Source organism: Pseudomonas sp. V88_4 (assembly GCF_029967985.1).
Classification (GTDB): Bacteria; Pseudomonadota; Gammaproteobacteria; order Pseudomonadales; family Pseudomonadaceae; genus Aquipseudomonas; species Aquipseudomonas glycinae.
The window spans coordinates 396695-509821 of the sequence record NZ_JASCAF010000044.1; the positions used below are offsets into that span (position 1 = coordinate 396695).

102 protein-coding genes and 1 other RNA gene (2 of these 103 only partly in view) are annotated in these 113127 nt (G+C 61.0%); 64 read left to right on the forward strand and 39 right to left on the reverse strand.

The window, feature by feature from the left end; all coding sequences use genetic code 11:
- From rho to QLG12_RS23045, 5 genes are all read left to right on the forward strand, one after another.
- Positions 1-405 carry the final stretch of a transcription termination factor Rho gene (rho, locus tag QLG12_RS23025; RefSeq protein WP_011336486.1) on the forward strand. The gene continues 855 nt to the left of window position 1, outside the view, so the window shows 405 of its 1260 coding nt (coding positions 856-1260); the start codon falls outside the window, past its left edge; it ends in the stop codon at positions 403-405.
- A gap of 135 nt (positions 406-540) precedes the next feature.
- Entirely contained in the window at positions 541-2496 is a 1956-nt protein-coding gene (locus QLG12_RS23030) for an acyltransferase family protein (RefSeq protein WP_197867134.1), read from the forward strand.
- Between the two features lie 80 nt (positions 2497-2576).
- The gene (ubiD, locus tag QLG12_RS23035) at positions 2577-4043 is read left to right on the forward strand and encodes a 4-hydroxy-3-polyprenylbenzoate decarboxylase (protein WP_064379935.1); all 1467 of its coding nucleotides are present in this window, start codon (positions 2577-2579) and stop codon (positions 4041-4043) included.
- A complete protein-coding gene (locus tag QLG12_RS23040; RefSeq protein WP_064379936.1) occupies positions 4043-5011 on the forward strand; it encodes a CDP-6-deoxy-delta-3,4-glucoseen reductase in 969 nt (322 codons plus the stop codon). Before ubiD ends, QLG12_RS23040 begins: the two co-directional genes overlap by 1 nt.
- Positions 5012-5208: 197 nt before the next feature.
- Positions 5209-5877, forward strand: coding sequence for a gamma-glutamylcyclotransferase (locus QLG12_RS23045; protein WP_064379938.1), 669 nt, complete (start codon positions 5209-5211; stop codon positions 5875-5877).
- Here QLG12_RS23045 and glpT read toward each other — a convergent pair.
- Positions 5853-7202: a glycerol-3-phosphate transporter gene (gene glpT, locus QLG12_RS23050; RefSeq protein ID WP_197867136.1), complete on the reverse strand. Its 1350-nt coding sequence runs from the start codon at positions 7200-7202 to the stop codon at positions 5853-5855. The two genes, QLG12_RS23045 and glpT, sit on opposite strands and share 25 nt — an antisense overlap.
- A 327-nt stretch (positions 7203-7529) precedes the next feature.
- Here glpT and QLG12_RS23055 point away from each other — a divergent pair, with 327 nt between their 5' ends.
- The gene (locus QLG12_RS23055) at positions 7530-8144 is read left to right on the forward strand and encodes an energy transducer TonB (RefSeq protein ID WP_236192260.1); all 615 of its coding nucleotides are present in this window, start codon (positions 7530-7532) and stop codon (positions 8142-8144) included.
- A gap of 41 nt (positions 8145-8185) precedes the next feature.
- On the opposite strand, the gene QLG12_RS23060 is transcribed toward QLG12_RS23055, so the two are convergent.
- From QLG12_RS23060 to QLG12_RS23070, 3 genes are all read right to left on the reverse strand, one after another.
- A complete protein-coding gene (locus QLG12_RS23060; RefSeq protein ID WP_197867138.1) occupies positions 8186-8461 on the reverse strand; it encodes a bacteriocin immunity protein in 276 nt (91 codons plus the stop codon).
- Entirely contained in the window at positions 8458-10677 is a 2220-nt protein-coding gene (locus tag QLG12_RS23065; RefSeq protein WP_282475280.1) for an S-type pyocin domain-containing protein, read from the reverse strand. Before QLG12_RS23065 ends, QLG12_RS23060 begins: the two co-directional genes overlap by 4 nt.
- A gap of 174 nt (positions 10678-10851) precedes the next feature.
- Positions 10852-11829: an NADPH:quinone oxidoreductase family protein gene (locus QLG12_RS23070; RefSeq protein WP_011336478.1), complete on the reverse strand. Its 978-nt coding sequence runs from the start codon at positions 11827-11829 to the stop codon at positions 10852-10854.
- 150 nt (positions 11830-11979) lie between these two features.
- On the opposite strand from QLG12_RS23070, the gene QLG12_RS23075 reads away from it, so the two are divergent.
- A complete protein-coding gene (locus QLG12_RS23075; RefSeq protein ID WP_007951814.1) occupies positions 11980-12387 on the forward strand; it encodes a flagellar basal body-associated protein FliL in 408 nt (135 codons plus the stop codon).
- Positions 12388-12403: 16 nt separating this feature from the next.
- Here the strand turns inward: QLG12_RS23075 and QLG12_RS23080 are convergent, their stop codons facing one another.
- From QLG12_RS23080 to QLG12_RS23095, 4 genes are all read right to left on the reverse strand, one after another.
- Positions 12404-13522 (reverse strand): ABC transporter permease, encoded by a 1119-nt coding sequence (locus QLG12_RS23080; RefSeq protein ID WP_282475281.1) that lies wholly within the window; start codon positions 13520-13522, stop codon positions 12404-12406.
- Positions 13522-16242 carry a ribosome-associated ATPase/putative transporter RbbA gene (gene rbbA, locus QLG12_RS23085; RefSeq protein ID WP_197867140.1) on the reverse strand — a complete coding sequence of 907 codons (2721 nt, stop codon included), beginning with the start codon at positions 16240-16242 and terminating at the stop codon, positions 13522-13524. The genes QLG12_RS23080 and rbbA overlap by 1 nt, the downstream gene beginning before the upstream one ends.
- The gene (locus QLG12_RS23090) at positions 16239-17204 is read right to left on the reverse strand and encodes an efflux RND transporter periplasmic adaptor subunit (RefSeq protein ID WP_282475282.1); all 966 of its coding nucleotides are present in this window, start codon (positions 17202-17204) and stop codon (positions 16239-16241) included. The genes rbbA and QLG12_RS23090 overlap by 4 nt, the downstream gene beginning before the upstream one ends.
- Before the next feature lie 123 nt (positions 17205-17327).
- Entirely contained in the window at positions 17328-17777 is a 450-nt protein-coding gene (locus QLG12_RS23095) for an EVE domain-containing protein (protein ID WP_197867141.1), read from the reverse strand.
- A 198-nt stretch (positions 17778-17975) separates the two neighbouring features.
- On the opposite strand from QLG12_RS23095, the gene QLG12_RS23100 reads away from it, so the two are divergent.
- Positions 17976-18131, forward strand: coding sequence for a hypothetical protein (locus QLG12_RS23100; RefSeq protein ID WP_007911192.1), 156 nt, complete (start codon positions 17976-17978; stop codon positions 18129-18131).
- Positions 18132-18166: 35 nt separating this feature from the next.
- On the opposite strand, the gene QLG12_RS23105 is transcribed toward QLG12_RS23100, so the two are convergent.
- The 4 genes from QLG12_RS23105 to QLG12_RS23120 form a co-directional block, all read right to left on the reverse strand.
- The gene (locus tag QLG12_RS23105) at positions 18167-18772 is read right to left on the reverse strand and encodes a 5-formyltetrahydrofolate cyclo-ligase (RefSeq protein ID WP_197867142.1); all 606 of its coding nucleotides are present in this window, start codon (positions 18770-18772) and stop codon (positions 18167-18169) included.
- 80 nt (positions 18773-18852) lie between these two features.
- Positions 18853-19031: non-coding RNA, 6S RNA (gene ssrS / locus QLG12_RS23110), on the reverse strand.
- A gap of 30 nt (positions 19032-19061) precedes the next feature.
- Positions 19062-19379 (reverse strand): cell division protein ZapA, encoded by a 318-nt coding sequence (locus QLG12_RS23115; RefSeq protein WP_007951811.1) that lies wholly within the window; start codon positions 19377-19379, stop codon positions 19062-19064.
- The gene (locus QLG12_RS23120; protein ID WP_064379955.1) at positions 19376-19585 is read right to left on the reverse strand and encodes a TIGR02449 family protein; all 210 of its coding nucleotides are present in this window, start codon (positions 19583-19585) and stop codon (positions 19376-19378) included. The genes QLG12_RS23115 and QLG12_RS23120 overlap by 4 nt, the downstream gene beginning before the upstream one ends.
- Positions 19586-19710: 125 nt before the next feature.
- Between QLG12_RS23120 and QLG12_RS23125 the strand changes: the two genes are divergently transcribed.
- The 9 genes from QLG12_RS23125 (at position 19711) to gcvH (ending at position 29186) form a co-directional block, all read left to right on the forward strand.
- Entirely contained in the window at positions 19711-20271 is a 561-nt protein-coding gene (locus tag QLG12_RS23125) for a YecA family protein (RefSeq protein WP_007951810.1), read from the forward strand.
- 27 nt (positions 20272-20298) lie between these two features.
- Complete coding sequence (gene pepP, locus QLG12_RS23130; RefSeq protein ID WP_085696903.1) at positions 20299-21633, forward strand: Xaa-Pro aminopeptidase; 1335 nt, start codon at positions 20299-20301, stop codon at positions 21631-21633.
- Entirely contained in the window at positions 21630-22817 is a 1188-nt protein-coding gene (gene ubiH, locus QLG12_RS23135; protein ID WP_197867143.1) for a 2-octaprenyl-6-methoxyphenyl hydroxylase, read from the forward strand. Before pepP ends, ubiH begins: the two co-directional genes overlap by 4 nt.
- Positions 22810-23295, forward strand: a complete 486-nt coding sequence (locus QLG12_RS23140) for a DUF4442 domain-containing protein (protein ID WP_197867144.1) — start codon at positions 22810-22812, stop codon at positions 23293-23295. Before ubiH ends, QLG12_RS23140 begins: the two co-directional genes overlap by 8 nt.
- 9 nt (positions 23296-23304) lie before the next feature.
- Positions 23305-24522, forward strand: a complete 1218-nt coding sequence (locus tag QLG12_RS23145; RefSeq protein WP_197867354.1) for a 2-octaprenyl-3-methyl-6-methoxy-1,4-benzoquinol hydroxylase — start codon at positions 23305-23307, stop codon at positions 24520-24522.
- 107 nt (positions 24523-24629) lie between these two features.
- Positions 24630-25634, forward strand: a complete 1005-nt coding sequence (locus QLG12_RS23150; protein WP_197867145.1) for an extracellular solute-binding protein — start codon at positions 24630-24632, stop codon at positions 25632-25634.
- A gap of 262 nt (positions 25635-25896) precedes the next feature.
- Complete coding sequence (locus QLG12_RS23155) at positions 25897-27513, forward strand: iron ABC transporter permease (RefSeq protein WP_282475283.1); 1617 nt, start codon at positions 25897-25899, stop codon at positions 27511-27513.
- Between the two features lie 157 nt (positions 27514-27670).
- Positions 27671-28753, forward strand: a complete 1083-nt coding sequence (gcvT, locus tag QLG12_RS23160) for a glycine cleavage system aminomethyltransferase GcvT (RefSeq protein WP_282475284.1) — start codon at positions 27671-27673, stop codon at positions 28751-28753.
- Between the two features lie 49 nt (positions 28754-28802).
- Positions 28803-29186: a glycine cleavage system protein GcvH gene (gene gcvH, locus QLG12_RS23165; protein WP_085689882.1), complete on the forward strand. Its 384-nt coding sequence runs from the start codon at positions 28803-28805 to the stop codon at positions 29184-29186.
- 70 nt (positions 29187-29256) lie between these two features.
- On the opposite strand, the gene QLG12_RS23170 is transcribed toward gcvH, so the two are convergent.
- Positions 29257-30399 (reverse strand): DegT/DnrJ/EryC1/StrS aminotransferase family protein, encoded by a 1143-nt coding sequence (locus tag QLG12_RS23170; protein ID WP_282475285.1) that lies wholly within the window; start codon positions 30397-30399, stop codon positions 29257-29259.
- A 157-nt stretch (positions 30400-30556) separates the two neighbouring features.
- Here QLG12_RS23170 and gcvP point away from each other — a divergent pair, with 157 nt between their 5' ends.
- Positions 30557-33430 (forward strand): aminomethyl-transferring glycine dehydrogenase, encoded by a 2874-nt coding sequence (gcvP, locus tag QLG12_RS23175; RefSeq protein ID WP_282475286.1) that lies wholly within the window; start codon positions 30557-30559, stop codon positions 33428-33430.
- A 55-nt stretch (positions 33431-33485) separates the two neighbouring features.
- Here gcvP and QLG12_RS23180 read toward each other — a convergent pair whose 3' ends face one another.
- From QLG12_RS23180 to QLG12_RS23190, 3 genes are all read right to left on the reverse strand, one after another.
- Positions 33486-33803: a DUF2388 domain-containing protein gene (locus tag QLG12_RS23180; RefSeq protein ID WP_007951791.1), complete on the reverse strand. Its 318-nt coding sequence runs from the start codon at positions 33801-33803 to the stop codon at positions 33486-33488.
- 69 nt (positions 33804-33872) lie between these two features.
- A complete protein-coding gene (locus tag QLG12_RS23185; protein ID WP_064379973.1) occupies positions 33873-35657 on the reverse strand; it encodes a GspE/PulE family protein in 1785 nt (594 codons plus the stop codon).
- A 90-nt stretch (positions 35658-35747) separates the two neighbouring features.
- On the reverse strand, positions 35748-36086 hold the full coding sequence (locus tag QLG12_RS23190) for a hypothetical protein (RefSeq protein WP_197867150.1): 339 nt from the start codon (positions 36084-36086) through the stop codon (positions 35748-35750).
- A 126-nt stretch (positions 36087-36212) separates the two neighbouring features.
- On the opposite strand from QLG12_RS23190, the gene QLG12_RS23195 reads away from it, so the two are divergent.
- Positions 36213-36677, forward strand: a complete 465-nt coding sequence (locus QLG12_RS23195; RefSeq protein WP_197867151.1) for an Lrp/AsnC family transcriptional regulator — start codon at positions 36213-36215, stop codon at positions 36675-36677.
- Positions 36678-36766: 89 nt separating this feature from the next.
- Here the strand turns inward: QLG12_RS23195 and QLG12_RS23200 are convergent, their stop codons facing one another.
- The gene (locus tag QLG12_RS23200; protein WP_007951783.1) at positions 36767-38137 is read right to left on the reverse strand and encodes a CYTH domain-containing protein; all 1371 of its coding nucleotides are present in this window, start codon (positions 38135-38137) and stop codon (positions 36767-36769) included.
- Between the two features lie 156 nt (positions 38138-38293).
- Between QLG12_RS23200 and argE the strand changes: the two genes are divergently transcribed.
- Positions 38294-39442, forward strand: a complete 1149-nt coding sequence (gene argE, locus QLG12_RS23205) for an acetylornithine deacetylase (protein ID WP_197867153.1) — start codon at positions 38294-38296, stop codon at positions 39440-39442.
- A gap of 135 nt (positions 39443-39577) precedes the next feature.
- Positions 39578-40876, forward strand: a complete 1299-nt coding sequence (gene argA / locus QLG12_RS23210; protein WP_007951778.1) for an amino-acid N-acetyltransferase — start codon at positions 39578-39580, stop codon at positions 40874-40876.
- A gap of 39 nt (positions 40877-40915) precedes the next feature.
- Here the strand turns inward: argA and tauA are convergent, their stop codons facing one another.
- Positions 40916-41905 carry a taurine ABC transporter substrate-binding protein gene (tauA, locus tag QLG12_RS23215; RefSeq protein WP_282475287.1) on the reverse strand — a complete coding sequence of 330 codons (990 nt, stop codon included), beginning with the start codon at positions 41903-41905 and terminating at the stop codon, positions 40916-40918.
- A gap of 365 nt (positions 41906-42270) precedes the next feature.
- Here tauA and QLG12_RS23220 point away from each other — a divergent pair, with 365 nt between their 5' ends.
- From QLG12_RS23220 to QLG12_RS23255, 8 genes are all read left to right on the forward strand, one after another.
- Positions 42271-43623: an OprD family porin gene (locus QLG12_RS23220; protein WP_064379984.1), complete on the forward strand. Its 1353-nt coding sequence runs from the start codon at positions 42271-42273 to the stop codon at positions 43621-43623.
- Positions 43624-43918: 295 nt separating this feature from the next.
- Positions 43919-44557 (forward strand): peroxiredoxin, encoded by a 639-nt coding sequence (locus QLG12_RS23225; RefSeq protein WP_011336455.1) that lies wholly within the window; start codon positions 43919-43921, stop codon positions 44555-44557.
- 241 nt (positions 44558-44798) lie between these two features.
- Positions 44799-45392, forward strand: a complete 594-nt coding sequence (gene ssuE / locus QLG12_RS23230) for an NADPH-dependent FMN reductase (RefSeq protein ID WP_282475288.1) — start codon at positions 44799-44801, stop codon at positions 45390-45392.
- An 89-nt stretch (positions 45393-45481) separates the two neighbouring features.
- Positions 45482-46462, forward strand: coding sequence for a sulfonate ABC transporter substrate-binding protein (locus QLG12_RS23235; RefSeq protein ID WP_007953529.1), 981 nt, complete (start codon positions 45482-45484; stop codon positions 46460-46462).
- A 25-nt stretch (positions 46463-46487) separates the two neighbouring features.
- Complete coding sequence (gene ssuD / locus QLG12_RS23240) at positions 46488-47636, forward strand: FMNH2-dependent alkanesulfonate monooxygenase (protein ID WP_011336452.1); 1149 nt, start codon at positions 46488-46490, stop codon at positions 47634-47636.
- A gap of 9 nt (positions 47637-47645) precedes the next feature.
- Positions 47646-48428 carry an aliphatic sulfonate ABC transporter permease SsuC gene (ssuC, locus tag QLG12_RS23245; RefSeq protein ID WP_011336451.1) on the forward strand — a complete coding sequence of 261 codons (783 nt, stop codon included), beginning with the start codon at positions 47646-47648 and terminating at the stop codon, positions 48426-48428.
- Complete coding sequence (gene ssuB, locus QLG12_RS23250) at positions 48425-49231, forward strand: aliphatic sulfonates ABC transporter ATP-binding protein (RefSeq protein ID WP_197867155.1); 807 nt, start codon at positions 48425-48427, stop codon at positions 49229-49231. Before ssuC ends, ssuB begins: the two co-directional genes overlap by 4 nt.
- A gap of 106 nt (positions 49232-49337) precedes the next feature.
- Positions 49338-49553, forward strand: coding sequence for a TOBE domain-containing protein (locus QLG12_RS23255; protein WP_007953520.1), 216 nt, complete (start codon positions 49338-49340; stop codon positions 49551-49553).
- A gap of 192 nt (positions 49554-49745) precedes the next feature.
- On the opposite strand, the gene QLG12_RS23260 is transcribed toward QLG12_RS23255, so the two are convergent.
- The 3 genes from QLG12_RS23260 to QLG12_RS23270 form a co-directional block, all read right to left on the reverse strand.
- A complete protein-coding gene (locus QLG12_RS23260) occupies positions 49746-50378 on the reverse strand; it encodes a TetR/AcrR family transcriptional regulator (protein WP_085653969.1) in 633 nt (210 codons plus the stop codon).
- A gap of 92 nt (positions 50379-50470) precedes the next feature.
- Positions 50471-51229, reverse strand: a complete 759-nt coding sequence (locus QLG12_RS23265) for a carbonic anhydrase family protein (RefSeq protein WP_236192244.1) — start codon at positions 51227-51229, stop codon at positions 50471-50473.
- Between the two features lie 201 nt (positions 51230-51430).
- Positions 51431-52807, reverse strand: coding sequence for a glutamine synthetase family protein (locus tag QLG12_RS23270; protein WP_039765386.1), 1377 nt, complete (start codon positions 52805-52807; stop codon positions 51431-51433).
- A gap of 729 nt (positions 52808-53536) precedes the next feature.
- Between QLG12_RS23270 and QLG12_RS23275 the strand changes: the two genes are divergently transcribed.
- From QLG12_RS23275 to QLG12_RS23305, 7 genes are all read left to right on the forward strand, one after another.
- Positions 53537-54895, forward strand: a complete 1359-nt coding sequence (locus tag QLG12_RS23275; protein WP_007953514.1) for a glutamine synthetase family protein — start codon at positions 53537-53539, stop codon at positions 54893-54895.
- A gap of 56 nt (positions 54896-54951) precedes the next feature.
- A complete protein-coding gene (locus QLG12_RS23280; RefSeq protein ID WP_282475289.1) occupies positions 54952-56316 on the forward strand; it encodes an aspartate aminotransferase family protein in 1365 nt (454 codons plus the stop codon).
- 172 nt (positions 56317-56488) lie between these two features.
- The gene (locus QLG12_RS23285) at positions 56489-57601 is read left to right on the forward strand and encodes a polyamine ABC transporter substrate-binding protein (RefSeq protein ID WP_011336446.1); all 1113 of its coding nucleotides are present in this window, start codon (positions 56489-56491) and stop codon (positions 57599-57601) included.
- A 187-nt stretch (positions 57602-57788) separates the two neighbouring features.
- Positions 57789-58886 (forward strand): polyamine ABC transporter substrate-binding protein, encoded by a 1098-nt coding sequence (locus QLG12_RS23290; protein WP_197867157.1) that lies wholly within the window; start codon positions 57789-57791, stop codon positions 58884-58886.
- A 73-nt stretch (positions 58887-58959) separates the two neighbouring features.
- Entirely contained in the window at positions 58960-60102 is a 1143-nt protein-coding gene (potA, locus tag QLG12_RS23295) for a polyamine ABC transporter ATP-binding protein (protein WP_007953506.1), read from the forward strand.
- A gap of 35 nt (positions 60103-60137) precedes the next feature.
- Positions 60138-61019 (forward strand): ABC transporter permease subunit, encoded by an 882-nt coding sequence (locus QLG12_RS23300; RefSeq protein ID WP_170844921.1) that lies wholly within the window; start codon positions 60138-60140, stop codon positions 61017-61019.
- The gene (locus QLG12_RS23305) at positions 61016-61906 is read left to right on the forward strand and encodes an ABC transporter permease subunit (protein ID WP_085689843.1); all 891 of its coding nucleotides are present in this window, start codon (positions 61016-61018) and stop codon (positions 61904-61906) included. The genes QLG12_RS23300 and QLG12_RS23305 overlap by 4 nt, the downstream gene beginning before the upstream one ends.
- A gap of 84 nt (positions 61907-61990) precedes the next feature.
- Here QLG12_RS23305 and QLG12_RS23310 read toward each other — a convergent pair whose 3' ends face one another.
- Positions 61991-62632, reverse strand: a complete 642-nt coding sequence (locus QLG12_RS23310) for an HD domain-containing protein (RefSeq protein ID WP_282475290.1) — start codon at positions 62630-62632, stop codon at positions 61991-61993.
- A 190-nt stretch (positions 62633-62822) separates the two neighbouring features.
- Between QLG12_RS23310 and QLG12_RS23315 the strand changes: the two genes are divergently transcribed.
- A complete protein-coding gene (locus QLG12_RS23315) occupies positions 62823-63788 on the forward strand; it encodes a GlxA family transcriptional regulator (protein ID WP_282475291.1) in 966 nt (321 codons plus the stop codon).
- Between the two features lie 7 nt (positions 63789-63795).
- On the opposite strand, the gene QLG12_RS23320 is transcribed toward QLG12_RS23315, so the two are convergent.
- Complete coding sequence (locus QLG12_RS23320; RefSeq protein ID WP_282475292.1) at positions 63796-66207, reverse strand: penicillin acylase family protein; 2412 nt, start codon at positions 66205-66207, stop codon at positions 63796-63798.
- Positions 66208-66461: 254 nt separating this feature from the next.
- Between QLG12_RS23320 and QLG12_RS23325 the strand changes: the two genes are divergently transcribed.
- The 3 genes from QLG12_RS23325 to QLG12_RS23335 all read left to right on the forward strand — a co-directional run bounded on the left by QLG12_RS23325 (position 66462) and on the right by QLG12_RS23335 (position 69412).
- Positions 66462-68831, forward strand: a complete 2370-nt coding sequence (locus QLG12_RS23325) for an S-type pyocin domain-containing protein (RefSeq protein ID WP_282475293.1) — start codon at positions 66462-66464, stop codon at positions 68829-68831.
- 1 nt (position 68832) lies between these two features.
- Positions 68833-69087, forward strand: a complete 255-nt coding sequence (locus tag QLG12_RS23330; RefSeq protein ID WP_045121713.1) for a bacteriocin immunity protein — start codon at positions 68833-68835, stop codon at positions 69085-69087.
- 67 nt (positions 69088-69154) lie between these two features.
- Positions 69155-69412 (forward strand): bacteriocin immunity protein, encoded by a 258-nt coding sequence (locus tag QLG12_RS23335; protein WP_197867162.1) that lies wholly within the window; start codon positions 69155-69157, stop codon positions 69410-69412.
- A 21-nt stretch (positions 69413-69433) separates the two neighbouring features.
- Here the strand turns inward: QLG12_RS23335 and QLG12_RS23340 are convergent, their stop codons facing one another.
- Positions 69434-70009, reverse strand: coding sequence for a DUF6436 domain-containing protein (locus QLG12_RS23340; RefSeq protein WP_236192237.1), 576 nt, complete (start codon positions 70007-70009; stop codon positions 69434-69436).
- 97 nt (positions 70010-70106) lie between these two features.
- Here QLG12_RS23340 and QLG12_RS23345 point away from each other — a divergent pair, with 97 nt between their 5' ends.
- Positions 70107-71057, forward strand: a complete 951-nt coding sequence (locus QLG12_RS23345; RefSeq protein WP_236192236.1) for an alpha/beta hydrolase — start codon at positions 70107-70109, stop codon at positions 71055-71057.
- A 1-nt stretch (position 71058) separates the two neighbouring features.
- Here the strand turns inward: QLG12_RS23345 and QLG12_RS23350 are convergent, their stop codons facing one another.
- Positions 71059-71811: a DUF2059 domain-containing protein gene (locus tag QLG12_RS23350; protein ID WP_011336435.1), complete on the reverse strand. Its 753-nt coding sequence runs from the start codon at positions 71809-71811 to the stop codon at positions 71059-71061.
- 108 nt (positions 71812-71919) lie between these two features.
- On the opposite strand from QLG12_RS23350, the gene QLG12_RS23355 reads away from it, so the two are divergent.
- Both QLG12_RS23355 and QLG12_RS23360 read left to right on the forward strand, forming a co-directional pair.
- Positions 71920-72552, forward strand: coding sequence for a 2OG-Fe(II) oxygenase (locus tag QLG12_RS23355; protein WP_236192234.1), 633 nt, complete (start codon positions 71920-71922; stop codon positions 72550-72552).
- A 1-nt stretch (position 72553) separates the two neighbouring features.
- Entirely contained in the window at positions 72554-73039 is a 486-nt protein-coding gene (locus tag QLG12_RS23360; RefSeq protein WP_282475294.1) for a DUF523 domain-containing protein, read from the forward strand.
- 11 nt (positions 73040-73050) lie between these two features.
- Here QLG12_RS23360 and QLG12_RS23365 read toward each other — a convergent pair whose 3' ends face one another.
- Positions 73051-73629, reverse strand: coding sequence for a transporter substrate-binding domain-containing protein (locus tag QLG12_RS23365; RefSeq protein ID WP_236192232.1), 579 nt, complete (start codon positions 73627-73629; stop codon positions 73051-73053).
- A gap of 134 nt (positions 73630-73763) precedes the next feature.
- Here QLG12_RS23365 and QLG12_RS23370 point away from each other — a divergent pair, with 134 nt between their 5' ends.
- Positions 73764-74189, forward strand: coding sequence for a DUF4399 domain-containing protein (locus tag QLG12_RS23370; RefSeq protein WP_197867168.1), 426 nt, complete (start codon positions 73764-73766; stop codon positions 74187-74189).
- Between the two features lie 63 nt (positions 74190-74252).
- On the opposite strand, the gene serA is transcribed toward QLG12_RS23370, so the two are convergent.
- Entirely contained in the window at positions 74253-75482 is a 1230-nt protein-coding gene (gene serA, locus QLG12_RS23375; protein ID WP_007953487.1) for a phosphoglycerate dehydrogenase, read from the reverse strand.
- 204 nt (positions 75483-75686) lie between these two features.
- On the opposite strand from serA, the gene QLG12_RS23380 reads away from it, so the two are divergent.
- The 4 genes from QLG12_RS23380 (at position 75687) to QLG12_RS23395 (ending at position 80012) form a co-directional block, all read left to right on the forward strand.
- Entirely contained in the window at positions 75687-77081 is a 1395-nt protein-coding gene (locus QLG12_RS23380; RefSeq protein WP_197867169.1) for an FAD-binding oxidoreductase, read from the forward strand.
- A 40-nt stretch (positions 77082-77121) separates the two neighbouring features.
- Complete coding sequence (locus tag QLG12_RS23385) at positions 77122-77787, forward strand: fumarylacetoacetate hydrolase family protein (RefSeq protein ID WP_085653976.1); 666 nt, start codon at positions 77122-77124, stop codon at positions 77785-77787.
- A gap of 264 nt (positions 77788-78051) precedes the next feature.
- Positions 78052-78975 carry an SdiA-regulated domain-containing protein gene (locus QLG12_RS23390; protein WP_282475295.1) on the forward strand — a complete coding sequence of 308 codons (924 nt, stop codon included), beginning with the start codon at positions 78052-78054 and terminating at the stop codon, positions 78973-78975.
- 119 nt (positions 78976-79094) lie between these two features.
- The gene (locus QLG12_RS23395) at positions 79095-80012 is read left to right on the forward strand and encodes an SdiA-regulated domain-containing protein (protein ID WP_197867171.1); all 918 of its coding nucleotides are present in this window, start codon (positions 79095-79097) and stop codon (positions 80010-80012) included.
- A gap of 147 nt (positions 80013-80159) precedes the next feature.
- On the opposite strand, the gene rpiA is transcribed toward QLG12_RS23395, so the two are convergent.
- A complete protein-coding gene (gene rpiA / locus QLG12_RS23400; RefSeq protein WP_039767874.1) occupies positions 80160-80834 on the reverse strand; it encodes a ribose-5-phosphate isomerase RpiA in 675 nt (224 codons plus the stop codon).
- Between the two features lie 148 nt (positions 80835-80982).
- On the opposite strand from rpiA, the gene ilvA reads away from it, so the two are divergent.
- Positions 80983-82497: a threonine ammonia-lyase, biosynthetic gene (gene ilvA, locus QLG12_RS23405; protein WP_011336426.1), complete on the forward strand. Its 1515-nt coding sequence runs from the start codon at positions 80983-80985 to the stop codon at positions 82495-82497.
- Positions 82498-82536: 39 nt separating this feature from the next.
- A complete protein-coding gene (locus QLG12_RS23410) occupies positions 82537-82962 on the forward strand; it encodes a DUF2269 domain-containing protein (protein WP_083367632.1) in 426 nt (141 codons plus the stop codon).
- 120 nt (positions 82963-83082) lie between these two features.
- Here the strand turns inward: QLG12_RS23410 and QLG12_RS23415 are convergent, their stop codons facing one another.
- Positions 83083-83739, reverse strand: coding sequence for an HAD family hydrolase (locus QLG12_RS23415; protein WP_230734070.1), 657 nt, complete (start codon positions 83737-83739; stop codon positions 83083-83085).
- Positions 83740-83882: 143 nt separating this feature from the next.
- On the opposite strand from QLG12_RS23415, the gene QLG12_RS23420 reads away from it, so the two are divergent.
- Together QLG12_RS23420 and ptsP are read left to right on the forward strand one after the other, a co-directional pair.
- Positions 83883-84362 (forward strand): RNA pyrophosphohydrolase, encoded by a 480-nt coding sequence (locus QLG12_RS23420; protein ID WP_003229203.1) that lies wholly within the window; start codon positions 83883-83885, stop codon positions 84360-84362.
- A gap of 22 nt (positions 84363-84384) precedes the next feature.
- A complete protein-coding gene (gene ptsP, locus QLG12_RS23425) occupies positions 84385-86664 on the forward strand; it encodes a phosphoenolpyruvate--protein phosphotransferase (RefSeq protein ID WP_108563499.1) in 2280 nt (759 codons plus the stop codon).
- A 124-nt stretch (positions 86665-86788) separates the two neighbouring features.
- On the opposite strand, the gene QLG12_RS23430 is transcribed toward ptsP, so the two are convergent.
- Positions 86789-87535 carry an NRDE family protein gene (locus tag QLG12_RS23430; RefSeq protein WP_282475296.1) on the reverse strand — a complete coding sequence of 249 codons (747 nt, stop codon included), beginning with the start codon at positions 87533-87535 and terminating at the stop codon, positions 86789-86791.
- Positions 87536-87666: 131 nt separating this feature from the next.
- Here QLG12_RS23430 and QLG12_RS23435 point away from each other — a divergent pair, with 131 nt between their 5' ends.
- The 3 genes from QLG12_RS23435 (at position 87667) to QLG12_RS23445 (ending at position 90383) form a co-directional block, all read left to right on the forward strand.
- Positions 87667-88449 (forward strand): sulfite exporter TauE/SafE family protein, encoded by a 783-nt coding sequence (locus tag QLG12_RS23435; protein ID WP_011336421.1) that lies wholly within the window; start codon positions 87667-87669, stop codon positions 88447-88449.
- A gap of 96 nt (positions 88450-88545) precedes the next feature.
- The gene (gene lgt, locus QLG12_RS23440) at positions 88546-89361 is read left to right on the forward strand and encodes a prolipoprotein diacylglyceryl transferase (RefSeq protein WP_039767887.1); all 816 of its coding nucleotides are present in this window, start codon (positions 88546-88548) and stop codon (positions 89359-89361) included.
- Positions 89362-89411: 50 nt separating this feature from the next.
- The gene (locus QLG12_RS23445; RefSeq protein WP_011336420.1) at positions 89412-90383 is read left to right on the forward strand and encodes a thymidylate synthase; all 972 of its coding nucleotides are present in this window, start codon (positions 89412-89414) and stop codon (positions 90381-90383) included.
- A 122-nt stretch (positions 90384-90505) separates the two neighbouring features.
- On the opposite strand, the gene cadR is transcribed toward QLG12_RS23445, so the two are convergent.
- On the reverse strand, positions 90506-90955 hold the full coding sequence (gene cadR / locus QLG12_RS23450) for a Cd(II)/Pb(II)-responsive transcriptional regulator (RefSeq protein WP_007953454.1): 450 nt from the start codon (positions 90953-90955) through the stop codon (positions 90506-90508).
- Between the two features lie 84 nt (positions 90956-91039).
- Here cadR and QLG12_RS23455 point away from each other — a divergent pair, with 84 nt between their 5' ends.
- The 7 genes from QLG12_RS23455 (at position 91040) to QLG12_RS23485 (ending at position 100152) form a co-directional block, all read left to right on the forward strand.
- Entirely contained in the window at positions 91040-93295 is a 2256-nt protein-coding gene (locus QLG12_RS23455) for a heavy metal translocating P-type ATPase (protein WP_282475297.1), read from the forward strand.
- A 16-nt stretch (positions 93296-93311) separates the two neighbouring features.
- A complete protein-coding gene (locus QLG12_RS23460) occupies positions 93312-94175 on the forward strand; it encodes a LysR family transcriptional regulator (RefSeq protein ID WP_007953452.1) in 864 nt (287 codons plus the stop codon).
- 254 nt (positions 94176-94429) lie between these two features.
- Complete coding sequence (locus QLG12_RS23465; RefSeq protein ID WP_064380032.1) at positions 94430-95506, forward strand: putative 2-aminoethylphosphonate ABC transporter ATP-binding protein; 1077 nt, start codon at positions 94430-94432, stop codon at positions 95504-95506.
- Positions 95506-97230: a putative 2-aminoethylphosphonate ABC transporter permease subunit gene (locus tag QLG12_RS23470; protein WP_282475298.1), complete on the forward strand. Its 1725-nt coding sequence runs from the start codon at positions 95506-95508 to the stop codon at positions 97228-97230. The genes QLG12_RS23465 and QLG12_RS23470 overlap by 1 nt, the downstream gene beginning before the upstream one ends.
- 59 nt (positions 97231-97289) lie before the next feature.
- Positions 97290-98315: a putative 2-aminoethylphosphonate ABC transporter substrate-binding protein gene (locus QLG12_RS23475; RefSeq protein ID WP_074690117.1), complete on the forward strand. Its 1026-nt coding sequence runs from the start codon at positions 97290-97292 to the stop codon at positions 98313-98315.
- A gap of 143 nt (positions 98316-98458) precedes the next feature.
- Entirely contained in the window at positions 98459-99592 is a 1134-nt protein-coding gene (locus tag QLG12_RS23480) for a TIGR03364 family FAD-dependent oxidoreductase (RefSeq protein ID WP_282475299.1), read from the forward strand.
- Positions 99592-100152 carry a phosphonate degradation HD-domain oxygenase gene (locus tag QLG12_RS23485; protein WP_282475300.1) on the forward strand — a complete coding sequence of 187 codons (561 nt, stop codon included), beginning with the start codon at positions 99592-99594 and terminating at the stop codon, positions 100150-100152. Before QLG12_RS23480 ends, QLG12_RS23485 begins: the two co-directional genes overlap by 1 nt.
- Positions 100153-100162: 10 nt before the next feature.
- Here QLG12_RS23485 and QLG12_RS23490 read toward each other — a convergent pair whose 3' ends face one another.
- Together QLG12_RS23490 and QLG12_RS23495 are read right to left on the reverse strand one after the other, a co-directional pair.
- On the reverse strand, positions 100163-101548 hold the full coding sequence (locus tag QLG12_RS23490) for a GTPase/DUF3482 domain-containing protein (RefSeq protein WP_282475301.1): 1386 nt from the start codon (positions 101546-101548) through the stop codon (positions 100163-100165).
- The gene (locus QLG12_RS23495) at positions 101541-102914 is read right to left on the reverse strand and encodes a DUF2868 domain-containing protein (RefSeq protein ID WP_282475302.1); all 1374 of its coding nucleotides are present in this window, start codon (positions 102912-102914) and stop codon (positions 101541-101543) included. Before QLG12_RS23495 ends, QLG12_RS23490 begins: the two co-directional genes overlap by 8 nt.
- Positions 102915-102999: 85 nt before the next feature.
- Here QLG12_RS23495 and QLG12_RS23500 point away from each other — a divergent pair, with 85 nt between their 5' ends.
- On the forward strand, positions 103000-103512 hold the full coding sequence (locus QLG12_RS23500) for a dihydrofolate reductase (RefSeq protein ID WP_197867183.1): 513 nt from the start codon (positions 103000-103002) through the stop codon (positions 103510-103512).
- Positions 103513-103613: 101 nt separating this feature from the next.
- Here QLG12_RS23500 and QLG12_RS23505 read toward each other — a convergent pair whose 3' ends face one another.
- Positions 103614-105002: an L-cystine transporter gene (locus QLG12_RS23505; protein ID WP_282475303.1), complete on the reverse strand. Its 1389-nt coding sequence runs from the start codon at positions 105000-105002 to the stop codon at positions 103614-103616.
- 241 nt (positions 105003-105243) lie between these two features.
- On the opposite strand from QLG12_RS23505, the gene QLG12_RS23510 reads away from it, so the two are divergent.
- Positions 105244-106305 carry a phosphorylcholine phosphatase gene (locus tag QLG12_RS23510; RefSeq protein WP_011336406.1) on the forward strand — a complete coding sequence of 354 codons (1062 nt, stop codon included), beginning with the start codon at positions 105244-105246 and terminating at the stop codon, positions 106303-106305.
- Between the two features lie 94 nt (positions 106306-106399).
- On the opposite strand, the gene ilvD is transcribed toward QLG12_RS23510, so the two are convergent.
- The 5 genes from ilvD to QLG12_RS23535 form a co-directional block, all read right to left on the reverse strand.
- Entirely contained in the window at positions 106400-108241 is a 1842-nt protein-coding gene (gene ilvD, locus QLG12_RS23515; RefSeq protein WP_282475304.1) for a dihydroxy-acid dehydratase, read from the reverse strand.
- 255 nt (positions 108242-108496) lie between these two features.
- Positions 108497-109714 (reverse strand): multidrug effflux MFS transporter, encoded by a 1218-nt coding sequence (locus QLG12_RS23520; RefSeq protein WP_197867185.1) that lies wholly within the window; start codon positions 109712-109714, stop codon positions 108497-108499.
- Entirely contained in the window at positions 109707-110663 is a 957-nt protein-coding gene (locus QLG12_RS23525; protein ID WP_282475305.1) for a diiron oxygenase, read from the reverse strand. Before QLG12_RS23525 ends, QLG12_RS23520 begins: the two co-directional genes overlap by 8 nt.
- A complete protein-coding gene (locus QLG12_RS23530) occupies positions 110660-111733 on the reverse strand; it encodes a SagB family peptide dehydrogenase (protein WP_282475306.1) in 1074 nt (357 codons plus the stop codon). Before QLG12_RS23530 ends, QLG12_RS23525 begins: the two co-directional genes overlap by 4 nt.
- Positions 111734-112179: 446 nt before the next feature.
- On the reverse strand, positions 112180-113127 hold the 3' portion of the coding sequence (locus QLG12_RS23535; RefSeq protein ID WP_064380060.1) for a class I SAM-dependent rRNA methyltransferase. It continues 249 nt past the right edge of the window; only the last 948 of its 1197 coding nucleotides appear in the window; the start codon falls outside the window, past its right edge — the gene reads right to left on this strand; the stop codon is at positions 112180-112182.

Here is a 113127-nt window from a genome sequence, read left to right on the forward strand (position 1 = left end):
ACCGGTGGTGTCGATGCCCACGCCCTGGAGAAACCGAAGCGTTTCTTCGGCGCCGCGCGCAACATCGAAGAAGGCGGCTCGCTGACCATCATCGCCACCGCGCTGGTTGAAACCGGCTCGAAGATGGATGAAGTGATCTACGAAGAGTTCAAGGGCACCGGTAACATGGAGCTGCCACTGGACCGTCGTATCGCCGAGAAGCGTGTTTTCCCGGCCATCAACATCAACAAGTCCGGTACTCGTCGCGAAGAGCTGTTGACTGCCGACGATGAGCTGCAGCGTATGTGGATCCTGCGCAAACTGCTGCACCCGATGGACGAAGTGGCGGCCATCGAGTTCCTGGTCGACAAGCTGAAGACGACCAAGACCAACGACGAGTTCTTCCTGTCGATGAAGCGCAAGTAATACTCTGTTGTTTGAAAAAAGCGCCCCATAAGGGCGCTTTTTTTTCGCGACGGATTATTTGTATCTGGATTGAAATGCACGTGGCTGATAACTTTCGCGCTTTCCAAGGACTCTGTATCCAGAACGAGAAAGGTCATGCACACGTTTGGCAGTCGCCGTGATATCGACGGATTACGAGCTCTGGCGGTTATTCCCGTCGTACTGTTTCATTTTGGATTCAGTACATTCAGTGGCGGTTTTGTCGGGGTTGACGTTTTTTTCGTCATTTCCGGCTTCCTGATCACAACGATTCTATTCCGCGAAATCAGCGCTCAACGCTTCAGCTTCATTGATTTCTGGGCACGCCGCGCCCGCCGCATCATTCCTGCCCTGAGCGTGGTCATGCTGGTGACGCTGGCACTGGGCTGGTTGCTGCTGACGGCCAAGGACTTCGCCGAACTCGGGCGAACAGTGCGCTATCAGTCGCTGTTCATCTCCAACATTCTATTCATGCGCGAGGACGGCTACTTCCAGCCAGCCTCGGATCTGAAGCCGCTGCTGCATACCTGGTCGCTGGCGGTGGAAGAGCAGTACTACATCTTCTTTCCGCTGTTGATGGCGGTGCTGATTCGTTATTTCCGCCATTGGCGCTGGATGCTGTTCGCCGTGTTGCTGGTATCGTTCGGCCTGAACATCGCCAGCATTGAACACAAGCCGGAATTCACCTTCTTCTCGCTGCCTACCCGGGCCTGGGAGTTGCTCTGCGGTGCGATGCTCGCGGTAATTCCGGCGCCGAAGCAGGCGGTGCGTCCGTGGTTGTATCAGGCCGTGGGGCTGGCCGGTCTGGCGGCAGTGCTGGTCGCGGTGTTCAATTTTGACAAATCCACCGTTTTTCCGGGCTGGGCAGCGTTGTTGCCGGTGCTGGGGACGACGGCGCTGATCTGGTCGGGCGCGCAAGGTGCGAGCCTCACCGGGCGGCTCTTGAGTCTGCGGCCGTTGGTCTGGGTCGGCTTGCTTTCGTATTCGCTCTATCTTTGGCATTGGCCGGTGTTTGTCTACGCCAATGCGATTTCCATCGATGGCATTCAGCCTGTTGAAGCAATCGGCTGGATAGCCTTGGCGCTGGGCTTGGCCTGGCTGAGTCTGCGCTATATCGAGCTGCCGTTTCGCGAAAAACGCTTGCTCGCCTCGCGTAATGCAGTGCTGGCAGGCGGTCTGGTCGCCATCGTTGCACTCGTGGCGACGGGGTCGGCGATCCGTTCCGCCGACGGTGTCCCTCAGCGTCTGACCGGTAAAGCGCTGGAGTATGCACAGTCCCGTGAGTGGCGTGCAGGGCAGATGAAATGCATGCTGGTGACTCAGGATAAAGAGCTGGACAAGGCCTGTCTGGTGGGTGGCAACGAGGGTGTTCCGGCCACTCAATTGTTCTGGGGCGACAGCCACGCCGCCGCCTTGCTGCCGGCCATCGAGAATAATGCCCGTCGCGAGGGGCGTCCGGTTTGGCTGTACAGCATGAGCGCGTGCCCGCCGATTCTCAGCGACGACCCGCGTCAGCGCTGCAAGGATTTCAACGAACAGACCATGGAACGTGTGCGCAGCCTCGGCATCAAGGATGTGGTGCTGGCGTCCAACTGGAGCCTTTACGTGTATGGCCGCGAAGACGGCGATAAGAAGGTGCTGCTCAATTCGCAAGACGATACCGTCCAGGCCGAGCAACGCATGGCCGCAGCGCTGAAGGCGCGGGTTGCCGCATTGAGGGCGACGGGGGCGCAAGTCTGGCTGTTCAAGGAGGTGCCACTGCAACGCAAAGGCGCCATCAACCGCTTGACCAGCCTGGCGCGGATCGGAAGGTCCGCCGAAGGGCTGGGTCGTCCGCTTGAGGAACATCTGGCGCGCCAGCATTTCCTCAGCCGCCTGTTCGACTCCATGAGCGCCGCTGATCCGGGTGTGCACGTGATCGATCCAACGCCGCTGATGTGCAGCAATGGCGTCTGCAGCATCGAGGTCAACGGCCATTCGCAGTACAAGGATGAGGATCATCTTTCGGACGCGGGGAGCTCCCGGCTGAGCCCGCTGTTTGCACCTCTGCTGCTGGGGACGAGCCACAATTGAGCGAGGCCTGATGCTGACGGGCTGCTGTTTGCCCGTCAGAGCAGGTAGGATGTACGCCTATTTTGAGGGTGCCATCGTCAATGAAATTCAAGGATCTTCGGGATTTCGTGCAGCAGCTTGAGCAGCGCGGAGAGTTGAAACGCATCCAGATTCCCGTCTCGCCGGTGCTGGAAATGACCGAGGTGTGCGACCGCACGCTGCGGGCCAAGGGCCCGGCGCTGCTGTTCGAAAAACCGACCGGCTACGACATTCCGGTGCTCGGCAACCTGTTCGGCACTCCTGAGCGGGTGGCCATGGGCATGGGCGCCGAGTCGGTCAGCGAACTGCGCGAAATCGGCAAGCTGCTGGCGTTCCTCAAGGAACCGGAACCGCCGAAGGGCTTGAAGGACGCGTGGTCGAAGCTGCCGATCTTCCGCAAGATCATCGCGATGGCGCCGAAAGTCATCAAAGACGCACCGTGCCAGGAAGTGGTCATCGAAGGCGACGACGTCGATCTGGCGATGCTGCCGGTGCAGACTTGCTGGCCGGGCGACGTGGCGCCGCTGATCACCTGGGGCCTGACCGTCACCAAAGGCCCGAACAAGGATCGACAGAACCTCGGCATCTACCGTCAGCAAGTGATCGGCCGCAACAAGGTCATCATGCGCTGGCTCAGCCACCGTGGCGGCGCGCTGGATTTCCGTGAGTGGTGCGAGAAGCATCCGGGCCAGCCGTTCCCGGTGTCCGTGGCCCTTGGCGCGGATCCTGCGACCATTCTTGGCGCGGTGACGCCGGTGCCGGACAGCCTCTCCGAATATGCCTTCGCCGGTCTGCTGCGCGACAGCCGCACGGAGTTGGTGAAGTGCCGTGGCAACGACCTGCAAGTGCCGGCGACTGCCGAAATCATCCTTGAAGGCGTGATCCATCCCGGCGAGATGGCCGATGAAGGCCCGTACGGCGACCACACCGGTTACTACAACGAAGTCGACAGCTTCCCGGTGTTCACCGTCGAGCGCATCACCCACCGGATCAAACCGATCTACCACAGCACCTACACCGGCCGTCCGCCGGATGAGCCGGCGATTCTCGGCGTGGCGCTGAACGAAGTGTTCGTGCCGATCCTGCAGAAGCAGTTCCCGGAGATCACCGACTTCTACCTGCCGCCGGAAGGCTGCTCGTACCGCATGGCCGTGGTGACGATGAAGAAGTCGTATCCGGGCCACGCCAAGCGCGTGATGCTGGGTGTCTGGTCGTTTTTGCGACAGTTCATGTACACCAAGTTCGTTATTGTCACCGACGACGACATCAACGCGCGGGACTGGAACGACGTGATCTGGGCCATCACCACGCGCATGGACCCCAAGCGCGACACGGTGATGATCGACAACACGCCGATCGACTACCTCGACTTCGCCTCGCCGGTGTCGGGGCTTGGCTCGAAGATGGGCCTGGACGCCACCCACAAGTGGCCGGGAGAAACCACTCGCGAGTGGGGCCGCGTCATCGTCAAGGATGACGCCGTCACCCAACGGATCGATGCCATCTGGAATCAGTTAGGAATAGATTGATGCGTGTAACCCTGCAGCCCTCCGGAGCGGTGCTCGAGATACAGCCCGGAGAGCGGATTCTCGATGGTGCACGGCGCCTGGGCTACGAATGCCCGCAAAGCTGCCGCAATGGTAACTGCCATGTGTGTGCGGCGCTGCTGGTGGAAGGTCGGGTCGAACAGGCCGGCAAGGTGCACGACCACGGCGAGTTCTACACTTGCATTGCGGAGCCGCTGGAAGACTGCATCGTGCTGTGGGATGGCGTGCTCGCGCTGGGAGAACTGCCGGTGCGCAGCGTGTCGTGTCAGGTCATCGAATGCCGGGACGTTGGTGGCGATACCTTTCGTGTGCGCCTGCGGGCACCGGCCGGCAAGCCGCCGCGCTATCACGCCGGTCAGTATTTGATGATCGAGCGCGAGAATGGCGAGAAATCGGCGTTCTCCATGGCTTCGGCGCCTCACGGCGGGCGCGATCTGGAAATCCATGTGCTGGCGCGCGAATCCAGTGCGCTGAGCCTGATCGATCAGCTCAGGCGCAACCCGATGGTGCGGGTCGAACTGCCGTTCGGCGATACCCACCTGGCGGAACTGCCGGACGGGCCGCTGGTGCTGATCGCCGCTGGTACTGGCATGGGCCAGATCCACAGCCTGATCGAGCATTGCCGGGCCACGGGCTTCAAACACCCGGTGCATCTGTATTGGGGCGTGCGTCGTCCGGAAGATTTTTATGAAATCGAGCATTGGGACGAATGGCTGAAGTTGCCCAATCTTTTCCTGCACAAGGTCGTCAGTGATCAGTGCGGCTGGGAAGGGCGCTGCGGCATGCTGCACGAAGCGGTATGTGAGGATTTCCCTGATCTGAAATCGCTGCACGTCTATGCCAGTGGCTCTCCGGCCATGGTCTACGGCACGCTGGATGCGCTGGTCGAAGCAGGGATGGATGCCCATCAGATGCGTGCGGATGTGTTTGCTTACGCACCCCGTTCCTGAGTTCGTTATAACTCTCCATATAGCCGATCGGTATTTATGTAGTTACATAAATACCGGTAGGTTATATATCCATCAGGCAATCAATTAAGAACTGTGCCATGGCACTCAAATTGCCTTAAAACATATGTGCCTTATTGTTACAGCGGTGCGTTCTATTAAGTAATTCTTCACCCGCGGGGAGCTGAACGCTATTCGCCATGAGCGCCATTGAAAACGCTTTTCTGAACCTGGCTTACCCTCCGCGGCTCGATCTTGGGCCGCAGCTGACGCACGAACAACTTCTCGCTTCCATGCAATCGACCATGGCACGCCACAAGGGCGGGCCGGTGTGGCTGTTCGCCTACGGTTCGCTGATCTGGCGGCCGGAATGCACAGCCGTCGAGCGGGTACGCGGGCGGGTGCATGGCTACCATCGTGGCTTGTACCTGTGGTCTCACGAGCATCGCGGCACGCCGGAAATGCCGGGTCTGGTCTTTGGCCTGGATCGAGGCGGTTCGTGCAGCGGCTTCGCGTACCGGTTGCCGGAAGAGAACCTGGACAGCGCGCTGTATGCGTTGTGGAAACGCGAAATGCCGTTCCCGTCCTATCGCCCACACTGGCTTAACTGCCGACTCGAAGATGGCAGCCAGGTTCAGGCCTTGGGATTCGTATTGGAGCGACACCTGCCCAGCTATGCCGGCAACTTGCCGGATCATGTGCTGAGCCAGGTGTTCGAAAGCGCTTGCGGACGTTACGGCACTACTCGCGATTATGTCGAGCAGACCGCTCACGCCCTGCGCAGCCACGCCATGCCAGACCGGAATCTGGAGGCGCGGCTCAAGCGCTGTAAGTCAAAGGCCGATCAGGCGACCGCTTCACGGCTCTGACTGGCGACTTGCTTGTGCCACAGGGTCGGGGCCAGGAAGGCCATCGACAGCAGGCAAGCGCCCACCAGCAGCACGAAACCACCATCCCAGCCGAAGTGATCCACGGTGTAGCCCATCGCTGCGCTGGCAGCGACCGAACCACCCAGATACCCGAACAGGCCGGTGAAGCCCGCAGCGGTGCCGGCGGCTTTCTTTGGCGCCAGTTCCAGCGCTTGCAGGCCGATCAGCATTACCGGGCCGTAGATCAGGAAGCCGATGGAGAACAGCGCGATCATGTCGATGGTCGGGTTGCCAGCCGGGTTCAGCCAGTACACCAGCGTCGCGACGGTCACCAGGGCCATGAACACCATGCCGGTCAGGCCACGATTGCCACGGAAGATCTTGTCCGACATCCATCCGCACAGCAGCGTGCCCGGAATACCCGCCCACTCATAGAAGAAGTACGCCCACGAAGTCTTGTCGACGTCAAAGTGCTTGGCTTCCTTGAGGTAGGTCGGCGCCCAGTCCAGCACGCCGTAGCGCAGCAGGTAGACGAAGACGTTGGCCAGGGCGATGTACCAGAGCATTTTGTTGCGCAGCACGTATTTGACGAAGATTTCCTTGGCGCTGAATTCGTCTTCGTGGCTGGCGTCGTAGCCTTCCGGGTAGTCGTTCTTGTACTTCTCGATCGGCGGCAGGCCGACCGATTGCGGGGTGTCGCGCATGGTGACGAAAGCGAATACCGCTACTGCCAGGGCGACGGCAGCCGGGACGTAGAACGCTGCGTGCCAGTCGTTGAACAGGCCCATGCCGATCAGGAACAGCGGGCCGATCAGGCCGCCGCCGACGTTATGCGCCACGTTCCAAACCGACACCACGCCGCCACGTTCCTTCTGCGACCACCAGTGCACCATCGTGCGTCCGCTCGGCGGCCAGCCCATGCCCTGGGCCCAACCGTTGATGAACAGCAGGATGAACATCATGGTCACGCTGGAGGTTGCCCAAGGCGCGAAACCGAAAATGAACATCACCCCGGCCGATACCAGCAGGCCGAACGGCAGGAAGTAACGCGGGTTGGAGCGGTCGGACACCAGGCCCATGAGGAACTTGGACAGACCGTACGCGATGGCGATGGCCGACATTGCCAGGCCCAGATCGCCACGGCTGTAGCCTTCGTCGATCAGGTACGGCATGGCCAGCGAGAAGTTCTTGCGCAGCAGGTAGTAACCCGCGTAGCCAAAGAAGATGCCGGCGAAGATCTGCCAACGCAGGCGTCGGTAGGTGCTGTCGATTTTTTCTTCAGGCAATGGAGCCTGATGTGCGGCAGGACGAAAGAAAGCAAACATTCAAGAGCTCCAGATTTCTTGTTTTGACTGCGGATGCGAATGTTACAGTTTCGTTACCGAAAATAGCACCGCTTCCTATCGGCAAAACAGTGGAAATGTTGGAGGTCGCGCGTTCCTTTATGAACATGTCGCTCAGATATAAGTACGCGGCGTTGTGGGAAAGGTTACTTCGGCAGCTTCCTGCCGGGTTTCAGGGTTCTGTAAGGCGCAGGTTTGGGAAATGTCCTGCGAACAATGCAGAAGGCGCGGCGTTCTGTTTCGGACCGTCGGGCTCTACCCTTTTGACGGTGCCAATCGGGCACTCGTGCGGTGAAGGGGGGAGGGCTCATGCGGTGGTGTGTGTTGCTGTTTTTGCTGATGGCATCGGGAGGTGCGTGGGCGTCAGAGGTGTTGCTGATTCCGGAGAACAACCCGAGGCCGGTCTATCCGCGGGGGCTTTTCAGGGCTGGCGTGGTCGGTGAAGTGGGTGCCGAGTTCACCGTCCATGCCGACGGTTCAGTCGACCGGATCAGCTTTGCGCAAGACAGCCATCCGGAGCTGATCGAAGCGGTCAGGGCCGCTGTCGAGCAGTGGCGTTTCAAACCATGGACAGTCGAAGATGACAGACCGGCTCAGACGCGAGTCCACGCGCCGATGGTCTTCAGACTCGATCTGGACCAGCCCATTCACATCAACCGACAGCTCAAGGCATTGAAGTGCCGCACCCTGAACGAATACTTCGGCAACATTGCGGAACAATCGTGGATCGATGCCAAGGTGTTCGTTCACACCAGGGCTTACCTTTCCAATGTCTTCCACAAAGCGCAGCTGCCGGACGAACAACGCCTCGCGATGATCGCCAGACTGAACAAGCGCATTCCGACGATTGTCAGGGGATGTCGGGACAGCCCGGTCCGCACATACATGAGTCTGTTGCCGGAGGATATTCGCAGTTTGCTTTAGCTGAATGAAGTCAGCGTCACATGCAGGGACGCTGACTGTTGTTATTCAGGTTTAAAGCCGGGTTTGCCGTTGGCCTTGCGCCATTCCTTGATTTCTTCCAAGGCTCCCTCTGGACTGTCTTCTCGGCCATTTATTGGGCGAGTGAGAACTAACCGCTGTCGGGGGTGTTCAGTTATTTTTTCGAAGTGACGCATACGTTCGCTCGAGTAAGCGCTATACGCATCACCTGACAATCCAGTGGTGTTTTTATAGAAGCCCTCTAAAAATTTTAAAAATTCAGCTTCTGTATAGTCTTCCAGCTTGTCTTTTAGCTTCATGGTTGGACACCGTGCCTGTGCAGTTCTATATGCGCTTTAGGAGTCAGTATGGTCAAGTTGTCCGCGTTATAGACCGCGCGCTTGTCTGCAATTCTTTGCTTGTGATGTATTTCGTACTTCTCTCTACCACCTGCATTGTCCGTTGGGTCAGTGTAAGGCGCTGCGCCACTGCGCATTTCTTCAAGATCAACTCTGCCGAATTGTTGGCTTAACGATTGATCAGCGGCTACTGCCTTCCAGAAACTTTCCCTGAACCTATCAAAGTTCTTGAAATCCTGACCGCGCAACTGATCGGCTATTCGAGCCGGGAATGGCGCGCCACCCGATTCCGTCGCACTGCCCAGCCAATTGCCACCAACTTCCTGCCCAGACCCCGACGCTGTTCCGGGCTCATACCGCGGCCCCCCGCGTGTCGCCATCATGTAAACGGATTCGATCCCTGACTCGGCCGGGAACTCCAGTATGTAGTCATCCTGACTGTCGAAATCGTATCCCGGATGCTCATCTGTCCGGCCTTCAACTTGTGTAACCCTGGCCCCCGGGTAAATCCTGACTCCCGCTTCGAAAGCAGGTAAAACCGTGCTGACTTGACCGCCTTGTCCGGGCGGGATCCTGGGCGTCCAGGTAAGCGTGATCGGGTCCGTTCCTTCGGTGGTAAAGCTGTAAAGGTTCGTCGAGGGGACGAGAGTGGCGTGCCGGATTCTTACAGGTTGACCACGGTCGTATGAGCGCAGATAGAGTTGCGAGTGTTCGCCTTGTGCGGATGAGATCGCACGAATGCGAAGACCTTCAGGACCATCGGATGTCTTCTTGTGATGCTTATCAACCAGTTGTGACAGTGGAATGGTCAGAATCAGGCGACCTCGTTGAAGCTCTCCGTTTTCTAGTGTCGGCGTATAGAAAACCGAGGCGAGGAATGCGATGACCGGACCTCCAGACAATGCCGTGCGCAGATTGCTCAGTGACTCGACTGCTTTGCTCAATGAAAAGGGAGGGCTCTCCAATCCCTCGATCAGTCCCTCGGAGCTGACGATCAGAGGGCGAACAGATGAAGTGGCCCCGCTGATAACGGGGCTTTCTGTCTTCTCTGTAGCCTTCGTAACCCGCGTTAATTCACGTATTTCGCCCTGAAGGTTCTTTATCAGGTTCCAGCGTTTTTTTCGTCTTTGGAAATTGTAGAAAGCCTTGAATTCACGCTCGACTCGGGATGCCTCGACGTGTGCGGCAAGTAGTTTCCTATTCGTCTCCTTCATCCGGTGCAGTTTTTCGACCGCGTTTTCGGAGGGGCCGAGCGTTGAGTGTTTGAGTAAAGTGTCGAATCGGTTCGCAGCTTCGGACGCAATCTTCCGCTTGCTTTGTTGCTCGGCCAGTTCGGCAGCTTCACGTTGTTTTACGAACTCGCTGGCAACTCTCTCCCGCTCAATTCTTTCCGCTGTCGCTCGATTAGCCTCTTCTGCCGCTGCTCTTTCCGCCTCGCGTTGCCTGACGAGTTCAGCTGCCGCTTTTTCTTGCCTGATCTTTTCTGCGGCAGCCCGTTCTGCCTCACGTTGTCTGTTTTGTTGTTCCGCGATCCTTCTCTGAGTGGCACGGGCAGCTTCCGCCGCCGCAGCCTGTTGGGCTGCGTGTTGGCGCGCCAATGCTTCCGAGTAGGCGGCATTGAGCTGTTGAGATCGTTGAGTGAGCAAGTGGATGGCATTGCTGTGCAGCTTCGCGGAATACCCAGCGATATAGGAGCGCGACCAATGTTTAAATGTTTCACCCGGGCGAAGGTCTCTCTGGAGGTAACTGTTGAAAGTATTGATGTACTCCTGCTCTGATTTTGTATGTGGATCACTTCCATAAAAGGAATTCGCCTCACTCAGGCTGTTTCGCAATTGGAGTGTCTTTTGCTGAATTAAATTATCAACGATCGTTTTTTCGCGTGAGATCGTTGTGGTGTCGCTAGGCACGCTCGCCGCAGAGCTTGATGCACCGTTGTTTACAAGCTCGCTCTGTATCTGATTGGGCAAATTGCTTAGTTTGGCTTGATAATCGCTTTCGATAGGAAATCGCTGTTTTAGCGAGTGCCTCGCCGTTGTCGGACTGATCAAGCCGTTGCGCGTAATTGCGTCGTACCCACCGCCATCCAGAACGGAATATCTTTGCTCTTTGTACGGGTTAATTTCGGTTGTATCCAGGTTCAGTGTCTGACCTGGTCGCCAGTTTTTATCGCTCATACAGTGACTCCTTGTGTCTGTATGGCGCGAAACTACCGATATTTTTCGTTATGGCTGAGGTATATAACTAACGCTTTCTAAAAGTATTAATGTAAGGGGAGTCATGTTTTGCGGAAATTAAAAAGGCCATATCTACCCGGCAGGTAGATATGGCCTTGAAGCTTAATCCGTTGCTCAGCGCACCTGCACCACAACTTTCCCGACAGCCTTGCGCTGCCCCAGATCATTGATCGCCTGCGCGGCATTGCCCAGCGGATAGACCTGCGACACCAGCGGCTTCAGCTTGCCTTCGGCAAACCAGCCGAACAATTGCTGGAAGTTCGCCGCGTTGTCCTGCGGCTGGCGCTGGGCGAAGGAGCCCCAGAACACGCCGAGGACCGCCGCGCCCTTGAGCAGAGCGAGGTTGACCGGCAGTTCGGGAATGCGTCCGCTGGCGAAACCGACTACCAGCAGGCGGCCGTTCCAGGCGATGGCGCGGATGGCCTGGTCGAACAGGTCGCCACCGACCGGGTCGTAGATCACATCGGCACCCTGGCCGTCGGTCAGACGCTTGATCTCGTCCTTGAGGCTGGTTTCGCTGTAGTTGATCAGTTCGTCGGCACCGGCAGCCTTGGCCACGGCAAGTTTTTCCGCGCTGCTGGCGGCGGCAATCACCCGGGCGCCCATGGCTTTGCCGATTTCCACGGCGGCCAGGCCAACACCACCGGAAGCACCAAGCACCAACAGGGTTTCGCCCGGTTGCAGGTTGCCGCGCTGCTTGAGGGCGTGCATCGACGTGCCGTAGGTCATGCTGAACGCGGCGGCGGTGTTGAAATCCATCGAGGGCGGGATCGGCAGCACGTTATAGCCCGGCACTGCGACCTGCTCGGCGAAGCTGCCCCAGCCGGTCAGGGCCATGACCCGGTCGCCGACTTTCAGGTGGCTGACCTTTTCACCCACTTCGCTGACCACGCCGGCGGCCTCGCCACCGGGCGAGAACGGGAAGGGCGGCTTGAACTGGTATTTGCCCTCGATGATCAGCGTGTCCGGGAAGTTGACCCCGGCGGCGTGCACGTCCAGCAGGATTTCGTTCTTCTTGGCGACAGGACTGGCGACGTCTTCCAGCACCAGCGATTCGGCAGGGCCGAAGGCTTTGCACAGCACGGCTTTCATCAGGGCTATTCCTTTGGGAGTGATGGCCGATAAGTGTAGGTGTGGCAGTCAACGGGTCAACGAGCATGCCCGGCCCTGATAGTCCGCCATAAGCTTGTGCTTGCGCGGCGGGTCGTTATGCTAGGCCGCAAACCGGATAAGGAGCGAATTGTGAAAGCGTGGATCATGTTGTTGCTGGCCCTGTCTCTGCCTGTGGCAGCGCTGGCCGAAGAAGCCAAAGAGGGCGAGGCGCCGAAGGTCAACTACATCACCCTGAGCCCGCCGTTCGTGGGCAACTACGGGCTCGATGGCACTCCGAAGCTCAAGGTCTACAAGGCCGACGTGGCACTGCGGGTGACCGGCGAAGAGGCGACCAAACTGGTCAAGGCCAACGAGCCGCTGATCCGTAATCAACTGGTGGCGCTGTTCACTCAGCAGACCACCGATGCGATGGGCAGCATCGAGGGCAAGGAAAAACTGCGTCAGGAAGCCTTGAAGCAGACCCAGCAGGTGATGAATGACGAAACCGGCAAGCCGGTGGTCGAGGATCTGTTGTTCAACAACCTGATCATTCAGTAAACATCGTCGCGGTTGTTCACGACGCCAGGCTCTTGCGAAACCGTGCCAGGGCGATGAAAAAGAACAGTAAACCGATCACGACCAGCGCCAGCAAATCAGGCCACACTACGCTCAGCCCGGCGTCGCGAAACAGGATCGCGGTGCCGAGGCTGACGAAGTGGGTGGACGGTGACCCTTGCATGACCCATTGCAACCACTGCGGCATGCTGTCCAGCGGTGTGCTGCCGCCCGACAACAGCAGCATCGGGATAATCACCGGGATGGCCAGCAGGCCGAACTGCGGTGTCGAACGCGCCAGCGTTGCCAGGAAGATACCCAGCGCGGTGCTGGCGAACAGATAAACGGCCGTAACCAGCAAAAACAGGCTCAATGAGCCGGATAAAGGTACGCCCAACGCACCTTTGACAATCACTTCCAGTGACAGCCAGGTGCATAGCACCACCACCAGCAGATTGCTCCAGACTTTCGCCAGCATGATTTCCAGTGCGGTCAGTGGCAGCACCAGCAAATGATCCAGGGTGCCGTGTTCGCGCTCGCGCAGGAGCGCGGTGCCGGTCAGAATGATCGCCAGAATGGTGATGTTGTTGACGATCTGAATCACGGCCAGAAACCAGCCGCCCTCAAGATTGGTATTGAACAGGGCTCGAGTCGTCAGTTGTACCGCAGACCCGGTCTGCACATCACCCTCGCCTGAATATGCCAATAATTCACGCTGAAATATTCGGCTGATGTAGCCGGCGCCCATGAACGCCTGGCTCATGGCGGTGGCGTCGACGTTGACTTGCAGGGCTGGCTGGCGACCCGCGAGCAGGTCGGTCTGAAAACCGGCGGGGATGTTGATGACGAACGTGTATCGGCCGCTGTCCATGACTTCATCCAGTTGCTCGTAGGGCAGCGTTACCGGCGTCTGGAATTCCGGAGGCTGTAGCGCCTCGGCCAATTGGCGCGAAAGGGCGCTGTGATCCTCGTCGACAATCGCCACGCTGGCGTTATGCACGCCGATCACTGAACCGGCGGCTGGCATATAGATGGCCACGGTGAAGGCGTAGAACAGGAACAGCAGTAACACGCTGTCATGGCGCAGGCTCGTCAGTTCCTTGAGACCCAATCGCAGGATGTGTACGAGTTTGTGCATCAGGCCTCCTGCTTCTTCAGCATGATCAGGCTCAAGCCGGTGAACCCGATAAAAAAGCCGCCCAGCGCCAGACATTGTGGCCAGAGCTGGCGCAGGTCCAGAGCTTTGGTGAACGTTCCTACGGCGATGTCGAGGAAGTGACCGGCCGGAAACAGCAAGCCCATCACGGCGGCGGCTCCTTCCAGCGAAGAACGCGGCACGATCAGACCCGAGAACTGGATGGTCGGCAGGCTGGTGATGATCATGGTGCCGAGGATCGCCGCGATCTGCGTTCGGGTGAACGCTGAAATCAGCAGGCCCATGCTGGTAGTGGCCAGTACATACAGCAGCCCGCCGAACGCAAGGGTCGGCAGGCTGCCCTTGAAGGGCACGCCGAACAGCCAGCGATTCATCGCCACGAGCACGGCGAGGTTGACCAGGCTGACCAGCAGATAGGGTAGTTGTTTGCCCAGCAGAAATTCGAGGCGGGTCAGGGGCGTGGCGTAGAAATTGGTGATCGAGCCCAGCTCTTTCTCGCGCACGATGCCGAGCGCAGTCAGCATCGCCGGAATGAAAGCCAGAATCAGCGCCATCACGCCGGGGCCGATGGCATTGACGCTGACGACATCCTGGTTATAGCGAAAGCGGGTCTGCAGCGTGGCCGGGGCTGACAGGCTCAATGCCGGGCTGCTTTGTTCGGCAAGTTGCTCAAGATTGGCCAGATGGACGGCCTCGACGTAGTTGCGACTGGTCTCGGCGCGAAAGGGCATGCCGCCATCCAGCCACGCCGCGACTTCCGGTCGATGTCCGGCGTACAGGTCGCGGCCGAATCCGGGCGGGATCTCCAGCGCCAGTTTGATTTCTGAACGTTGCAGCCGGCGGTGCAGAGCCTGTGCATCTTCGATGGGCGGCTGTTCGGCGAAATAGCGGGAGCCGCGGAAGGCCTCCAGATAGGCGCGGCTTTGTGGCGTTTGATCCTGGTCATACACGGCGAAGGCCAGGTTCTCTACATCCAGGGAAATCCCGAAGCCAAAAATCACCATCATGAAAATGGCACCCAGCAGTGCAAACGCCATGCGCACTTTGTCGCGGATCAGTTCTTTGCCTTCGCGGCGAGCCACTGCCGTCAGACGACCGAAACTGAAAAACCGCTCCCTGGCGGAGCTGGCCGGCGCCTTCGGGGCCGGTGACGGCGCGGGAGGCGGGGCGGTTTCGGCACTACCCTGAGCCTGTTCAAGGCAGGTCACGAACGCCGCCTCCAGGGACTTGCCGCCAAACTGTTGTTGCAGTGCCGTCGGCGTGTCACAGGCCAGCACTTTGCCCGCGTGCATCAGGGAGATGCGGTCGCAACGCTGAGCTTCGTTCATGAAATGGGTGGAAAGGAAAATGGTCACGCCTTGATCACGGGACAGTTCGATCAACAGACGCCAGAAATCGTCTCGCGCCGCGGGATCAACTCCAGAGGTCGGCTCATCCAGAATCAGCACTTCCGGGCTGTGCAAGACCGCGACCGCCAGTGACAGGCGCTGGCGTATTCCCAGAGGCAAGGCCCCGGACGATTGATTGGCGACACCGTGCAGATCGAAGCGTTGAATCAGCGCGTCGATGCGCCGGGCGCTCTCGGTTTTCGGCAAATCGAACAGGCGTGCGTGCAGTTCAAGGTTCTGCCGCACGCTGAGTTCGCCATACAGCGAAAAGCTCTGAGACATGAATCCGACCCGTTTGCGCGTGGCCAGATCCTTCGCATCAACCGGATTGCCCAGCAGCGTTGCGCTACCTTCGCTGGCGGGCATCAGTCCGGTCAGGACTTTCATTGTGGTGGTCTTGCCGCAGCCATTGGAGCCAAGGAAACCGAAAATCTCGCCTCGCCCGATGGCGAAGCTGACGTGATCCACAGCCGTAAAGTTGCCGAAACGCAACGTCAGGTCGTGAGCTTCGATGGCAATATCGGTGTTGCCGGTGTAAGGCGGGATGTGCAGCGGTTGAGCGGCGTGACGGCTTTCACCCTGAAAATGAGTGAAGGCGTCATCAAGCTTGCCGCTGGGCGTGGCAGCAGCCAGTTCGCGGCTCAGACCGGTGGCGATCATCCGGCCGCCGTCGAGCATCAGGCAATGTTCGAATTGTTCAGCTTCCTCCATGTAGGCCGTGGCGACCAGCAGGGTCAGCTGCGGTCGTTGGCGCCGAACATTGTCGATCAACTCCCAGAACTTGCGGCGCGAGAGCGGATCGACGCCGGTGGTCGGCTCGTCGAGGATCAACAGATCCGGTTCGTGAATCAGTGCGCAACACAGTCCGAGTTTCTGTTTCATGCCACCGGAGAGTTTGCCGGCCGGTCGATCGGCGAACCTCAGCAGATCAGTGGCGAGCAACAGGTTGTGCAGGCGCTGCGCGCTTTCGTCGGCAGAGAGGCCAAACAAGGTGGCGAAAAAAAGTACGTTCTCGCGGATCGACAGTTCCGGGTACAGGTTGCCGCCCAATCCCTGCGGCATGAAAGCGATACGCGCGTACAGCGTGTTGCGGTGGCTGCGATCCTGGATCGGACCGCCAAGCACTTCCAGTTGCCCTTGCTGGAGGGCTTTCACGCCCGCAATCAGCCCCAACAGACTGGATTTGCCCGCGCCGTCAGGGCCAATCAAGCCGCAGCGGGTGCCGGCCGGCAGGCTGAACGCAATGCCATCCAGCGCTTGCCGCTCGCCATAGCGGTGAGTGATGGCGTTCGCGTGAACCGCGACGCTGTTCATTGCAGATGGGCCGGCCAGTCGATCGGCGCGGTGCGCACATAGCCCGTGCCGGGCATGCCGGGCTTGGCCTGGGGGACGTCGCCAGGTCGAGTCAGGCGCAGCTTGACGCGAAAGACCAGTTTTTGTCGCTCGTCGCGGGTTTCGACCTCTTTGGGTGTGAATTGCGATTTGGCCGCCACGAAACTGACTTTCGCCGGCAATGCCTGGTCGGGCAGGGCGTCGAGCAGGATCCGCGCTTCATCGCCGACCGCCAGACGCCCGGCGACGGAGGCCGGCAAGTAAAGATTCATGTATTGGTCGCCGGGATCGATCAGCAGCAGGACTCGGCCGCCGGCACCCAGCACTTCGCCGGGTTCGGCCATGCGCAGCTGGATCAGTCCATCGATCGGCGCGCGCAGACGGCTGTCATCGATCTCGCTGGCCAGTTGCGCAACCTGGGCCTGGGCTGCACCGATGGCCGCGCTGACTGCAGCGACCTGTGCCCGGGCAGCAGTCACAGCAGCGCTAGCGGTGCCGATCCGTGATTGCAGTTGATCGATGACCTGCGCGCTGACAAAACCATGCTTGAACAACGACTGTGAGCGGCCAAGTTCTTGCTGGGCCAGCAGTTGCTCGCTCAGGCGCAACTGTACGTTGGCCTGGGCGGCGGCGAGGTTCTCGCGGGCGCGGATAACCTCGGCTTCGGCCTGATTGCGCTGGGCCTCGAGGGTTCGGGTGTCCATTCGAGCAAGCAGTTGCCCTTTGCTGACCTTGTCACCTTCATCGACCAAGACCTCGGCGAGACGTCCCGGGGTCTTGCTGGCGATCTGCACTTGCGTGGCCTCGAGTCGCCCGTTTGCGCTGTGAAGCCCTTCGGGAAGGCGGTCGCTCATGGACTTCCAGTAGCCGAAGCCTCCGGCCGCCATCAACAACAGGATGAGGGCGCCGGCGTATAACAGAGAGGAGCGTCGGTACGTTGACATGAGGGCATCCTGCGGCTTGGGCGTTCAGTCTGACGGGTAAAGCGATGGCATCGCTTGATGTCTGTCAAATGATCGGCGACGCAGGCAGCGCTGAGTCATGTCAGCCGCAAGGGGCAACGCCTCTCAGCGCAAACCGAGTACTGCCGCCCACTGCTCGGCCGTCACGGGCATCACCGACAGTCGCGAGCCCTTCTGCACCAGCGGCATCTCGGCCAACGCGGTCTGCTGTTTCAGATAGTCCAGCTTCAAGACCCGGCTGAAAGTTTCGACGTGGGCGACATCAATCGCGCTCCAGGGGTTTTTATCCGGGGTGGCTTTCGGGTCGTAGTAATGGCTTTGCGGTTCCAGTGCGGTGGGATCCGGGTACGCGGCTTCGATTATTTTGCCGATTCCGGCAATTCCCGGCTCCGGGCAGCTGGAGTGGTAGAAAAAGAATTCGTCCCCCACCGCCATGGCCCGCAGGAAATTGCGTGCCTGATAGTTGCGAACCCCGTCCCAGCGCGCCTTGCCGAGCTTTTCCAGGCTCTTGATCGAGAGCTCGTCGGGCTCGGATTTCATCAGCCAGTAGGCCATGGTGTGTGCTCCTCAAAGCGGTCATTGGGCAGGTTGTCCGGCAATTTTATGACAAACCGACGGTCGGTTGACGTCAGCATTTGCGCAGAGGTTCACGTTGTCGCAAAATGCCGGCCTTTAAAGCTTGACGCTGCTGCACGGCCTACGAATGGAAACCGCTGCTGTCATCGTGATGATGTGCCTTGAGGGGGGCAATCGATGAAACGCAAACCGGATTTGCTGTGGACTTTGGTAATTTTGTTCGGTCTGGGCGTCGTGACCACCGGTTATGCGCAAAGTCTGTGGGCCAACAAGGCCGATGCACCGATTGAAGTGGCGCAACAAGTACAACAGTCGACAGCTTTCAAGCGCTGACACTGCCTTTTCGACGCCGCTGATCCGCGCGGCGTCTATCTCGCGAAATACCACGCCTTGTCCGTCACCGTTCCCTGCAACGGTACATCCCAGCTCGCTTGCGCGAGACGTTCGACTTTCTGACATTCATGGGCCAGGCCCAGCAGCGTCGGCTTGCGCCAGTTCTGGCGTCGAGCCAGATACGCCAGGCTGCGATCGTAGAAACCGCCGCCCATACCCAGGCGTCCGCCGACATCGTCAAACCCCACCAGTGGCAACAACACCAGATCCAGCGCCCAGACCTTGCGCTGACGCGCCAGATTGGCGCGCGGTTCAAGAATGCGGAAACGGTTGGGTTTGAGTTTTTCGCCGGGGCGGATTTGCTGAAAGACCATTTTGGTCCGTGGCCAGGCACTGAGCACCGGCAGGTAGGTTTTCTTGCCCCGACGCTGGGCGGCGCGCAGCAACAGGCGCGGGTCGATTTCACCGTCGGTGGGCAGATACAGGGAAATGTGTTTCGCCCGGCGAAAGTGCGGGTCTTGTGCCAGTTGCCTGTACAGGCCCTCGGCGGCCTGGCGTTGCTGACTCGGTGTCAGCGAGCGGCGGGCCTTGCGCAGCAGGCGGCGCAGTTGGGGACGGGGCAGCAGCGCGGGTTCGGTCATGGTTCGGCTTCGGCAGGGTGGGACGAAAACGTACGCATAAAAAATCCGATGCCGGCATGCACCGGCATCGGATTCGAATCAGGCTCCCCGGATGAGCCGCTGTCGACTTAGCCCTTGAACCCGAGAGTTCAAGGTGGAGGATGCAGTAGGCTTTAAGGCTTTCCGTCTGGCGGACATGCACACCAGCCCAACGTGCAACCCCCAGGGTAGTGCAAATCGGCTCAGGGACATCGTCAACTGGCAAGCACCCCAGGGAGTGCGGCGAGTATAACTCAAGCGGCCTGGCGAATCAGCCCTTGCTGATGTCCGGATCGTCGGCCAGCACCAGATCGACACGATCGAGCAAGTCACGCACCTGTTCACGGGTCGAACCGCTGGCCTGGATGTCCGGGCGCTCTTCTTTGTGCAAGAGATCGTGGGTGATGTTCAGCGCGGCCATCACGGCGATGCGGTCGGCGCCGATGACTTTGCCGCTGCTGCGGATCTCGCGCATCTTGCCGTCCAGGTAGCGGGCGGCGCTGATCAGATTGCTGCGCTCTTCCTGGGGACAGATGATCGAATACTCTTTGTCGAGGATCTGCACGGTAACGCTATTGCTTGAACTCATGAGTCTTGCTCCAGGGCCTTGAGGCGCGAAATCATCGATTCGACCTTACGCCGGGCGATTTCGTTTTTTTCAATGAGGTGCGCGCGTTCCTCGCGCCAGGTCTTTTCCTGAGCATGTAAGAGTGCATTTTGACTCTTTAGTTGCTCGACTCGGGTAATCAGCAGTTCGAGTCTGGCCATCAGCGCTTGCAGGTCGGTGTCTTCCATTGTGTCCACTGATTCGGTCTGATGGGTTTGGCTGGCGGACAGCCTTTAATGGTCTTGGCGAGTCTGTCGATGTAGGATACAAGGCCTTCATTCTAGACATAGCGCCGTCTGGCGCCTAGCTGCCCATGCCCATTCAGAATTCCCCGTACCAAGGCTTCGCCACCCTGCTGAACTCCAGCGGTCACTCCGTTTCGCCTGCCGAACTGCACGGCCTGTTGCTCGGCCGCAGTTGTGCCGGCGCCGGCTTCAATGCCGAAGAATGGCTGATCGATGCCGCCGAGCTGCTCGAAAGCGAGCCGCAGGACAACGTTCGCAACGCGCTGATCGGTCTGCAGGAGATGGTCAAGAGCGAACTCACCGGCGACGACGTCACCGTGGTTCTGCTGCTGCCGAACGATGACGCACCTCTGGCCGAGCGCGCCGCCGCGCTGGGCGAATGGTGTCAGGGCTTCCTCACCGGGTTCGGTCTGAACTGCCGCGACAGCAGCATGCTGAGCACCGAAGCTACCGAAGTGTTGCAGGATTTGGCAGCGATCTCCCAGGTGCAAGACGCCCTGGAAGAATCCGAAGACGGCGAAAGCGACTATATGGAAGTCATGGAGTACCTGCGTGTCGCTCCGCTGCTTTTGTTCTCCGAAACCAAAAAGGCCGACGTGCCGCCAGCGGCCAAGCCGTCGCTGCACTGATCGCGTGCCAGGGAAAGCCATCTGCCCATGATCCATATCCCGAAAGCGGAATACGCCCGGCGCCGCAAGGCGCTGATGGCGCAGATGGAACCCAACAGCATCGCGATCCTGCCGGCCGCCGCGGTCGCCATCCGCAACCGCGATGTCGAGCACGTCTATCGTCAGGACAGCGATTTCCAGTACCTCAGCGGTTTCCCCGAGCCACAGGCGGTCATTGTCCTGATGCCCGGTCGCGAGCACGGCGAGTACGTGCTGTTCTGCCGTGAACGCAACGCCGAACGCGAACTCTGGGACGGGCTGCGCGCCGGCCAGGAAGGCGCGATCCGCGATTTCGGCGCCGATGACGCTTTTCCCATCACCGACATCGACGACATTCTGCCGGGCCTGATCGAAGGCCGCGACCGGGTGTATTCGGCGATGGGCAGCAACCCGGAATTCGACCGTCACCTGATGGACTGGATCAACGTGATCCGCTCCAAGGCGCACCTCGGCGCTCAGCCGCCGAACGAATTCGTTGCCCTGGATCACCTGCTGCACGACATGCGCCTGTATAAATCGGCGGCAGAAGTGAAGGTGATGCGCGAAGCGGCGCGGATTTCCGCCCAGGCTCACATCCGGGCGATGCAGGCCAGCCGTGCCGGGCTTTACGAGTACAGCCTCGAAGCCGAACTGGATTACGAGTTCCGCAAGGGCGGGGCGAAGATGCCGGCCTATGGCTCGATCGTCGCTGCCGGGCGCAACAGCTGCATCCTGCATTACCAGCAAAATGACGCGCTGCTCAAGGACGGCGATCTGGTGCTGATCGACGCCGGTTGCGAAATCGATTGCTACGCCAGCGACATCACCCGTACCTGGCCGGTCAACGGCAAGTTTTCCGCTGAACAGAAAGCGATCTACGAATTGGTATTGGCCTCGCAGGAAGCGGCATTCGCCGAAATCGCCCCGAACAAGCACTGGAACCAGGCGCACGAAGCCACGGTTCGGGTGATCACCGCCGGACTGGTGAAACTTGGGCTGTTGCAGGGCGAAGTCGACGAGTTGATCGCCTCCGAGGCCTACAAGGCGTTTTACATGCACCGCGCCGGCCACTGGCTGGGCATGGATGTGCATGACGTCGGCGAATACAAGGTCGGCGGCGAATGGCGAGTGCTGGAAGTCGGCATGGCGCTGACCGTGGAGCCGGGCATCTACATCGCCCCGGACAATCAGAACGTAGCGAAGAAATGGCGCGGCATTGGCGTGCGCATCGAGGATGACGTGGTAGTGACCAAGAGCGGTTGTGAAATCCTGACGGGTGGCGTGCCGAAAACCGTCGCCGAGATCGAAGCCCTGATGGCGCAAGCACGGACCTGCGCGGCATGAGTCGGGTCAATCTGGCAATCATCGGTGGCGGTCTGGTCGGCGCCAGTCTGGCGTTGGCCTTGCAGGCCGGGGCCAAGGCCCGTGGCTGGAAGATCGTGCTGATCGAACCTTTCGCCCCCGGTGACACCTGGCAGCCGAGCTACGACGCGCGCTCCTCGGCGCTGTCCTTTGGCTCCCGACAGATTTATCAAAGACTGGGCGTGTGGCAGGAAATTTCCCGTCGCGCCGAGCCGATCAAGCAGATTCACGTGTCCGACCGTGGTCGTTTCTCCACCGCTCGCCTGTCGGCGATGGAAGAGGGCGTCCCGGCGCTCGGTTACGTGGTGGAAAACGCCTGGCTCGGCCAGTGCCTGTGGCAGCACCTCGACAAAGACGTGATCAGCTGGCGCTGCCCGGCGGAAGTCAGCCGCATGGAACCGTTGCCCGACGGCTATCGCCTGACCCTCAGCGATGAAACCACGGTCGAGTGCGATCTGGCGGTGCTCGCCGATGGCGGTCGTTCCGGTCTGCGCGAGCAACTGGGCATCAACGTACGCAAGCGTCCGTATAACCAGAGCGCGCTGATCGCCAACATCACGCCGAGCGAAGCGCACAACGGCATGGCCTTCGAGCGCTTCACCGATGAAGGCCCGATGGCGCTGCTGCCGCTGCCGGAAAACCGCTGCGCGCTGGTCTGGACCCGTCTGGGCATGGACGCGCAACGGCTGGCCGACCTGAGTGAACGTGATTTCCTCAGCGAGCTGCAAGGCGTGTTCGGTTACCGCCTCGGCACCCTGAAGCAGGTCGGCGCGCGACATCTGTATCCGCTGTCGCTGGTGGAAGCCGAAGAGCAGGTGCGCTCGCATCTGGCCGTTCTCGGCAACGCCGCCCACAGCCTGCACCCGATTGCCGGGCAGGGTTTCAACCTGTCCCTGCGCGATGCCGATGCGTTGGCCGCCGCGCTGCTGGCCAGCGACAAACCGCTGGGAGATTTCGCCACGCTGCAGGCCTATCGCGAGCGTCAGCGTCTCGATCAGGACCTCACCGTCGGTTTCTCCGATCAGGTTACGCGCCTGTTCGGCAGCACCCAGCCGCTGGTGTCGCTGGGGCGCAACATCGGCCTGCTCGGCCTCGATCTGCTGCCGCCGGCCAAACGCTGGTTCGCCCGTCAGGCCATGGGGCTGGGGACGCGGCCGGATGCGTGAGTGGCTGATCAGAAGGTTTGGCAAGGCGCGGCTGATGCGCTGGATCATGACGTTCTACCCGCCGTATTTCGGCGCCGGTGTCCGGGTGCAGCACATCAGCGATGACTTTCGTGACATCCAGGTCTCGATGGGCCTGGGCTGGTACAACCGCAATTACGTCGGCACCCAGTTCGGCGGCAGTCTGTATTCGATGGTCGATCCGTTCTTCATGTTGATGCTCATGGAGAACCTCGGCTCGCGGTACATCGTCTGGGACAAAGCCGCCGACATTGATTTCATCTCGCCGGGCAAAGGCCCGGTGTTCGCCCGGTTCAACATCGACGACACCCTGCTCGACGAGATCCGTCGGCAGACCGCCAGTGGCGAGAAATACCTGCCGCAGTTGCAGGTCGACATTCATGACGGCGCCGGCAACCTGGTGGCGCGGGTCGGTAAAACCCTTTACGTGCGGCTCAAGCCGCCAGCGAGACAGGCTTAAAGCATGGAAATGCGCGCGGATGTGCTGATTGTCGGAGCCGGAATGGTCGGCAGTGCCCTGGCGCTGGCGTTGCAGGGCAGCGGGCTGGAAGTGCTGCTGCTCGACGGCAGCCCGTTGAGTGTCAAACCCTTCAATGGCGACGCGCCGTTCGAGCCACGGGTGAGCGCACTGTCGGCAGCCAGCCAGCGGATCCTCGATCGCCTCGGCGTGTGGGACGGCATCGTCAATCGACGCAGCAGCCCTTACACCGACATGCACGTCTGGGACGGCAGCGGCACCGGGCAGATTCACTTCTCGGCCAGCAGCGTGCACGCCGATGTGCTCGGCCACATTGTCGAAAACCGCGTGGTCCAGGATGCCTTGCTCGACCGTCTGCACGATTGCGACATGGGCCTGCTGGCCAGCGCGCGGCTGGAGCAGATGCGTCGTTCCGGTGACGACTGGCTGCTGACCCTGGCCGATGGCCGCACCTTGCGCGCACCGTTGGTGATCGCGGCGGATGGCGCCAATTCCGCCGTGCGCCGTCTGACCGGCGTCGCCACCCGTGAGTGGGATTACTTGCATCACGCCATCGTCACCAGCGTGCGCAGCAGCAAACCGCATCGCATGACCGCGTGGCAGCGCTTCACCGATCATGGGCCGCTGGCGTTTTTGCCGCTGGAGCGTGACGGTCAGCAGGACTGGTGCTCGATCGTCTGGTCGACCACGCCGAGCGAAGCCGAGCGGCTGATGGCGCTGGATGAAGCGGATTTCTGCCGTGAGCTGGAGCGCGCGTTCGAAGGTTGCCTCGGCGATGTCATCAGCGCCGACCCGCGCCTGTGTGTGCCGCTGCGTCAACGCCACGCCAAACGCTACGTGGCCGAAGGCCTGGCGCTGATCGGTGATGCCGCACACACCATTCACCCGTTGGCGGGGCAGGGTGTGAACCTGGGTTTCCTCGACGCCGCGGTGCTGGCCGAAGTGTTGTTGCAGGCCAACGAACGCGGCGAACGCCTGGCAGACGTGAAAGTCCTGAGCCGTTACGAGCGCCGGCGCATGCCGCACAATCTGGCGCTGATGGCGGCGATGGAAGGCTTCGAGCGGTTGTTCCAGGCTGACCCGCTGCCGCTGCGCTGGCTGCGCAACACCGGGCTGAAAATCGTCGAGCAGATGCCCGAGGCCAAGGCGCTGTTTGTGCGTGAAGCATTGGGGCTGACCGGGGACTTGCCGGCCCTGGCCAAGGCCTGACGACGGTCGTGCAACATCTGGTAACTCCTTGGGAAAGTGATCGATTGAGCTGGTAAATGTGAGTCCTTATCATTTGGGCCACTTTTCCCGACCGAGAGACCGCTCCCATGTTGGCATCCAAGCGTGTTCTGACCGCACTGGCCCTGACCCTGATCGGCAGCACTGCCGCCCAGGCCGCCGACGAGGTGGTGGTCTACTCCTCGCGTATCGATGAGCTGATCAAGCCGGTGTTCGATGCCTACACCGCCAAGACCGGGGTGAAGATCAAGTTCATCACCGACAAGGAAGCGCCGCTGATGCAGCGGATCAAGGCCGAGGGCGAGAACGCCACCGCCGACCTGCTGCTGACCGTCGATGCCGGCAACCTCTGGCAGGCCGAGCAGATGGGCATTCTCCAGCCGTTCACTTCGAAAACCATCGACGCCAACATTCCCCTGCAATATCGCTCCTCCAACCACGCCTGGACCGGCCTGAGCCTGCGCGCGCGGACCATCGCCTATTCCACTGAGCGGGTGAAGCCGGGCGAACTGACCACCTACGAAGCACTGGCCGACAAGAACTGGGAAGGCCGCCTGTGCCTGCGCACGGCGAAGAAGGTCTACAACCAGTCGCTGACCGCCACCATGATCGAAGTCCACGGTGCCGAAAAAACCGAGAAGATCCTTAAGGGCTGGGTCAACAACCTGTCCACCGACGTGTTCTCCGACGACGTCGCGGTGCTGGAAGCGATCAACGCCGGCCAGTGCGACGTCGGCATCGTCAACACTTACTACTACGGCCGCCTGCACAAGCAGAAGCCGGAACTGCCGGTGAAACTGTTCTGGCCGAACCAGGCGGATCGCGGTGTGCACGTCAACCTGTCGGGCATCGGCCTGACCAAACATGCGCCGCACCCGGAAGCAGCCAAGGCGCTGGTCGAGTGGATGACCACGCCTGAAGCGCAGAAGATCTTTGCCGATGTGAACCAGGAGTTCCCGGCGAATCCGGCGGTGAAGCCTTCGGAAGAAGTGGCGGCGTGGGGGCAGTTCGTGGCTGATACGCTGCCGGTTGAAGTGGCGGGCAAGCGTCAGGCTGAGGCGATCCGGATGATGGATCGGGCGGGTTGGAACTGAGTATGTTGCCGGCTGCTGTGTTCGCTTAAGATCGCTGCCCTCACCCCAGCCCTCCCGAAACGTCGGACCGCCCGGAGGGAGAGGGAGCCGATTTGCATCAAGTTCAAAACCTGAGTTCGACTCAATCGCCCAGGTCGGCGTAAATCGAAAGATCACCACGGTCAGTCCCCCTCTCCCTCTGGGAGAGGGTTAGGGTGAGGGCGACAATCCTGACCTGAAACAAAGAAATCAAGAACACCTACATCCCTCCAGAGTTCTAAAAGTGGCCCACCCCGCCCAACGCCGCTGGTACCCCATCGTCTTCGCCATCGCCGCGTTGGTGCTGCTTCCCCTCAGCGTGCTCCTGCTCTCGTGGCAAACCATTGATCACCAGATCTGGTCGCACCTGTGGGAAACCCAGATGCCACGCCTGCTGGGCAACACCCTGACGCTGGTTTTCGGCGTCGGCGTCGGTGTGACACTGATCGGCGTAAGCCTCGCCTGGCTCACCAGCCTCTGCGAATTTCCCGGTCGCCGCTGGCTCGACTGGGCGCTGATGCTGCCGTTCGCCATCCCGGCCTACGTGCTGGCGTTCGTCTTCGTCGGCCTGCTGGATTTCGCAGGCCCCGTGCAAACCCTGCTGCGCGAATGGTTCGGCAGCGGCCTGCGCCTGCCGCGAGTGCGCTCCACCGGTGGCGTGATTCTGGTGTTGGTGCTGGTGTTTTATCCCTATGTCTACCTGTTGGCGCGTACTGCGTTCCTGGCTCAGGGCAAGGGCCTGATGGAAGCCGCGCGAGTGCTCGGCCAGTCACCGTGGCAGGCGTTCTGGCGTGTGGCATTGCCGATGGCGCGGCCGGCCATCGGTGCCGGCGTGGCGCTGGCGTTGATGGAAACCCTGGCGGATTTCGGCGCGGTGTCGGTGTTCAACTTCGACACCTTCACCACCGCGATCTACAAGACCTGGTACGGCTTCTTCAGCCTGCCCAGCGCCGCGCAACTGGCCAGCCTGTTGCTGCTGGTGGTGATGCTGGTGCTGTACGGCGAACGTCGCGCGCGCGGCGCCAATCGGGCGAGCAACGAGCGACCAAGGGTCAAGGCGCTGTATCACCTGCGCGGGCCCAAGGCCTGGGCGGCGACCGGCTGGTGTGGTCTGGTGTTCGCCTGTGCATTTGTCATTCCGGTGCTGCAACTGGTGGTGTGGTTCTGGCAGCGCGGGCGCTTCGATCTGGATGAGCGCTATGCGGGGCTGATCCTTCACACCCTTTATCTGGGCGGCATGGCGGCGTTGATTACGGTCAGCGTGGCGATGTTGCTGGCATTCGCCCGGCGTCTGGCGCCGACCCGGACGATCAATTCCGCAGTCGGTCTGGCCAATCTCGGCTATGCGTTGCCGGGCTCGGTGCTGGCGGTGTCGATCATGCTCGCGTTCAGTTATCTGGACCGGGAGCTGGTGATTCCGCTGTCCGGGTGGCTCGGCGGTGCAGGCAAACCGTTGCTGTTGGGCAGTCTGGCAGCATTGCTGCTGGCGTATCTGGTGCGGTTCGTGGCCGTGGCCTATGGGCCGCTGGAAAGCAGTCTGGCGCGTATACGGCCCACTTTGCCTGAAGCGGCACGTAGCCTGGGTGTCAGTGGGCCGCGACTGTTTTTCAAAGTGTATCTGCCGTTGCTGCTGCCCGGCACGCTCAGCGCCGCGTTGCTGGTGTTCGTCGATGTGCTCAAGGAAATGCCCGCCACCCTGCTGATGCGCCCGTTTGGCTGGGATACGCTGGCGGTGCGGATCTTCGAAATGACCAGCGAAGGCGAATGGGCGAGGGCGTCGTTGCCAGCATTGACCCTGGTGCTGGTCGGTCTGCTGCCGGTCGTCGGTTTGATCCGACGCTCGGCGCACAGAAACACTTAGTCGTCAGTCCTGAATCATGCGGCTACAATGCGCGGCATTCGGTGCGGTCCGTCTGACAGACCCTGTCGCTGAAATCGGCTGAAAGCCCTTTTTTACAGGGCTTTCCGATCCGTGCAGCAGCGCCCCGCACCTTCGCCACGCCCGGAAGGAGAAACCCATGGGACAGCGTACGCCTCTGTATGACCTGCATCTCGCCCTCGGCGCGAAGATGGTCGATTTTGGCGGTTGGGACATGCCTCTGCATTACGGCTCGCAGGTCGAGGAACACCATCAGGTGCGCCGCGATTGCGGGGTGTTCGATGTTTCCCACATGACCGTGATCGATGTCACCGGCCCCCAGGCCAAGGCCTGGCTTCAGCAATTGCTGGCCAATGACGTCGAACGCCTGCACAGCCCCGGCCGTGCGTTGTACAGCACCATGCTCAACGAGCGCGGCGGTATCGTCGACGACATGATCGTCTACCGCCTCGAGGACGGTTATCGTCTGGTGGTCAACGCCTCCACCCGCGATCAGGACCTGGCCTGGATGCAGGCACAGCTGGGCAGCTTCGATGTTCAGATGACCGAACGCTCCGAGCTGGCGATGCTCGCCATTCAAGGTCCCCATGCCCGGCACAAGATTGCCGAGCTGGTGACCCAGTCCCGCGCCAACCTGATCCAGATGCTCAAGCCTTTCGAGGGCCACGTCGACGGCGACTGGTTCATTGCGCGCACCGGCTACACCGGTGAGGACGGTCTGGAAATCGCCCTGCCGGCCGATCAGGCCCCCGGATTCTTCAACGATCTGGTGGGCGCCGGCATTTCCCCCATCGGCCTCGGCGCCCGCGACACGTTGCGGGTCGAGGCCGGCATGAACCTCTACGGTCAGGACATCCACCAGGACGTTTCACCACTGGCCTCGAACATGGCCTGGAGCATCGCCTGGGAGCCGGCCACGCGTCGGTTCATCGGTCGCGATGCGCTGGAAGCGGAAAAAACCGCCGGCGTGCAGCACAAACTGGTCGGCCTGGTGCTTGAGGAACGCGGGGTTTTGCGGGCCCATCAGGTGGTTCGTATCGCTGATGTTGGCGAAGGGGAGATCACCAGTGGTAGTTTCTCTCCTACGCTTAGCAAGTCGATTGCCCTGGCGCGTGTACCGATGGCGACTGCCGACCGCGCCGAAGTGGAAATCCGTGGCAAGTGGTATCCGGTACGCGTGGTCAAACCGACCTTTGTCCGTCACGGCAAAACCTTGATCTAAACCTTTTCCGGCGGGCACGACCGCTGACAATTTCTTGAGGACACCGAGCATGAGCAACATCCCAGCTGAACTGCGTTTTGCCGAAAGTCATGAATGGGCGCGTCTGGAAGCCGACGGCACCGTCACCGTGGGCATCAGCGATCATGCCCAGGAAGCGTTGGGTGATGTGGTGTTTGTCGAGCTGGCAGAAGTGGGCAAGGTGTTCGCCGCCGGTGATGCCGCCGGTGTCGTCGAGTCGGTGAAGGCCGCTTCCGACATCTACTCCCCGGTCGGTGGCGAAGTGATTGCCGTCAACGAAGACCTGGCCGGTTCGCCGGAAGAACTGAACAACGATCCGTACGCCGCGTGGATCTTCAAGCTCAAGCCAAGCGACAAGGCCGAGCTGGACAAGCTGCTTGACGCGGCCGCCTACAAGGCTGCCATCGGCGAATAAGCTTCAGGCAGTACCGCAAAGCCCCGATCCGTCGGGGCTTTTTTGTGGCCGCAGCTTTCTATTGCGCAGCTCAGGCGTTGCCCAGCACCGCTTTGACCGCCGCCACCGAGCGCTCGACATCGGCTTTGGTCATGGCCGTGAACATCGGCAACGACACGATCAGCCGCCCGACGCGCTCAGCCACCGGCAACATGCCTCCCTTGAAACCGCGCTCGCGGTACAGGCTCAGCAGGTGGATTGGCGGGTAGTGATAGCCGATGCCGATGCCCAGCGCCTGCATCTGCTCCATGAACGTGGCTCGCGCCGGCAGGCCGTCCTTGCGCTCCGGCAACACCAGCTGGAACAGGTGCCAGTTGCTGTTGGTGAAGTCGGCTGGCGGCAGTTGTGCGCCGTACGTGGCTTCGAAGTGGTCGCCAAAGCATTTGAAGTAATGGCGAGCCAGTTCCTGGCGATGGGCCGTCAGGGCTTCGATGTGAGCGAACTGGCCGAGGCCAATGGTCGCTGCGACATCGGTCATGTTGAATTTGCCGCCCAGTACATCGACATTCAGACCGTCGAACCCGGTGCGGGTGACGCCTTGCAGGCGATATTTCTCAGCCAGACGCACTTCTTCCGGCGTATTCAGCACCAGGCAACCACCCTCGGAGCAGGTCACGTTCTTGTTGGCCTGAAAGCTGAACGACACGAAATCGCCGGTGGCACCGATGCGCTGGCCATTCCAGCTCGAACCCAGGGCTTGGGCGGCGTCTTCGACGATGCGCAGGTTGTGTTTTTTGGCGATGGCGTACAGCCGCTCCATGTCCACCGGCAGCCCGGCGAGGTAGACCGGAATGACGGCTTTGGTGCGCGGGGTGATGGCCGCTTCCAGTCGATCCAGGTCGATGTTGCGGGTGACCGGGTCGATGTCGGCGAACACTGGCGTGGCCCCCACTTCAAGAATCACGTTGGCCGTGGCCACCCAGGAAATCGGCGTGGTGATCACTTCGTCCCCCGGCCCGATGCCGGCGATGCGCAGGGAGATTTCCATGGTGCAGGTGCCGGAGTTGAACGTGCGTACCGGACGCCCGCCGAAATACTCCGACAATTGCGCCTCGAAGGCCTGGACCTTCGGCCCGCTGGTGATCCAGCCGGAACGCAGGACATCACCCACGGCGGCAATGGTGGCTTCATCGATGACAGGTTTGGAAAACGGCAGAAACGGCTGTTGGATCATGAGGATTCGATCATCCGATGGTTGGACGCGTGTTGCAGGTGCCACAGCATGCCCCGTCTGGACACCCGCCGCCAAGCCGTCCACGACGGTATCCACTGCTATGCTGGTTTGACCGTATTGCATTGACGCCGAGCCGCCAGCCAAGAGAGAGCCCGTCATGTCCCAGTTGCCATCCCTGAGCCAGTTACGCGACCCCCATGCCTTCCTGCGCCGTCACCTCGGCCCCGATGCCGCCGAGCAGCAGGCGATGCTCGACAGCCTGGGCCTCGGCAGCCGGATCGAACTGATCGAGCAGACTGTCCCGCCCGCCATCCGCCTCAACCGCGAACTGGACCTGCCGCCCGCGCTGGACGAGCAAGCAGCCCTGGCGAAACTGCGCGGGTACGCCGAACAGAACCAGGTCTGGACCAGCCTGATCGGCATGGGGTACCACGGCACCCTCACGCCGACGGTCATTCTGCGCAACGTGCTGGAAAATCCCGGTTGGTACACCGCCTACACGCCTTACCAACCGGAAATCGCCCAAGGCCGGCTCGAAGCGTTGCTCAACTTTCAGCAACTGACCATCGACCTCACCGGCCTGGAACTGGCCAACGCTTCGCTGCTCGATGAAGCCACCGCTGCGGCGGAAGCCATGGCCTTGGCCAAGCGCGTGGCAAAGTCGAAAAGCAATCTGTTCTTCGTTGACGAAAACTGTCATCCACAAACCATTTCCGTGGTGCAGACTCGCGCCGAAGGCTTCGGCTTCGAGCTGATCGTCGACGCTGTGGATAACTTGAAGCAGCACCAGGTGTTCGGCGCGCTGCTGCAATACCCTGACACCCACGGCGAAATCCGCGACCTGCGGCCGCTGATCGATCACCTGCACGCGCAACAGGCGCTGGCCTGCGTGGCGGCCGATCTGCTCAGTCTGTTGCTGCTGACCCCGCCGGGCGAACTGGGCGCCGATGTGGTGTTCGGTTCATCCCAGCGTTTTGGTGTGCCGATGGGATACGGCGGGCCGCACGCGGCGTTTTTCGCCAGCCGCGAGGAATACAAACGGGCGATTCCCGGGCGGATCATCGGCGTGTCGAAAGATGCTCGCGGCAATGTCGCGCTGCGCATGGCCCTGCAGACCCGCGAACAGCACATTCGCCGGGAGAAGGCCAATTCGAACATCTGCACCGCCCAGGTCTTGCTGGCCAATATCGCCAGTTTCTATGCGGTCTATCACGGTCCGGAAGGGTTGAAACGAATCGCCCAGCGGGTGCACCGGCTGACCTGCATTCTCGCCGCCGGGCTCGAACGCCATGGCATCCAGCGCCTCAACCAAAACTTTTTCGACACCCTCACGCTGGACGTGGGCGGGGCGCAAACCGCGATCATCGAAAGCGCTCAGGCCGCACAGATCAACCTGCGCATCCTCGGTCGTGGCCAACTGGGTCTGAGCCTCGACGAGGCCTGTGATGAAAACACCGTGGCCAGACTGTTCGATGTGCTGCTGGGCGCCGATCACGGGTTGAGCGTCGATGAGCTCGACGCCGAAACGCTGGCCTCTGGCATTCCCGAAATGCTGCAACGCAGCACGCCTTACCTGCGTCACCCGGTATTCAATGCTCACCACAGCGAAACCGAGATGCTGCGCTACCTCAAGCAGCTGGAGAACAAGGATCTGGCGCTCAACCAGTCGATGATCCCGCTGGGCTCCTGCACCATGAAACTCAACGCCACCAGCGAGATGATCCCGATCACCTGGCCGCAGTTCGCCAATCTGCACCCGTTCGTGCCCCGGGAGCAGGCTGTCGGTTACACGCTGATGATCGAGGAGCTGGAGCGCTGGCTGTGCGCAATCACCGGGTTCGATGCGATCTGCATGCAGCCCAACTCCGGCGCCCAGGGCGAGTACGCCGGGCTGCTGGCGATCCGCAAATACCACGAGAGCCGTCAGCAGGGCGGGCGCGACATCTGCCTGATCCCTTCTTCGGCCCACGGCACCAACCCGGCCTCGGCGCAGATGGCCGGGATGCGCGTGGTGATTGTCGAGTGTGACGACGCCGGCAACGTCGATCTGGAGGACTTGAAAGCCAAGGCGTCCGAGGCCGGGGCCAGGCTGTCGTGCCTGATGGCGACCTACCCGTCGACCCACGGCGTGTACGAGGAAGGCATCAGCGAAATCTGCGAAGTTATCCACCAGCACGGCGGCCAGGTGTACATGGACGGCGCCAACCTCAATGCCCAGGTCGGGCTGGCGCGGCCGGCGGACATCGGTGCCGACGTGTCACACATGAACCTGCACAAGACCTTCTGCATTCCCCACGGCGGAGGCGGGCCGGGCATGGGGCCGATTGGCGTGCGTGCGCATCTGGCGCCATTCGTTGCCAACCATCCGGTGATCCCGATCGATGGCCCGCAACCGCAGAACGGAGCGGTCAGCGCCGCGCCATGGGGCAGTGCGAGCATTTTGCCGATCAGTTGGATGTACATCGCGATGATGGGGCCGCAACTGGCGGATGCCAGTGAAGTGGCGATCCTCGCGGCGAATTACCTGGCGCAGCACCTGTCCGGTGCTTTCCCCGTTCTGTATACCGGTCGCAACGAGCGGGTCGCCCACGAATGCATTCTGGATCTGCGCCCGCTCAAGGCTGCCACTGGCATCAGCGAGGAGGACGTCGCCAAGCGCCTGATGGATTACGGCTTCCACGCGCCGACCATGTCGTTCCCGGTGCCGGGCACCTTGATGGTCGAGCCGACCGAGAGCGAGTCCAAGGCCGAACTGGATCGCTTCATCGGCGCGATGCTGAGCATTCGCGCAGAAATCACCGAGGTGCAGAACGGCAACTGGCCGGCCGAGGACAACCCGCTCAAACGGGCACCGCATACCCTGGCCGATATCACCGGCGTGTGGGAGCGGCCGTACAGCATCGAGCAGGGGATCACGCCGGATGCGCACACCAGGGCGCACAAATATTGGCCGGCGGTGAACCGGGTTGATAACGTCTACGGCGACCGCAACCTGTTCTGCGCTTGCGTGCCGGTGGACGATTACCGTTGATCAGCGGGCAAAAAAATGCCGCTCGTGTGAGCGGCATTTTTGTTTGTCCGGAAGGTTATTCCGACGCCACGGCGTTCTTCGCCAGAATCGCGTTTGCCAGTTCCATGTCCGTTGCCTGCAGGCCGGGGTTGTCGGCGCGGACTTTCTGCATCGCGGCTTCCAGGTACGGGCCACGGATACCGCCGTCGCTGGCGACGAAACTGCCGGCGTCGTCCTGGGCGGCAACGATCAGTTTGTGATCCTTGAAAGTCAGGTAGGTCGAGCCGGTGGTGGCACCGGACGAAATGACGTTACGCCAAAAGCTGTCGGCCATTGCCGAACCGACGGGCAGAGACAGCAGGGCAAGGGTGGCGACAGCAAGTTTGAGACGCATGTTGGGTGACTCCACTGGTGTTGAATAACCGGTTGGATCGCCGTTTCCCCGATCCGGTTCCGTGAGCACTTATTTCTGCTCGCTCTGTGGTGTCACCCGCAGCACTTCCTCAAGGGTTGTCAGCCCGGCCGCGACTTTCTGCGCGCCGGACAATCGCAGGCTGCGCATGCCTTCCTTGAACGCCTGCCGGCGGATCGCGGTGAGATCGGTGTCGGGGCTGATCAAGGCCTTGAGGCTGTCGCTCAGTTGCATGATTTCGTAGACCCCGGCACGCCCGTGATAACCGGTGTCGCGGCACTCCAGACAACCGATGGCCCGTTGCGCATTGCCCGGCAGCGGTGCCTGCCACGGCCGGGTCAGGGTTTGCCAGTCTTCTTCGTCCAGAGTCAGCGGCGCCTTGCAGTGCGGGCAAAGGGTTCGCACCAGTCGTTGCGCCATCACACCGAGCACGGTGGCCTTGATCAGGTAATGCGGCACGCCGAGTTCCAGCAGGCGGCTGATGGCGCTCGGCGCATCGTTGGTGTGCAGGGTCGAGAGCACCAGGTGTCCGGTCAACGCCGCCTGGATCGCCATTTCGGCCGTTTCCAGATCGCGGATCTCGCCGATCATGATGATGTCCGGGTCCTGCCGCATCAGCGCACGCACGCCGGCGGCGAACGTCAGGTCAATGTTGTGCTGGACCTGCATCTGGTTGAAGGCCGGCTCGACCATCTCGATCGGGTCTTCGATGGTGCAGAGGTTGACCTCCGGCGTCGCCAGTTTTTTCAGCGTGGTATACAGCGTGGTGGTCTTGCCGGAACCGGTCGGCCCGGTGACCAGGATGATGCCGTTGGGCTGGCGGGTCATGTCCTGCCAGCGCCGCAGATCGTCGGCGGAAAACCCCAGCTGATCGAAATCCTTGAGCAGGACTTCCGGGTCGAAGATCCGCATCACCATTTTTTCGCCGAACGCGGTGGGCAGGGTCGACAGCCGCAACTCGACTTCACCGCCGTCCGGGGTCTTGGTCTTGACCCGGCCGTCCTGGGGTTTGCGCTTCTCGGCGACGTTCATCCGGCCGAGGCTTTTCAGGCGGCTGACGATGGCCATCGTCACCTGCGGCGGAAATTGATAGACGTTGTGCAGCACGCCGTCGATGCGAAAACGCACCGTGCCTTGCTCGCGCCGGGGTTCGATGTGGATATCGCTGGCCCGTTGCTGGAAGGCGTACTGGAACAGCCAGTCGACGATGTTGACGATGTGCGCGTCGTTGGCGTCGGGCTCCTGATCGCTGGCGCCGAGGTTGAGCAGTTGTTCGAAGTTGCCGAGGTTGCCGCCCTGCGCATCGGCATTGCTGGCGCCGCTGACCGATTTGGCGAGGCGAAAGAATTCCACGCTGAAACGCTGAATGTCCGCCGGGTTGGCCACCACCCGTTTGATCGGCAGTTTCAGGACGTGAGTCAGATCGGCCTCCCAGCCGCTGACGTAGGGCTGGGCGCTGGCCACGGTCACCGCGTCGCGGTCGACCGACACCGCGAGAATCTTGTGGCGTTGGGCAAAGGCATAGGACATCAGCGGCGTGATGGCGGCGACGTTGATCTTCAGCGGATCGATCCGCAGGTACGGCTGGCCGGCCTGCTGCGCCAGCCACAGGGTCAGGCTTTCCAGGTCGAGGTGTTTGCCCGGACGGCTGAGATCGTCCAGTTGCTGGCTGGCGATGAATTCCAGCGGGTGTTTCTGGCCGTGGGCGGCATGCCGACGCCGGGCGTTGAGCGCTTGCTCCGCCGAGTCCTGGCAGATGAAGCCTTGGGCGACCAGTTCACGCAGTACCTCATTGAGATCCAGCCAGCGATCCTGAGTGGCGAGTTGAACGGACATGCGGGCTCCTTTTGAACGACAGTGCGCAAAGGATAGTCGTGGCCCCGCCGACCGTTGGGCCACTACCCGACGAAGACGTTTCGGTTCTTGTCAGCCGGCCGCCTGCGCCGGTGCATCCCACGCCGCGTCGGGGTTTTGCAAGTTCACCGAGCAGACGCTGATCAGGTTACGAAGTTTTTCCGCGATCACCTGGGCGCGGTGCCAGCTCAGGCCACCCATGATGATGTCGATCGACAGCAGATCGTCCAGCCGCTGGACATTGACCTGCTCCGGGGTGAGGCACTGCAAGGCGAACAGGTTCAGCACCCGCACCAGTAAATCCGGCTCGGCCTCGGCCAGGATCTGGTATTGCGCAAGGCAATGGGCGTTGCTGGCGTTCCACACATCGGCACGTGGCGCAGGGGTGTTGACGGCTTCGAGGTGTGGCATGACAGGTCTCCGGAATCAGTGGAGGAATTTTTACATTCGATGCCGGACATTTCTTGTCTAAGATGAGCTGAACCGGCGATTGAACAGGTATATCAATTCGCCGCTTGATGAATTTGAGGATTATTTATGCATAGCGACCTGGACGGCTACGACCGGCGCATTCTCGCCCTGCTGCAAGAGGACGCTTCCTTGTCCAGCGCACAGATCGCCGAGCAGGTGGGCCTGTCGCAGTCGCCTTGCTGGCGGCGGATTCAGCGGATGAAGGAGGAGGGGATCATTCGGGGTCAGGTGACCTTGCTCGATCGCAAGAAGATAGGCCTGAACACGCAGATCTTCGCCGAGATCAAACTCAACGCCCACGGCCGTTCGAACTTCACTGAGTTCACCGAGGCGATTCGCGGCTTTCCCGAAGTGCTGGAGTGTTACGTGCTGATGGGGGCGGTGGATTTCCTGCTGCGGATCGTCGCGGCGGACATCGAGGCGTATGAGCGGTTCTTCTTCGAGAAGCTGTCGCTGGTGCCGGGGATTCAGGAGGTGAACTCGATTGTGGCGTTGTCGGAGATCAAGTCGACGACCAGTTTGCCGGTTTGAGGTGAGGCTGTTGGCCTCATCGCTGGCAAGCCAGCTCCCACAGTTGGAATGGATTTCCCTGTGGGAGCGAGCCTGCTCGCGAAGGGGTGTTACATACGCAGCAGCATTTTCCAGGCGCGATTCTGGTACACCGCAATCGCCTGATGCTTGCGTGCATCGAGCAGTTCGTCGGTGATGGTCGGCTCGTTGGCCAGTTGCGCCAGTTTGTTCAGCTCGCCGTACAGGCGATCCATTTCCGGGATCTCCAGCACGTTGCGCGCGTGATGCAGCCAGACCTGGATGCGCTCGATGCGCGGCAGTTGCTCGGCCAGATCTTCCGGCTGCTGCTGATAACGCTGCAATTGCAGCGAAGTGGCTTCTTCGCCCAGCAGGCGCGGCAGCCAGCTTTGCAACTGCGCGGCACCCTGGCGGTTGCCACGGGTGTTGCGGTCAGCGGTCCAGGTGCGGGCCAGCAACCAGCGCGAAGCGTTCAGCGAGAACAGGCCCCAGCGCGGATCTTCCAGTTCTTCGAGGAACTGTTCCGGCGCGGCTTTGCGCACGTCTTCGTCTTCGATGCCGACCTGTACCAGCGGACGCCAGTCTTCCAGCAGGGCATCGAGGGCAACGCGCAGGTCGTGGGTCGACGGACGTGGTGCGGCCTGGCCGAGGCTGCTGAGCAGGGCGCGCATTTCCGCGAGGTTCTCGACCCAGTCCTGCAGCAGGCGCCAGTGGCCGTTGAAGCGATACTGTTCGGCCAGACGCTGGCTGCTGCCGAGCAAGTGCCAGGCCAGGGCGGCGAAGGCGTCGTCCAGCGGGGTTTCGGCGGTAATGGCCGGCGCCGGCAGGCTCAGCGAGTAGCTGTTGGCATCGTACAGGCGGTAGCCGCGCTCGGCCTTACTGATGTCGCACGGCATCAGGGCCAGGGTTTCGGCCAGTTCGGCGGCCAGTTCCAGCAACGCGGCAGGCTCGCCTTCGCGCAGTTCCAGCTCCAGCTCACAGATTTCTTCTTTCTGTTTGCCGACTACCACGTGGCCCAGATCCAGCGCGGCTTCGATGACCACTTTGGTCTTGCCACGGCCCCAGGCGATTTCGGCGCGTTCGCGGACGAAATCGGTGGTGAAGATCGGCTTCAGGGTTTTCTTGTCCAGCTCGGCGAGGGACTCGGGCCAGCATTCGCCGTCGAGTTTCTTCACGTCGAGCTTGGCTTTGGGCAGGTTCCAGTCGTACTCGTTACGCTCGGACAGGCCGGCGACGCTCTGGCCACGGGTCTTGAGGGTCTGAATCACCTCTTCGCCGTCCTTGCGCAGGCGCAGGGCAACCTTGGCCCGGGCCAGGTCACGCTCAGGCGTGTCGAAGTACTGATTCATCAACTCACGGCGTTCCCAGCCACTTTTGTTGCGTTTTTTCAGGAGAGGGTGCTCGCGCAGAGCGGCGAGGGTTTCGCGGCTGACGCGGAGTTTGATTTCGGTTTCTTTCTGCATGGCCGGAAAATCCAGGATCGGGAGCGCAGCCGGGGGAATGTGTGGCTGCCAAGGCCGTGCAGTGTACAGGACTGAACCTTCCTACGCTTTGCGGCGGTTTATTCTCGGCGCCGGATGGTTCTATGATGGACTTCAATCCGGGAGTTGGAGTCAGCGATGCCTTTGCCATCCATGCAAGACCAGTTCGCTGCACTGATCGCCGCGCCGTCGGTCAGTTGCACCCAGCCGAACCTGGATCAATCCAACCGGGCGGTGATCGATCTGCTCGCCGGATGGCTGGGAGATCTGGGCTTCAGTTGCGACATCCAGCAGGTCAGCCCCGGAAAATTCAATCTGCTCGCCAGTTTCGGCAGCGGCCCCGGCGGGCTGGTGCTGGCCGGACACAGCGACACGGTGCCCTACGACGATGCGCTGTGGAAAACCGACCCGCTGAAACTCACCGAAGTCGATGGTCGCTGGGTCGGTCTCGGCAGTTGCGACATGAAGGGCTTCTTCGCCCTGATCATCGAAGCCGTGCAACCGCTGCTCGACCAGCCGTTCAAGCAACCGCTGCTGATCCTCGCCACCTGTGATGAAGAAAGTTCGATGTCCGGTGCCCGGGCGCTGGCCGAAGCGGGGCGCCCGCTGGGCCGGGCGGCCGTGATCGGCGAGCCGACGGGGCTCAAGCCGATCCGCATGCACAAGGGCATCATGATGGAGCGCATCGATATCCTCGGGCAGAGCGGCCATTCGTCGGATCCGCGCCTGGGGCACAGCGCCCTCGAGGCGATGCACGACGCCATTGGCGAGCTGCGCGGCCTGCGCCTGCTGTGGCAGCGTGAATTCAACAATCCGCAGTTCAGCGTGCCGCAGCCGACCATGAACTTCGGCTGTATCCACGGTGGCGACAACCCCAACCGTATCTGCGGCCAGTGTTCACTGGAGTTCGACCTGCGGCCGCTGCCGGGGATGGACCCGAAAATCTTGCGCAGCGAGATTCTGCGCAAGCTGAACCCGGTCGCCGAACGGCATAAAGTAAAGATCGATTACGCACCGCTGTTTCCCGAAGTGCCGCCGTTCGAGCAGGCCGAAGACGCGGAACTGGTGCGAATTGCCGAAAAACTCACGGGCCACACGGCCGAAGCGGTAGCGTTCGGCACCGAAGCGCCTTATCTTCAGCGCCTTGGCTGCGAAACCATCGTGCTCGGCCCCGGCGACATCGCTTGTGCGCACCAGCCGGACGAGTACCTCGAAATGTCACGTTTGCAGCCTACCGTGCATCTATTGCGGCAGTTGATCGAACATTACTGTCTCAAAACTGTATAAATTGCCCACACACCCACCCGTATTCATGAGGAGAGCGCGCGTGTCGCCAAGCCTGTTCCGACGATAACCATCAGCCCGCTGTGCGTTTTCCGTTTCGCCCCTTTTCCGGCTGCTATTTATTACAGGCCCAGGTTCATGCCCGAATACGTCAATTGGCTTCGCCACGCGTCTCCTTATATCAATGCTCACCGCGATTGCACCTTCGTCGTCATGCTTCCGGGCGACGGCGTCGAGCATCCGAATTTCGGCAACATCGTCCATGACATCGTATTGCTGCACAGCCTCGGCGTGCGGCTGGTGCTGGTTCACGGTTCCCGTCCACAGATCGAAACTCGCCTCGCCGCCCGTGGCCTGACCCCGCATTACCACCACGGCATGCGCATCACCGATGCCGCGACGCTGGAGTGCGTGATCGATGCGGTCGGCCAGCTGCGCATCGCCATCGAAGCGCGACTGTCGATGGACATGGCCTCGTCGCCGATGCAGGGCTCGCGTCTGCGGGTGGCCAGCGGCAACCTCGTGACGGCCCGGCCGATCGGCGTGCTGGAAGGTGTCGACTATCACCACACCGGCGAAGTGCGCCGGGTCGACCGCAAAGGCATCAACCGTCTGCTCGACGAGCGCTCCATCGTGCTGCTGTCGCCGCTGGGTTATTCGCCAACCGGCGAGATCTTCAACCTGGCCTGCGAAGACGTCGCCACCCGTGCCGCCATCGATCTGGGCGCCGACAAGCTGCTGCTGTTCGGCGCCGACCTCGGTCTGATCGACGAAAACGGCAAGCTGGTGCGCGAGCTGCGCCCGCAACAGGTGCCGGCGCATTTGCAGCGTCTGGGCAGCAACTATCAGGCCGAACTGCTGGATGCCGCCGCCGAAGCCTGTCGTGGCGGCGTGGCGCGCAGCCATATCGTCAGTTATGCCGAGGACGGCGCGCTGCTGACCGAACTGTTCACCCGTGACGGTGGCGGTACGCTGGTGGCCCAGGAGCAATTCGAACTGGTGCGCGAGGCGGCGATTGAAGACGTCGGCGGTTTGCTCGACCTGATCAGTCCGCTGGAAGAGCAGGGGATTCTGGTGCGTCGCTCGCGCGAAGTGCTGGAGCGTGAGATCGAGCAGTTCAGCGTGGTCGAGCGTGAAGGGATGATCATCGCCTGTGCGGCGCTGTATCAGATTGCCGATTCGGATGCCGGCGAGCTGGCGTGCCTGGCGGTGAATCCCGAGTATCGCCATGGCGGTCGCGGCGACGAATTGCTCGAGCGCATCGAGACCCGTGCCCGGGCGCAGGGCCTGAAGACTTTGTTCGTCCTCACCACCCGCACTGCCCACTGGTTCCGCGAGCGCGGTTTCGAACCGAGCAGCGTCGAGCGCCTGCCGGCCGCGCGGGCTTCTCTCTATAACTATCAGCGCAATTCGAAGATCTTCGAAAAGTCTCTGTGATGTGTAATTGCCCCCACGGGATGCGTGGGGGCAATCGTTTTACTCCGCGACAAATTTCGCACTGACATACGGCGAGTAGTCAGGCAACACGCTTTCGACCTTGCCCTGCTCCTTCAAAAACTTCGCCGTCTCACCAATCGCTTTCGCCGTGCCGCCGTCCAGCAGCGCCGTGGTCTGTTGTGCCTTGGCGTCCGGGAAGGCCGAACCCGCGAGCAATTCCGGAACGTCGGCAGCATTGGCACCGGTCAGTTTGGCGATTTTCTGCACAGGCACCGAGTCGGCCGTCCAGCTGTCTTTATGGGCGGCGTAATCAGCGAACGAGTCCAGGGTCACCTTGGCGAACTTGGCCACGACTTCAGGATGCTTCTCGGCAAAGTCCTTGCGCGCTACCCAGACTTCGAAAGTTGGCGCGCCCCATTGGCCGACCTGAGCAGCATCGGTCAGGGTCTTGCCGGTCTTGCGGATTTCACCCAGCGCCGGCGACCAGACAAAGGCGCCGTCGATGTCGCCACGTTTCCAGGCCGCCGCGATTTCTGCGGGTTGCAGGTTCACCACTTTGACTTTCGAGGTGTCGAGGCCCCAGTGCTTGAGCGCGCCGAGCAGGCTGTAGTGGGAGGTGGAAACGAAAGGTGTGGCGATGGTCTTGCCGATCAGGTCTTCGGGCTTGTTGATACCACTGCCGTTACGCACCACCAGCGCTTCGGCGGCATTGATCTGCGCCGAGACGATGAAGGCAACGATCGGCAGATTGCGCGAAGCCGCAGCGGCCACCGGGCTGGAGCCGAGGTTGCCGATCTGCACGTCGCCGGAGGCAATGGCTGTCACTACTTCCGGGCCACTGTTGAAACGGCGCCAGTCGATTTTTTCGCCTATAGCCTTCTCGTAGACGCCGTCGGCCTGGGGGACTTTGCTTGGATCGATGCCGGTCTGGTAGCCGACAGTGAGGCTGGAAGCATGGACAGAAAAAGAAATCAGCGCTGACACACAAACTGTAACAAATTGACTAGATAGTGCGCGTTTGGCCATCATGGCGTCGCCTTTTTGATAGGGATTGACGAATCGGGGTTGCGTCAAAGCTAATCGATCTAAAAAAAGGCTAATAAATACCATTTAGTAATGAGCTTAGTCGCCGATACGCTGTATCCCGGTGAAGATGGCAAATGGCTGGCCATATAGCTGAAAGGTATCAAAAAGAATTAATAAATTCTTTTTGGGTTTATCAGGAAGTCTTTACCCTGCAGGGACCAAATAACTGCGATTAGACCTTGGTCGTAGGCATACAAGGTTGCGATTGACTTGTCGGTCACGGTCTGGCGCTAATCGCGCATCTTAGGATCCAGGGGCATCAGACCCCGGACCAGGAACACAAGAATTAGAAACGAGAGGAGCGATACATGAACAAGTCCACCTTGGCCCTGGCCGTGGCCGTAGGGGTTATTGCGCAGCAGGCAGGCGCAGCCGGTTTCATCGAAGACAGCAAGGCCACTCTGGGTCTGCGTAACTTCTACATCAACACTGACAACCGTGACAGCGCTGCCAAAACCGCTTCCGGCGTGCAGAACAAAAACGAAGAATGGGGCCAAGGCTTCGATCTGCGCTTCATCTCCGGTTACACCCAAGGCACTGTAGGCTTCGGTATCGACGCCATCGGCCTGCTGGGCGTGCGTCTGGATTCGGGCGGCGGCACCAACGGCGCCACGGCTACCTCTTACGGCGGCACTGTGTTCCCGAGCAAGTCCAACGGCGAAGCGGTGGATAACTTCTCCAGCCTGGGCCTGACTGCCAAAGCCAAGATCTCCCAGACCGAACTGAAGCTGGGTACCCTGCAGCCGAAGAACCCGGTCATCGTGACCAACGACGGTCGTCTGCTGCCTCAAACCTGGCAGGGCGGTCAGATCACTTCCGGCGAGATCAAGGACCTGACTCTGGTCGCTGGTCAAATCGAAGCGGTGAAAGGTCGTAACTCCAGCAACAACGAGAACCTGTCCATTGGCGGTGCGAACGCTCGCGTAGCCAACAGCAACAAGTTCTACTACGCCGGTGGTGACTACAAGATCACCAAGGACCTGACTGCCCAGTACTACTACGGCAACCTGGAAGACTTCTACAAGCAACACTTCCTGGGTCTGGTTCACAACTGGGCAATCGGCCCTGGCGTGCTGAAGTCTGACTTCCGTTACTTCCACAGCAGCGACGATGGCGCCAACAACAACACCGCAGCCTACTTCGGCAACGGTAACTATGTCGGCAACGTCAGCGGCAAAGGCCCGATCGACAACAACCTGTACAGCGGCCTGTTCCTTTACACCGTTGAAGGTCACACCTTCGGTGGTGGCTACCAGGTGTCCAACGGCAGCTCCGACTTCCCTTGGCTGAACCAGGGCGACGGCTCGTCGAACTACACCATCACCGACATGCAGATCCAGAAGTTCGGTCGTGCCGGCGAGAAAACCTGGCAAGCCCGCTACTCGTATGACTTCGCCAAAGTCGGCCTGCCAGGCCTGACCGCCGGCATGGTCTACCTGCGCGGCAGCGACATCGACACCGTGGGTTCCAACCGTCGTGAGAACGGCAATGGCAACTCCGAGTGGGAACGCGACTTCACCATCGGTTACGTGATTCCTGAGGGCCCGGCGAAAAACCTGGGTTTCATGTGGAAAAACGCTACCTGGCGCAACGACATTCCAGGTCAGCGTGACCAGGACGAAAACCGCCTGATCGTCAGCTACTCGATCCCGCTGCTGTAATAGCGCGATCCTGCACTGATGCAAAAAAAGCCCCGTCCGGCATCGCGCCGGACGGGGCTTTTGCGTTTTCGGGTCCGGCTCACCCCCGTAAGCCTTTCCCGATGTTCCCCTCTTTACAGCAACTCAAGGCCTTCTCGAACCTTGAGGGCGATGTTCGTCGCGATGCTGCGGGGCGTCCAGTGAACAGATGTTTAATATTCAATAAAGATATAAATATCTAGTTATTTATTCTTTTTCAGAAGAACGAATCACGAGCTACAGTTGAGGTCTCCAACCCCTTATCAGGAGCCGCACCATGAGCCTCAGACTTGGCGATATCGCCCCCGATTTCGAACAGGATTCCAGCGCCGGCAAGATTCGTTTTCACGAATGGCTGGGCGATAGCTGGGGCGTGCTGTTTTCCCACCCGGCGGATTTCACCCCGGTGTGCACCACCGAGCTGGGTTTCACCGCCAAGCTCAAGGACGAGTTCACCAAGCGCGGCGTGAAAGCCATTGCCCTGTCGGTCGACCCGGTGGACTCGCACCACAAGTGGATCGAGGACATCAACGAAACCCAGAACACCATCGTCAACTTCCCGATCCTGGCCGATGCCGATCGCAAGGTGTCCGATCTGTACGATCTGATCCACCCGAACGCCAACGACACTCTGACCGTGCGTTCGCTGTTCGTGATCGATCCGAACAAGAAGATCCGCCTGACCATCACCTACCCGGCGAGCACCGGGCGCAACTTCCACGAGATTTTGCGGGTGATCGATTCGCTGCAGCTCACCGACAACTACAAGGTGGCAACCCCGGCCAACTGGCAGGACGGCGAAGAAGTGGTGATCGTGCCGTCACTCAAGGACGAAGATGAAATCAAGCAGCGCTTTCCGAAGGGCTACCGCGCGGTGAAGCCGTACCTGCGCCTCACACCACAGCCGAACAAATAACCTGCCTTGGATCGTTCCCAGGCTCTGCGTGGGGGCAATCAGCAAAAACCACGATGCAGGGTTTCAGGCCGTTTTCACGGCCTGTTTTTTTGCACGGAAGAAAGTGAAATGCATATCTCCATAAAGAATAACCAAATGAATAAATATGATTTATGGATATATGAATCAGCTGGTAAGGTCACTGACATCGAAGCGAGATCGCAACCCGCGAATCGCCTGTAACGCGCAAGGAATCGTCTGAATGCTGGTCGTCTCACTCGGTGGCAGTCCCAGTCAACGTTCCCGCTCCGGGTTGTTGCTGGAGCGCTCGCAACGCTGGTTGCAGCAGCAAGGGGTGGAAGTGGTGAGTTATCAGGTGAGGGACTTCCCGGCCGAAGACCTGCTCCACGCCCGCTTCGACAGCCCGAAGGTGCTCGACCTGCTGCAACAGATTGAAAACGCCGATGGCCTGCTGATCGCCACGCCGGTGTACAAGGCGTCGTTCTCCGGCGCCCTGAAGACCGTGCTGGATCTGCTGCCCGAGCGTGCGCTGAATCACAAGATTGTTCTGCCGATGGCCACCGGCGGCAGCATCGCTCACATGCTGGTGGTCGATTACGCCCTCAAGCCTGTGCTGTCGGCGTTGAAGGCCCAGGAAATGCTGCAAGGAATTTTTGCCGAGGACAGCCAGATCGCCTACGGCGAAGGCAGTGCCCAGGCGCAGTTGGCGCCGGCGCTGGAGCAGCGCTTGCATGAAGCGCTGGACCAGTTTGTCAGCGCCATGGCCCGCCGGCCGAAGCCGCTGGAGCCGGGGCTGCTGAACGAACGTTTGTTGAGTGCTCGCTGGAGCATTTGAACCCCATCGAAACTTGAAGTACTCACCTTACTCAGCCGCCAACGGCCAAGCAGGTGCAGCCAAAACCCAACAGCAAAAAGGAGAGCGCTATGCGCACTGTATTTTTGCGTCGTGGTCTGGTCGCTCTGTTTGCTGCGGCTGTGTCCTTCGGCGCCATCACCCAAGCTCAAGCCGAGACATTGCGGATCGGTTATCAGAAGTACGGCACGCTGGTGCTGCTCAAAGCCAAGGGCACGCTGGAAAAACGTCTGGCCGCCCAAGGCGTCGACGTTCAATGGACTGAGTTCCCCGGCGGCCCGCAACTGCTGGAAGGCCTGAATGTCGGTTCGATCGACTTCGGTGTCACTGGCGAAACCCCGCCGGTCTTCGCCCAGGCGGCCGGTGCCGATCTGCTCTACGTGGCCTACGAGCCACCCGCGCCGAACAGCGAAGCGATCCTCGTGCCGAAAGACTCGCCGATCAAATCGGTGGCGGATCTCAAGGGCAAGAAAGTCGCCCTGAACAAAGGTTCCAACGTCCACTACCTGCTGGTGCGTGCGCTGGAAGACGCCGGCCTCAAGTACACCGACATTCAAACCGTATTCCTGCCGCCGGCCGATGCCCGCGCCGCGTTCGAGCGCGGCAGCGTCGACGCCTGGGTCATCTGGGACCCGTACCAGGCGGCCGCCGAGAAACAGCTGCAAGCGCACACCCTGCGTGACGGCAAAGGCATCGTCGACAACCACCAGTTCTACCTGGCGACCAAACCTTACGCACAGAAAAATCCCGAGGTGATCAAGACCCTCGTGGAAGAAGTGCGCGCTGTCGGTGAATGGTCCAAGGCCAATCCGGAAGACGTGACTCAACAGGTATCGCCGCTGCTCGGCCTGCCCGCAGACATCACCCTGACCTCGGTGAAACGCCAGGGCTACGGCGCGCTGTTCCTGACCCCGGAAGTGGTCGCCGCGCAACAGAAAATCGCCGACACCTTCTACCAGCTCAAGTTGATTCCCAAGCCGCTGAGCATCAAGGACGTGATCTGGACCCCACCGGCCGCTGTGGCCCAAAGCTCGGTCACCCAAGCCCAGTAAATCGAATCCCCAAGGAGACCACTCCATGAGCCTCAACATCTTCTGGTTCCTGCCTACCCACGGCGACGGCCATTACCTTGGCACCGCCGAAGGCGCCCGCGCCGTCGACCACGGCTATCTGCAACAGGTCGCGCAAGCGGCGGATCGACTGGGTTTCGGCGGCGTGCTGATTCCCACCGGCCGTTCCTGCGAGGACTCGTGGCTAGTGGCGGCCTCGCTGATCCCGGTGACCCAGCGTCTGAAGTTCCTCGTCGCCCTGCGCCCCGGGATCATTTCCCCGACGGTGGCAGCGCGTCAGGCAGCAACGCTGGATCGGTTGTCCGGCGGTCGTGCGCTGTTCAACCTGGTGACCGGTGGCGATCCGGAAGAGTTGGCCGGCGACGGTCTGTTCCTCGATCACGAAGCGCGCTATCAGGCCTCGGTGGAATTCACCCGGATCTGGCGCCGCGTGCTGGAAGGTGAAACCGTGGATTACGACGGCGAGCACATCAGCGTGAAGGGCGCCAAATTGCTCTATCCGCCAATCCAGCAACCGCGTCCGCCGCTGTACTTCGGTGGCTCGTCAGAAGCGGCGCAGGATTTGGCCGCCGAACAAGTGGAAATGGTCCTGACCTGGGGCGAGCCGCCCGCAGCCGTGGCCGAGAAGATCGAACAGGTGCGCGCCAAGGCCGCCAAGCTCGGCCGCACCGTGCGCTTCGGCATTCGCCTGCATGTGATCGTGCGGGAAACCAACGCTGAAGCCTGGCAAGCGGCAGATCGCCTGATCTCGCATCTGGACGACGACACCATCAAACGTGCCCAGGCTTCGCTGGCGCGGTTCGATTCGGTCGGACAGCAACGCATGGCCGCGCTGCACGGTGGCAGCCGCGACAACCTCGAAGTCAGCCCGAACCTGTGGGCCGGCGTCGGTCTGGTGCGCGGCGGTGCCGGGACGGCGCTGGTCGGCGACGGCCCGACCGTGGCGGCGCGGGTGAAGGAGTACGCGGATCTGGGCATCGATACCTTCATCTTCTCCGGTTATCCACACCTCGAAGAATCGTATCGGGTGGCCGAGTTGCTGTTCCCGCACCTCGACGTCGAGCGTCCGGAGCTGCCGAAAAGCGCTGGTTACGTCAGCCCGTTCGGCGAGATGGTGGCCAACGACATTCTTCCCAAAGCTGCGTCCCAGAGCTGAGGCGCCGCCATGAAGAAATTTATCCACAGCCTCGCGCCCTGGGCGTTGCCGGTGTTGTTGCTGGCGGTGTGGCAGTTGTCGGTGTCGGCCGGTTGGCTGTCGACACGGATTCTGCCGGCGCCGGTGGCGGTGATCGAAGCCGGCGTGAGCCTGGTGCGCAGCGGCGAAATCTGGACGCACCTGGCAATCAGCGGCTGGCGCGCCGCGCTGGGCTTCACCATTGGTGGCAGCATCGGCCTGGTGCTGGGCTTCATCACCGGTCTGTCGAAGTGGGGCGAACGCCTGCTCGACAGCTCGGTGCAGATGATCCGCAACGTGCCGCACCTGGCGCTGATTCCGCTGGTGATCCTGTGGTTCGGCATCGACGAGTCGGCGAAGATTTTCCTGGTGGCGTTGGGCACGTTGTTCCCGATTTACCTCAACACCTATCACGGCATCCGCAATGTCGACCCGGCGCTGGTGGAAATGGCGCGCAGTTACGGCCTGTCCGGTTTCAGCCTGTTCTGGCAGGTGATTCTGCCGGGTGCGCTGCCCTCGATTCTGGTCGGCGTGCGCTTCGCCCTGGGCTTCATGTGGCTGACGCTGATCGTGGCAGAAACCATTTCTGCCAGCTCCGGCATCGGTTATCTGGCGATGAACGCCCGGGAGTTTTTGCAGACCGACGTGGTGGTGCTGGCGATTCTGCTGTACGCGGTGCTCGGCAAACTGGCCGACCTCGCGGCCCGTGGCCTTGAACGGGTTTGGTTGCGCTGGCATCCGGCGTATCAAGTGGCGAAAGGAGGTGCGGCATGACCGTTCAACAACCTCCACGCCTGCTGCGCGGGATTCCGCTGGTGGTGCGCAACCTGCAAAAGACCTTCGGCACGCGACAAGTGCTGCGGGACATCGATCTGCACATTCCGGCGGGGCAATTCGTCGCCGTGGTCGGGCGTAGCGGATGTGGCAAGAGCACATTCCTGCGCTTGCTCGCAGGCCTTGATCAACCTGGTGGCGGCGATTTGCTTGCCGGAGCTGCACCGCTCAGCGATGCGCGGGATGACACCCGGTTGATGTTCCAGGAAGCACGGCTGCTGCCTTGGAAAAAGATCATCGACAACGTCGGTCTCGGCCTCAAGGGCAACTGGCGTGCGCAAGCCTTGCAGGCGCTGGATGCAGTCGGCCTCGCCGATCGCGCCAACGAATGGCCGGCGGCACTGTCCGGCGGGCAGAAGCAGCGCGTGGCGCTGGCCCGGGCGCTGATTCATCAACCGCGTCTGTTGCTGCTGGACGAGCCATTGGGCGCACTGGATGCGCTGACCCGGATCGAGATGCAGCAACTGATCGAACGTCTCTGGCAACAGCATGGTTTCACCGTGTTGCTGGTGACCCACGACGTCAGCGAAGCGGTGGCGATTGCCGACCGGGTGATTCTGATCGAGGACGGCGAAGTCGGCCTTGACCTGCAAGTGGACCTGCCGCGCCCTCGGGTGCGTGGCTCCCATCGCCTGGCCGCGCTGGAAACCGAAGTGCTCAACCGTGTGTTGTCCCTGCCCGGCGAACCGCCGGCGCCGGAACCCGTTTCACCCTTGCCTACGCAACTGCGTTGGGCGCAATGAAGCAGCTGCGAGCAGCAAGCTACGAGCTGCAAGTAGAAGCTCAGTGCTTTTGCTTGCAGCTTGAAGCTCGCAACTTGCGGCTTATTTCGACCTCAGGAGAAATATCATGACTATCAAAGCCATCAACGTACGCAACCAGTTCAAAGGCGCGATCAAGGAGATCGTTCTCGGCGACGTGCTGTCGGAAATCGACGTGCAGACCGCTTCCGGCATCGTCACGTCGGTGATCACCACCCGTTCGGTCAAGGAGCTGGAACTGGAGGTCGGCAGCGAGGTGATCGCCTTCGTGAAATCCACCGAGGTGTCCATCGCCAAGTTGTAAGCCTGTGAGTAAAAAACAACCCCGAAGGGTGTGAGCCCTTCAGGGTTTTTCTTTATTGGCACGATCTGAAGTGCGTGGTGCTGCCATCGCTGGCAAGCCAGCTCCCACAATGCTCCTTGGTGGATTCAGGTTCGGCGAGCAACCGATAAACCTGTGGGAGCTGGCTTGCCAGCGATGAGGCCGGTGAGTGCGCTAGAGGATTCTTTTCGGCAGGTACGGCGGCAGATACAGCCCGATATAGGCATCAAACACCCGCATGCCTTCCTCGGCCATGCGCGGGGTGATCTGGCCGTGCTGCTGCACCGAGCGAGCGTAGACGCGGTCGCCCAGCTCCATGGCCAGCGCGAACACATCGACGTCATCCGGCAGGCGCGGCAGTTCGAAGTGATGGTCGAACAGCTTGTGCATCAGGTCGCCGAGTTCGAGGTCGTGCTGGCGGTCGGCCTGGGTGACTTCGGTGAGGCCGTGCTGCGCGAGGATCAGCTGGCGGGCGGCGGCATCCTCGCCGTAGATCTCCAGCATCCGCTCCTCGACCAGCCGCGACAGGTCGCGCCAGTCCCGCAGGGCATCGTGATCGATGGGTGCTTGCAGGCAGGCGCGGAAGGCCGCGTGTACATCGGCGGTCAGCGCTTCGAGCAGCGCCGGGACGCTGGCGAAGAAGTGGTAGACCGAGGAGGGCGGAATCTGCGCGCGCTCGGCCACGCTGTAGATCGACAGGCTCGCCACGCCCTCGGCGGCCAGCAGCGTGCGTGCGGCGTCGAGTATCGAATCGATCCGCGCCTGACTGCGGGCACGGGGTTTGCGTGGAGGGGCGAGTCGGGTCATGGAAGTCTCCTGCGAGGGCAGCGGGCATTGTACGAGGCGTCTGATGCCTTGTCTGTACAAGGCCTGCTGCCCGGAATGCCCGCTCCTACGGTTTAGCTGCCGACGTGCACACTCCGGCCATTGAGTGGCTGAACCGGACGTGCATTCATCGGGTACAAGGCCTGGAAAGCCCGGAGTTGTGCCGACGAGAGCTGCACCACGCTGGAAAGCACCTGCCAGCGCACGCCTTCTGCACATGGAGGTGTCGTCAGAGATCCCATGTAGGCGTAGTAGTGATGCGATGCGGGCAGAAATGCTGCAATGTCGATTGATTCCAGGTTCACGACATCACCTGCGACCGTGGGCATGGCCGCCAGGATCACTTCCAGTGCCGGATTGTGTGCGCCCTCTTCAAACAACAGCGCAACCACCGCGAGTTCACCTGCTGCGTTGCGGTGAACCAGATGCGCGTCCATTGGATAGGTGCGGCCCTGAATGGATTCTTCACTTGGCGTGTGGAAGTGCATTTGCACAAAGCTGTAGTTGCCGGAGGCCAGCGTCAGACTGCCTGAATCCGTCGGTGAAAGCTGGATTGTGTGGCCATTGTTCAGGACTGTCGCGGCGCTTGGCTGATAGGCGAAGACCAGTGGTGCAAGCGCTGTTACGGTCGCGTCGTTGATATCAATAGGCGACTGCACTTTGCCGGACGAACAAAGCGCGTACTCCCCATGCAAATCGCCCCAGTTTTCAGGACCGCTGGGAGCCGTGTAACTCCAGGCGGGGAGATGTCCCGGGCTCGCCCAGGTCGTGGTGTACACGCCGGCGATGGTCAAAGTGAGCGTCGCGCCCAACAGTTGTTTTTTCAGGGTCATTGTTCTCAGTACTCAGGAAAGTTAGCCGGCCAAGTTGCGGCGTTTCCGAGTGTGAGAGTGCGGTCAGGGCCAATATGTAGGTCGTATCGGAGCAGTCCGTAGGACTGGTCCTTGTTTGTTGCGCCAATATTCAACGGAAAATGCCAGGCAAAAAAAACCGCAGGCTAAATAGCCTGCGGCGTTTTTTGTTACTGCAACCGTTTAAACGGTGTGCAGGTACCAGTTGTACTCAAGGTCGGAGATGGAATGTTCAAACTCTTCCAGCTCGCTTTCCTTACAGGCAACGAAGATATCGATGTATTTCGGATCGATGTACTTGGCCATCACCTCGCTGTCGTCCAGCTCGCGCAGGGCATCGCGCAAGTTGTTCGGCAGGCTCTGCTCGTTCTGCTCGTAGCTGTTGCCTTCGGTCGGAGGCGGCGGCTCGATCTTGTTGGTCAGGCCGTGGTGCACGCCCGCCAGCACCGAAGCCATCAGCAGGTACGGGTTGGCGTCGGCGCCGGCAACACGGTGTTCCAGACGGACCGCGTCGGCGGAGCCGGTCGGTACGCGCAGGGCCACGGTGCGGTTGTCCAGGCCCCAGCTCGGCGAGTTCGGCACGTAGAACTGTGCACCGAAACGACGGTAGGAGTTGACGTTCGGGCAGAGGAAAGCCATCTGCGCGGGCAGGGTCTCGAGCACACCGCCGATCGCGTGACGCAGCGCGGCGTTCTGCTCGGGATCCTCGCTGGCAAAAATGTTTTTGCCTTCTTTGTCGAGCACCGAAATGTGGACGTGCAGACCGTTGCCTGCCTGGCCCGGATACGGCTTGGCCATGAAGGTGGTGTCCATTTCATGGTCGTAGGCGATGTTCTTGATCAGACGCTTGAGCAGGACCGCGTAGTCGCATGCCTTGATCGGGTCGGCGACGTGGTGCAGGTTCACTTCGAATTGCGCCGGGGCACTTTCCTTGACGATGGCGTCGGCCGGAATGCCTTGTTCTTTGGCGCCTTCCAGAATGTCCTGGAGGCAGTCGACGTATTCGTCGAGGTCGTCGATCAGGTAAACCTGGGTCGAATGCGGGCGTTTGCCGGAGATCGGCGAGCGTGGCGGCTGAGGGCGGCCGTTCACGTTCTCCTGGTCGATCAGGTAGAACTCGAGTTCGAACGCGGCGCAGATGGTCAAGCCAAGCTCGTCAAACTTTGCAACAACTTGACGGAGCACTTCGCGCGGGTCGGCGAAGAAAGGGTCACCTTCGAGTTCGTGCATGGTCATCAACAGTTGCGCGGTCGGGCGCTTCTGCCATGGCTCGTTGCACAGGGTATCGGGGATTGGATAGCAGATACGGTCGGCATCGCCGATGTCCAGGCCCAGGCCGGTGCTTTCCACCGTCGAACCATTGATATCCAGAGCAAATAGAGAGGCCGGCAGGTTGATGCCTTTCTCGTAAACCTTGTGGAGGCTGGTGCGTTCGATGCGCTTGCCGCGCACCACACCATTCATATCCGCAATCAGAAGGTCAACGTACAGAACCTCAGGATGTTCCTTAAGGAACGCGTTCGCTTCGTTAAGCTGAACGGCACGCGGGGGTACCGACATGATGCAACACCTTTGTTGTTAAAAATATCAATCATTGATCTTTTCTGGTTTCAGTCAACCCGAACGGCCTGCCGAAGTCAAGCGAGGCCTTTTGTGCCCTGAAAAAGCGCCGCGAGGGCATTTATGGGGCACTTTGGGGCGTTTTTTTATCCGTGGAGGACGCGCCACCCGCAGGCTTGAGCAGGCCGTGTTGTATTTTTTACGGGGGTGTTGTGTAAAAAAATGAACAAGGCTAAGCTCCGACCAAACCCATAACAGCAATAATACCGGGGTGCTTCATGTCTCGCCTGCCGTTAATCGGCGTCACCGACTGCTCTTTGCAGTCCGGTCTGCATGCTTCTCACATCAGTGGCGACACGTCCGTCCGCAGCGTGGCCAGCAAGGCCTGCAACGTTTCTGCGATATCCCGATCCATGGCAGATCGAGCGGCAGCGTCCGATATTCTGGACGTGTGCGAAGGCACCCTCTTCAGCGGTACTCCTTTCAATATAGATCTCTTTCCCGCTCCCGGTCTGCATCGCGCCCGTCGCCGTGCCCGTGATTCTGCACACCCGGGATGTGCACAGGAAATGCAACGCCAGCGTAAAGGGCAGGTAAGCTCCTCCTTCATTGTCTATGCGCGGTGCCGGGCGTAAGCCGGCACTGCGCGCAAGCAAGGCCCTTTAACGCGACGCCAGGTGCGTCAAACATTGCCTGACATCTGTCAGGAGACTCAGCCCAGAGGCATATATGAGTAACAACCTCGACCAGCTCACCGATTGGTTGAAAGACCACAAGATCACAGAAGTCGAATGCATGATCGGCGACTTGACCGGCATCACCCGGGGCAAGATCTCGCCGACCAACAAATTCATCGCCGAAAAAGGCATGCGCCTGCCAGAGAGCGTTCTGTTGCAGACCGTGACCGGCGACTACGTCGAAGACGACATCTATTACGAACTGCTGGACCCGGCCGACATCGACATGATCTGCCGCCCCGACCAGAACGCCGTGTACCTGGTGCCCTGGGCCATCGAGCCGACCGCCCAGGTAATCCACGACACCTACGACAAGCAAGGCAACCCGATCGAACTGTCGCCGCGCAACGTCCTCAAGAAAGTCCTGAAACTCTATGCCGACAAGGGCTGGCAGCCAATCGTGGCGCCGGAAATGGAGTTCTACCTGACCAAGCGCAGCGACGACCCGGACTATCCGTTGCAGCCGCCGGTCGGTCGTTCCGGGCGCCCGGAAATCGGTCGCCAATCGTTCTCCATCGAAGCGGCGAACGAATTCGATCCGCTGTTCGAAGACGTCTACGACTGGTGCGAATTGCAGGAGCTGGACCTCGACACGCTGATCCACGAGGACGGCACGGCGCAGATGGAAATCAACTTCCGTCACGGCGATGCCCTGTCGCTGGCCGACCAGATCCTGGTGTTCAAGCGCACCATGCGCGAGGCCGCGCTCAAGCACAACGTGGCTGCGACTTTCATGGCCAAGCCGATGACCGGCGAGCCGGGCAGTGCGATGCACCTGCACCAGAGCATCATCGACATCGAGACCGGCAAGAACGTGTTCTCCAACGAAGACGGGACCATGAGCCAGCTTTTCCTGCACCACATCGGTGGCCTGCAGAAACTGATCCCGGAATTGCTGCCGCTGTTCGCCCCGAACGTCAACTCGTTCCGCCGCTTCCTGCCGGACACCTCGGCACCGGTGAACGTGGAGTGGGGCGAAGAAAACCGCACCGTGGGCCTGCGCGTCCCGGATGCCGGCCCGCAGAATCGCCGGGTGGAAAACCGCCTGCCGGGCGCCGACGCCAACCCGTACCTGGCGATTGCCGCGAGCCTGCTCTGCGGCTACATCGGCATGGTCGAGGGGATCAACCCGAGCGCGCCAGTGGTGGGCCGTGGTTACGAGCGCCGCAACCTGCGTCTGCCGCTGACCATCGAAGACGCGCTGGAGCGTATGGAAAACAGCGCAACCATCGAGAAATACCTGGGCAAGACCTTCATCACCGGCTACGTCGCGGTCAAGCGGGCCGAGCATGAAAACTTCAAGCGCGTGATCAGTTCCTGGGAGCGTGAGTACCTGCTCTTCGCCGTCTGATACGCCGGGCGCGGTGGCCAGCCGCCGCGCCTTCACCGATAACAAGGAGAATTGGCATGACCAGCAACAACCCGCAAACCCGTGAGTGGCAAGCCCTCAGCAGCGAGCACCACCTGGCTCCGTTCAGCGACTTCAAGCAACTGAAAGAAAAGGGTCCACGGATCATCACCAACGCCAAGGGCGTGTACCTGTGGGACAGCGAGGGCAACAAGATCCTCGATGGCATGGCGGGTCTGTGGTGTGTGGCGATCGGTTACGGGCGCGATGAGCTGGCCGATGCGGCCGCCAGGCAAATGCGCGAACTGCCTTACTACAACCTGTTCTTCCAGACCGCCCACCCACCGGCGCTGGAGCTGGCCAAGGCCATCGCCGACGTGGCGCCAGAAGGCATGAACCACGTGTTCTTCACTGGTTCCGGCTCCGAAGGCAACGACACCATGCTGCGCATGGTTCGCCACTACTGGGCGATCAAGGGGCAGCCGAACAAGAAAGTCATCATCAGCCGCAAGAACGGCTACCACGGCTCTACCGTGGCCGGCGCCAGCCTGGGCGGCATGACCTACATGCACGAACAGGGCGATCTGCCGATTCCGGGTATCGTCCACATCGCTCAGCCGTACTGGTTCGCCGAAGGCGGCGACATGACCCCGGAAGAGTTCGGGATCTGGGCGGCCAATCAGCTGGAAGAGAAGATTCTGGAAGTCGGCGTGGACAACGTCGGTGCCTTTATCGCCGAGCCGATCCAGGGCGCTGGCGGCGTGATCATTCCGCCGGACACCTACTGGCCGCGCATCAAGGAAATCCTCGCCAAGTACGACATTCTGTTCGTGGCCGATGAAGTGATCTGCGGTTTCGGCCGTACCGGCCAATGGTTCGGCAGCGATTTCTATGATCTCAAGCCGCACATGATGACCATCGCCAAAGGCCTGACGTCCGGTTACATCCCGATGGGTGGCCTGATCGTGCGCGACGAAGTGGTGGCGGTACTCAATGAGGGCGGCGATTTCAACCACGGCTTCACCTACTCCGGTCACCCGGTAGCGGCAGCGGTGGGTCTGGAAAACATCCGGATTCTGCGCGAAGAGAAAATCATCGAACGCGCCCATGAAGAAACGGCACCGTATTTGCAGAAACGTCTGCGCGAACTGAACGATCACCCGTTGGTGGGTGAAGTGCGCGGGGTCGGTCTGCTGGGGGCCATCGAGCTGGTGCAGGACAAGGCCACTCGCAAGCGTTACGAAGGCAAGGGTGTGGGCATGATCTGCCGCCAGTTCTGCTTCGACAACGGGCTGATCATGCGTGCCGTGGGCGACACCATGATCATCGCGCCGCCGCTGGTGATCAGTAAGGCGGAGATCGACGAGCTGGTGACAAAGGCACGCAAGTGCCTGGATCTGACCCTCAGTGCGTTGCAGGGCTAAGTGCTAGGCTCAGAGCGATGGAGCTGTTGCGCTGTCACTCTGAGCTGTCAGAAAGGCTGGTCTTTTCTTGAAAGACCGCCTCGGATCTTGCCAGACTAGCCGCGGTTCCAGTTGTCCGGGTTCGGCCGCTGAACAAAGTGGTTCAAAAAAGAAAAATTTGGAGCATTAACGCATGAAGGCATTAGGCAAAAAGCTCGCTGGCAAGACTCTGCTCGCCATGTCCCTGATGGGCGTGATGGCGGGTGCGGTTCAGGCGGATGACAAGGTGTTGCACGTTTACAACTGGTCCGACTACATCGCGCCGGACACGGTTGCCAATTTCGAAAAAGAGACGGGCATCAAGGTCGTCTATGACGTTTTCGACAGCAACGAAACCCTGGAAGCCAAGCTGCTGGCCGGCAAATCCGGTTACGACATCGTGGTGCCTTCCAACAACTTCCTGGCCAAGCAGATCAAGGCCGGCGTTTATCAGGAACTGGACAAGTCCAAGCTGACGAACTGGAAGAACCTCGACGAAGACCTGCTCAAGGCCGTTGGCGACGCCAGCGACCCGGGCAACAAACATGCGTTCCCGTACATGTGGGGTTCGATCGGCATCGGCTACAACCCGGCCAAGGTCAAGGCTGCACTGGGCATCGACAAGATCGATTCCTGGGACATCGTGTTCAAGCCTGAGAACATCGAGAAGCTGAAAAGCTGCGGCGTGAGCTTCCTCGACGCGCCGACCGAAATGATCCCCGCGGCTCTGCACTATCTGGGCAAGCCGACCAACAGCAAGGACAAGGCTGACCTGAAAGCCGCCGAAGACCTGTTCCTGAAGATCCGTCCTTCGGTGGCTTACTTCCACTCCTCGAAGTACATCTCGGACCTGGCCAACGGCAACATCTGCGTAGCGGTCGGCTACTCGGGTGACCTGGAACAATCCAAGACCCGCGCCAAGGAAGCCGGTGACAAGGTCAAACTGGCCTACACCATTCCGAAAGAAGGTGCCGGTACTTTCTACGACATGGTCGCCATTCCCAAGGATGCCGAAAACGTCGAAGCCGCCTACAAGTTCATGAACTACCTGCTCGAGCCGAAAGTGATGGCCGAAATCACCAACGCCGTGCGTTTCCCGAACGGCAACAAGGCGGCCACCGCCCTGGTGGACAAGGAAATCACCAGCGATCCGAGCATCTACCCTTCGGCTGAAGTGAAGAAGCAGCTCTACGCGATCAGCGATCTGGACGCGGCCACCCTGCGCCTGATCACTCGCAGCTGGACCAAGATCAAATCCGGTAAATAAGCCGGTTTGAACCAGTCACCGCTGGCCGTCGCCCGAGTGAAGGCGGCCAGCGGTGCAATTAAATGACAGAAAGTTTTGCTGGAACGGTTTTTCGAAGGTAAGTTGCGCGCCGGTTTTGTTGCCGGGCAACCGTGACTGTCACGCAGCACGGGGCAACTTGGGCCCAACTAAATCAGAGGACCTCCACTTGCCTATTTTTTCTTCCTTGCGCAATGCCCTGCTGGCCGCTGCCGGCCTGACGTTCGCTGTCGGTGCTCAAGCCGCCGGTACTGTGCATATTTATAACTGGTCGGATTACATCGGCGAGACCACTCTGGCCGATTTCCAGAAAGACACCGGGATCAAGCCGGTCTACGACGTGTTCGATTCCAACGAAACCCTGGAAGGCAAGTTGCTCGCCGGACGTACCGGTTACGACGTGGTCGTGCCGTCGAACCATTTCCTCGGCAAGCAGATCAAGGCGGGCGCGTTCCAGAAGCTCGACAGGGCGCAGCTGCCGAACTATTCCAATCTCGATCCGGTGCTGCTCAAGCGCCTGGAGCAGAATGATCCGGGCAACCTGTACGCCGTGCCGTACCTGTGGGGCACCAACGGCATCGGTTACAACGTCGACAAAGTGAAAGCTGCGCTCGGCGTCGACAAGATCGATTCCTGGAGCGTGCTGTTCGAGCCGGAGAACATCAAGAAACTGCACAGCTGTGGCGTGGCGTTCCTCGATTCGGCCGATGAAATGATGCCGACCGTGCTCAACTACATGGGCCTGAATGCCAACAGCACCAATACCAAGGATTACGAGAAGGCCACGGCCAAACTGTTGGCGGTGCGTCCGTACGTGACCTACTTCCACTCCTCGAAATACATCGGCGATCTGGCCAACGGCGACATCTGTGTGGCCATCGGCTTTTCCGGCGACATCTTCCAGGCCAAACATCGCGCCGAAGAAGCCAAGAAAGGTGTGAACATCGCCTATTCGATTCCGAAAGAGGGTGGCGCGCTGTGGTTCGACATGCTGGCGATTCCGAAGGATTCGGCCAACGTCAAAGAGGCCCACGCCTTCATCAACTATTTGCTGAAACCTGAGGTGATCGCCCAGGTCAGTGATTACGTCGGTTATGCCAACCCCAATCCGGGTTCGGGCAAGCTGATGGAGCAGTCCATCCGCACCGACGAGTCGGTGTATCCACCGCAGGCTGTGCTCGACAAGACCTACGTGTCGACCGAGCTGCCACCGAACATTCAGCGTTTGATGACCCGCAGCTGGACCAAGGTCAAGTCGGGTAAATAGCTTCAACGTACAAACTATCCTGGGTTCGTCTTGCGTGGGCGAACTGCACTCTTTTTTTCTGGGAGTTTTGTAAATGGCAGTTGCCTCCGGCGCCTATAAGAAAGCCCTCGAGGGCGACCAGACACCGAAACAGGTGCTGGTCAAAATCGACCGGGTCACGAAGAAGTTCGACGAGACGGTTGCCGTGGACGATGTGTCCCTGGAAATCAAGAAGGGCGAGATCTTCGCTCTGCTCGGCGGTTCGGGATCGGGCAAATCCACTCTGCTGCGGATGCTGGCAGGGTTTGAAAGGCCCACGGAGGGGCGCATTTTCCTCGACGGCGTCGACATCACCGACATGCCGCCGTACGAGCGACCGATCAACATGATGTTCCAGTCCTACGCCTTGTTCCCGCACATGACCGTGGCGCAGAACATCGCCTTCGGCCTGCAACAGGACAAGATTCCCAAGGCCGAGATCGACGCCCGCGTGGCCGAGATGCTCAAGCTGGTGCAGATGAGCCAGTACGCCAAGCGCAAGCCGCATCAGCTGTCCGGTGGCCAGCGTCAGCGTGTGGCGCTGGCGCGTTCGCTGGCCAAGCGGCCGAAACTGCTGCTGCTCGACGAGCCGATGGGCGCACTGGACAAGAAACTGCGTTCGCAGATGCAACTGGAACTGGTTGAGATCATCGAGCGCGTGGGGGTGACCTGCGTGATGGTGACCCACGATCAGGAAGAGGCCATGACCATGGCCGAGCGCATCGCGATCATGCACCTGGGCTGGATCGCCCAGATCGGCAGCCCGATCGACATCTACGAAACCCCGACCAGCCGTCTGGTCTGCGAATTCATCGGTAACGTGAACATCTTCGAAGGCGAAGTGATCGACGACGCCGAAGGCCACGCGACCATCACCTGTAAGGATCTCGACCGGCAGATCTACGTCGGCCACGGCATCAGCACCTCGGTGCAGGACAAGTCCGTGACCTACGCGATCCGTCCGGAAAAACTGCTGGTCACCGCCGATCAGCCGACCTGCGAGTACAACTGGTCGAGCGGCAAGGTGCATGACATCGCCTACCTCGGCGGCCACTCGGTGTTCTACGTCGAATTGCCGAGCGGCAAGCTGGTGCAGTCGTTCGTGGCCAACGCCGAGCGCCGTGGCGCACGTCCGACCTGGGGCGATCAGGTCTACGTGTGGTGGGAAGATGACAGCGGCGTGGTACTTCGCTCATGAACATGCGCAAATTCAAACGCCGGCTCAATCGAATAATTCCCGGTGGCCGCCAGTTGGTCATCGGGGTTCCGTTCATCTGGCTGTTCCTGTTCTTCATGCTGCCGTTCTTCATCGTCCTGAAGATCAGCTTCGCCGAAGCGGACGTGGCCATTCCGCCATACACCGAGATCTACACTTACGCCGAGCAGAAGCTGCAACTGCTGCTGAACCTGGGCAACTACGCGATGCTCGGCGACGACGAGCTGTACATCGCCGCCTACCTCGGCTCGCTGAAGATGGCGTTTTTCAGCACGCTGCTGTGCCTGTTGATCGGTTACCCGATGGCCTACGCCATCGCCAGCGCCCGCAAAGAGCTGCAAACGGTGCTGGTGCTGCTGATCATGATGCCGACCTGGACCGCGATCCTGATCCGCGTGTATGCGTGGATGGGCATCCTCAGCAACAACGGCCTGCTCAACGGTTTCCTGATGAGCATGGGGTTGATCGACGAGCCGCTGCAGATCCTCAACACCAACCTCGCGGTGTACATCGGCGTCGTCTACTCGTACCTGCCGTTCATGATCCTGCCGCTGTACGCCAACCTGGTGAAGCACGACACCAGCCTGCTGGAGGCCGCCTCCGACCTGGGCTCAAGCACCTTCAACAGCTTCTGGAAAATCACCGTGCCGCTGTCCAAGAACGGCATCATCGCCGGCTGCATGCTGGTGTTCATCCCGGTGGTGGGCGAGTTCGTGATCCCGGAACTGCTTGGCGGTCCGGAAACCCTGATGATCGGTAAAGTGCTCTGGCAAGAGTTCTTCAACAACCGTGACTGGCCAGTGGCGTCCGCCCTGGCGGTGGTGATGCTGGCGATCCTGATCGTGCCGATCATCCTGTTCAACCGCAGTCAGGCCAAGGAAATGGAGGGTAAAGAATGAAGCGCTTCCGTTTCTCCAGCCTGATGCTGGTGCTCGGTCTGTTGTTCATCTACCTGCCGATGCTGATCCTGGTGATCTACTCGTTCAACGCCTCGAAACTGGTGACGGTGTGGGGCGGCTGGTCGGTGAAGTGGTACGTCGGCCTGCTCGACAACTCGCAACTGATGGGCTCGGTGGTGCGCTCGCTGGAAATCGCCTGCTACACCGCGGTTGCCGCGGTGGCGCTGGGGACGCTGGCAGCCTTCGTGCTGACCCGCATCACCCGCTTCAAGGGCCGCACGCTGTTCGGCGGTTTGGTCACCGCGCCGCTGGTCATGCCTGAAGTGATTACCGGTCTGTCGCTGTTGCTGCTGTTCGTGGCGATGGCGCAGATGATCGGCTGGCCACAGGAGCGTGGCATCGTCACCATCTGGATCGCTCACACCACGTTCTGTGCGGCGTATGTGGCGGTGGTGGTGTCGGCGCGTCTGCGTGAGCTGGACCTGTCGATCGAAGAAGCGGCGATGGACCTGGGGGCGCGGCCGTGGAAGGTGTTCTTCCTGATCACCATCCCGATGATTGCGCCGTCGCTGGCGGCGGGCGGCATGATGTCGTTCGCCCTGTCGCTGGACGATCTGGTGCTGGCGAGCTTCGTCTCGGGGCCAGGTTCCACCACCCTGCCGATGGAAGTGTTCTCGGCCGTGCGTCTGGGCGTGAAGCCCGAGATCAATGCCGTGGCCAGTCTGATTCTGCTGGCGGTGTCGCTGGTGACCTTCATGGTCTGGTTCTTCAGCCGCCGTGCCGAAGAAGCCCGCAAGAAAGCGATTCAGCAGGCCATCGAAGAAGGCGCTGCGGATTCGTGGAAGCAACCGGACGTGCGCCGCGCGCCGACGCCGGAAGCGGCTTAAGCCAGTGAGGTTGATCACAACTCTGTGATCACCACCAAACACTGTGGGAGCGGGCAAGCCCGCTCCCACAGTGTTTTGTGGTGATCAGGAAGTCCACGGAGAACTGCGGATGACTTCGACGAAATTCATCGGCTTGAACCCCGGCACCTGAGCCTTCAGCACATCGGTCTTCACATTGCCGAACGTGGTTTGCGGACGATGACGCAAGCCATCGGCGAACGCGCAGATGATGCACTCCTTGAAACCCTCGCCCCGTGGATGTGCATGCACCACCGCCTCACGCTGCACCGTGGTGAACGCCGCGTAGTCCATGCCCAGCACGTCCATCTCGACGCCTGCGGTCACCAGCGCCACGGTCGGACGCAGATGCTTCGGCACCCCCGGCGTGGTGTGCAGGGCGATCGACAGCCAGACCTGCTCGATGTCGTCGTCGCTCAAGCCATACGGCTTGAGAAACGCCGCCGCTGCGTTGGCACCATCGACTTCGAAGCGCTCGTCATCGCTGCGGTGCCCTTCGACCAGCCCCAGGTCGTGGAACATCGCGCCGACGTACAGCAACTCCGGATCGTAGGCCAGTTGCTGGCGTTCGCCGCTCAAGGCACCGAACAGAAACACTCGGCGCGAGTGGTGGTAAAGCAGGTCGGATTCGATGTCGCGGATGTACTCGGTGGTGGCCCGGGCGAGGGCGCTGTCGGGGATCCGGATACCGGCGATGGTCGTGGTCATGTTGAGCTTCCTCGTTGAAAACGCCGTCGCGGCGCTGATGGAGAAAGTCTGTTCCCGGAGGCCAGACCGGACAATCGATCCATGGCTGCGATCCTTGCCATTGCACCTGCAAATCGTGCCAGCTCGCTTCTGCGGCGAGGATTGGCTAGGGTTGGCGCTGATCCGCCATTCACCGGGAGCTGACATCGTCATGAACAGAACCGTCGCCATCGTGGTGTTCCCCGGCGTGCAGGCGCTGGACGTCAGCGGGCCGATGGATGTGTTCGCCGAGGCCAACCGCTTCCTGGCGCCGGAGGATTATTACCGGCTCGAGGTGATCGGCGTCGAGCGCGGATCGATGGCGTGCTCCAACGGGCTGACCCTGAGTGCTCACCAGCATTTCAGCGAAGTGCAGGAGGCTTATGACTTGCTGCTGGTGGCGGGTGGGCCGCAGTTGCCGTTTCTGGATTTCGGCGAGGCATTCGATGCCTGGCTGCGTGAGGCCTGTGGGCGGGCGCGGCGTTATGGCTCGATCTGCAACGGCGCGTTCATGCTCGCCCGTGCAGGATTGCTGGACGGGCGCACGGTCACCACCCACTGGAACGACGCCGGAGCGTTGGCGCAGTTGTGCCCGTCGAGCCGGGTCGAGGCCGATCGGTTGTACGTCGAGGACGGCCAGCTCTACACCTCGGCGGGGGTGACGGCGGGGATCGATCTGTCGCTGTACCTGCTGGCGCGTGATTACGGGGCCGAGGTCGCGCTGAGCGTGGCCAAGCGGCTGGTGGTATTCACCCAGCGCTCGGGCGGGCAGTCGCAGTTCAGCCCGTTCCTCACGCCCCATGCCGAGCCGACGTCGGCGGTGGCGATGGTGCAGTTGTACGTGCTGGCCAATCTCACCGGCGACCTGACCATCGCCGACCTGGCAAACGCGGCGAACATGAGCGCGCGGAATTTCTCTCGGGTGTTTGCGAGGGAGGCGAAAGTCACCCCGGCGGAATTCGTCGAACGGGCGCGGGTGGATGCGGCGCGGGTGATGCTCGAAAGCACCACGGCGCCGCTGAAGACCGTGGCGTATCAATGCGGATTTCGCGATGCGCAACACATGCGCAGCGTGTTCAACCGGCGGCTGGGGGTGACGCCGCAGCAGTTTCGGCTGAATTTTGCGGCGATGGTTTGAGCGGCGCTTATTGCGCCGCTCGCGCCGGCAACAGCTTCAAGGTACTCCGCGTATTCGCCGTCACCTCTTCCTCACTGAAATGCGCCTGCACATACATCCCGTCCACATACGCCTCTGCCTGATCGTCATAGTGGCTGTCGAACGGCACGCCGCTCTGGCCGACCGGGTTGATGGTCAGGCTGTGAGCCGGATCAGCGAAGTCCACCAACCGCCGAGTTGATGGCCCGTAGGTCACCGGCCACGGCGCCGGGCCGATCTTCGCCGAGAGGTTGTTCGGCACTTCATGGGAGCCCGGTGCGGCGAACGGGCCGACGTTGAAAATGCGATCCAGCGGCTTCTGCTGACCCAACGGATGACCATGGGTCAGCGTATGCGCCTTGCCCCATTGCCAGCCGGAAGCGTCGTCGCCGAGGGTCGACTTCAGGTGCGCCATGCTCGCCTGCCACGCGGCGCGTACGATGTCGACGCGGGTTTCCTTGTTCGGCGTGTTGCGGTTGTCCCACCACGGTGAATCGGCATTCGCCGCGAGCCGGGGCAGGGCTGCATCGATCACTCGGGTCGACAGCTGGGTTTCGAAGAAATCATTGCCCAGCTCATCGCGCATTGCCGCGTCGGCGAGGTCGTAGAGGAACTGGTTGAACACCGTCGCACTGACTGAATCCAGCGGATAGTCGCCTTGCCATTGGGCCAGTTGTTCGATCAGCTTCTGCTCGGCGGGATTGCCCGCCACTTCACGCAGCACCGGCAACAACGGCGCCAACAGACGCGGGCCATAACCGGTGGCAGTGCCCAGTTGCAGCTTCTGGTTGGCCTCGTTGTCCCACTTCACGTTCTTGTCGGCGAGCTGGCGGTTGAGCTGCTGGCCACGGTCGGCGAGGTTGTAGTAACCGGGAATCTCCATGCCGGTCGGCGACACGGGCTGGAAGTTGGCCGAGACGATATAGCCCCGCGCCGGGTTCTCTTCCTGCGGGTTGGCGCTGAACGGGAAGTAGCCATCCTTGTCCGCCTGATTGCTGCTGCCGTCGAGAATGAAGCCAGGCTTCACCCCGGCCGGCCGTTTGGGCAGCAGCGCCGAGGCCCACCAGGCGATATCACCCTTGGCGTTGGCGTAGACGATGTTCAGCCCCGGTGCCTGCACCTTGGCCGCTGCGGCGCGGGCCTTGGCCAGGGTGTCGGCGCGGTTGAGCTGGTAGAAACCATCGAGGATCGGGTTCGGTGTTTCCAGGAAGGCCCACCACATCGCAATCGGGGTTTTCCCGGCGGCGCTGCCGAGGGCGTCGTTGACGATCGGCCCGTGGGGCGACTGGCGCAGGGTGATGGTCACCGGCGCCTGGCCTTTCACGGCGATCTGCTGCTCGGTGCTGACCATGTCGGTCCACTGGCCGCGATACCAGACCTGATCCGGGTTGTCCGGATTGACCTTCTCGGCGATCAGATCGAGGTCGTCGTTCTGGAACATGGTCAGGCTCCAGCCGAAATCCAGGTTGTGGCCGAGAAACGCGAACGGCACCAGCGCCTGATGATGACCGTAGAGTTCGAAGCCCGGCGCTGACAGCTGCGCCTCGTACCACACCGACGGCACCGAAAAGCGAATGTGCGGATCGCCTGCCAGCAAAGGCTTGGCGCTTTTGCTGCGGCTACCGGCGATCACCCAGGCGTTGCTGCCTTCGAACTGCGGCAGGCCGTTGTCGATCAGCGCCTGTTCGCTGACGCGGGCGAGAGTGTTCAGGTCTTTCCAGTCTCCGGCGGCGAGGGCCGGTGCGGTGCCGGCGTGGCCCTTGGCGAGCACACCCTTGGGCTGCCAGTCGAGGTCGAAGACGTTGAGGTAATCGGCGCCCAGTTGATCGCGCACGTAGGTCAGCAGCGGTTCGGTGCGAAACGCGGCGGCGAAGCTGTAGGCCATGTAGCCGGCGACGCTGATGCTGTCTTCGGCGGTGAACGGCCGCTTGGGGATGCCCAGCACGTCGAACTCGACCGGGGCGGCGTGTGAGTCCTGATATTGATTGATGCCGTCCAGATAGGCTTGCAGGCCCTTCCACGCCGGTGACTGCTTGTCGAGGCCGGCCACGTAACTGGCGGCCCGCTCGCGAATGCGCAGGCTGCGGAACAGCTTGTCGGTGTCGAGCAGTTTCGGCCCGAGCACTTCGGCCAGCTCGCCACGGGCGAGGCGGCGCATGGCCTCCATCTGGAACAGCCGGTCCTGGGCGTGGACATAGCCGAGGGCGCGATAGAGGTCGGTTTCGTTTTCGGCACGGATGTGCGGCACGCCGCGCTCGTCGTAACGCACGGTCACCGAGCCTTGCAGGTTGCGCAACTCCACCTGGCCCTGACGCGTCGGTTGCTTGCTGTAGACATAACCGCCGACCCCGATGGCGGGAATGACGATCAGCAACGCAAGTACGGTCAGGCCTTTTTTCATGAAAAATCTGCTCCCTGTCGTTCTACTTATATGAAGGCATTGATGGTGCTGATCTAGTTGAAGATCGCAACCGGGATTTCATAACACAGTATTTCTTGAATAGGAAGTTTCCTTCAGGTTTTCGGGAAGTGCACTACAAGTTTGTTGTTGCTGCGTTTAACGGGGCGGGCCTATAAAAGACCTCGAGAAAAAGCAGAGGAATAAAACGAATTTTGCGAATTCGATACATGGAATAACTGACATGGAGAAGTCGTATGAGTGATATTGAAAATTATCTTGGACCTCACAAGCAGACCGGGCCGGGCAGATATGAACTGGCGCCAATACCCGTCAAGGGGGTGACGCCAGTTCGATTGGGACAGGGTGGGTTTTTCTCGGGAAGTTGGGGGTTGAATGAAGGGCCGCATAGAGGGACGGGCCAAGGGTCTGGGAAACTTGATCCGTTAACTCCATTCATCTGGAATGATTTGATGCAGGAGCAACAGAATGCTCAGGCATATATTGATCTTGAGTATGCTGGAGTATTCAGCAATATCGGCGCGGCATCAAACAATGAAGTAGGGAGGGCGAGGCAAGCAGCCAGTGCTGGACTTTCTGCGGCTCAGAAGGTCAAGGCTGATCAGGAAATAACCATTCAGGTTATTCATTCAAAGTTGTTGGAGTATCGGGCTCATACCGAGATCGCTTACTCGCTGTATGGACATAATCCATTTTTCCTGATGAAGGATTTGTCCTTCAAGAAGATACGAGACAGTCTGGCATTGCCGGTTCCGGATGTTTCCGTCGCCTATGCGGCCATCGACAGGGCCTATCGCTCGGCAATGGAGCTCCGGCGCCTTTCCTGGGTGATGGCCATTATCGCCAATCAACTTCCGGAACTGGCCGCAAGAAGAAGCCAGGTTGAAGCCGCGACTCAAACCACGAGGGACGCCCAGCAGATTCTTTCTGCCGAAAGGTTATCCGTGGTGAATCTGGAAACGAATATTCGCCTGCATTTCCTGCCGGGTTTTCTGGTTGAAAGAATCGCCGCTGCAGCGGGCTCAACCGGAGGCAGTCTCTCTCAAACACTCACGAATTATAAAATCGCAGCGGACAACATTCGTGCTGTCGAGCAGGCAGCCGTCCGGCCCTATGCAATCGCCAATCCGGCGATCAACGCCCCGTTGAGCAAGCCTGAGCTCGAAGCGCTGAAGAACCTGGTCGACTTGCAGGCCACTACCGATCTGGGCAAGCGCTGGCAGGACTATCACGCTTCACTCCTGCACTCGGAAAGTGCCCGGCATATGGCAGCGGCGGCGGACGCATTTGCCGGTCTGATTGCCCGCGCCCAAGAGGCGGAGCGTCTGCAGGAGCAGATACGCATTGCCCGGGAGCTAGAGGCCCGGCATTTGCAGGAGCAGGCGCGTATAGCCGCGGAGGTTGAAGCCAGGCGTGTTGCCGAGGAACAGGCACGTATTGCCGCCGTAGCAGAGGCAAGGCGCCTTGCCGAGGAACAAGCGCGCATAGCGGCAGAAGCCATTCGCAACGCCCATACCTTCCGCGCGCCAGGTGTCGCTTCGGCGACAGGGCCGTTGTTCATGACTTCAGCTGGAGTCGTGGCAGTTGCCGAGGCTGCTGCGGCCAGTCTGCCAGCGGCGGTTCGCAGCGCCATCGCGGGCTTGGGCAGTCTTGCTGCGAGTGTCGGGGCTGGCGCGGTCGTCGGTGTTTCAGCGTTGGTCTACTCGTCGAAACTGGGCAACGGCGAATTGCCTGACCGTTACGCGTTCAGCACGCCGCTGTCGGACCTCGCACCAGATTTCGCACCCGATCTGCACGCCATCGCGGCGGCTGGCGGTACGGTTGATATGCCTTTTCGCGTCAGTTCAAAGACCGACGCGAACGGGCAGTCAGAGGTTTTTGTCGTCAAGACTGATGGGCGGAATATTCCGTCGGCCGTCAGGGTGGTGGCGGCCTCCTACGACACCGGACGCAACGTCTACACCGCGACCACCTCCGATGTTCCACCACGCACCCTGACGTGGACCCCGATCGTCAATCCGGGAAACAGCTCGACGACCTCACCGGCCGGGCAGCCGGATGTGCCTGCCTATACTGGGGCGACGGTAGTCCGGGTAGAGGGACGCCTCGATTCGTTCCCGGGCGTTTTCGAAGCCGGATTCGATGACTATGTTCTGGTGTTCCCGCAGGACTCCGGGCTGCCACCGAACTACACGATGTTTCGGGATCGGCGGGAGGATCCGGGCGTCACGTCAGGTGTGGGGCAGGCGGTATCGGGCAACTGGCTCGGGAGCGCATCGCAGGGCGAAGGCGCGCCGGTGCCGGCGCAGATTGCCGATCAGTTGCGAGGGCGGGAGTTCAGGAATTTTCGGGCGTTTCGGGAGGCTTTTTGGAAGGCGGTGGCTGGGGATCCGGAGTTGGCGGCTCAGTTTAAAAAGCAGAGTCTGTCTGCGATGGAAAAAGGAAAGTCCCCTTATGCACCTGAAAAAGAGTGGGCGGGCGAAGCAGGGAAGTTTGAGCTTCATCACAAAATATATATATCGAATGATGGCAGTGTGTATGGTTTAGAAAATATCAGTGTTGTTACGCCAAAGCGCCACAAAGATATTCATGGCAGGGGATGGTGAGATGAGAGTTAGGTCAATTTCTGATTATACAGAACAAGAGTTCTTAGAATTTGTGATTTCAGTCTGTGACAGCGGCGCGCGCACGGAGGAGGATGACGTGAAGATGGTTTTGGAATTTAGGCGTTTAACAGAGCACCCAGATGGCGCGGACCTGATTTACTACCCTAGGGATGATAGAGAGGACAGTCCTTCAGGGATTGTTGAAGAAGTAAAAAAATGGCGGGCGGCAAATGGTAAGCCGGGTTTTAAGGAATAGTGATTTTTAGTTGAGGTCGTGCTCTTGCATATTTAGTGCAAGGGCACTATTTGATTTGGGTGGTGAGATGAAAAATAGGTTGATCTCCAGTTTTACTGAGAAAGAGTTTTTGTTGTTCGTTAAAGGCATATATGAATCATCGTATTCGACTGAGAAGGAGCAAATTGAAGCCGTTTTTGAGTTTGAGAATTTAACAGAACATCCAGATGGGTCGGATCTGATCTACTATCCAAAAGACGGTAGGGAAGATTGCCCTGAAGCGATTGTGAAAGAAGTTAAGGCGTGGCGGAACGCCAACGGCAAGCCTGGTTTTAAAGTAGTTTAGTTTTGGAGTATGGCGAAATTCTCACTCCCCACTCAACCACGGGCAGTAGCAACCGACCGCCAACGTATGAGTCGCATTCACCGGGCGATCATCACTCAACGCTTGGAGGATCGGTTCGATAAAACTGTTGCTGGAGTTGCAGGTCAGGCCTTCGCTGTACGGGCCAAAGTACGCCAGTCTGCCGCTGCGGTCCCAGATCGCCACGGCCGGGCTGGCGGGAATCTGCTCGGAGCCGGGCAGCACCGCGATGGTTTTCAGATTGCTGAGGGTGGCGGGCAACTGGCCGTGGCTGCCGGCCTTCTGCACCGCAAAGAACTCCACGCCTTTGGGGCCGAACTGTTCGACCATCTCGATCAGGTGCTGTTGATTGCCGACGTTGCACGGGCAGGCCGGGTCCCAGAAATGCACCAGACGGATATTGCCGGGGCCGGCGAGGTCGGCGGGCAGGCGCAGCGGATCGCCGGAAAATACCGCGGTGTGTTCGCTGAAGGCGCGCAGGTAGCGGCCCTGAAACCAGTCGTATGCGGCCCACAGCACGCCGGCACACACGATGGCGAGCAGGCTGGCAAACAGTGCGGTGCGGTAGGGCGAACGCATGGTTTTGATTCCTCGAAGGCCGGCTAGCTTGCCATGCTTGCCGCGACAGATGAATATCGCAGGCCGATAAAGTCCGTTTACCGTTCTGGAATTGCCCATGTCTGTTGCCTTCGATCCCGATCATCTGCGTGCGAGCCTCAAGCCTCTGGCCGAGTGGCAGCCGTTGTCCGAGGAGGCGAAGGCGTATCAGCGTTTCTACAAGACCGACTTCCCGGAGCGCGATGTCTGGCGTGGCATGGGGCGGTTTGATATCGATGGCTATCAACTGGTCAGTCATTGCTGGTGGCCGGCGGAAACGGCCAGGGCCACGCTGTTTCTGGTGCACGGGTTTTATGACCACACCGGCCTCTACCGGCATGTAATCGAGTGGGCGCTGGATCAGGGGTTTGCGGTGATTGCCTGCGATCTGCCGGGGCATGGTCTGTCCAGCGGCGAGCGGGCAAGCATCCGCGATTTCTCCGAGTATCAGGATGCGCTGCAAGGCCTGTTCGCCGAGGCACGCTCGATCGCCCTGCCGCAGCCGTGGCACCTGTGCGGGCAAAGTACCGGCGGCGCGATCATCGTCGATCACGTGCTCAATCATGGTGAAAACAGCCCGGCGCAGGGGCAGTTGATTCTGCTGGCGCCGTTGGTGCGTCCGCGTGCCTGGGGCTGGTCGCAGTTCAGTTATTACCTGCTCAGGCCATTTGTCAGGGGCATCGCCCGGCGTTTCAGCGAGAACTCCAACGACCCGGATTTCCTGCCGTTCCTGCAGGCTGATCCGTTGCAGCCAAAACGCTTGCCGACCGCGTGGGTCGGGGCGTTGTCACGCTGGATCAACCGGGTTGAATACGCGAAGAAAAGTCCGCGCCGGCCGCTGATCGTTCAAGGCCAGGCGGACATGACCGTGGACTGGCAGCACAACCTGCAAGTATTGAAATGGAAGTTCGACCGGCCACAGATTCTGCTGCTGGCCGAGGCGCGGCATCACCTGGCCAATGAAACGGCGGAAATGCGCGAGGAGTATTTCGAGTTCTTGAGCAAGCGGATCAAGGGTCGCAACCCCTAGATCACTGGCTGAGGTTCGAGGTGCTCTGGCCCACGGCCAGCCCGGCGCGGATTGCTGCCAGCGCGGCCTGATAGTAGGCCTTGCCTTCGGTGGATTCGGCAAAGGTCGCGAACTCTTCCAGTTCTTCATCCGACAGGTCGCGATAGACGTACAGCAGCGTGTTGTTCAGATCGGCGCCGATCTGATCCATCAGGCGCTGGCGTTGACCGTTCAACATGCCCTGGGCCTGACCGCCGCCGAGCAGGCCGGGGATCATCGAGCTCAGGCTGTCCGCCGCCACGCCGGCAATCGCCAGGCTGACTTCGGCACCGGCTTCACGGGCGGGCAGGGCCTGGGCGAGGTGGCCGATGATCAGCAAACGGCTGTCGCTGGCCGGCATCTTCGGCAGGCCCTTGGCGTTCTTTGCCAATTGATCGCGGCGGGTCGCCAGCAGCTCGGCGGCGACGATCTTCTTGCCCAGCGGTGACTGAAAGAACGACAGGGCCGGTTGCGGATCGGCGAGGTTCTTGCGCAGTTGCGCTTCGGCCCGTTGATCCACGGCCTGAGGGGCGAAGCGCTGGTTGCTGTTGTTCACCAGCGCCTGAAACACCGCCGGCGGCAGGCTGTTCTGGTAACGCTGCTGTGCGGCACTCAGGGCGTCGTTGAAATGCGCGCGTTGTTCTGGCCAGCCGGCGACCTTGTACAGCTGGTCGTGGCCGTCCGCCCAGGCGGGCAAAACGCAGAACATCAACAGTGAAAAAAGCAAACGGCGCATAGGGACTCCTGTCGGCAGCCGACTATTCTCCGTGCGGTGCCAGTACTTGTCGAGAATTCGTATCAAGCCGCCGCGTGGCTCTGTCGGATTTCTTGCCGCAGGCATACTATGCGCGCCATGCAAATATCCTCTGATCACCCGCTGCTGTTACGTATCGTCGACGACCTGGCCGAGCGCGGCTGGTCGCAGCAGAACATTTTCCTGCCTGCGGATTTGACCCGCGCGCTGGCGGCCGAGTGCCGCAAACGTGACGCCGAAGGTGAACTGGCGCCGGCGGGGGTCGGACGTGGTCCGTTTACGGAGATCCGCGAGGGGATTCGTGGCGACCATATCCAATGGATCGACCCCGGTCAGGCCGAGGCCAGCGACCGTTATCTGAGCCTGATGGACAGCCTGCGCGAGGCGCTCAACCGGGGCCTGTTCCTCGGGCTTGAAGACTTCGAGTGCCATTTCGCCCTGTACCCGCCGGGTGCGTTCTATCGCAAGCATGTCGACCGTTTTCGCGACGATGACCGGCGCATGGTCTCGGCGGTGATCTACCTCAATGACGGCTGGCTGCCGGAGGATGGCGGGCAACTGCGCATGTACCTGGAGCATGACCGCGTTCATGACGTACAGCCTACGGGCGGTTGTCTGGTGGTGTTTCTCTCCGGCGAAGTGCCTCATGAAGTGTTGCCAGCCAGCCGCGAGCGGCTGTCGCTGACAGGCTGGTTCCGCCGCCGTGGCAACGAGCCGTTCTGATATGCACAGGATTCTGGTCAGTCGCTGCCTGCTGGGCCATCGCGTGCGTTACGACGGTGGAGCCGGCGGGCCGTTCGATCTGCTGGAGCAGTGGATCAGCGAAAGCCGGGTAGTGCCGCTGTGCCCGGAAGTCGCCGGTGGTTTGCCGACGCCACGCGCGGCAGCGGAGATTCCGGGCGGGCAGGGCCGCGAAGTGCTGGACGGGCAAGCCTCGGTGATTACCACCGAGGGCGAAGACGTCAGTGCGCAGTTTCTCGACGGTGCGCGGAAGGCGTTGGCGCTGGTGCGAAAGCACGGGATTCGGGTGGCGGTGCTCAAGGCCAACAGCCCGTCGTGCGGGAATCTGTTGACCTATGACGGGACGTTCAGTGGGGTGAAGGTGAGTGGCGAGGGTGTCACGGCAGCCTTGCTCAAGCGCCATGGGGTGCAGGTCTTCAGCGAACTCGAACTGCCGCAAGCCGCACAGGCCCTCAGCTTGCTCGACTAGTCACGCTCACTTCAGTTTTCCGTAGCCTGCACGCTCAACCATTTTTTCGACAACGCCTCCAGCCGCCCATCCGCCCTGATCCGCTGCAACGCATTCTCCAGGCTCGCGTGAAACGCCGGATTGCCCTTCTGAAACGGAATCGCCAGTTCAACCGGCGGCCCAACCTTCGGTTTCTCCTCGGTCAGCGTCTGCACCAGCACCATCGGCCGGGGCTGTTCGTCCTTCTTCGCCAGCAATTGCGCATTGACCTGCGTGTAAGGCTCGCTCACGTCGAAACGATCCTTGAGTTCCGGGGTCAGTGCTATGTGGTTGAGCGCGACGTCGTACTTGCCGCTTTCAACGCCCTGGAGCAGATCGGCCTCGTCGGTGACGATGAAGTCGGCGCGCACATCCAGTTCGTTGGCCAGCAGTTGCCCAAGCTCGACCTCGAACCCCGTGAGCGTGTCGCCGTCCTTGAAATTGAAGGGCGGTGTATTAGCCTCAAGGGCAATGCGCAACTCGCCACGGTCGTTGACGTCATCAATCAGTTCGGCGTGAGCCAGAGGGCTCAGAAGGGGAAGCAGGCAGATCAGGCCAGGCAGAAAACGCATGGTCACTCCTTTGAAATCATTGTCGCGGCCTGTTTTCCAGGCTCGCTTTGCTATGGTTGTCGAGTGCCTTCGACAACGAATGGTCATGAAGTTGTCATGACCGTGCGGATTTTACGGAAAAACTGGAGAAGAAAATGAAAAGCTTTATGTCACGTGCAGCGTTGGCCGGTGTACTGATGGGTGTTTCGGTACTGGCCAGTGCGGCCACACCGGCACCGAAGGGCGCCGAAGTGTTCATCGTTTCTCCCGAGGACGGAGCCACGGTTCCGCAGACCTTCACGGTCAAGTTCGGTGTAAAGGACATCGCGCTGGCACCGGCCGGTGATGCCACCAAGAACACCGGTCATCACCATCTGCTGATCGATGCCAAGGAAATCGTTCCGGCCGGCTCCGTCGTGCCGACCGACGCCAACCACATGCACTTCGGCAAGGCGCAGACCCAGGCCGACATCAAACTCGCGCCGGGCAAGCACACCCTGCAGCTGGAGCTGGGTGACAGCGGCCACATGGCGTTCGATCCGCCGATCGTGTCGAAGAAGATCACCGTCAACGTCGAATGACGTTGTCGCGAGCATGAAAAAGGGAGCCCCGAGGGGCTCCCTTTTTTGTCGCTCAGCGTCGGATCAGAACAACACGCGGCTACGGATGGTGCCGTTGACGTGTTGCAGCTTCTCTTGCGCCAGTTCCGAGTACTCGGCGTCGACGTCGATCACCACGTAGCCGACCTTCTCGTTGGTCTGCAGGAACTGACCGGAGATGTTGATGCCGTTTTCGGCGAAGACCTTGTTGATCTCGCTCATCACACCCGGGATGTTCTCGTGGATGTGCAGCAGGCGGTGTTTGCCTGGGTGCGCCGGCAGGGCCACTTCCGGGAAGTTCACCGACGATACCGAAGTACCGTTGTCGCTGTACTTGACCAGTTTTTCTGCCACTTCCAGACCGATGTTGGCCTGCGCTTCAGCGGTGGAACCGCCGATGTGCGGGGTCAGGATCACGTTGTCCAGGCCACGCAGCGGGCTTTCGAACTCTTCGTCGTTGGAGCGCGGCTCGACCGGGAACACGTCGATGGCGGCGCCGATCAGGTGCTTGTCCTTGATCGCAGCGGCCAGGTGATCCAGTTCGACCACGGTGCCGCGTGCAGCGTTGATCAGGATGCCGCCCTTCTTGATGGCGCGGATTTCCTTCTCGCCGATCATCCACTGGGTCGCAGCGGTTTCCGGAACGTGCAGGGTGACGATGTCGGACATGCCCAGCAGCTCGTGCAGGTTGCCGACCTGGGTCGCGTTGCCCAGTGGCAGCTTGGTCACGGTGTCGTAGAAGAACACCTGCATGCCCAGACCTTCCGCCAGGACCGACAGCTGAGTACCGATCGAGCCGTAGCCGACGATGCCCAGTTTCTTGCCACGGATCTCGAAGGAGTTGGCTGCGGACTTGATCCAGCCGCCACGGTGGCAGGAAGCGTTTTTCTCAGGGATGCCGCGCAGCAGCAGGATCGCTTCGGCCAGCACCAGCTCGGCCACGGAGCGGGTGTTGGAGTACGGTGCGTTGAACACGGCGATGCCGCGCTCGCGGGCCGCTTCCAGGTCAACCTGGTTGGTACCGATGCAGAAACAGCCGACCGCGACCAGCTTCTTCGCGTGATCGAAGATCTCTTCGGTCAGCTGGGTGCGTGAGCGAATGCCGATGAAGTGAGCGTCAGCGATCTTTTCCTTGAGCTGGGCTTCCGGCAGGGAGCCTGTCAGGTATTCGATGCTGGTGTAGCCCGCCGCCTTGAGGACGTCGACAGCCGATTGGTGGACGCCTTCGAGAAGAAGGAACTTGATCTTGCTCTTATCGAGAGAAGTCTTGCTCATCTGCGTAAACCTGTATCCCGGAGAAAAATGGCAGGAAATGGTCAACAGACATTGACCTGGACGACAAGAAAGCCGTCACCGCAGAACCGGCCTTGGGCACTGGCCTGCGGGGTCGGTATGCTAGCATAGCCACCCCGCTAAACACTCATTCCTGCGACGTGAAGCGTTCTCAGGATGACCATGAATTGTTCGAGAGTTCCGTCGATGACCAATCCTGCCCTGATTGATGAACTGAAGACCCTGGTCGAGCCTGGCAAGGTCCTGACCGATGCCGACTCTCTGAACGCTTACGGCAAGGACTGGACCAAGCACTTCGCTCCGGCGCCCAGCGCCATCGTGTTTCCCAAGACCATTGAGCAGGTGCAGGCCGTCGTCCGCTGGGCCAACGAACATAACGTGGCACTGGTGCCGTCGGGCGGGCGCACCGGACTTTCTGCCGCGGCCGTAGCCGCCAACGGCGAAGTGGTCGTGTCGTTCGACTACATGAATCAGATTCTGAACATCAACCTCACCGACCGCACCGCCGTCTGTCAGCCGGGCGTGGTCACCGAGCAATTGCAGAACGCTGCCGAAGAACATGGCTTGTACTACCCGGTCGACTTCGCTTCGGCAGGTTCCAGTCAGATTGGCGGCAATATCGGCACCAATGCCGGCGGAATCAAGGTCATTCGCTACGGCATGACCCGCAATTGGGTGGCCGGCATGAAGGTCGTGACCGGCAAGGGCGATGTGCTGGAACTGAACAAGGATCTGATCAAGAACGCCACCGGTTACGACCTTCGGCAGCTGTTCATCGGCGCCGAGGGCACTCTGGGTTTTGTGGTCGAGGCCACCATGCGCCTGGACCGTGCGCCGAAAAACCTGACCGCAATGGTCCTCGGCACCGCTGATTTCGATTCGATCATGCCGGTGCTGCACGCCTTTCAGGGCCGGCTCGACCTGACTGCGTTCGAATTCTTCTCCGACAAGGCCCTGGCCAAGGTCATGGGCCGTGGCGATGTGCCGGCGCCGTTCGAAACCGACTGCCCGTTCTATGCCTTGCTGGAATTCGAGGCGACCACTGAAGAAGTGGCCAACACCGCCCTGGAAACCTTCGAACACTGTGTGGAGCAGGGTTGGGTGCTGGACGGCGTGATGAGCCAGAGCGAAACCCAGTTGCAGAACCTGTGGAAGCTGCGCGAGTACATCTCCGAAACCATCTCCCACTGGACACCGTACAAGAACGACATCTCGGTCACGGTCTCGAAAGTCCCTGCGTTTTTGCAGGAAATCGATGCGATCGTCGGCGAACATTACCCGGATTTCGAAATCGTCTGGTTCGGCCACATCGGCGACGGCAACCTGCACCTGAACATCCTCAAGCCGGACAACCTGAGCAAGGACGAGTTTTTCGCCAAGTGCGCCACCGTCAACAAGTGGGTGTTTGAAACCGTCGAAAAATACAACGGTTCGATTTCCGCCGAACACGGGGTGGGCATGACCAAGCGCGACTACCTGACCTACAGCCGCTCTCCGGTGGAAATCGAATACATGAAAGCGGTCAAGGCGGTGTTCGACCCGAACGGCATCATGAACCCGGGCAAGATATTCGCGGTTTGATTGGCAATCCCTGATGAATCAATAAAGGCAGGAGTCGGTAATGAGCTATCAGCACCAGTATGTCGACGGTACGCGGATTCATTTTCCGCTGGGGAAAGTGGTGTGCATCGGCCGTAACTACGCCGAACACGCCAAGGAACTGGACAACCCGGTGCCTACCGAGCCGTTGCTGTTCATCAAGCCCGGCAGTTGCGTGGTGCCGCTGGAAGGCGGTTTCAGCATTCCGACCGAGCGTGGCTCGGTGCATTACGAGGCGGAAATCGCCGTGTTGATCGGCAAGCCGCTATCGACCAAACCGAGCCGTGAAGAAGTGCTGGACGCGATCTCCGGTTTCGCCCCGGCGCTGGACCTGACCCTGCGCGACAAGCAGGCCGAGCTCAAGTCCAAGGGCCTGCCGTGGGAAATCGCCAAGTCGTTCGACGGCGCAGCGGTGATTGCGCCGTTCGTGGTCAGCAGCACTTTCGCCGACCTGACCGACATCGGCATCCGCCTGACCATCAACGGCGAAGTACGCCAGGACGGCAACAGCAGCGCGATGCTCAACCCGATCGTGCCGATGATCCAGCACATGGCCGGCTGCTTCTCGCTGCAGGCCGGTGACGTGATCCTGACCGGTACGCCGGTGGGCGTCGGCCCGCTGAACGTTGGCGATGAGATCGTGCTGGAGCTGCCGGGCGCCAGTCGCTTCACCAGCAGCGTTCGCTGACTGCACCACTGAAATACCTTTGTGGGAGCCAGCCCGCTGGCGATGACGGACTGTCAGTTGATGTTTCATTCGACTGATCCACCGTCATCGCCAGCAGGTCGGCTCCCACATTTGTTTTTGTGTAGTCGCTCGCAAAGGCATAAGGCAATCCGGCCATTTGCCGTTTTTTTCACATTTTGTCCGGATAATTCCGGTCATTCTGGCGTCTGAGCCGGCCTCTTTGTGCTATTACCCGTAGCCTGAATTTTCGGAACGCGTCCTTCGATGTCATCTCAAACTCAGCTCAAACCCGCCCGCCGTTCACGCTTCGCCCTGCGCTGGTATTCCTGGCTTTTGTTGGCCGTGGCCGCTGCGTACGGGCTGGCGTTTGCCATGCATTGGGATGACCGCGGCGTGTTGTGGGTATTGGAACGCTTCGAGAGTCCGGCCGAGAAGCTGGACAGCGTCTGGCTCCCGGACTACCGAGTGGTCATCGACGCCAAGCTGCTGCCGGGCATGGAAAAGGACGAAGCTTCGGATTTGTCCTATAACCCGCAGACCAAAACCCTGTTTTCAGTGATGGGCAAGAATCCGTTTCTGGTCGAGCTGACCTTGCAGGGTGACGTGCTGCGCAAGATGCCGCTGGTGGGCTGGAGCAATCCGGAAGGCGTGACGGTGATGGAGAACGGCTTGATGGCGATTGTCGATGAGCGCGAGCACTTGCTCTCCATCGTCAAGGTCGATGCCGCGACCCGCGAACTGAAACGCGACGATTTCCCTAAATACGACCTCGGCCCGTCGAAAGACCAGAACAAAGCCTTCGAAGCCATCACCTGGGACGTCCGCAACCAGCAACTGCTGCTGGGCGAAGAGCGTCCGCCGGCGCTGTTCACCTGGAAAAGCGACGGCAGCCAGACCCTCAAGGGCGACAAGCGGAAACTCGACAGCGACGAACTCGATATTCGCAACCTGTCGGCCCTGGCGATCGACCCGCGCACCGGGCACACCCTGGTGCTGTCAGCCGATTCGCACCTGTTGCTGGAGTTGGACGAGAAGGGCGAACAAGTCAGCTTCATGACCCTGCTGGGCGGTTTCAACGGCTTGAAGAAAACCATTCCCCGCGCCGAGGGCGTGACCATGGACGACTCGGGCACGCTGTACATGGTCAGTGAGCCGAATCTGTTCTACCGCTTCGAAAAGCAGAAGTAACGACTCCTACAGCAATTGCAGATCTGTGGAGTTGTGGCTTGAGGCAAGTGGCCATTAAGCTTCAGTTCAGACAGGCGTGATATTTCATCCGCCTGTTTTGATACCGAGCCTGCCCCCGAATGCGTCGACTTGCCCGTCCCAAGCCTCTATTCATCATCCTGTTGGTGATAGCCCTGATCGCGCTGATTGCGATCGGCCAATACATGCGCCTGTTCGAGCGTGCCTGGTTCAACCTGCATGCGCTCTGGCAACCGATGAGCAGTGAGGCCATCGGGCTGGATCAGTATCGAGTGGAGATCGAAGCGAAGGTCATCGACGGGCTGGACGACGATGTCTCGGCGCTGACTTACGATCCGGTGCGCAAGAGCCTGTTCACCGTGACCAACAAGAATGCCGAACTGATCGAGCTGTCGCTGGACGGCGCGATCCTGCGCCGTGTCGCCTTGATCGGTTTCGGCGATCCGGAGGCGGTGGAGTTCATCAGTGCCGACACCTACGTGATCACCGACGAGCGCCAGCAGCGGCTGATCAAGATTCACCTGGAGCACGACACCACGTTCCTCGATGCAGCGGATGCCGAGCAAATGACCCTCGGTGTGCACATGAGCGGCAACAAGGGCTTTGAAGGCCTGGCTTACGACTCGGTGGGCAAGCGCCTGTTCGTGGCCAAGGAGAGGGATCCGATGCTGATCTATGAAGTGCACGGTTTCCCGCACTTCAATCCGGAAAAGTCCTACGCAGTGCACGTGATCAACAATCCCAAGCGCGATGCCGGGATGTTCGTGCGCGATCTGTCGAGCTTGCAATACGACGAGCGCAGCGGCCATTTGCTGGCGCTGTCCGACGAGTCAAGGCTGATTCTGGAGCTGGATGTGGACGGGCGCCCGTTGAGCACGCTGTCATTGAGCGGTGGCCGGCAGGGCCTGAAGAAAACCGTGCCGCAGGCGGAAGGTATCGCGATGGATGATGACGGGACGTTGTATCTGGTGAGCGAGCCGAATCTGTTCTACGTCTTCAGGAAGCCTGCGCAAAACTAATTCGCACCACAAAACACTGTGGGAGCGAGCTTGCTCGCGATGAGGGAGGATCAGTCGCCAAACAAGTCGAATGACACACCGCTATCGCTGGCAAGCCAGCTCCCACAGGTTTTTCACCTGCCCACAAAAAATGTAAGCAGTTTCGGCTTACTCGGCCTTCAGTGTTTTCACACCTTCGGAAGTACCCAGCAACAACAGATCCGCCGGACGCGCCGCGAACAGACCGTTGGTGACCACGCCGACGATCGCATTGATCTGCGCTTCCAGCTCCACCGGGTTGGTGATCTGCAGGTTGTGCACGTCGAGGATGATGTTGCCGTTGTCGGTCAGCACGCCTTCGCGGTAGACCGGGTCGCCGCCCAGCTTCACCAGTTGGCGGGCGACGTGGCTGCGGGCCATCGGGATGACTTCCACCGGCAACGGGAACGCGCCCAGCACTGGCACCAGTTTGCTGGCGTCGGCGATGCAGATGAAGGTCTGGGCCACGGCCGCGACGATCTTCTCGCGGGTCAAGGCTGCGCCGCCGCCCTTGATCAGGTTCAGGTGCTCGTCGCTTTCATCGGCGCCGTCGACGTAGAACTCCAGGTTGCTCACGGTGTTCAGCTCATACACCGGAATCCCGTGGCCCTTGAGGCGCGCAGCGGTGGCTTCGGAGCTCGCGACCGCGCCATCGAACGCACCCTTGTGCCGGGCCAGGGCATCGATGAAGCAGTTGGCGGTGGAGCCGGTGCCGACGCCGACGATGCTCTTGTCGTCGAGTTTCGGAAGGATGAAGTCGACGGCAGCCTGGGCCACGGCCTGTTTGAGTTGATCCTGGGTCATGCGGGCTCCGGAAGCGGGCAAGGTAAGAACGGAAAGGCCGGCATTATAGCCTCAAGCCGGGCTAAAACCTCTGGATTCGTGTGGTCGTGCGCCCAAAAGCCGGGTTAGACTCGTTGGCCCTGCCCAACCCGCTCAGTGATGCTTTCCGATGCTCGAACAGTACGTCAAGAAGATCCTCACCTCGCGCGTTTATGACGTTGCCGTAGAAACCCCGCTGCAGAACGCCCGCCAGCTCTCCGAGCGGCTGGGCAACGACATCTGGCTCAAGCGCGAAGACTTGCAGCCGGTGTTCTCGTTCAAGATTCGCGGTGCCTACAACAAGCTGACCCAGTTGAGCGATGAAGAGCGCGCCCGTGGCGTGGTCACCGCATCGGCGGGCAACCATGCCCAGGGCCTGGCCCTGGCGGCGAAAGTGCTGGGCGTGAAAGCGACCATCGTGATGCCCAAGACCACCCCGGAGATCAAGGTCGAAGGCGTGCGCTCCCGTGGCGGCAAAGTGGTGCTGCACGGCGATTCGTTCCCGGAAGCCCTGGCCTACTCGCTGAAACTGGTCGATGAAAAAGGCTACGTCTACATCCATCCGTACGACGATCCGCACACCATTGCCGGGCAGGGCACCGTGGCGATGGAAATCCTGCGCCAGCACCCGCAGCCACTGGACGCGATCTTCGTACCGGTGGGCGGTGGCGGTCTGATCGCCGGCATTGCGGCCTACGTGAAATACCTGCGGCCGGACATCAAGGTCATCGGCGTCGAGCCCGACGACTCCAACTGCCTGCAAGCGGCGATGGCGGCAGGCGAACGCGTGGTGCTGCCGACCGTAGGCATCTTCGCCGACGGCGTCGCAGTGGCGCAGATCGGCCAGCACACCTTCGACATCTGCAAGGATTACGTCGACGAAGTGATCACCGTCAGCACCGACGAAATCTGTGCGGCGATCAAGGACATCTACGACGATACCCGCTCGATCACCGAACCGGCCGGCGCCCTGGGCGTGGCCGGGATCAAGAAGTACGTCGAGCAGCGCGGCGTCAGCGGCCAGACCTTCGTCGCCATCGACTCCGGGGCCAACGTCAACTTCGACCGCTTGCGCCACGTCGCCGAGCGCGCCGAGTTGGGTGAAGGCCGTGAAGCGATCATCGCCGTGACCATCCCGGAGAAGGCCGGCAGCTTCAAGGCGTTCTGCGAGGCCATCGGCAAGCGCCAGATCACCGAATTCAACTACCGCTACAACAATGGCAGCGAAGCGCACATCTTCGTCGGCGTGCAGACCCACCCGGACAACGATCCGCGCAGTGCGCTGCTGGCGAGCCTGACCGAGCAGGGTTTCCCGGTACTCGACCTGACCGACAACGAACTGGCCAAGCTGCACATCCGCCACATGGTTGGCGGTCGCGCCGCGCACGTGGTCGATGAAGTGGTACTGCGCTTCGAGTTCCCGGAGCGTCCGGGCGCGCTGTTCAACTTCCTCAACAAGCTCGGTGGTCGCTGGAACATCTCGATGTTCCACTACCGCAACCACGGAGCGGCGGACGGCCGCGTCGTGGCGGGCCTGCAAGTGCCCCACGACGAACGTCATCTGGTGCCGGCCGCCCTTGAGGAAATCGGCTACCCGTACTGGGACGAAAGCGACAACCCGGCCTATCAGCTGTTTCTTGGCTGAACGGCTACGCTGATGGGCAGGCCATAAGGAAATCGGATCATGGAAACGTTAACCGCCCTGAAGATGGCGCACATGGTGGCGACCGTGGTGTTGCTGGCCAGTGCGCTGGGTCTGGGCATCTGGGTTTTTCTGGCGAAGCGCAAAGGTGATGCAACGGCGGGCAGCCGTACCCTGCAACGGCCACGGGTGTTCATCTGGCTGTTGATGGGGCTGGCGCTGTTGAGCATGCCGTTCACCGGCTGGGGCATGGTGCATCTGGTGGGTTGGCCACTGGGGCAGACCTGGCTGCTGGCCTCCAGCGTGCTGTACACCGTGGCCGCATTGGCGTGGTTCTGGCTGCTGGTGCGGTTGAATCGCTTGCGCAAGGCGCCGGGTGGCGTCGGCAAGTTCAGTTTGGCCTTGGCGTTGTTCAGCTTTGTCTGCTTTATCGCCATTGCCGGGTTGATGGGTGCCAAGCCGGTTTAAGGCTTGAGACCGAGTTGCCTCAATCGCTGGCAAGCCAGCTCCCACATTTTCCTTTGGTGTCCACAAAATTTGTGTTCACTGAAGATCCCTGTGGGAGCTGGCTTGCCAGCGATGGCGATATCAGTCGCGCAGACTGATCACCGGCCAGCCACGTTTCTCGGCTTCGGCCCGCAGGTTCGGATCCGGATCGACCGCCACCGGATTCGCCACCTGCTCCAGCAGTGGCAGGTCATTCATCGAGTCGCTGTAGAAGTAGCTGCCTTCCAGCGAATGCCCGGTTTCCTCCAGCCAGCGGTTCAGGCGTGTCACCTTGCCTTCGCGGAAGCACGGTACGTCGGTGCTGCGTCCGGTGTAGCGGCCGTCCTGCATTTCGCACTCGGTGGCGATCAGGGTTTCGACGCCCAGGCGCACCGCAATCGGCGCGGTGACGAAGCGGTTGGTGGCAGTGATGATCACCAGTTTGTCGCCGGCGTCCCGGTGCTTTTTCAGCAGATCGAGCGCCTTGGGCAGCACGATCGGCTCGATGCAGTCGCGCATGTAATCGTTGTGCCATTGCTCAAGCACGGCCATCTCGGTGCGGCCGAGGATTTCCAGGCAGAAGTTCAGGTAGGCCGCGTTATCCAGTTTGCCGGCCAGGTAATCCTGATAGAACTCGTCGTTGCGCGCCTTGTAGGCGATCGGGTCGAGGAAGCCGCGTTCGCACAGATAGTCACCCCAGGCGTGATCGCTGTCGCCGCCCAGAAGGGTGTTGTCCAAATCGAATAAAGCCAGGCGCATTGCAGTTACCCGCTGAAAAGTCAGTAAAAAGGTGACCAGAATACGGTCTTTTCACAAGAGTGCACATAAGGTAGGAAGCCTCGTTGCCGCCTTCACAACCTTTGTGGAACAATGCGGCGACATGCGTTTGCGAGGTTGTTGCCGTGATCGACCCCGATGGTTTCCGCCCTAATGTCGGGATCATTCTGACGAATGACGCCGGCCAGGTGCTATGGGCTCGCCGTATCAATCAAGATGCCTGGCAGTTTCCACAAGGGGGAATCAACCCCGAGGAGACGCCCGAAGACGCCTTGTACCGCGAGCTGAACGAAGAAGTTGGCCTGGAACGCGAAGATGTTGAAATTCTCGCCTGTACCCGGGGCTGGTTGCGCTATCGTTTGCCGCAACGTCTGGTGCGAACCCACAGCCAACCGCTGTGTATCGGCCAGAAACAGAAGTGGTTTCTCCTGCGCCTGATCTCCAACGAGCAGCGGGTGCGGATGGATTTGACCGGTAAACCGGAGTTCGATGGCTGGCGCTGGGTCAGTTATTGGTATCCGTTGGGCCAGGTGGTGACATTCAAGCGCGAAGTGTATCGCCGCGCTCTCAAAGAGCTTGCCCCGCGCCTTTTAGCGCGCGACTGACGACGGAGTTCGACCCCGAGCCATGCTCAATACGCTGCGCAAGATCGTCCAGGAAGTTAACTCCGCCAAGGATCTCAAGGCGGCGTTGGGGATTATTGTGTTGCGCGTCAAAGAGGCCATGGGCAGCCAGGTCTGCTCGGTCTATCTGCTTGATCCAGAGACCAACCGCTTCGTGCTGATGGCCACCGAGGGCTTGAACAAGCGCTCGATCGGCAAGGTCAGCATGGCACCCAACGAAGGTCTGGTCGGCCTGGTCGGCACGCGTGAAGAACCCCTGAACCTCGAAAACGCCGCGGATCACCCGCGCTACCGCTACTTCGCCGAGACCGGCGAGGAGCGCTATGCCTCGTTCCTCGGGGCGCCGATCATCCACCACCGCCGCGTCGTCGGCGTGTTGGTCATCCAGCAGAAAGAACGCCGCCAGTTCGATGAGGGTGAAGAGGCCTTCCTCGTGACCATGAGCGCGCAGCTCGCGGGCGTAATCGCTCACGCCGAGGCCACAGGTTCCATCCGTGGTCTGGGCCGTCAGGGCAAGGGCATCCAGGAAGCCAAGTTCGTCGGCGTGCCGGGTTCACCGGGTGCGGCGGTCGGTACCGCGGTGGTCATGCTGCCACCGGCGGATCTGGACGTGGTGCCGGACAAGACCATCACCGACATCGACGCGGAGCTGGCGCTGTTCAAGACCGCCATCGAAGGCGTGCGCGCCGACATGCGTGCGTTGTCGGCCAAACTGGCGACCCAGCTGCGTCCGGAAGAGCGCGCGCTGTTCGACGTCTATCTGATGATGCTCGACGATGCCTCGCTGGGCAGCGAAATCACCAACGTGATCAAGACCGGTCAATGGGCCCAGGGCGCGCTGCGCCAGGTCGTGACCGATCACGTCAATCGTTTCGACTTGATGGACGACGAGTACCTGCGTGAGCGGGCGTCGGACGTCAAGGACCTCGGCCGCCGGCTGCTCGCCTATCTGCAGGAGGAGCGCCAGCAAAACCTGGTCTACCCGGAAAAAACCATTCTGGTCAGCGAAGAACTGACGCCCGCGATGCTCGGCGAGGTGCCGGAAGGCACGCTGGTCGGTCTGGTCTCGGTACTGGGCTCGGGTAACTCCCACGTTGCGATCCTCGCCCGGGCCATGGGTATCCCGACGGTGATGGGCCTGGTCGACCTGCCGTACGCCAAGGTTGACGGCATCGACATGATCGTCGATGGCACCAAGGGTGAGGTCTACACCAACCCCAGCGAAGTGCTGCGCAAGCAGTTCACCGAGGTGGTGGAGGAAGAGAAGCAACTGGCGCTGGGTCTCGATACCCTGCGCGACCTGCCGTGCGTGACCCTTGATGGCCACCGCATGCCGCTGTGGGTCAACACTGGTCTGCTGGCGGACGTGGCGCGGGCGCAGAAGCGTGGCGCCGAAGGTGTCGGTCTGTACCGCACCGAAGTGCCGTTCATGATCAACCAGCGCTTCCCGAGCGAGAAGGAACAACTGGCGATCTACCGCGAGCAGCTCGCCGCGTTCCACCCGCAACCGGTGACCATGCGCAGCCTGGACATTGGCGGCGACAAGTCGCTGTCGTACTTCCCGATCAAGGAGGACAATCCGTTCCTCGGCTGGCGCGGGATTCGCGTCACCCTCGACCACCCGGAAATCTTCCTGGTGCAGACCCGCGCGATGCTCAAGGCCAGCGAAGGCCTGAACAACCTGCGGATCCTGCTGCCGATGATCTCCGGCATCCACGAGCTCGAAGAAGCGCTGCACCTGATCCACCGGGCCTGGGGTGAAGTGCGCGACGAAGGCACCGACGTGCCGATGCCTCCGGTGGGCGTGATGATCGAAATTCCTGCGGCGGTTTACCAGACCCGGGAACTGGCGCGGATGGTGGACTTCCTGTCGGTCGGCTCCAACGACTTGACCCAGTACCTGCTGGCGGTGGACCGCAACAACCCACGGGTGGCCGATCTCTACGACTACCTGCACCCGGCGGTGCTGCAAGCCCTGCAAACCGTAGTGCGCGACGCCCATGCCGAAGGCAAGCCGGTGAGCATCTGCGGCGAGATGGCCGGTGACCCGGCGGCCGCGGTGCTGTTGATGGCGATGGGCTTCGACAGTCTGTCGATGAACGCCACCAACTTGCCGAAGGTGAAATGGATGCTGCGTCAGATCAACCTGAGCAAGGCCAGGGATTTGCTGGCGGAGCTGATGACCATCGACAACCCGCAGGTGATCCACAGCTCGCTGCAACTGGCGCTGAAGAATCTTGGGTTGGCGAAGATGGTCAATCCGGCGGCGGTCAAACCGCTCTGAAATTCTGAGGGCCTCATCGCTGGCAAGCCAGCTCCCACAGGATGCTCGGTGGACACATATTTTGTGAACACTAGAGGAAACTGTGGGAGCTGGCTTGCCAGCGATGGCGTCCGTATAGCAACGCCTAAATCAGAATTTCCACTTCCCCCAAGTGCCCGCCATACGGCCCGAAACTGCGCTCCACCATCCGCCGCGTCCCGTCCGCCTGCACGATCAACGCCGTACTCGCCCGCGTCCCATAGCTCTGGCTGGCAATAAACACACTCGACAACAACGACTCGGTCGCCAGGCCCACGCCGGTGTCCGGCAGATCGGCAAACGGTGCTGTCTGGGCATCGCTCAATAAAGCCAGCAGCCGCTCGGGCTGCGGATCATCCAGCACGGCACTCAATGCCGCCCTGGCCTTGAGCAGTTTCGGCCACGGTGTATCCAGCCCGGCGTTGGACAGGCCATAGACGCCGGGCTGCAACATCACCGGTTCCGATGACCGGGCATTGAAGTGCCACAGCTCGTTGGCATTGCCCAGTAAAAGGTTGAAGCCGGCATATTCCGGCGAACGGGCGACAATGTCGGACAAATAATCATCGATCGACAGGTTTGCGGTCAGAAATCCCGCCACCAGTTCGCCCCGAGAACGTCGAGCCGGCGGTTGATGCGGATCGCGAATGTTGGTCAGCGCCGCGAAGCGACCGTTGGCGCCCAGGCCGAGCCAGGTTCCCCCAGCCTCGAGATCGCGACCGGCGTGAACCTGCGGCGACTCGGGCCACTGGGCCAGCGGCAGGCTGGGCCGGGCGTAGAATTCGTCACGGTTGGCCGCGACGATCAGCGGCTGGGCATGCCCCGGCCGCCAGGCGAAAACAATCAGGCACATAAGGTGGTCCTTGTGTGTTTTTTGCCCACTCTACGCAGACATCGTCCGTGCATCCATCGCCAGTGGAGCCGAAGGGTATCCATCCGTTACCATGCCGCTCCGGTTTTGGGGACGCGCCTTGGGAGGCAGTCATGGAATTTCTGCTCTATCTGGCGCTGGGCGCCTGTGCGGGCGTACTGGCCGGGCTGTTCGGGGTGGGTGGCGGGATCATCATCGTCCCGGTGCTGGTGTTCAGTTTCACCTTGCAGGGCTTCGATCCGTCGATCCTGACCCATCTGGCGGTCGGCACGTCCCTGGCGACGATCATTTTTACCTCGGTCAATGCCGTGCGTGAGCATCACCGACGCGGCGCGGTGCGCTGGCCAATCTTCCGCTGGATGACCGTGGGCATTCTGCTCGGCGCCGGTTTCGGTGCATTGACCGCCGAAGCGATCTCCGGACCCAACCTGCAAAAGATCATCGGTGTGTTCGCCCTGGTGATCGCCGCGCAGCTGGCGCTGGACGTCAAACCCAAGGCCAGTCGAACGGTGCCGGGTAAACTCGGTCTGACCGTGGCCGGCAGTGTGATCGGCTGGGCATCGGCGATTTTCGGGATTGGCGGCGGCTCGCTGACCGTGCCGTTCCTGACCTGGCGCAGCGTGCCGATGCAGCAGGCGGTGGCGACTTCGTCGGCGTGCGGTCTGCCGATTGCTGTGGCCAGTGCAATAAGTTTCATGATTCTGGGCTGGCATGATCCGTTGCTGCCGGCCCATAGTCTCGGTTTTGTGTATTTGCCGGCACTGCTCGGCATTGCGCTGACCAGCATGGTTTTCGCCCGTCTCGGCGCGCGGCTGGCGCACAGGCTGTCGCCGAAGTTGCTGAAACGGCTGTTCGCGGCTTTGCTGTTTTGCGTGGGCCTGAGCTTTCTGTTCTGAGCCGTCGGTTTTGGCAGGTCGCAATCCTGGCTTAATCCTGAGGTGACAGCGTCGCCCGGGAATTTTTGAAGATTTGAATGCTAACGAGGAGTCGCAATGCTGCCTTACCCGCAGATCGATCCGGTGGCCCTGGCCATCGGTCCGCTGAAAATCCACTGGTACGGCCTGATGTACCTGGTCGGCATCGGCGGCGCGTGGCTGCTGGCATCGCGCCGGCTCAACCGTTTCGACCCGACCTGGACCAAGGAGAAACTCTCCGATCTGGTGTTCTGGTTGTCGATGGGTGTGATTGTCGGCGGGCGCCTGGGCTATGTGTTGTTCTACGACCTGAGCGCTTACCTGGCCAACCCGACGCTGATTTTCGAAGTGTGGAAGGGCGGCATGTCGTTCCACGGCGGCTTCATCGGCGTGATGCTGGCGGCGTTGTGGTTCGGCAAGCGTAATGGCAAGTCGTTCTTCCAGCTGATGGACTTCGTGGCGCCGATGGTGCCGATCGGTCTGGGCGCCGGGCGTATCGGCAACTTCATCAACGCCGAGCTGTGGGGCAAGGCCACCGACGTGCCGTGGGCCATGGTATTCCCGCCGTTCAGCGACCCGGCGCAACTGCCGCGTCACCCGTCGCAGCTGTATCAGTTCGCACTGGAAGGCGTGGCGCTGTTCCTGATCCTCTGGCTGTTCTCGCGCAAGCCGCGGCCGACCATGGCGGTCTCGGGCATGTTCGCGCTGTTCTATGGCATCTTCCGTTTCATCGTCGAATTTGTCCGCGTGCCGGACGCGCAACTGGGCTATCTGGCCTGGAACTGGCTGACCATGGGTCAGGTACTCTGCGTACCGATGATCATCGGCGGGCTGTTCCTGATCTGGCTGGCCTACCACCGCGCCCCGGCGGCGCCGGTTGCACCGACAGCTTAAATATTCGAACCCCGGCGACGTCTGCCGGGGCTCAAGGACACAGGTAACTCATGAAGCAATATCTCGATCTGGTGTCGCACGTCATCAACAACGGCACCAAACAGGCCAACCGTACCGGCGTGAACACCATCAGCTTTCCGGGCGCGATGTTGCGCTTCGATCTGCAGGAAGGTTTCCCGGCGATCACCACTCGCAAGATGGCCTTCAAATCGGCCATCGGCGAGATGTGCGGCTTTCTGCGGGGCGTGAACAACGCCGCCGAATTCCGTGCGCTGGGCTGCAAGGTCTGGGATCAGAACGCCAACGAAAACGCCCAGTGGCTGGCCAACCCGTTCCGCCAGGGCGAAGACGACCTCGGCGAAATCTACGGCGTGCAATGGCGCAAATGGCCGGCGTACAAGCAGATCCCGCTGAGCAACACCGCCGCCATCGAACAAACCCTGAGCAACGGCTACAAGCAGATTGCCCAGGGCGAAGAAGACGGCCAGGCCTACGTGGTCTTGTACAAAGCCATCGATCAGGTGCGCCAGTGCGTCGACACGATCATCAAGGACCCGGGCAGCCGGCGCATCCTGTTCCACGGCTGGAACTGCGCCCAGCTCGATGAAATGGCCCTGCCGCCGTGCCATCTGCTGTACCAGTTCCACCCGAATGTCGAGACCAAGGAAATCTCCCTGACCCTCTACATCCGCTCCAACGACCTGGGCCTGGGCACGCCGTTCAACCTCACCGAAGGCGCCGCGCTGCTGAGCCTGATCGGTCGCCTGACCGGCTACACGCCGCGCTGGTTCACCTATTTCATCGGTGACGCCCACGTCTACGAAAACCACCTGGACATGCTCAACGAACAGCTCAAGCGCGAGCCGTTCGCCATGCCGAAGCTGAAGATTTCGGACCGCGTGCCGGAGTTTGCCAAGACCGGTGTTTATCAGCCGGAATGGCTGGAGCTGGTGGAGCCGAGCGACTTCTCGCTGGAAGGCTACGAGCACCATGCGCCGATGACTGCGCCGATGGCGGTCTGACAGCCTGCCATCAAACCTGTGGGAGCTGGCTTGCCAGCGATGACGGCAGCACATCCAACATTGATGTGTCTGTAAAACCGCTATCGCTGGCAAGCCAGCTCCCACAATGTTTTGTGGTTTTGTCAGTGGCCGTGGCTGCGGCCCACATGCGAATGCTCAACTTCCGCCGCCACAACCCCGCCACTCACCTCCAGCCTCTGCAAAATCCCGCACTGATCCGCCTCCGGCCCTTCGCCACACCGCTGGCGCAAGTCGAGCAGTTGCGTCTGCAACGCCAGTAACCCATCGATTCGCGCCTTGACGTGCTGGATGTGCTCGTCGATCAGCGCATTCACGCTCTCGCACTGATCCTGCGGGCTGTCGCGCAAGGCGAGCAGGCTGCGGATTTCTTCGAGGGTCATGTCGAGGGTGCGGCAGTTGCGGATGAAGGTCAGGCGCTCGGCGTGGGCCTGGGTGTAGACGCGGTAGTTGCCGTCGCTGCGGGCCGGCTCCGGCAGCAGGTTTTCGCGTTCGTAGTAGCGGATGGTTTCCACGGCACAATCGGTCTGTTTCGCCAGTTCTCCGATCTTCATGACGGCAATCTCCAAAAGGGTGCTTGACCCTATAGTGGCTACAGGGTCTTTACTTGGCAACAGGCACCTTCATGGACGCGACCAATGAGCGATTCCCAGCACACCCACAAATCCCACGCCGGACACGACCACAGCCACAAATTGCAGCCTGTGCATAAACACGACCACCGCGCTGATTCCTGCTGTGCGTCAAAAGCCGCCGCACCTTCGCTTGTTCAACTGAGCGAGGCAAAAAGCGCCGACGCCCGGCTGAGCAGCTTCCGCATCGAGGCAATGGACTGCCCGACCGAACAGACGCTGATCCAGAACAAGCTCGGCAAACTGGCCGGGATCCAGCAACTGGAATTCAACCTGATCAACCGCGTGCTCGGCGTGACCCACAGTTTGCCGGACACCGCGCCGATCATCGACGCGATCAAATCCCTCGGCATGCAGGCCGAGCCGCTGGAGGCAGGCGTTGAATCGCCGGTTGCAGCGCCGGTGAAAAAACACTGGTGGCCACTGGCGCTGTCCGGCGTCGGTGCGCTCGCTGCCGAGGTGATCCACTTCACCAGCGCCGCGCCGACCTGGGTGGTGGCGATCATCGCGCTGATCTCGATCCTCAGCGGCGGCCTCACCACCTACAAGAAGGGCTGGATCGCCCTGAAGAACCGTAACCTCAACATCAACGCCCTGATGAGTATCGCCGTGACCGGCGCCGTGTTGATCGGCCAGTGGCCGGAAGCGGCGATGGTGATGTTCCTGTTCACCGTGGCCGAGCTGATCGAAGCGCGCTCGCTGGACCGCGCACGCAACGCCATCAGCGGCCTGATGCAGATGACGCCGGAGCAGGCCACTGTGTTGCAGGCGGACGGCAACTGGGTCGAACTGGATGTGAAAAGCATCGATCTCGGCGCCCGCGTGCGGGTGAAACCCGGTGAGCGTATCGCGCTGGACGGAGAAGTCGTCAGCGGCAGCTCGACCATCGATCAGGCGCCGATCACTGGCGAAAGCCTGCCGGTGGAGAAAACCGTCGGCGACAAAGTCTTCGCCGGCACCATCAACCAGGCCGGTTCGCTGGAATACGCAGTGACGGCAGCGGCGAACAATTCGACTTTGGCGCGGATCATCCACGCCGTGGAGCAGGCGCAAGGCGCACGGGCGCCGACCCAGCGCTTCGTCGATCAATTCTCGAAAATCTACACCCCGGTGGTCTTCATCCTGGCCCTGGCCGTCGCGATCATCCCGCCGCTGTTCATGGGCGCCGCGTGGTTCGACTGGATCTACCGCGCGCTGGTGCTGCTGGTGGTCGCTTGCCCGTGTGCGCTGGTGATTTCCACCCCGGTGACCATCGTCAGCGGCCTCGCGGCTGCGGCGCGCAAAGGCATTCTGGTCAAGGGCGGCGTGTACCTGGAGGGCGGTTTCAAGCTCGACTATCTGGCCCTCGACAAGACCGGCACCATCACCCACGGCAAACCGGTGCAGACCGATCACCTGTCCCTCAACCCGACCGCCGACGCCACGGCCCCGGCAATTGCCGCCGCGCTGGCCGGGCGCTCCGATCACCCCGTATCGCTGGCCATCGCCAACGCGGCTGTGGATAAAGGTTTGGCGGCGCTTGTTGTGGATAACTTCGAAGCGCTGGCTGGGCGTGGGGTAAAAGGCGAGGTCAACGGTCAGGTCTACCACCTGGGCAACCACCGACTGGTTGAAGAACTGGGCCTGTGCTCGCCGCAACTGGAAGAAAAGCTGTTCGCGCTGGAGAAACAAGGCAAGTCCGTGGTGTTGTTGCTCGACAGCTCCGGCCCGCTGGCGCTGTTCGCCGTGGCCGACACGGTCAAGGAAACCAGCCGCGAAGCGATCCGCCAACTGCACGAACTGGGCGTGAAAACCCTGATGCTGACCGGCGACAACGTCCACACCGCGCAGGCGATTGCGGCGCAGGTCGGGATCGACCAGGCCAGGGGCGACTTGTTGCCGACCGACAAACTGCAAGCCATCGAAGACCTTTACGCGCAGGGCCGTCGGGTCGGCATGGTCGGCGACGGCATCAACGATGCGCCGGCGCTGGCTCGGGCGGAGATCGGTTTTGCGATGGCGGCGGCCGGCACCGATACGGCGATCGAAACCGCCGATGTCGCCCTGATGGACGACGATCTGCGCAAGATCCCGGCCTTCATCAGCCTGTCGCGCGATACCGCCACTATCTTGAAACAGAACATCGCGCTGGCGCTGGTGATCAAGGCGATCTTTCTTGGGGTAACCTTCGCCGGGCTCGCCACCATGTGGATGGCGGTGTTTGCCGACATGGGCGTGAGCCTGCTGGTGGTGTTCAATGGTTTGCGCCTGCTGCGCAAATAGCGGAAGAGGGGCGGTTGTGCTGAGTGCCGAGCTGAAAGCGTTTTACATGGTGGCCCGCCTGGGCAGCATCACGCTGGCGGCGAAAAAGCTCGGCCTCAGTCAACCGACCGTGACCACCCAGATCCGCAATCTGGAAAGTCAGTATTCGGTGGAGCTGTTTTACCGTGGCGGCCGGCGCCTGAGTGTCAGCGACGAAGGCGCGCGGCTGTTGCCGATGGTCAAAGCCTTGTTGCAGCAGGAAGCCGATATCGAGTTCTTCCTGCGCAACAGCGGCCAGGTGCAGGGCACGCTGCGCATCGCCGCCACCGCGCCGTATTACATCCTCGATCTGGTGAAGACCTTCCGCGAGCGCCTGCCGCAGGTGGAGGTGTCGGTGGAAATCGGCAACTCGCAGCAGGTGCTCGAAGCGCTGGAGGATTACCGGGTGGATGTCGCGGCGTCGTCGCAATTGCTCGACGATGCCCGGCTGATCCGCCGGGTGCTCGGCAGCGACCCGCTGGTGCTGGCGGTGCATCGCAATCATCCGCTGGCGGCGCACGATCATGTGACGCTGAGTGCATTGGCCGGGCATACCTTGCTGATGCGTGAATCCGGCTCGACCACCCGGCGGCTCACCGAAGAGTTGCTGGCCAGTGCCGGGGTCAGTTTTGGCCCGCTACTGGAGATCGGCAGCCGCGAATCGATCCGCGAGGCGGTGCTGCGCAACATCGGCATCAGCATCATTGCCCGTCAGGAAGTGCCGCACGATCCGCAGTTGCGGGTGCTGACCCTGGAAAATGCGCCTCAGATCCCCGAATACCTCTACTGCCTCAAGGAACGCAAGAACGCCCGGTTGCCGGCGGCGTTTCTGGGGTTGGCGCAGGAAATGTCTCCGGCCTGAGATCTTCAGTGCCTGTTCGGGCCCCATCGCTCAAGCCAGCTCCCACAGGCATCTTCAGTGAATACAAATTTTGTAAACACCCGAGAAGCTGTGGGAGCTGGCTTGCCAGTGATGGGGACAGATCAAACAACACATGATCTGAAGTTCTGAACCAAAATCCCTGAATACCACTATCGGCGGTTTTTGCCTCACTGCCATATGACCGACGCATTACAACTCTAGGATTCGTCTCATCTGCTTGATGAGGCCTGTCCATGAACCCTGCAATCGCAACTGCCCTGACCAACCCCGGCGCACCGATGAAAGTGCGCGGCGTGCAGAAGCGCTTCGGCGCCTTCACGGCGCTGGATAACGTCTCCCTCGATGTCGCGGCCGGTGAGCTGGTGTGTCTGCTCGGCCCGTCGGGATGCGGCAAGACCACGCTGCTGCGTTGCATTGCCGGTCTGGAAAAGCAGGACAGCGGCGAGTTGTACCTCGGCGAGCGCGACGTTTCCCACCTCGCGCCCCAGGCTCGTGACTACGGCATCCTGTTCCAGTCCTACGCGCTGTTCCCCAATCTGACCGTTGAAGCGAACATCGCCTACGGCCTCGCCGGCAGCGGTCGCGATGAAGTGCGCCGTCGCGTCGGTCAGATGCTGGAACTGGTCGGCCTCACCGGCAGTGAGAAAAAGTACCCGGGGCAGTTGTCCGGCGGCCAGCAGCAACGAGTCGCATTGGCCCGTGCCCTGGCCCCCGCGCCGTCGTTGCTGTTGCTCGACGAACCGATGTCGGCCCTCGATGCTCGGGTTCGCGAGCATCTGTGCACCGAGCTGCGTCAACTGCAACGCAACCTCGGCATCACCACCCTGATGGTTACCCACAATCAGGACGAAGCCATGCTGATGGCCGACCGCATCGCCGTGATGAACAACGGCAAGGTCGAGCAGTACGCCACCCCGCAGGACATCTACAACCGCCCGGCCACGCCGTTCGTGGCCGAGTTCGTCGGCCAGGGCAACTGGCTGCCGTTTCAGCGCAGCAGTGACAGCCACGCCAAGGTCGGCGGGATGAACCTGCGCCTGGCCGACGGCAGCGTCCACAGTCCGTCGGGTCGACTGTTCTGCCGCCCGGAAGCGATCAACGTCAATCCACTGGTACACGAGGAAAACCTGTTCCCGGCCAAAGTCCGCGAGATCACCTTCCTCGGCAACCGCTGCCGCATGAGCTTCGAGCTCGATCAATTGCCTGGCCACGCCTTGCTCGCCGAACTGGCACCGGAAGCCATGCCGCGCCTCGGCGCCCAGCAGATCATGGTTGCCTTGCCGCCACGCAGCCTTCAGGTGTTCGCCTGATGAACAGCAACCTCGCACTGCCGCTACCGCAAAAGCAGGCGCGGCAGATGTCCGGGGCCGAGGTCGGCGACCGGATCTTCGTCCTCGGCGGCAAACTCCTGCTGCTGGTGCTGCTCGGTGTGGCGGTGTTGCTGCCGTTGCTGGCGATCTTCTGGCGCGGCTTCAGCAGCGAAGCCGGGCAGGGCGGTGGCTGGCTCGCCGCCAGGGAACTGGTGAGCAGCGACAATTTCCACTGGTTGCTCGGCAACAGCCTGAAAGTTTCCCTCAGTGTCGCGGCCATCGTCGTACCGCTGGCCTACCTGTTTGCCTACGCCTTGCAGCGCACGTTGATTCCAGCAAAAGGCATCTGGCGCGGGATTTCGCTGCTGCCGCTGATGGCGCCGTCGATGTTGCCGGGGATTGCGCTGGTCTATCTGTTCGGCAATCAGGGCCTGTTGCGCGGGCTGCTGGCGGACAACATCTATGGTTTCTGGGGCATTGTTCTGGGTGAGGTGATCTACACCTTCCCACACGCCTTGATGATTTTGCTGTCAGCCCTGTCGCTGGCGGATGCGCGATTGTTCGACGCTGCGTCCAGCATGGGCGCCAGCCCTGCGAAAGCCTTCCGCAGCATCACCTGGCCGGCAACTCGTCAGGCTGTATTTGCCGCGTTCTGTCTGGTGTTCACCCTGACCATCACCGATTTCGGTGTGCCAGTGGTGGTCGGTGGCGACTACCAAGTGCTGGCGCTGGAAGCCTACAAAGCCGTGGTCGGTCAGCAGCAATTTGGTCGCGGCGCGTTGATCGGCATGGTTCTGCTGCTGCCGGCACTGTTCAGTTTTGGCGTTGATGCCTGGCTGCGTCGGCGTCACGGCGATTCCATGAGCGGCCGCGCCCAGGTGTTCAAACCGGCGCCATCGAAGAAGCGCGATGCCTTTTATCTCAGTGTTGTGCTGTTGATCAGCGCAGCGTTGCTGCTGGTGTTCGGCATGGCGGTGTTCTCGTCGCTGGTGAAGTTCTGGCCGTACAACCTGTCGCTGTCGCTCAACCACTATCAATTCAACGAGACCGCCGGCGGTGGCTGGCTGGCCTACGGCAACAGTTTGAAGATGGCGCTGGGCACGGCGTTGATCGGCAGCGTGATGATCTTCACCGGCGCCTACCTGATGGAAAAGACCCGCAGCCAGCGCGGGCTGAATCTGACGCTGCGCATGCTCAGTTTCGTACCGATGGCGGTGCCGGGCCTGGTGCTTGGTCTGGGTTATGTCTTCTTCTTCAACCTGACCGGCAACCCGCTGCACGTGCTGTACGGGACCATGACCCTGCTGATCGTCTGCACGATTGCTCACTATTTGACCACTGCGCAGATGACCGCCACCACCGCGCTGCGTCAGCTCGATGCCGAGTTCGAAGCCGCCGCGCTGTCGCTGAAAGCACCGCTGTACCGGCATTACCTGCGGGTCACCGTGCCGATCTGCCTGCCGGCGCTGCTGGACATCGTGCGCTACCTGTTCGTCTCGGCCATGACCACCGTGTCCGCCGCGATCTTCCTCTACAGCCCCGACACCATCCTCGCGGCGGTGGCCGTGCTGAACATGGATGACGCCGGCAATGTCGGCGGCGCGGCGGCGATGTCGACCCTGATTCTGTTCACCTCGGCGGGCGTGTCCTTGCTGCTGGCGTGGGCTTCGCGCGGCTTGCTGCGCCGTTCCCAGGCCTGGCGGCAAACGGCGCCCGGCCACTGATTCCATCCCGTTCAACTCCCCCTCAACTCCCCCTCAACTCAAAAGACAGGAAAACGATCATGTTCAAGCCTATGGCCCTGGCCGCTGCTGTGCTCGCTGCTTTCAGCCTGAATGCCTTCGCGGCAAAAACCGAGTTGACGGTGTACACCGCCCTCGAAGCCGAGCAGTTGAAGTCCTACAAAGAGGCCTTCGAAAAGGCCAACCCGGACGTCGAGATCAAGTGGGTGCGTGACTCCACCGGGATCATCACCGCCAAACTGCTGGCCGAAAAGGATCGCCCGCAGGCTGACGCGGTGTGGGGCCTGGCGGCGTCGAGCCTGGCGATCCTCGATCAGCAAGGCATGCTGCAAAGCTATGCGCCGAAGGATCTGGGCAAGATTGGCGCGAACTACCGCGACGCCGCCAACCCGCCAGCCTGGGTCGGCATGGACGTCTGGGCCGCAACCATCTGCTTCAACACCGTCGAGGCCGAAAAACAGGGCCTGACCAAACCGGTGAGCTGGCAGGACCTGACCAAGCCTGAGTACAAAGGCAAGATCGTGATGCCGAACCCGGCCTCGTCCGGCACCGGTTTCCTTGATGTCAGCGCCTGGCTGCAAACCTTCGGCGAGAAGCAGGGCTGGGCCTACATGGACGGTCTGCACCAGAACATCGGCCAGTACGTTCACTCCGGTTCCAAGCCTTGCAAACTGGCGGCGGCGGGCGAGTTCCCGATCGGCATTTCCTTCGAATACCCGGCCGTTCAGCTCAAGCGCCAGGGCGCGCCGCTGGACATCATCCTGCCGAAGGAAGGCCTCGGCTGGGAGATCGAGGCGACTGCCGTGATCAAAGGCACGCCGCATGAAGAAGCCGCGAAGAAACTGGCCGACTTCTCCGCCAGCGCCCCGGCGATGGACCTGTACAAGGAAAACTTCGCAGTCCTCGCCCAGCCGGGCATCGCCAAGCCGCAGACCGAACTGCCGGCCGACTACGAGCAGCGCCTGATCAAGAACGACTTTGCCTGGGCCTCGAAGAACCGCGACGAGATCCTGACCGAATGGCGCAAGCGCTATGACGGCAAGTCCGAGAAAGTCGCGGCCAAGTAAGTTCTTCATCGACTGACAGGGCCCCATCGCTAGCAGGCCAGCTCCCACAGGTTTGGCGGTGTTTACACAATGTGTGTTTCGCACCGGCCAATGTGGGAGCTGGCTTGCCAGCGATGGCGGTCTCGCATTCAGAGCACCTCTCAATGACACAACACAAAGACTTGCTGATCGTCGGCGCCGGCATTCTGGGCCTGTCCCACGCCTACGCGGCCGCCCGACGTGGTCTCAAGGTCGCGGTTTTCGAACGCACCGCCACGCCACTCGGCGCTTCGGTGCGCAACTTCGGCCAGGCACTGGTCACCGGCCAGCCACCGGGCCCGATGCTCGAACTGGCCAAGGCCAGTCGCGAAATCTGGGGCCAGTGGGCGCAGCTCGCCGGCCTGCAACTCAAGCGCAACGGTTCGTACCTGTTCGCTCGCACCGATGCCGAAGAGCACTTGCTCGAAGCCTTCTGCGCCGGGCGCGCCGTCGAGCACGACTACCGCGTCGAGCTGCTGCGCGGTGCCGCGTTGCGCGATTTGTACGGCGGTCAGTTCAGCCATCACCGCGCCGCATTGCACGGCATGGACGATCAGCAGCTGTATTCCCGGGAAGCGATTCCGGCGCTGATCGAATACCTGCGTCGCGAACTCAAGGTCGATTTTCACTTCTCGACGCTGGTGCGCGACGTCGAACCGGGGCGCCTGCACAGCACTGCCGGGATCTTCACCGCCGAACAGATCATCGTCTGCTCCGGCCACGATTATCAGACCCTGCTGGCCGAGCCGATCGCCGCCCTCGACCCGCAAATCTGCCGTCTGCAAATGCTCCGCGTCCAGCCGCAGATCGACCTGAACTTGCAACACGCCTTGCTCACCGGCCTCAGCTGCGTGCATTACGGCGCCTTCGCTGACCTGCCGGAAGCCGCGGAAGTGCAGGCGCAAATCCTTCGCGAACAACCGCACCTGCAGGCAAACGGCATTCACCTGCTGATCAGCCCGACACCTTATGGCGAGCTGATCATCGGCGATTCGCACCATTACGGCGGCGATCCATCACCGTTCAACGCCGAGCAGGTCGATAACTGGATGCTCGAACTGGCCGAGCAGACCCTCGGCTGTAAGGTGCAAGTGGTCGAGCGCTGGCAGGGTGTCTATGGTTCCCGTGGTCCGGGGCCGTTTTCATTCCTGCGTCCGGCGCCGGGGCTGAGTGTGGCGCTGATGCACAGCGGCGTCGGCATGAGCGTTGGCCCGGCCATGGCCGAGGGCAATGTTGCACAGCTTTTTGGAGAGCGCTGATGTTGATGCACGAGCAAGTCATCGATCGGGTGTTCGGCCTCTATGAGCGCTTCGGCGCCGGCGACTACATCGGGGAACCGGTGTCGCAGATCGAGCACATGTCCCAGGCGGCGCAACTGGCCATCGCCGAAGGCTTCGACGATGAAGTGGTGCTCGCTGCGTTCTTCCACGACATCGGCCATTTGTGTGCCGAAGGCGCGGAGAACATGGGCGGTTACGGCGTGGTCAGCCACGAACGCCTCGGCGCGGATTACTTGCGTGAGGCCGGCTTCAGCGAACGCATGGCGCGGCTGGTCGAGTATCACGTCCAGGCCAAACGCTATCTGACGCTCAGGGATCCGGGCTATTACGACCGCTTGAGCGAGGCCAGCCGCCGCACCCTGGAGTATCAGGGCGGGGTAATGACGGAGGCTGAAGCCGATGCGTTCGAGCAGGATCCGTTGTGCGCCGTCAGCCTGCGAATGCGCCAGTGGGATGAACTGGCGAAGGAGATGGCCGTGCCGGTGATGGATTTGTCCGTTCTCAAGCGCAAGGCTGAAGTTTTGTTGTCGACCGGGTGAGGGCGCGGATCTAAAGCTCAAGCACCTTTTCCACCAACAACTCAATCTGTTCCTGACGCTGGGCCTGATTCAGTTTCGGATGCAGGTTGAGCGACGACCATTGCGGGTGGGCCCGGGCAATGTTCAGCGCCTCCGGCAGCTTGCCTTCGCGCCAGGTCTTGTCCTGCGGCGTCGCCACCTGAATGCTGTCCAGCGCCGCATGGCCTCGGGCGTTCAGCGCTTGCAGCAGTTGCCGCTGACGCAGGGCCAGCAGGCGCAACACGTTGTCGTCGACCGTCAGCTCTCGCTGCCCTTTGATCTTGCCGAGCAGGCGGTTGCCATAGCTGCGGGCGGTTTGCAGGGCGCCGCCGGCAATGGCCCCGGCCAGGGCGGCGGCACCCAGGGTGATGCCGCCGACCAGCAAATCCACACCGGCACCGGCTGCGGCGCCGGCGGCAATCCCGCCGCCGACCCGCACGCCGAGTTGCTTGAGGGTTTCCGGGTTGAACAGGTCGTCGCCCCAGCGTCCGTCGAGCAACGGCAGATCGCTGGCGGCGGCGTCCTGCGGGCGGAAGGCGTAGAGCTTGAGCAGCGCTTCGACGCAGCGTTGTTCGCGCTGGCGCACGGCTTTGCGCAGTTCGCTGATGGCCTGTTGTTCCTGTTCAGCGTTGCTCGCCACACTGCGTCGGCACGCGGCGCAGTCGATCAGCAATTCGGCAATCAGGCGTGCGGCGCTTTGCTCGCGGGCGAGGCGTTGGGCCTGTTGATCGGCGATCAGCCGTTCAAGCTGTGGGCGGGCGTTTTCCAGCAATAGCGCGAGGCTTTCGTACAGCCTCCGCTCGCCATCTTCGGGCGGGGCAACGCTGTCGAAGCGCACCAGTGCATGCAGTCCCAGCCGCGCCAGAGCTTCACGCCAGTCCGGCTCGCGGTGGTTGGCGCTGCTGACGAAATTCAACACCGGCAGCAAGGGCTTGCCGCAACTGGCCAGTACTTCCAGTTCGTCGCGGTACTTGGCCAGCACCGGTTCGCGGGCGTCAATCACGTACAGGCCGGCATCGGAATCGAGCAGTTGCCGCAGCACCTTGGCTTCCTGTTCGAAACGCTGGCGCGCTTCACTGCCATCGAGAAACCGCGCCAGCCGTGCCGGGCCGTCGAGGCGTTCGCCGGGGCGTTCCAGACGCTCGAGAAAATCCAGCAGGGCGATGGCGTCCTCCAGACCGGGCGTGTCGTAGAGGTCGAGCAACGGTTCGCCATCCACCGACAACCGCGCACCTTCGACATGCCGGGTGGTGCTCGGGCGATGGGAGACTTCGCCGAAGCCGACGTCGCGGGTCAGGGTGCGCAGCAGCGAAGTCTTGCCGACGTTGGTGTGGCCGACCACCGCCAGTTTCAGCGGCGCTTTCCAGGCATCAGTCATGTCCGTGCTCCAGCCAGTTCAACGGGGCGCAATCGGCGAACGGCAGCTCCAGCTGTTGCAGCGCCACGTGCCAGTCACCGAGGCGTTCGGCGTCCAGCGCCTGTCCTTGCGGCGCCTGCAACAACCAGACACGGGTCGCAGTGGCATTGCGCGCCAGCTCGGCGATCAGCGCCAGGCTGCCGCGATCCAGCGAACGGCGTGGGTCGCAGGCGATCGCGAGGCGCGCGGGCGGGAAACGGCTGAGCTGTTCGAGCAATTTGTTGCGCGATTCACGGCTGTCGAGGATGCCGGCGTTGCTGACGTTTTTCGGCAGTGTCGGCGGCCATGGGTGTTGATCGTCGAGTTCGATTGCCACCAGCAACGCGCCGTCGCTGGCGTGCTCGCCGACGGTGCTTTCGACGCGGTGCAATTGCGCGGGCTCGGGGTCGGTGATGCCAAGGCGTTCGCTGGTCGGCATCAGGCGTTCACGCAGTTGGGCGTAACCGGGCAGGTTCAGGTCCAGACGCAACGCGGCTTTGCCACTGTTCCAGCGCCAGAAGCAAAACAGCGCCAACAGCAGACGCGGCAGTACGCCGTACACCACCAGCAAGCCGACCAGCCAGGTTGCCCAGGCCTGGCGGGCGCTTTCGATGTTCAGCGCGGTGTCGCCGCTGGCGCGGATCATGTCCACGGTCGGCACGTTGAAGCCCAGCAGCGCCGGCAAGGCGCCGAGGGCCTGGGTCATGTTGATGAACGTGTCGGCGCTGAGAATAGTGGTTTCCCAGACGAAGCCGTAGCGCCGGGTCGCCATCAGTGTCAGCAACAAAACCAGCGCGCTGACCATCGCCAGCAGCCATAGGCCGTTGACCAGCGTGCCGAGCGCCCAGCGATTGAGCTTCTTGCGTTGCAGCATCAACAGCAGGGCCGGCGCCAGTTGGGCAGCCTTGGCATCGCGGGCGAGTTTTTCACTGAGCCACAGCCACAAGCGGCCGAGGGTGGCGCCATGTTCGCCAGCGAAGATCAGCCCCAGCGACCAGCTCAGCAGCAGAATCAGATTCAGCCCGAGCAGACTGCCCAAGGCCCAGAACACATTGACCGGCGTCTGACCCAGTGCGGCGAAGGCAAGCCCTGCGCCACTCAATACGGCGAAGATCGCCAGCAGCACCAGCGCCAGACGTGCGCCTTGCAGCCAGTGCTTGAGTGCGGAGATCAGGCCATCGCGCTCGGCCAGCCACAGGGCGCGGCGTTGAATGCGTCCCGGCAGGTCGCCGCCAGCCGCGCGGGCCAGGCGATTGGCTTCCAGGTCGTCCAGCGGGCCTGCGTGTTCTTCGCGCAGGCGCACGGTTTCGGTGAGCCAGAGTTTTTGCAGTGAAGTCAGTTCAGTCACGCGGCATCCCGTTGCTTGATTGAGCCGTGAGCATAACCGCTGTGGCGCTTATCGGGGTAAGGGCGGCTCTGGTATCCTCGCCGGCATGACTAAAACACTCCCCCTCAGCCTGATCGCAGCCCTCGGTGAAAACCGCGTGATCGGCGTCGACAACAGCATGCCCTGGCACCTGCCGGGGGACTTCAAATACTTCAAGGCCACGACGCTCGGCAAGCCGATCATCATGGGTCGCAAGACCTGGGATTCGCTGGGTCGTCCGCTGCCGGGCCGTCTGAATATCGTGGTCAGCCGTCAGGCCGGTCTGGTGCTGGAAGGCGCGGAAGTCTATCCGTCGCTGGAAGCCGCCGTGGTTCGCGCCGAAGAGTGGGCGAAGGAGCAGGGCGTCGACGAGTTGATGCTGATTGGCGGGGCGCAATTGTATGCGCAGGGGCTGGCGCAGGCGGATCGTTTGTATCTGACCCGTGTGGCACTGAGCCCGGAAGGCGATGCGTGGTTTCCGGAGTTCGATCTCAACCAGTGGAAACTGGTGTCGAACGTGCCGAATCCGGCTGAAGGCGACAAACCGGCTTACAACTTCGAAGTCTGGGAGAAAAAATAGCTAAAAGCTTCGAGCTGCAAGCGGCAAGTAAAAAGCTGGAATGCTCTTCTTGCAGCTTGCAGCTTGCAGCTTGCAGCTTGCAGCTTGCAGCTTGCAGCTGGCTAGCTCGCTAGCTGCGCATGCTCATCGGCATCCAGCAGTGCCTTGTCGGTCTGCTGCATCGCCTGGCTGGTAATCGCGCCAGCGGTGATCGAACCGCTCACGTTCAGCGCCGTGCGACCCATGTCGATCAGCGGCTCGACCGAAATCAGCAACGCCACCAGCGAAACCGGCAAGCCCATGGCCGGCAGCACGATCAGCGCGGCGAAGGTCGCACCGCCACCCACGCCCGCCACACCGGCCGAACTCAGGGTTACGATCGCCACCAGCGTCGCGATCCACAGCGGATCCAGCGGGTTGATGCCGACGGTTGGCGCAACCATCACCGCCAGCATCGCCGGGTACAGACCGGCGCAACCGTTCTGGCCGATGGTCGCGCCGAACGATGCGGCGAAGCTTGCCACCGATTGCGGAATGCCCAGACGACGGGTTTGCGCTTCGATGCTCAGCGGAATGCTCGCCGCGCTGGAGCGGCTGGTGAACGCGAAGGTCAGCACCGGCCAGATCTTGCGGAAGAAACGCAGCGGGTTGATTCCGGCCGCCGACACCAGCAAACCGTGCACCACAAACATCAGGCCCAGACCGAGGTACGAGACCACCACAAAACTGCCGAGCTTGATGATGTCTTGCAGGTTGGAACCGGCCACCACTTTGGTCATCAGCGCCAGCACGCCGTACGGGGTCAGCTTCATCACCAGACGCACCAGACGCATCACCCAGGCTTGCAGGGTGTCGATGGCGTTGATCACTTTCTGACCTTTCTCGACGTCATCCTTGAGCAGTTGCAGCGCGGCAACCCCCAGGAACGCGGCGAAGATCACCACACTGATGATCGAGGTCGGCTTGGCACGGGCCAGGTCGGCGAACGGGTTCTGCGGGATGAACGACAGCAGCAGTTGCGGCACATTCAGGTCGGCGACCTTGCCGGCGTAGTCGGTCTGAATGGTTTGCAGGCGGGCCATTTCCTGCGTGCCGGCGACCAGGCCTTCGGCGGTCAGGCCGAACAGGTTGGTCAGGCCGATGCCGATCAGCGCCGCAATCGCGGTGGTGAACAGCAGCGTGCCGATGGTCAGGAAGCTGATCTTGCCCAGCGACGATGCGTTGTGCAGACGGGCCACGGCGCTGAGGATCGAGGCGAATACCAGCGGGATCACGATCATTTGCAGCAGTTGCACGTAACCGTTGCCGACCAGATCGAACCAGCCGATCGAGGCTTTCAGCACCGGGTTGCCGGCACCGTAAATCGTGTGTAACGCGACGCCGAACGCCACGCCCAGCACCAGCGCGAGCAGGACTTTCTTCGCCAGGCTCCACGTGGTGTGACGGGTTTGCGCCAGGCCGAAGAGCAGGGTGAGGAACACCAGCAAGTTGAGAATCAGGGGCAGATTCATGAGGACTCCAGAAAAGACTGCGCCAACAGCCTTCCGGGGCTGTTGCGAACCGGCAAGCCTAACAGCTTGATTTCCAATGATTTAATACCGAAATCGAAGGTGATCCGTCGTTTTTGGAATAAGGGGGTGTCGCTCTCGGGGATGCAACTGGCGCGAAACGGACGTGGACGGTCGCTGACAGACGAGGACTGTCACACATATTTGTTAGCGTCGAATTCTTTGACCCAGGGAGAAAGCGCCAATGAAGTTCACACCGAAATTTCTGGCTGTCGCACTGACTGTGGGGATGGGCCTGGCCACTCAGGCGTTCGCCACCGACCTGAAACACTGGCCGGCCGATCAGGCCAAGGCGCTGGACGCGATGATCGCCGCCAACGCCAACAAGGGTAACTACGCGGTGTTCGACATGGACAACACCAGTTACCGCTACGACCTCGAAGAGTCGTTGCTGCCGTTCATGGAAAACAAGGGCCTGATTACCCGTGACAAGCTCGACCCCTCCCTGAAACTGATGCCGTTCAAGGACACCGCCGACCACAAGGAAAGCCTGTTCAGCTACTACTACCGCCTCTGCGAAGTCGACGACATGGTCTGCTATCCGTGGGTCGCGCAAGTGTTTTCCGGCTTCACCCTCAAGGAACTCAAGGGCTACGTCGATGAGCTGATGGCCTCGGGCAAACCGGTGCCGGCGACTTATTACGAAGGTGACGTGGTCAAGAACCTGGATGTGAATCCGCCGAAGATCTTCACTGGCCAGAAAGAGCTGTACAACAAGCTGATGGAGAACGGCATCGAGGTCTACGTGATGACCGCCGCCTCCGAAGAACTGGTGCGCATGGTCGCGGCCGATCCGAAGTACGGCTACAACGTCAAACCGCAGAACGTGATCGGCGTGACCACTTTGCTGAAGAACCGCGAAACCGGCGAGCTGACCACCGCGCGCAAGCAGATCACCGCCGGCAAGTATGACGAGAAAGCCAACCTCGGCCTCGAACTGACCCCATACCTGTGGACCCCGGCGACCTGGATGGCCGGCAAGCACGCGGCGATCCTGACCTACATCGACGAGTGGAAAAAACCGGTACTGGTGGGTGGCGACACGCCGACCAGCGACGGCTACATGCTGTTCCACGATGTGGACGTGGCCAAGGGTGGCATTCACTTGTGGGTCAACCGCAAGGACAAGTACATGACCCAGATCCAGGGCATGATGGCCAAGCACGCGGCGGCCCAGGCGAAAGAAGGTTTGCCGGTGACGGCGGACAAGAACTGGGTGATCGTCAAACCGGAAGAAATCCAATAAAAGCAGCTGCAAGTGACTAGCTGCAAGCTACAAGTAAAAGCCGTAGTGCTTCTACTTGCCGCTTGCCGCTTGCCGCTAGCCGCTCGTAGCCTTTTTACAGGCCGTCGAGCATCGCCTTGTTGCGCACAGCGCCCTTGTCGGCGCTGGTCGCCAGCAGGGCGTAGGCCTTGAGGGCAGTGGTCACTTTGCGTGGACGCTTCTCGACCGGTTTCCAGCCTTTCTTGTCCTGCTCGACCCTGCGTGCCGCCAGTTCTTCGTCGCTGATCAGCAGGTTGATCGAACGGTTCGGAATGTCGATCAGCACCTTGTCGCCGTCCTGTACCAGGCCGATCGCGCCGCCGGCCGCTGCTTCTGGCGAAGCGTGGCCGATGGACAGACCGGAAGTGCCGCCGGAGAAACGGCCGTCGGTCAGCAGGGCGCAGGCTTTGCCCAGGCCTTTGGATTTCAGGTAAGAGGTCGGGTAGAGCATTTCCTGCATGCCCGGACCGCCTTTCGGACCTTCGTAGCGAATGATGACGATGTCGCCTTCCTTCACTTCGTCGGCGAGGATGCCGCGCACGGCGCTGTCCTGGCTTTCGAAGATCTTCGCGTTGCCTTCGAACACGTGGATCGACTCGTCGACACCGGCGGTTTTCACCACGCAGCCGTCCAGGGCGATGTTGCCGTACAGCACGGCCAGGCCACCTTCTTTCGAATAGGCGTGCTCGAAGCTGCGGATGCAGCCGTTTTCACGGTCGTCGTCCAGGGTTTCCCAGCGGGTCGACTGGCTGAACGCGGTTTGCGTCGGAATACCGGCCGGGCCTGCCTTGAAGAAGTGATGCACGGCTTCATCGTCGGTCTGGGTGATGTCCCACTTGGCGATGGCTTCTTCCATGCTGTGGCTGTGCACGGTCGGCAGGTCGGTGTGCAACAGGCCACCACGGGCCAGCGAACCGAGGATGCTGAAGATGCCGCCGGCGCGGTGCACGTCTTCCATGTGGTACTTCTGGATGTTCGGCGCGACCTTGCACAGTTGCGGCACCTTGCGCGACAGACGATCGATGTCACGCAGGTCGAAGTCGATCTCGGCTTCCTGGGCAGCGGCCAGCAAGTGCAGGATGGTGTTGGTCGAACCGCCCATGGCGATGTCGAGCATCATCGCGTTCTCGAACGCCTTGAAGTTGGCGATGTTGCGCGGCAGTACCGACTCGTCGTTCTCGCCGTAGTAGCGTTTGCACAGTTCGACGATGGTGCGGCCGGCCTGCAGGAACAGCTGTTCGCGGTCGCTGTGGGTGGCCAGAGTCGAACCGTTGCCCGGCAATGCAAGGCCAAGGGCCTCGGTCAGGCAGTTCATCGAGTTGGCGGTGAACATGCCGGAACACGAACCGCAGGTCGGGCAGGCGCTGCGCTCGTACTCGGCAACCTTCTCGTCAGAAGCGCTGGAGTCGGCGGCGATCACCATGGCGTCGACGAGGTCGAGACCGTGGCTGGCCAGTTTGGTCTTGCCGGCTTCCATCGGACCGCCGGAGACGAAGATCACCGGGATGTTCAGGCGCAGGGCGGCCATCAGCATGCCGGGGGTGATCTTGTCGCAGTTCGAGATGCAGACGATGGCGTCGGCGCAGTGGGCGTTGACCATGTACTCGACGGAGTCGGCGATGATCTCGCGGCTCGGCAGCGAATACAGCATGCCGTCGTGGCCCATGGCGATGCCGTCATCCACGGCGATGGTGTTGAATTCTTTTGCAACGCCGCCAGCGCGTTCGATCTCACGGGCAACCAGCTGGCCGAGGTCCTTCAGGTGGACGTGGCCCGGTACGAACTGGGTGAAGGAGTTGGCAATGGCGATGATCGGCTTCTTGAAGTCGTCATCTTTCATCCCGGTGGCGCGCCACAGTGCGCGGGCGCCGGCCATGTTGCGGCCGTGGGTGGATGTTTTCGAGCGGTAATCGGGCATGGAGCACTCCGGGCGGCTAATCAGGTATCAAAGGGGAGTGAGCTTCTATTGACGTCTGGAACACTCAGAAATGGCCGTGTGTCCTGATGTTGCCGATGACGTTGCGGGATCGCCGCTGGTCTCAGCCTGAGCTCATAAACCCGCCGGGGATGAATGGCGATGAATCTCGCGATTCTACACCGCTGGCGTCAGGAGGGAATGGCGCAAAACGTTGTTCCAGTGCTGACGAAGCGTGCGGGATGACGACCGGCAGGGTTAATCGCTGTCCGGTTGCCCCACCAGATCGTTGCGACGGCTGATCCGGGCGTTCAACGCCAGTGCCACTCCGCTGAGTATCACGAAGCTGTAGCCCAGCGTGGATTGCAGGTTGGCAGGGCTCAGGCTGATCAAGGCACTGATCAAGCCGCCGCAGATGAAGATCAGCGTGCTGCCGGCGGATGCAGACGTGCCAGCATTTTCGGGATACAGGCTCATCGCCCGCGACGTGGCGGCGGGCCGGGCGATGGTGGTGCCAGCGGTGCAGATCAACATCGGGATCAGCACCGTGGTCGGGGTCAGTGCGAAGTTCGATGCCAGGTACAGCATGGTCAGGCCGGCGAACAGGATCAGGCTCAGCCCGACAACAATTTGCTGGCTACCGTTGATGCGTCTGCTCAGTACGCTGGCGAGGATGCCTCCGATCACATACGCAGCGCCGTAGATCAGCAGGATCAGCGAGAAGTCATAAGCAGACAGTTGCAGGCGGTCCATGAAAATCAGCGGCGAAATCACGATGAACGAAAAGTGGCAGGCGAAGGCGAAGGCTGAAATCAGCCAGTAACCGACGAAGTCGAAATCTACCAGTACCCGCCGGTAAGCCCTCAGAAAATGGGTGGATGTACCACGGGCTGCCGGTCGGCTGTTGTCCAGAAACCACCATGCCTTGAGTAGCACGATGGCGGACAGTGCGGAGAACACCCAGAAGCTGCCGCGCCAGCCAAGCGCGGCCTGAAGCAAGGTTCCGGCCAATGGAGATACGGAAATGAAGATACCGGTGGCGGTGACCATCAGAATCCGCAGGCGATCACGTTCCTCGCCTTCGAACAGATCCTGCACCAGCGCCTGTGACAGCACAAAACAGCCGCAACCCAGCGCCTGCACCACCCGAAAAACCAGAAACAGCGAATAATCCGAGGTCATCACGCATCCGAGGGCGCCGAGCATTGATACGCTCATGCCGGCGAGCAGCAGGCCTTTGCGTCCGATCACATCCGACAGGGGCCCGATCAGCAACTGGGCGAAGGCAATCCCGACCGCGAACAGGCTGATCGACAGGGCAATATCCGCCGGAGTGCTGCGAAAGTGCTCAGCCAGTGCCGGAAACGAAGGCAGCAGGACATCCAGCGGAAAGACGCCGAGCAGCACCATCGCCAGCAAAAGGCTGACAGCTCCGCGCCGCTGTCGTTGGGTCACCGCAGATTGTCCGTCATCCATCAATCAGTCCTGCCCTGGCAAAAAGTGTCTGGTTTTGAGGTTCGGCGAAAAATCCGGCTTTCTTCAGCGCGCTCATTGTGGCGAGGCTGCCGGTGCGTGCCCGCTGGCGACTGGCCTGGGCCGTTGTGATCGTGCCGAGAATCTCCATTACCGTGGTGCTTGCAATGTCCGCGCCGCAGAGGCTTTCCAGCATCCAGTGCTCATCCACTTCGAAGAAGATTTCCAGAATGTCGAGCAAGGTCGTCGCGGTGAACTCTCGCTGCCTTGGGTCCAGGTGCAGCCAGAGATAGTGGAACACTTCGGTGAAATACCGGCTGTGGCGCGCTTCGTCGGTGAGGTGATCGCGCAACATGTCGTTGACTCCGGACACCAGACTGTCGCGGCAGACATCCAGCAGTTCACGGGCAATGATGGTTTCCGAGACGAAACCCAGTAAGAAGCATGCCAGCGGCCGTTGCTGCTGGCCTGTGCGTGCAATCAGCAGGTTCATCCGGGTGATTCGCCTGGGCATGACCGGGCGTTTGGTGATGCCGTAGAGGCTGGCGATCTGCTCCGCTACCTGGCTGGAAAACAGGGCGTGATAGCCCTCGTCGGTGTAGAGCTGGAGCGCGGCGGTTTTCATCGGCGCCGGCACCGCGACGGGCAGCTCGCCGTGGACAATGGTTTCGACGGCGCGATTGACGATCCGGTGTTCGAGCAGCGTGGTGTAGTCGAGAAAATGCACCAGATGCCGGGCCGTGAGCCGATGCAGCGTCGATCGGCCCGCTGCTTCGATGGCCGGATGGGCCAGATAGGGCAGGAACGTTGGCGGAAACCAGTGCCGGGTCTCCAGTTGTTCCTGGATGTTGTCCGGCAACCGGTATTCGTGCGGGCTGGTGCGGACCGAGGCGCGGGTGTTCCAGTCATTCAGGGAGAATTGAAAGACCGGCTCCCTGGAGAGCGCGCTCATGGCTGGGCCTCACGCAGCAGGTCGCGCATTTCCTGACACATCGCCTGGCCGTCGCTTTCCCCGCAACCGACGAAGAACAAGGGTTGTTCCGCACTGTTTTCGAACCTCAGCAACGTCTCGACCTGATCATCGGCAAATGCACCCGTGAGCCAGGTGTTCATGCCGAGCGCTGTAGCCACCAGTTGAAACGTCTGCGAAAGATGCCCGGCTTCGACGAGCGCCATTCGATAGGCGCGCGAGTGCGGGTATTTCCACCAGAGCCGGTCGAAGCGGGCGGTGATGAACAGCCCCAATGGCAGGTTATTGATGAAGTGCTGGCCCCCCAGCAGATTGCCAGGTGCGGTGTCGGGCAAAGGGTTGATGAAGCTCAGGGCGTGTTCGGCGGGGTGGTAGGCATAAACCCCAGGCGTCAGTCCGTCGACGTTCTGTACAAATACGAACCCGGCGCAGGCATTGAGGCCGCCCCCGGAAGGACTGCTGCGCCGCGCGCCAAGGCCTTCGGCGATGCTGTCGTCGCAGTCGGCTTCGCGTTCTCGCAGGTAACCGAGGGACAGGTAAAGCAAGGTGCCGACATCGTCCAGCGACACGGCGGTGCCGGTGAAGGAGCGGCAGGTCTTTCGCCGGATCAGTGAATTCGACAGGCTGTCGTCATTCAATACGAGCGCTGAGGGCAGGGTGATGAGTGCGTTCGGACCTGTATCCGCAAGGATGTCGTGCGCAGGTGCAGTGGCAAGCACTGTGTTGCAGTGTTCGAGGTATTGCCTGGACCATTCCTGAATGTTTCGGGGCGTGTGTTCGCACGGAATATTCCGAGTCCCGATATGGTAGATCCTGGACAGTTCATCCCAGCCCCAGACAGGTGTCGGAACTTTTGAAGAAGTCAGTATTCCCGCATTTAATAACTGTGCGTCTATTATGTTGCTGTTGTCATATAGGTCGGGGTTGTGGACAAGTTGCGCCAGTCGGGAGGCATATTCAAGATCAAGTTCATGTTGAGTATGGTCTTTGTAATTCCAGACTATCTGGCCGGGCGTTCGTGGCAGTATGAATAAATAAGGATTTATATGCATGTTGGGGCACGCTGCTCTGGATAAGTGCTTTTTCAGAGGCGCTGGGTAGCCGGCTATACCCAGCGCCCACCTTACTTAACGGGCTTTAGGTGCGACCAGAAAAGCCAGGTTTGCAAGGGTGCGGGATTCCAGAGTAATTGCTTTCATGATTGAACTCCTTGTTCATTGTTGCTTCGTGGTTAGTGGGTGTCACCTCCGTGGTGACGACTCAATAATAGTTTGTAATGGATTAATCGCAAGCAAATATTAAGTAGGAATTGTCCAGTAATTTTGTCGGAGTGATCTATGGCTGGAAGTGAGTGTGTAAGTTAAATTCCAATAAATAAAACATGTAAGGAAATATCCTGCACATCGGCAGGACGATATATGTAGGAAAACAACGTTCAAGACAAAAAGAAGGGGAGCCCGTGGGCTCCCCTTTCGATAGCTTCAACGCCGTGCGTCTGTCAGCTGTTGGGCAGCAGGCGGCAGGTGATGCTCTTGATGTAGCGGGTTTCCGGGATGGCCGGGTGTACCGGGTGATCCGGGCCTTGGCCACCACGCTCCAGCAGCTGGATGTTGCGGTCCAGGTGACGGGCGCTGGTCAGCAGGATGTTCTGCAAGTCGTCTTCCGGCAGGTGCATCGAGCACGAAGCGCTGAACAGGATGCCGTCCTTGTTGAGCAGGCGCATGGCTTGCTCGTTCAGGCGACGGTAGGCGCCTTCACCGTTTTTCAGGTCTTTCTTGCGCTTGATGAACGCAGGCGGGTCGGCAACGATCACGTCGAAGCGCTCTTCGCTGGCCTTGAGTTCCTTCAGGGCTTCGAAGACGTCGCCTTCGATGCAGGTCATCTTGTCGGCGAAACCATTCAGTGCAGCGTTGCGCTCAACACCGTCGAGGGCGAAGCCCGAGGCGTCGACGCAGAACACTTCGCTGGCGCCGAATGCGGCCGCCTGCACACCCCAGCCACCGATGTAGCTGTACAGGTCCAGCACGCGTTTGCCCTTGGCGTAAGGGGCCAGGCGTGCGCGGTTCATGCGGTGGTCGTAGAACCAGCCGGTTTTCTGACCTTGAATGACCGGCGCTTCGAATTTCACACCGTTCTCTTCCAGTGCCACCCACTCCGGCACCACGCCGAATACGGTTTCGGTGTAGCGCTCAAGACCTTCGGCATCGCGGGCGGCGGAGTCGTTCTTGAACAGGATGCCGCTTGGCTTGAGCACTTGGGTCAGCGCCGCGATCACGTCATCTTTATGGGCTTCCATGGTCGCCGAGGCGAGCTGGACCACGAGGATGTCGCCGAAACGGTCGACCACCAGACCCGGCAGCAGGTCGGAATCGCCGTAGACCAGACGATAGAACGGCTTGTCGAACAGGCGCTCGCGCAGTGACAGGGCCACGTTGAGCCGATGGAC

What these genes read in the sequence shown, in the direction of transcription:
- QLG12_RS23500 (WP_197867183.1), top strand. Translation starts at nt 103,000, where the DNA reads ATGACTAAAACACTCCCCCTCAGCCTGATCGCAGCCCTCGGTGAAAAC.
- QLG12_RS23040 (WP_064379936.1), top strand. Translation starts at nt 4,043, where the DNA reads ATGCGTGTAACCCTGCAGCCCTCCGGAGCGGTGCTCGAGATACAGCCC.
- QLG12_RS23030 (WP_197867134.1), top strand. Translation starts at nt 541, where the DNA reads ATGCACACGTTTGGCAGTCGCCGTGATATCGACGGATTACGAGCTCTG.
- ssuD (WP_011336452.1), top strand. Translation starts at nt 46,488, where the DNA reads ATGAGCCTCAACATCTTCTGGTTCCTGCCTACCCACGGCGACGGCCAT.
- QLG12_RS23410 (WP_083367632.1), top strand. Translation starts at nt 82,537, where the DNA reads ATGGAAACGTTAACCGCCCTGAAGATGGCGCACATGGTGGCGACCGTG.
- QLG12_RS23470 (WP_282475298.1), top strand. Translation starts at nt 95,506, where the DNA reads ATGAACAGCAACCTCGCACTGCCGCTACCGCAAAAGCAGGCGCGGCAG.
- QLG12_RS23285 (WP_011336446.1), top strand. Translation starts at nt 56,489, where the DNA reads ATGAAGGCATTAGGCAAAAAGCTCGCTGGCAAGACTCTGCTCGCCATG.
- QLG12_RS23365 (WP_236192232.1), bottom strand. Translation starts at nt 73,629, where the DNA reads ATGCGTTTTCTGCCTGGCCTGATCTGCCTGCTTCCCCTTCTGAGCCCT.
- QLG12_RS23220 (WP_064379984.1), top strand. Translation starts at nt 42,271, where the DNA reads ATGAACAAGTCCACCTTGGCCCTGGCCGTGGCCGTAGGGGTTATTGCG.
- QLG12_RS23490 (WP_282475301.1), bottom strand. Translation starts at nt 101,548, where the DNA reads ATGACTGATGCCTGGAAAGCGCCGCTGAAACTGGCGGTGGTCGGCCAC.
- QLG12_RS23200 (WP_007951783.1), bottom strand. Translation starts at nt 38,137, where the DNA reads ATGCAGAAAGAAACCGAAATCAAACTCCGCGTCAGCCGCGAAACCCTC.
- pepP (WP_085696903.1), top strand. Translation starts at nt 20,299, where the DNA reads ATGATCCATATCCCGAAAGCGGAATACGCCCGGCGCCGCAAGGCGCTG.
- potA (WP_007953506.1), top strand. Translation starts at nt 58,960, where the DNA reads ATGGCAGTTGCCTCCGGCGCCTATAAGAAAGCCCTCGAGGGCGACCAG.
- argA (WP_007951778.1), top strand. Translation starts at nt 39,578, where the DNA reads ATGCCCGAATACGTCAATTGGCTTCGCCACGCGTCTCCTTATATCAAT.
- QLG12_RS23115 (WP_007951811.1), bottom strand. Translation starts at nt 19,379, where the DNA reads ATGAGTTCAAGCAATAGCGTTACCGTGCAGATCCTCGACAAAGAGTAT.
- QLG12_RS23105 (WP_197867142.1), bottom strand. Translation starts at nt 18,772, where the DNA reads ATGACCGAACCCGCGCTGCTGCCCCGTCCCCAACTGCGCCGCCTGCTG.
- rbbA (WP_197867140.1), bottom strand. Translation starts at nt 16,242, where the DNA reads ATGAACAGCGTCGCGGTTCACGCGAACGCCATCACTCACCGCTATGGC.
- QLG12_RS23505 (WP_282475303.1), bottom strand. Translation starts at nt 105,002, where the DNA reads ATGAATCTGCCCCTGATTCTCAACTTGCTGGTGTTCCTCACCCTGCTC.
- QLG12_RS23145 (WP_197867354.1), top strand. Translation starts at nt 23,305, where the DNA reads ATGCGCGCGGATGTGCTGATTGTCGGAGCCGGAATGGTCGGCAGTGCC.
- QLG12_RS23485 (WP_282475300.1), top strand. Translation starts at nt 99,592, where the DNA reads ATGTTGATGCACGAGCAAGTCATCGATCGGGTGTTCGGCCTCTATGAG.
- QLG12_RS23045 (WP_064379938.1), top strand. Translation starts at nt 5,209, where the DNA reads ATGAGCGCCATTGAAAACGCTTTTCTGAACCTGGCTTACCCTCCGCGG.
- QLG12_RS23525 (WP_282475305.1), bottom strand. Translation starts at nt 110,663, where the DNA reads ATGAGCGCGCTCTCCAGGGAGCCGGTCTTTCAATTCTCCCTGAATGAC.
- QLG12_RS23435 (WP_011336421.1), top strand. Translation starts at nt 87,667, where the DNA reads ATGGAATTTCTGCTCTATCTGGCGCTGGGCGCCTGTGCGGGCGTACTG.
- QLG12_RS23395 (WP_197867171.1), top strand. Translation starts at nt 79,095, where the DNA reads ATGCGTCGACTTGCCCGTCCCAAGCCTCTATTCATCATCCTGTTGGTG.
- gcvH (WP_085689882.1), top strand. Translation starts at nt 28,803, where the DNA reads ATGAGCAACATCCCAGCTGAACTGCGTTTTGCCGAAAGTCATGAATGG.
- QLG12_RS23445 (WP_011336420.1), top strand. Translation starts at nt 89,412, where the DNA reads ATGAAGCAATATCTCGATCTGGTGTCGCACGTCATCAACAACGGCACC.
- QLG12_RS23080 (WP_282475281.1), bottom strand. Translation starts at nt 13,522, where the DNA reads ATGCACAAACTCGTACACATCCTGCGATTGGGTCTCAAGGAACTGACG.
- QLG12_RS23385 (WP_085653976.1), top strand. Translation starts at nt 77,122, where the DNA reads ATGAGCTATCAGCACCAGTATGTCGACGGTACGCGGATTCATTTTCCG.
- QLG12_RS23370 (WP_197867168.1), top strand. Translation starts at nt 73,764, where the DNA reads ATGAAAAGCTTTATGTCACGTGCAGCGTTGGCCGGTGTACTGATGGGT.
- QLG12_RS23190 (WP_197867150.1), bottom strand. Translation starts at nt 36,086, where the DNA reads ATGCCACACCTCGAAGCCGTCAACACCCCTGCGCCACGTGCCGATGTG.
- QLG12_RS23390 (WP_282475295.1), top strand. Translation starts at nt 78,052, where the DNA reads ATGTCATCTCAAACTCAGCTCAAACCCGCCCGCCGTTCACGCTTCGCC.
- QLG12_RS23465 (WP_064380032.1), top strand. Translation starts at nt 94,430, where the DNA reads ATGAACCCTGCAATCGCAACTGCCCTGACCAACCCCGGCGCACCGATG.
- lgt (WP_039767887.1), top strand. Translation starts at nt 88,546, where the DNA reads ATGCTGCCTTACCCGCAGATCGATCCGGTGGCCCTGGCCATCGGTCCG.
- QLG12_RS23280 (WP_282475289.1), top strand. Translation starts at nt 54,952, where the DNA reads ATGACCAGCAACAACCCGCAAACCCGTGAGTGGCAAGCCCTCAGCAGC.
- QLG12_RS23275 (WP_007953514.1), top strand. Translation starts at nt 53,537, where the DNA reads ATGAGTAACAACCTCGACCAGCTCACCGATTGGTTGAAAGACCACAAG.
- QLG12_RS23090 (WP_282475282.1), bottom strand. Translation starts at nt 17,204, where the DNA reads ATGTCAACGTACCGACGCTCCTCTCTGTTATACGCCGGCGCCCTCATC.
- QLG12_RS23070 (WP_011336478.1), bottom strand. Translation starts at nt 11,829, where the DNA reads ATGAAAGCCGTGCTGTGCAAAGCCTTCGGCCCTGCCGAATCGCTGGTG.
- QLG12_RS23065 (WP_282475280.1), bottom strand. Translation starts at nt 10,677, where the DNA reads ATGAGCGATAAAAACTGGCGACCAGGTCAGACACTGAACCTGGATACA.
- QLG12_RS23120 (WP_064379955.1), bottom strand. Translation starts at nt 19,585, where the DNA reads ATGGAAGACACCGACCTGCAAGCGCTGATGGCCAGACTCGAACTGCTG.
- rpiA (WP_039767874.1), bottom strand. Translation starts at nt 80,834, where the DNA reads ATGACCCAGGATCAACTCAAACAGGCCGTGGCCCAGGCTGCCGTCGAC.
- QLG12_RS23430 (WP_282475296.1), bottom strand. Translation starts at nt 87,535, where the DNA reads ATGTGCCTGATTGTTTTCGCCTGGCGGCCGGGGCATGCCCAGCCGCTG.
- QLG12_RS23345 (WP_236192236.1), top strand. Translation starts at nt 70,107, where the DNA reads ATGTCTGTTGCCTTCGATCCCGATCATCTGCGTGCGAGCCTCAAGCCT.
- QLG12_RS23255 (WP_007953520.1), top strand. Translation starts at nt 49,338, where the DNA reads ATGACTATCAAAGCCATCAACGTACGCAACCAGTTCAAAGGCGCGATC.
- ubiH (WP_197867143.1), top strand. Translation starts at nt 21,630, where the DNA reads ATGAGTCGGGTCAATCTGGCAATCATCGGTGGCGGTCTGGTCGGCGCC.
- QLG12_RS23315 (WP_282475291.1), top strand. Translation starts at nt 62,823, where the DNA reads ATGAACAGAACCGTCGCCATCGTGGTGTTCCCCGGCGTGCAGGCGCTG.
- cadR (WP_007953454.1), bottom strand. Translation starts at nt 90,955, where the DNA reads ATGAAGATCGGAGAACTGGCGAAACAGACCGATTGTGCCGTGGAAACC.
- QLG12_RS23415 (WP_230734070.1), bottom strand. Translation starts at nt 83,739, where the DNA reads ATGCGCCTGGCTTTATTCGATTTGGACAACACCCTTCTGGGCGGCGAC.
- QLG12_RS23520 (WP_197867185.1), bottom strand. Translation starts at nt 109,714, where the DNA reads ATGGATGACGGACAATCTGCGGTGACCCAACGACAGCGGCGCGGAGCT.
- QLG12_RS23185 (WP_064379973.1), bottom strand. Translation starts at nt 35,657, where the DNA reads ATGTCCGTTCAACTCGCCACTCAGGATCGCTGGCTGGATCTCAATGAG.
- QLG12_RS23055 (WP_236192260.1), top strand. Translation starts at nt 7,530, where the DNA reads ATGCGGTGGTGTGTGTTGCTGTTTTTGCTGATGGCATCGGGAGGTGCG.
- QLG12_RS23455 (WP_282475297.1), top strand. Translation starts at nt 91,040, where the DNA reads ATGAGCGATTCCCAGCACACCCACAAATCCCACGCCGGACACGACCAC.
- QLG12_RS23235 (WP_007953529.1), top strand. Translation starts at nt 45,482, where the DNA reads ATGCGCACTGTATTTTTGCGTCGTGGTCTGGTCGCTCTGTTTGCTGCG.
- tauA (WP_282475287.1), bottom strand. Translation starts at nt 41,905, where the DNA reads ATGATGGCCAAACGCGCACTATCTAGTCAATTTGTTACAGTTTGTGTG.
- ubiD (WP_064379935.1), top strand. Translation starts at nt 2,577, where the DNA reads ATGAAATTCAAGGATCTTCGGGATTTCGTGCAGCAGCTTGAGCAGCGC.
- QLG12_RS23350 (WP_011336435.1), bottom strand. Translation starts at nt 71,811, where the DNA reads ATGCGCCGTTTGCTTTTTTCACTGTTGATGTTCTGCGTTTTGCCCGCC.
- gcvP (WP_282475286.1), top strand. Translation starts at nt 30,557, where the DNA reads ATGTCCCAGTTGCCATCCCTGAGCCAGTTACGCGACCCCCATGCCTTC.
- QLG12_RS23100 (WP_007911192.1), top strand. Translation starts at nt 17,976, where the DNA reads ATGAAACGCAAACCGGATTTGCTGTGGACTTTGGTAATTTTGTTCGGT.
- QLG12_RS23360 (WP_282475294.1), top strand. Translation starts at nt 72,554, where the DNA reads ATGCACAGGATTCTGGTCAGTCGCTGCCTGCTGGGCCATCGCGTGCGT.
- QLG12_RS23335 (WP_197867162.1), top strand. Translation starts at nt 69,155, where the DNA reads ATGAAAAATAGGTTGATCTCCAGTTTTACTGAGAAAGAGTTTTTGTTG.
- gcvT (WP_282475284.1), top strand. Translation starts at nt 27,671, where the DNA reads ATGGGACAGCGTACGCCTCTGTATGACCTGCATCTCGCCCTCGGCGCG.
- QLG12_RS23260 (WP_085653969.1), bottom strand. Translation starts at nt 50,378, where the DNA reads ATGACCCGACTCGCCCCTCCACGCAAACCCCGTGCCCGCAGTCAGGCG.
- QLG12_RS23480 (WP_282475299.1), top strand. Translation starts at nt 98,459, where the DNA reads ATGACACAACACAAAGACTTGCTGATCGTCGGCGCCGGCATTCTGGGC.
- glpT (WP_197867136.1), bottom strand. Translation starts at nt 7,202, where the DNA reads ATGTTTGCTTTCTTTCGTCCTGCCGCACATCAGGCTCCATTGCCTGAA.
- QLG12_RS23530 (WP_282475306.1), bottom strand. Translation starts at nt 111,733, where the DNA reads ATGCATATAAATCCTTATTTATTCATACTGCCACGAACGCCCGGCCAG.
- QLG12_RS23270 (WP_039765386.1), bottom strand. Translation starts at nt 52,807, where the DNA reads ATGTCGGTACCCCCGCGTGCCGTTCAGCTTAACGAAGCGAACGCGTTC.
- ssuB (WP_197867155.1), top strand. Translation starts at nt 48,425, where the DNA reads ATGACCGTTCAACAACCTCCACGCCTGCTGCGCGGGATTCCGCTGGTG.
- QLG12_RS23150 (WP_197867145.1), top strand. Translation starts at nt 24,630, where the DNA reads ATGTTGGCATCCAAGCGTGTTCTGACCGCACTGGCCCTGACCCTGATC.
- QLG12_RS23140 (WP_197867144.1), top strand. Translation starts at nt 22,810, where the DNA reads ATGCGTGAGTGGCTGATCAGAAGGTTTGGCAAGGCGCGGCTGATGCGC.
- QLG12_RS23510 (WP_011336406.1), top strand. Translation starts at nt 105,244, where the DNA reads ATGAAGTTCACACCGAAATTTCTGGCTGTCGCACTGACTGTGGGGATG.
- QLG12_RS23355 (WP_236192234.1), top strand. Translation starts at nt 71,920, where the DNA reads ATGCGCGCCATGCAAATATCCTCTGATCACCCGCTGCTGTTACGTATC.
- ssuC (WP_011336451.1), top strand. Translation starts at nt 47,646, where the DNA reads ATGAAGAAATTTATCCACAGCCTCGCGCCCTGGGCGTTGCCGGTGTTG.
- QLG12_RS23265 (WP_236192244.1), bottom strand. Translation starts at nt 51,229, where the DNA reads ATGACCCTGAAAAAACAACTGTTGGGCGCGACGCTCACTTTGACCATC.
- QLG12_RS23475 (WP_074690117.1), top strand. Translation starts at nt 97,290, where the DNA reads ATGTTCAAGCCTATGGCCCTGGCCGCTGCTGTGCTCGCTGCTTTCAGC.
- QLG12_RS23125 (WP_007951810.1), top strand. Translation starts at nt 19,711, where the DNA reads ATGCCCATTCAGAATTCCCCGTACCAAGGCTTCGCCACCCTGCTGAAC.
- QLG12_RS23305 (WP_085689843.1), top strand. Translation starts at nt 61,016, where the DNA reads ATGAAGCGCTTCCGTTTCTCCAGCCTGATGCTGGTGCTCGGTCTGTTG.
- QLG12_RS23325 (WP_282475293.1), top strand. Translation starts at nt 66,462, where the DNA reads ATGAGTGATATTGAAAATTATCTTGGACCTCACAAGCAGACCGGGCCG.
- argE (WP_197867153.1), top strand. Translation starts at nt 38,294, where the DNA reads ATGCCTTTGCCATCCATGCAAGACCAGTTCGCTGCACTGATCGCCGCG.
- QLG12_RS23310 (WP_282475290.1), bottom strand. Translation starts at nt 62,632, where the DNA reads ATGACCACGACCATCGCCGGTATCCGGATCCCCGACAGCGCCCTCGCC.
- serA (WP_007953487.1), bottom strand. Translation starts at nt 75,482, where the DNA reads ATGAGCAAGACTTCTCTCGATAAGAGCAAGATCAAGTTCCTTCTTCTC.
- QLG12_RS23225 (WP_011336455.1), top strand. Translation starts at nt 43,919, where the DNA reads ATGAGCCTCAGACTTGGCGATATCGCCCCCGATTTCGAACAGGATTCC.
- ssuE (WP_282475288.1), top strand. Translation starts at nt 44,799, where the DNA reads ATGCTGGTCGTCTCACTCGGTGGCAGTCCCAGTCAACGTTCCCGCTCC.
- ptsP (WP_108563499.1), top strand. Translation starts at nt 84,385, where the DNA reads ATGCTCAATACGCTGCGCAAGATCGTCCAGGAAGTTAACTCCGCCAAG.
- ilvD (WP_282475304.1), bottom strand. Translation starts at nt 108,241, where the DNA reads ATGCCCGATTACCGCTCGAAAACATCCACCCACGGCCGCAACATGGCC.
- QLG12_RS23060 (WP_197867138.1), bottom strand. Translation starts at nt 8,461, where the DNA reads ATGAAGCTAAAAGACAAGCTGGAAGACTATACAGAAGCTGAATTTTTA.
- QLG12_RS23380 (WP_197867169.1), top strand. Translation starts at nt 75,687, where the DNA reads ATGACCAATCCTGCCCTGATTGATGAACTGAAGACCCTGGTCGAGCCT.
- QLG12_RS23320 (WP_282475292.1), bottom strand. Translation starts at nt 66,207, where the DNA reads ATGAAAAAAGGCCTGACCGTACTTGCGTTGCTGATCGTCATTCCCGCC.
- ilvA (WP_011336426.1), top strand. Translation starts at nt 80,983, where the DNA reads ATGCTCGAACAGTACGTCAAGAAGATCCTCACCTCGCGCGTTTATGAC.
- QLG12_RS23170 (WP_282475285.1), bottom strand. Translation starts at nt 30,399, where the DNA reads ATGATCCAACAGCCGTTTCTGCCGTTTTCCAAACCTGTCATCGATGAA.
- QLG12_RS23330 (WP_045121713.1), top strand. Translation starts at nt 68,833, where the DNA reads ATGAGAGTTAGGTCAATTTCTGATTATACAGAACAAGAGTTCTTAGAA.
- QLG12_RS23095 (WP_197867141.1), bottom strand. Translation starts at nt 17,777, where the DNA reads ATGGCCTACTGGCTGATGAAATCCGAGCCCGACGAGCTCTCGATCAAG.
- QLG12_RS23180 (WP_007951791.1), bottom strand. Translation starts at nt 33,803, where the DNA reads ATGCGTCTCAAACTTGCTGTCGCCACCCTTGCCCTGCTGTCTCTGCCC.
- QLG12_RS23340 (WP_236192237.1), bottom strand. Translation starts at nt 70,009, where the DNA reads ATGCGTTCGCCCTACCGCACCGCACTGTTTGCCAGCCTGCTCGCCATC.
- QLG12_RS23195 (WP_197867151.1), top strand. Translation starts at nt 36,213, where the DNA reads ATGCATAGCGACCTGGACGGCTACGACCGGCGCATTCTCGCCCTGCTG.